The organism is Desulfothermus naphthae (assembly GCF_054657475.1).
The window spans coordinates 1,380,123-1,495,465 of sequence record NZ_BAAHYQ010000001.1; the positions used below are offsets into that span (position 1 = coordinate 1,380,123).

109 protein-coding genes, 1 tRNA gene and 2 pseudogenes (2 of these 112 cut by a window edge) are annotated in these 115,343 nt (G+C 33.5%); 40 read left to right on the top strand and 72 right to left on the bottom strand.

The features are described from left to right. The 8 genes in view from ACYQ1E_RS06720 to ACYQ1E_RS06755 are tightly spaced (at most 44 nt apart) and all read right to left on the bottom strand, a layout consistent with a single transcriptional unit that may run on beyond the window. On the bottom strand, positions 1 to 500 hold the 5' portion of the coding sequence (locus ACYQ1E_RS06720) for a hypothetical protein (protein WP_459876912.1). Its footprint begins 19 nt before the window's first position; only the first 500 of its 519 coding nucleotides appear in the window; its start codon is at positions 498 to 500; its stop codon lies off the left edge, out of view. Between the two features lie 22 nt (positions 501 to 522). After that, positions 523 to 2,259: a hypothetical protein gene (locus ACYQ1E_RS06725; RefSeq protein WP_459876914.1), complete on the bottom strand. Its 1,737-nt coding sequence runs from the start codon at positions 2,257 to 2,259 to the stop codon at positions 523 to 525. A gap of 44 nt (positions 2,260 to 2,303) precedes the next feature. Continuing rightward, positions 2,304 to 2,519, bottom strand: a complete 216-nt coding sequence (locus tag ACYQ1E_RS06730; protein WP_459876917.1) for a hypothetical protein — start codon at positions 2,517 to 2,519, stop codon at positions 2,304 to 2,306. A 13-nt stretch (positions 2,520 to 2,532) separates the two neighbouring features. Continuing rightward, positions 2,533 to 5,601, bottom strand: coding sequence for a beta propeller repeat protein (locus ACYQ1E_RS06735; protein ID WP_459876919.1), 3,069 nt, complete (start codon positions 5,599 to 5,601; stop codon positions 2,533 to 2,535). Between the two features lie 2 nt (positions 5,602 to 5,603). Continuing rightward, positions 5,604 to 6,122 (bottom strand): PulJ/GspJ family protein, encoded by a 519-nt coding sequence (locus tag ACYQ1E_RS06740; RefSeq protein WP_459876921.1) that lies wholly within the window; start codon positions 6,120 to 6,122, stop codon positions 5,604 to 5,606. After that, the gene (locus tag ACYQ1E_RS06745; RefSeq protein WP_459876923.1) at positions 6,119 to 6,541 is read right to left on the bottom strand and encodes a prepilin-type N-terminal cleavage/methylation domain-containing protein; all 423 of its coding nucleotides are present in this window, start codon (positions 6,539 to 6,541) and stop codon (positions 6,119 to 6,121) included. Before ACYQ1E_RS06745 ends, ACYQ1E_RS06740 begins: the two co-directional genes overlap by 4 nt. After that, positions 6,510 to 6,968: a prepilin-type N-terminal cleavage/methylation domain-containing protein gene (locus ACYQ1E_RS06750; protein ID WP_459876925.1), complete on the bottom strand. Its 459-nt coding sequence runs from the start codon at positions 6,966 to 6,968 to the stop codon at positions 6,510 to 6,512. Before ACYQ1E_RS06750 ends, ACYQ1E_RS06745 begins: the two co-directional genes overlap by 32 nt. Positions 6,969 to 7,005: 37 nt before the next feature. After that, complete coding sequence (locus tag ACYQ1E_RS06755; protein WP_459876928.1) at positions 7,006 to 7,401, bottom strand: type II secretion system protein; 396 nt, start codon at positions 7,399 to 7,401, stop codon at positions 7,006 to 7,008. Positions 7,402 to 7,531: 130 nt separating this feature from the next. On the opposite strand from ACYQ1E_RS06755, the gene ACYQ1E_RS06760 reads away from it, so the two are divergent. After that, a complete protein-coding gene (locus tag ACYQ1E_RS06760; RefSeq protein ID WP_459876930.1) occupies positions 7,532 to 8,296 on the top strand; it encodes an alpha/beta hydrolase in 765 nt (254 codons plus the stop codon). Between the two features lie 3 nt (positions 8,297 to 8,299). Here the strand turns inward: ACYQ1E_RS06760 and ACYQ1E_RS06765 are convergent, their stop codons facing one another. The 3 genes from ACYQ1E_RS06765 to ACYQ1E_RS06775 are packed head-to-tail and all read right to left on the bottom strand — an operon-like array spanning position 8,300 to position 10,698. Then, a complete protein-coding gene (locus ACYQ1E_RS06765; RefSeq protein WP_459878475.1) occupies positions 8,300 to 9,373 on the bottom strand; it encodes an LptF/LptG family permease in 1,074 nt (357 codons plus the stop codon). 8 nt (positions 9,374 to 9,381) lie between these two features. Next, the gene (locus ACYQ1E_RS06770) at positions 9,382 to 10,512 is read right to left on the bottom strand and encodes an LptF/LptG family permease (protein ID WP_459876934.1); all 1,131 of its coding nucleotides are present in this window, start codon (positions 10,510 to 10,512) and stop codon (positions 9,382 to 9,384) included. A gap of 3 nt (positions 10,513 to 10,515) precedes the next feature. Next, the gene (locus ACYQ1E_RS06775) at positions 10,516 to 10,698 is read right to left on the bottom strand and encodes a hypothetical protein (protein ID WP_459876937.1); all 183 of its coding nucleotides are present in this window, start codon (positions 10,696 to 10,698) and stop codon (positions 10,516 to 10,518) included. 333 nt (positions 10,699 to 11,031) lie between these two features. Between ACYQ1E_RS06775 and rodA the strand changes: the two genes are divergently transcribed. Further along, the gene (rodA, locus tag ACYQ1E_RS06780; protein ID WP_459876940.1) at positions 11,032 to 12,144 is read left to right on the top strand and encodes a rod shape-determining protein RodA; all 1,113 of its coding nucleotides are present in this window, start codon (positions 11,032 to 11,034) and stop codon (positions 12,142 to 12,144) included. Here rodA and lpxK read toward each other — a convergent pair. The 6 genes from lpxK to ACYQ1E_RS06810 form a co-directional block, all read right to left on the bottom strand. Continuing rightward, the gene (gene lpxK / locus ACYQ1E_RS06785) at positions 12,115 to 13,152 is read right to left on the bottom strand and encodes a tetraacyldisaccharide 4'-kinase (protein ID WP_459876942.1); all 1,038 of its coding nucleotides are present in this window, start codon (positions 13,150 to 13,152) and stop codon (positions 12,115 to 12,117) included. The genes rodA and lpxK overlap by 30 nt on opposite strands. Before the next feature lie 8 nt (positions 13,153 to 13,160). After that, a complete protein-coding gene (locus ACYQ1E_RS06790) occupies positions 13,161 to 13,865 on the bottom strand; it encodes a Bax inhibitor-1/YccA family protein (protein WP_459876945.1) in 705 nt (234 codons plus the stop codon). A 47-nt stretch (positions 13,866 to 13,912) separates the two neighbouring features. Next, the gene (gene mrdA, locus ACYQ1E_RS06795; RefSeq protein ID WP_459876948.1) at positions 13,913 to 15,724 is read right to left on the bottom strand and encodes a penicillin-binding protein 2; all 1,812 of its coding nucleotides are present in this window, start codon (positions 15,722 to 15,724) and stop codon (positions 13,913 to 13,915) included. 629 nt (positions 15,725 to 16,353) lie between these two features. Continuing rightward, positions 16,354 to 16,959 (bottom strand): CDP-alcohol phosphatidyltransferase family protein, encoded by a 606-nt coding sequence (locus tag ACYQ1E_RS06800; RefSeq protein WP_459876951.1) that lies wholly within the window; start codon positions 16,957 to 16,959, stop codon positions 16,354 to 16,356. A gap of 21 nt (positions 16,960 to 16,980) precedes the next feature. Then, a complete protein-coding gene (locus ACYQ1E_RS06805; RefSeq protein WP_459876954.1) occupies positions 16,981 to 17,715 on the bottom strand; it encodes a SagB/ThcOx family dehydrogenase in 735 nt (244 codons plus the stop codon). A gap of 37 nt (positions 17,716 to 17,752) precedes the next feature. Beyond that, complete coding sequence (locus ACYQ1E_RS06810; protein ID WP_459876957.1) at positions 17,753 to 18,304, bottom strand: TVP38/TMEM64 family protein; 552 nt, start codon at positions 18,302 to 18,304, stop codon at positions 17,753 to 17,755. A 55-nt stretch (positions 18,305 to 18,359) separates the two neighbouring features. Between ACYQ1E_RS06810 and ACYQ1E_RS06815 the strand changes: the two genes are divergently transcribed. Next, a complete protein-coding gene (locus ACYQ1E_RS06815; protein ID WP_459876960.1) occupies positions 18,360 to 18,533 on the top strand; it encodes a hypothetical protein in 174 nt (57 codons plus the stop codon). Positions 18,534 to 18,638: 105 nt separating this feature from the next. Here ACYQ1E_RS06815 and ACYQ1E_RS06820 read toward each other — a convergent pair whose 3' ends face one another. The 5 genes from ACYQ1E_RS06820 to ACYQ1E_RS06840 form a co-directional block, all read right to left on the bottom strand. After that, positions 18,639 to 19,280 carry a redox-sensing transcriptional repressor Rex gene (locus tag ACYQ1E_RS06820; protein ID WP_459876963.1) on the bottom strand — a complete coding sequence of 214 codons (642 nt, stop codon included), beginning with the start codon at positions 19,278 to 19,280 and terminating at the stop codon, positions 18,639 to 18,641. Positions 19,281 to 19,371: 91 nt separating this feature from the next. Further along, on the bottom strand, positions 19,372 to 19,698 hold the full coding sequence (gene atpE, locus ACYQ1E_RS06825) for an ATP synthase F0 subunit C (RefSeq protein WP_459876966.1): 327 nt from the start codon (positions 19,696 to 19,698) through the stop codon (positions 19,372 to 19,374). 70 nt (positions 19,699 to 19,768) lie between these two features. Further along, on the bottom strand, positions 19,769 to 20,473 hold the full coding sequence (gene atpB, locus ACYQ1E_RS06830) for a F0F1 ATP synthase subunit A (protein ID WP_459876969.1): 705 nt from the start codon (positions 20,471 to 20,473) through the stop codon (positions 19,769 to 19,771). After that, positions 20,439 to 20,921 carry an ATP synthase subunit I gene (locus ACYQ1E_RS06835; RefSeq protein ID WP_459876972.1) on the bottom strand — a complete coding sequence of 161 codons (483 nt, stop codon included), beginning with the start codon at positions 20,919 to 20,921 and terminating at the stop codon, positions 20,439 to 20,441. The genes atpB and ACYQ1E_RS06835 overlap by 35 nt, the downstream gene beginning before the upstream one ends. Continuing rightward, the gene (locus tag ACYQ1E_RS06840) at positions 20,878 to 21,135 is read right to left on the bottom strand and encodes an AtpZ/AtpI family protein (protein ID WP_459876975.1); all 258 of its coding nucleotides are present in this window, start codon (positions 21,133 to 21,135) and stop codon (positions 20,878 to 20,880) included. Before ACYQ1E_RS06840 ends, ACYQ1E_RS06835 begins: the two co-directional genes overlap by 44 nt. Before the next feature lie 298 nt (positions 21,136 to 21,433). On the opposite strand from ACYQ1E_RS06840, the gene ACYQ1E_RS06845 reads away from it, so the two are divergent. Continuing rightward, positions 21,434 to 21,952, top strand: coding sequence for a LysM peptidoglycan-binding domain-containing protein (locus ACYQ1E_RS06845; RefSeq protein ID WP_459876978.1), 519 nt, complete (start codon positions 21,434 to 21,436; stop codon positions 21,950 to 21,952). Positions 21,953 to 22,119: 167 nt separating this feature from the next. Beyond that, positions 22,120 to 23,949: a triose-phosphate isomerase gene (locus ACYQ1E_RS06850; RefSeq protein ID WP_459876981.1), complete on the top strand. Its 1,830-nt coding sequence runs from the start codon at positions 22,120 to 22,122 to the stop codon at positions 23,947 to 23,949. A gap of 481 nt (positions 23,950 to 24,430) precedes the next feature. On the opposite strand, the gene ACYQ1E_RS06855 is transcribed toward ACYQ1E_RS06850, so the two are convergent. From ACYQ1E_RS06855 to ACYQ1E_RS06865, 3 genes are all read right to left on the bottom strand, one after another. Continuing rightward, positions 24,431 to 24,730, bottom strand: a complete 300-nt coding sequence (locus tag ACYQ1E_RS06855) for a hypothetical protein (protein ID WP_459876984.1) — start codon at positions 24,728 to 24,730, stop codon at positions 24,431 to 24,433. Between the two features lie 79 nt (positions 24,731 to 24,809). Beyond that, on the bottom strand, positions 24,810 to 27,062 hold the full coding sequence (gene pabB / locus ACYQ1E_RS06860) for an aminodeoxychorismate synthase component I (RefSeq protein ID WP_459876987.1): 2,253 nt from the start codon (positions 27,060 to 27,062) through the stop codon (positions 24,810 to 24,812). Between the two features lie 13 nt (positions 27,063 to 27,075). Further along, positions 27,076 to 27,648 (bottom strand): anthranilate synthase component II, encoded by a 573-nt coding sequence (locus tag ACYQ1E_RS06865; protein ID WP_459876990.1) that lies wholly within the window; start codon positions 27,646 to 27,648, stop codon positions 27,076 to 27,078. Between the two features lie 507 nt (positions 27,649 to 28,155). Between ACYQ1E_RS06865 and ACYQ1E_RS06870 the strand changes: the two genes are divergently transcribed. The 5 genes from ACYQ1E_RS06870 (at position 28,156) to purN (ending at position 34,675) form a co-directional block, all read left to right on the top strand. After that, positions 28,156 to 28,548, top strand: coding sequence for a DUF2914 domain-containing protein (locus tag ACYQ1E_RS06870; protein ID WP_459878478.1), 393 nt, complete (start codon positions 28,156 to 28,158; stop codon positions 28,546 to 28,548). A gap of 1 nt (position 28,549) precedes the next feature. Continuing rightward, positions 28,550 to 29,977, top strand: coding sequence for a diadenylate cyclase (locus tag ACYQ1E_RS06875; protein ID WP_459876993.1), 1,428 nt, complete (start codon positions 28,550 to 28,552; stop codon positions 29,975 to 29,977). 89 nt (positions 29,978 to 30,066) lie between these two features. Further along, the gene (locus tag ACYQ1E_RS06880) at positions 30,067 to 31,242 is read left to right on the top strand and encodes an AAA family ATPase (RefSeq protein ID WP_459876996.1); all 1,176 of its coding nucleotides are present in this window, start codon (positions 30,067 to 30,069) and stop codon (positions 31,240 to 31,242) included. Continuing rightward, positions 31,239 to 33,611 (top strand): tetratricopeptide repeat protein, encoded by a 2,373-nt coding sequence (locus ACYQ1E_RS06885; RefSeq protein WP_459876999.1) that lies wholly within the window; start codon positions 31,239 to 31,241, stop codon positions 33,609 to 33,611. Before ACYQ1E_RS06880 ends, ACYQ1E_RS06885 begins: the two co-directional genes overlap by 4 nt. Before the next feature lie 380 nt (positions 33,612 to 33,991). After that, positions 33,992 to 34,675, top strand: a complete 684-nt coding sequence (gene purN, locus ACYQ1E_RS06890; RefSeq protein WP_459877002.1) for a phosphoribosylglycinamide formyltransferase — start codon at positions 33,992 to 33,994, stop codon at positions 34,673 to 34,675. 176 nt (positions 34,676 to 34,851) lie between these two features. On the opposite strand, the gene ACYQ1E_RS06895 is transcribed toward purN, so the two are convergent. From ACYQ1E_RS06895 to ACYQ1E_RS06905, 3 genes are all read right to left on the bottom strand, one after another. Beyond that, on the bottom strand, positions 34,852 to 35,241 hold the full coding sequence (locus tag ACYQ1E_RS06895) for a rhodanese-like domain-containing protein (protein ID WP_459877005.1): 390 nt from the start codon (positions 35,239 to 35,241) through the stop codon (positions 34,852 to 34,854). A 601-nt stretch (positions 35,242 to 35,842) separates the two neighbouring features. Next, positions 35,843 to 35,977 carry a hypothetical protein gene (locus ACYQ1E_RS06900; RefSeq protein ID WP_459877008.1) on the bottom strand — a complete coding sequence of 45 codons (135 nt, stop codon included), beginning with the start codon at positions 35,975 to 35,977 and terminating at the stop codon, positions 35,843 to 35,845. Further along, a complete protein-coding gene (locus ACYQ1E_RS06905; RefSeq protein ID WP_459878481.1) occupies positions 35,974 to 36,141 on the bottom strand; it encodes an AAA family ATPase in 168 nt (55 codons plus the stop codon). The genes ACYQ1E_RS06900 and ACYQ1E_RS06905 overlap by 4 nt, the downstream gene beginning before the upstream one ends. Positions 36,142 to 36,861: 720 nt before the next feature. Here ACYQ1E_RS06905 and ACYQ1E_RS06910 point away from each other — a divergent pair. Further along, positions 36,862 to 37,641, top strand: coding sequence for a nitrilase-related carbon-nitrogen hydrolase (locus tag ACYQ1E_RS06910; protein WP_459877011.1), 780 nt, complete (start codon positions 36,862 to 36,864; stop codon positions 37,639 to 37,641). Here ACYQ1E_RS06910 and ACYQ1E_RS06915 read toward each other — a convergent pair. From ACYQ1E_RS06915 to ACYQ1E_RS06940, 6 genes and pseudogenes are all read right to left on the bottom strand, one after another. Next, complete coding sequence (locus tag ACYQ1E_RS06915; RefSeq protein ID WP_459877014.1) at positions 37,638 to 38,627, bottom strand: glycosyltransferase family 9 protein; 990 nt, start codon at positions 38,625 to 38,627, stop codon at positions 37,638 to 37,640. The genes ACYQ1E_RS06910 and ACYQ1E_RS06915 overlap by 4 nt on opposite strands. Before the next feature lie 3 nt (positions 38,628 to 38,630). Next, positions 38,631 to 39,353 (bottom strand): polysaccharide deacetylase family protein, encoded by a 723-nt coding sequence (locus ACYQ1E_RS06920; RefSeq protein WP_459877016.1) that lies wholly within the window; start codon positions 39,351 to 39,353, stop codon positions 38,631 to 38,633. A gap of 17 nt (positions 39,354 to 39,370) precedes the next feature. Beyond that, positions 39,371 to 40,447 carry a glycosyltransferase gene (locus tag ACYQ1E_RS06925; protein ID WP_459877018.1) on the bottom strand — a complete coding sequence of 359 codons (1,077 nt, stop codon included), beginning with the start codon at positions 40,445 to 40,447 and terminating at the stop codon, positions 39,371 to 39,373. A gap of 41 nt (positions 40,448 to 40,488) precedes the next feature. Next, complete coding sequence (locus tag ACYQ1E_RS06930) at positions 40,489 to 40,611, bottom strand: hypothetical protein (RefSeq protein ID WP_459877021.1); 123 nt, start codon at positions 40,609 to 40,611, stop codon at positions 40,489 to 40,491. A gap of 33 nt (positions 40,612 to 40,644) precedes the next feature. Then, a pseudogene (locus tag ACYQ1E_RS06935) lies at positions 40,645 to 40,890 on the bottom strand (zinc ribbon domain-containing protein); the annotation flags it as partial. A 194-nt stretch (positions 40,891 to 41,084) separates the two neighbouring features. Continuing rightward, positions 41,085 to 41,762 carry an RNA-guided endonuclease InsQ/TnpB family protein gene (locus ACYQ1E_RS06940; RefSeq protein WP_459877023.1) on the bottom strand — a complete coding sequence of 226 codons (678 nt, stop codon included), beginning with the start codon at positions 41,760 to 41,762 and terminating at the stop codon, positions 41,085 to 41,087. Positions 41,763 to 41,784: 22 nt separating this feature from the next. Between ACYQ1E_RS06940 and tnpA the strand changes: the two genes are divergently transcribed. Both tnpA and ACYQ1E_RS06950 read left to right on the top strand, forming a co-directional pair. Continuing rightward, complete coding sequence (gene tnpA, locus ACYQ1E_RS06945) at positions 41,785 to 42,243, top strand: IS200/IS605 family transposase (protein ID WP_459877025.1); 459 nt, start codon at positions 41,785 to 41,787, stop codon at positions 42,241 to 42,243. A 5-nt stretch (positions 42,244 to 42,248) separates the two neighbouring features. Beyond that, positions 42,249 to 42,362, top strand: coding sequence for an AlbA family DNA-binding domain-containing protein (locus ACYQ1E_RS06950; RefSeq protein ID WP_459877028.1), 114 nt, complete (start codon positions 42,249 to 42,251; stop codon positions 42,360 to 42,362). Between the two features lie 85 nt (positions 42,363 to 42,447). On the opposite strand, the gene glyS is transcribed toward ACYQ1E_RS06950, so the two are convergent. From glyS to ACYQ1E_RS07050, 20 genes and pseudogenes are all read right to left on the bottom strand, one after another. After that, positions 42,448 to 44,538: a glycine--tRNA ligase subunit beta gene (glyS, locus tag ACYQ1E_RS06955; RefSeq protein ID WP_459877030.1), complete on the bottom strand. Its 2,091-nt coding sequence runs from the start codon at positions 44,536 to 44,538 to the stop codon at positions 42,448 to 42,450. A 182-nt stretch (positions 44,539 to 44,720) separates the two neighbouring features. After that, a complete protein-coding gene (locus ACYQ1E_RS06960) occupies positions 44,721 to 46,022 on the bottom strand; it encodes a TRAP transporter large permease (RefSeq protein ID WP_459877033.1) in 1,302 nt (433 codons plus the stop codon). Then, positions 46,022 to 46,510: a TRAP transporter small permease gene (locus tag ACYQ1E_RS06965; RefSeq protein ID WP_459877036.1), complete on the bottom strand. Its 489-nt coding sequence runs from the start codon at positions 46,508 to 46,510 to the stop codon at positions 46,022 to 46,024. Before ACYQ1E_RS06965 ends, ACYQ1E_RS06960 begins: the two co-directional genes overlap by 1 nt. A gap of 5 nt (positions 46,511 to 46,515) precedes the next feature. Then, positions 46,516 to 47,553, bottom strand: a complete 1,038-nt coding sequence (locus tag ACYQ1E_RS06970; RefSeq protein ID WP_459877039.1) for a TRAP transporter substrate-binding protein — start codon at positions 47,551 to 47,553, stop codon at positions 46,516 to 46,518. A gap of 44 nt (positions 47,554 to 47,597) precedes the next feature. Next, complete coding sequence (gene glyQ, locus ACYQ1E_RS06975; protein WP_459877042.1) at positions 47,598 to 48,470, bottom strand: glycine--tRNA ligase subunit alpha; 873 nt, start codon at positions 48,468 to 48,470, stop codon at positions 47,598 to 47,600. A 17-nt stretch (positions 48,471 to 48,487) separates the two neighbouring features. Next, positions 48,488 to 49,246: a DNA repair protein RecO gene (gene recO, locus ACYQ1E_RS06980; protein ID WP_459877045.1), complete on the bottom strand. Its 759-nt coding sequence runs from the start codon at positions 49,244 to 49,246 to the stop codon at positions 48,488 to 48,490. Continuing rightward, positions 49,239 to 50,153, bottom strand: a complete 915-nt coding sequence (locus ACYQ1E_RS06985; RefSeq protein WP_459877048.1) for a helix-turn-helix domain-containing protein — start codon at positions 50,151 to 50,153, stop codon at positions 49,239 to 49,241. The genes recO and ACYQ1E_RS06985 overlap by 8 nt, the downstream gene beginning before the upstream one ends. Positions 50,154 to 50,196: 43 nt before the next feature. After that, positions 50,197 to 51,072, bottom strand: coding sequence for a peptidylprolyl isomerase (locus ACYQ1E_RS06990; RefSeq protein WP_459877051.1), 876 nt, complete (start codon positions 51,070 to 51,072; stop codon positions 50,197 to 50,199). Continuing rightward, positions 51,062 to 54,544 (bottom strand): transcription-repair coupling factor, encoded by a 3,483-nt coding sequence (gene mfd, locus ACYQ1E_RS06995; protein ID WP_459877053.1) that lies wholly within the window; start codon positions 54,542 to 54,544, stop codon positions 51,062 to 51,064. The genes ACYQ1E_RS06990 and mfd overlap by 11 nt, the downstream gene beginning before the upstream one ends. A gap of 388 nt (positions 54,545 to 54,932) precedes the next feature. Beyond that, positions 54,933 to 56,936: an alpha amylase C-terminal domain-containing protein gene (locus ACYQ1E_RS07000; protein ID WP_459877055.1), complete on the bottom strand. Its 2,004-nt coding sequence runs from the start codon at positions 56,934 to 56,936 to the stop codon at positions 54,933 to 54,935. Between the two features lie 72 nt (positions 56,937 to 57,008). Then, a pseudogene (locus tag ACYQ1E_RS07005) lies at positions 57,009 to 57,215 on the bottom strand (DNA methyltransferase); the annotation flags it as partial. Continuing rightward, positions 57,208 to 57,456: a DNA methyltransferase gene (locus ACYQ1E_RS07010; RefSeq protein WP_459878484.1), complete on the bottom strand. Its 249-nt coding sequence runs from the start codon at positions 57,454 to 57,456 to the stop codon at positions 57,208 to 57,210. The gene ACYQ1E_RS07010 and the pseudogene ACYQ1E_RS07005, both read right to left, overlap by 8 nt. Before the next feature lie 201 nt (positions 57,457 to 57,657). Continuing rightward, positions 57,658 to 57,861 carry a hypothetical protein gene (locus ACYQ1E_RS07015; protein WP_459877058.1) on the bottom strand — a complete coding sequence of 68 codons (204 nt, stop codon included), beginning with the start codon at positions 57,859 to 57,861 and terminating at the stop codon, positions 57,658 to 57,660. A 1-nt stretch (position 57,862) separates the two neighbouring features. Beyond that, complete coding sequence (locus tag ACYQ1E_RS07020) at positions 57,863 to 58,159, bottom strand: BrnT family toxin (protein WP_459877061.1); 297 nt, start codon at positions 58,157 to 58,159, stop codon at positions 57,863 to 57,865. A gap of 1,143 nt (positions 58,160 to 59,302) precedes the next feature. Then, on the bottom strand, positions 59,303 to 59,734 hold the full coding sequence (locus ACYQ1E_RS07025; RefSeq protein WP_459877064.1) for a hypothetical protein: 432 nt from the start codon (positions 59,732 to 59,734) through the stop codon (positions 59,303 to 59,305). Positions 59,735 to 60,017: 283 nt separating this feature from the next. Beyond that, positions 60,018 to 60,377 (bottom strand): hypothetical protein, encoded by a 360-nt coding sequence (locus ACYQ1E_RS07030; RefSeq protein ID WP_459877067.1) that lies wholly within the window; start codon positions 60,375 to 60,377, stop codon positions 60,018 to 60,020. 154 nt (positions 60,378 to 60,531) lie between these two features. Continuing rightward, on the bottom strand, positions 60,532 to 60,906 hold the full coding sequence (locus ACYQ1E_RS07035) for a hypothetical protein (protein WP_459877070.1): 375 nt from the start codon (positions 60,904 to 60,906) through the stop codon (positions 60,532 to 60,534). Between the two features lie 34 nt (positions 60,907 to 60,940). Beyond that, entirely contained in the window at positions 60,941 to 62,449 is a 1,509-nt protein-coding gene (locus ACYQ1E_RS07040) for a glycogen synthase (RefSeq protein ID WP_459877073.1), read from the bottom strand. 132 nt (positions 62,450 to 62,581) lie between these two features. Beyond that, a complete protein-coding gene (gene glgP, locus ACYQ1E_RS07045; RefSeq protein ID WP_459877076.1) occupies positions 62,582 to 65,137 on the bottom strand; it encodes an alpha-glucan family phosphorylase in 2,556 nt (851 codons plus the stop codon). Then, a complete protein-coding gene (locus ACYQ1E_RS07050; protein ID WP_459877078.1) occupies positions 65,124 to 69,410 on the bottom strand; it encodes an amylo-alpha-1,6-glucosidase in 4,287 nt (1,428 codons plus the stop codon). The genes glgP and ACYQ1E_RS07050 overlap by 14 nt, the downstream gene beginning before the upstream one ends. A 532-nt stretch (positions 69,411 to 69,942) precedes the next feature. Between ACYQ1E_RS07050 and ACYQ1E_RS07055 the strand changes: the two genes are divergently transcribed. From ACYQ1E_RS07055 to ACYQ1E_RS07095, 9 genes are all read left to right on the top strand, one after another. Then, a tRNA-Arg gene (locus ACYQ1E_RS07055) sits at positions 69,943 to 70,016 on the top strand. A gap of 843 nt (positions 70,017 to 70,859) precedes the next feature. Continuing rightward, complete coding sequence (locus ACYQ1E_RS07060; protein ID WP_459877081.1) at positions 70,860 to 72,215, top strand: DUF499 family protein; 1,356 nt, start codon at positions 70,860 to 70,862, stop codon at positions 72,213 to 72,215. Positions 72,216 to 72,273: 58 nt separating this feature from the next. Next, positions 72,274 to 73,656 (top strand): AAA family ATPase, encoded by a 1,383-nt coding sequence (locus ACYQ1E_RS07065; RefSeq protein WP_459877084.1) that lies wholly within the window; start codon positions 72,274 to 72,276, stop codon positions 73,654 to 73,656. Between the two features lies 1 nt (position 73,657). Next, positions 73,658 to 73,918 (top strand): hypothetical protein, encoded by a 261-nt coding sequence (locus tag ACYQ1E_RS07070; protein ID WP_459877087.1) that lies wholly within the window; start codon positions 73,658 to 73,660, stop codon positions 73,916 to 73,918. Further along, a complete protein-coding gene (locus ACYQ1E_RS07075) occupies positions 73,876 to 74,208 on the top strand; it encodes a hypothetical protein (protein WP_459877089.1) in 333 nt (110 codons plus the stop codon). The genes ACYQ1E_RS07070 and ACYQ1E_RS07075 overlap by 43 nt, the downstream gene beginning before the upstream one ends. 284 nt (positions 74,209 to 74,492) lie before the next feature. After that, on the top strand, positions 74,493 to 75,446 hold the full coding sequence (locus tag ACYQ1E_RS07080) for a phospholipase D-like domain-containing protein (protein WP_459877092.1): 954 nt from the start codon (positions 74,493 to 74,495) through the stop codon (positions 75,444 to 75,446). A 442-nt stretch (positions 75,447 to 75,888) separates the two neighbouring features. Next, a complete protein-coding gene (gene asnS, locus ACYQ1E_RS07085; RefSeq protein ID WP_459878486.1) occupies positions 75,889 to 77,238 on the top strand; it encodes an asparagine--tRNA ligase in 1,350 nt (449 codons plus the stop codon). 22 nt (positions 77,239 to 77,260) lie between these two features. Continuing rightward, positions 77,261 to 80,161 carry an insulinase family protein gene (locus tag ACYQ1E_RS07090; protein ID WP_459877095.1) on the top strand — a complete coding sequence of 967 codons (2,901 nt, stop codon included), beginning with the start codon at positions 77,261 to 77,263 and terminating at the stop codon, positions 80,159 to 80,161. A gap of 94 nt (positions 80,162 to 80,255) precedes the next feature. Next, positions 80,256 to 80,702 (top strand): Hsp20/alpha crystallin family protein, encoded by a 447-nt coding sequence (locus ACYQ1E_RS07095; RefSeq protein WP_459877098.1) that lies wholly within the window; start codon positions 80,256 to 80,258, stop codon positions 80,700 to 80,702. A 44-nt stretch (positions 80,703 to 80,746) separates the two neighbouring features. Here the strand turns inward: ACYQ1E_RS07095 and hypB are convergent, their stop codons facing one another. The 4 genes from hypB to ACYQ1E_RS07115 all read right to left on the bottom strand — a co-directional run bounded on the left by hypB (position 80,747) and on the right by ACYQ1E_RS07115 (position 83,643). Next, positions 80,747 to 81,400, bottom strand: a complete 654-nt coding sequence (hypB, locus tag ACYQ1E_RS07100) for a hydrogenase nickel incorporation protein HypB (protein ID WP_459877101.1) — start codon at positions 81,398 to 81,400, stop codon at positions 80,747 to 80,749. 13 nt (positions 81,401 to 81,413) lie between these two features. Next, complete coding sequence (locus ACYQ1E_RS07105; protein ID WP_459877104.1) at positions 81,414 to 81,779, bottom strand: hydrogenase maturation nickel metallochaperone HypA/HybF; 366 nt, start codon at positions 81,777 to 81,779, stop codon at positions 81,414 to 81,416. 31 nt (positions 81,780 to 81,810) lie between these two features. Continuing rightward, complete coding sequence (locus ACYQ1E_RS07110) at positions 81,811 to 83,010, bottom strand: aminopeptidase (protein WP_459877107.1); 1,200 nt, start codon at positions 83,008 to 83,010, stop codon at positions 81,811 to 81,813. Positions 83,011 to 83,337: 327 nt separating this feature from the next. Continuing rightward, a complete protein-coding gene (locus tag ACYQ1E_RS07115; RefSeq protein ID WP_459877110.1) occupies positions 83,338 to 83,643 on the bottom strand; it encodes a PilZ domain-containing protein in 306 nt (101 codons plus the stop codon). Between the two features lie 72 nt (positions 83,644 to 83,715). Between ACYQ1E_RS07115 and ACYQ1E_RS07120 the strand changes: the two genes are divergently transcribed. The 5 genes from ACYQ1E_RS07120 to ACYQ1E_RS07140 all read left to right on the top strand — a co-directional run bounded on the left by ACYQ1E_RS07120 (position 83,716) and on the right by ACYQ1E_RS07140 (position 88,755). Next, on the top strand, positions 83,716 to 84,237 hold the full coding sequence (locus tag ACYQ1E_RS07120) for a response regulator transcription factor (RefSeq protein WP_459877113.1): 522 nt from the start codon (positions 83,716 to 83,718) through the stop codon (positions 84,235 to 84,237). A 136-nt stretch (positions 84,238 to 84,373) separates the two neighbouring features. Further along, on the top strand, positions 84,374 to 84,943 hold the full coding sequence (locus tag ACYQ1E_RS07125; protein WP_459877115.1) for a polysaccharide biosynthesis/export family protein: 570 nt from the start codon (positions 84,374 to 84,376) through the stop codon (positions 84,941 to 84,943). Continuing rightward, positions 84,933 to 86,147, top strand: coding sequence for a hypothetical protein (locus ACYQ1E_RS07130; protein WP_459877118.1), 1,215 nt, complete (start codon positions 84,933 to 84,935; stop codon positions 86,145 to 86,147). The genes ACYQ1E_RS07125 and ACYQ1E_RS07130 overlap by 11 nt, the downstream gene beginning before the upstream one ends. Before the next feature lie 22 nt (positions 86,148 to 86,169). Continuing rightward, positions 86,170 to 87,927, top strand: a complete 1,758-nt coding sequence (locus ACYQ1E_RS07135; protein WP_459877121.1) for a GumC family protein — start codon at positions 86,170 to 86,172, stop codon at positions 87,925 to 87,927. Between the two features lie 12 nt (positions 87,928 to 87,939). After that, on the top strand, positions 87,940 to 88,755 hold the full coding sequence (locus ACYQ1E_RS07140) for a polysaccharide biosynthesis tyrosine autokinase (RefSeq protein ID WP_459877128.1): 816 nt from the start codon (positions 87,940 to 87,942) through the stop codon (positions 88,753 to 88,755). Positions 88,756 to 88,810: 55 nt separating this feature from the next. On the opposite strand, the gene ACYQ1E_RS07145 is transcribed toward ACYQ1E_RS07140, so the two are convergent. Next, positions 88,811 to 90,208: a sigma-54 interaction domain-containing protein gene (locus ACYQ1E_RS07145; RefSeq protein WP_459877131.1), complete on the bottom strand. Its 1,398-nt coding sequence runs from the start codon at positions 90,206 to 90,208 to the stop codon at positions 88,811 to 88,813. A gap of 212 nt (positions 90,209 to 90,420) precedes the next feature. Between ACYQ1E_RS07145 and ACYQ1E_RS07150 the strand changes: the two genes are divergently transcribed. Genes ACYQ1E_RS07150 through ACYQ1E_RS07160 form a run of 3 tightly spaced genes read left to right on the top strand, consistent with a single transcriptional unit; the run spans position 90,421 to position 93,646 of the window. After that, positions 90,421 to 91,473 (top strand): AMP-binding protein, encoded by a 1,053-nt coding sequence (locus ACYQ1E_RS07150; protein WP_459877134.1) that lies wholly within the window; start codon positions 90,421 to 90,423, stop codon positions 91,471 to 91,473. Between the two features lie 26 nt (positions 91,474 to 91,499). Continuing rightward, complete coding sequence (locus ACYQ1E_RS07155; RefSeq protein WP_459877137.1) at positions 91,500 to 93,155, top strand: acyl-CoA mutase large subunit family protein; 1,656 nt, start codon at positions 91,500 to 91,502, stop codon at positions 93,153 to 93,155. Between the two features lie 20 nt (positions 93,156 to 93,175). Further along, on the top strand, positions 93,176 to 93,646 hold the full coding sequence (locus ACYQ1E_RS07160; RefSeq protein ID WP_459877140.1) for a cobalamin B12-binding domain-containing protein: 471 nt from the start codon (positions 93,176 to 93,178) through the stop codon (positions 93,644 to 93,646). 34 nt (positions 93,647 to 93,680) lie between these two features. On the opposite strand, the gene ACYQ1E_RS07165 is transcribed toward ACYQ1E_RS07160, so the two are convergent. The 5 genes from ACYQ1E_RS07165 to ACYQ1E_RS07185 are packed head-to-tail and all read right to left on the bottom strand — an operon-like array spanning position 93,681 to position 101,693. Further along, on the bottom strand, positions 93,681 to 94,994 hold the full coding sequence (locus ACYQ1E_RS07165) for a VanZ family protein (RefSeq protein ID WP_459877142.1): 1,314 nt from the start codon (positions 94,992 to 94,994) through the stop codon (positions 93,681 to 93,683). A 2-nt stretch (positions 94,995 to 94,996) separates the two neighbouring features. Beyond that, positions 94,997 to 96,115 carry a glycosyltransferase family 4 protein gene (locus ACYQ1E_RS07170; RefSeq protein ID WP_459877144.1) on the bottom strand — a complete coding sequence of 373 codons (1,119 nt, stop codon included), beginning with the start codon at positions 96,113 to 96,115 and terminating at the stop codon, positions 94,997 to 94,999. Continuing rightward, positions 96,112 to 97,998 (bottom strand): asparagine synthase (glutamine-hydrolyzing), encoded by a 1,887-nt coding sequence (gene asnB / locus ACYQ1E_RS07175; protein WP_459877147.1) that lies wholly within the window; start codon positions 97,996 to 97,998, stop codon positions 96,112 to 96,114. The genes ACYQ1E_RS07170 and asnB overlap by 4 nt, the downstream gene beginning before the upstream one ends. Positions 97,999 to 98,010: 12 nt before the next feature. Next, the gene (locus tag ACYQ1E_RS07180; RefSeq protein ID WP_459877150.1) at positions 98,011 to 99,135 is read right to left on the bottom strand and encodes a glycosyltransferase; all 1,125 of its coding nucleotides are present in this window, start codon (positions 99,133 to 99,135) and stop codon (positions 98,011 to 98,013) included. After that, complete coding sequence (locus ACYQ1E_RS07185; RefSeq protein WP_459877153.1) at positions 99,105 to 101,693, bottom strand: RIFT barrel domain-containing protein; 2,589 nt, start codon at positions 101,691 to 101,693, stop codon at positions 99,105 to 99,107. Before ACYQ1E_RS07185 ends, ACYQ1E_RS07180 begins: the two co-directional genes overlap by 31 nt. A gap of 114 nt (positions 101,694 to 101,807) precedes the next feature. Between ACYQ1E_RS07185 and ACYQ1E_RS07190 the strand changes: the two genes are divergently transcribed. From ACYQ1E_RS07190 to ACYQ1E_RS07235, 10 genes are all read left to right on the top strand, one after another. Then, complete coding sequence (locus ACYQ1E_RS07190) at positions 101,808 to 102,389, top strand: acyltransferase (protein WP_459877156.1); 582 nt, start codon at positions 101,808 to 101,810, stop codon at positions 102,387 to 102,389. An 81-nt stretch (positions 102,390 to 102,470) separates the two neighbouring features. After that, the gene (locus ACYQ1E_RS07195; RefSeq protein ID WP_459877158.1) at positions 102,471 to 102,836 is read left to right on the top strand and encodes a response regulator; all 366 of its coding nucleotides are present in this window, start codon (positions 102,471 to 102,473) and stop codon (positions 102,834 to 102,836) included. Positions 102,837 to 102,858: 22 nt separating this feature from the next. After that, positions 102,859 to 103,887 carry a sigma-54 interaction domain-containing protein gene (locus ACYQ1E_RS07200; RefSeq protein ID WP_459877160.1) on the top strand — a complete coding sequence of 343 codons (1,029 nt, stop codon included), beginning with the start codon at positions 102,859 to 102,861 and terminating at the stop codon, positions 103,885 to 103,887. Between the two features lie 220 nt (positions 103,888 to 104,107). After that, the gene (locus tag ACYQ1E_RS07205) at positions 104,108 to 104,686 is read left to right on the top strand and encodes a NifB/NifX family molybdenum-iron cluster-binding protein (RefSeq protein WP_459877163.1); all 579 of its coding nucleotides are present in this window, start codon (positions 104,108 to 104,110) and stop codon (positions 104,684 to 104,686) included. A gap of 24 nt (positions 104,687 to 104,710) precedes the next feature. Next, the gene (locus ACYQ1E_RS07210) at positions 104,711 to 105,028 is read left to right on the top strand and encodes a DUF5320 domain-containing protein (protein WP_459877166.1); all 318 of its coding nucleotides are present in this window, start codon (positions 104,711 to 104,713) and stop codon (positions 105,026 to 105,028) included. 101 nt (positions 105,029 to 105,129) lie between these two features. Next, on the top strand, positions 105,130 to 105,492 hold the full coding sequence (locus ACYQ1E_RS07215; protein WP_459877169.1) for a NifB/NifX family molybdenum-iron cluster-binding protein: 363 nt from the start codon (positions 105,130 to 105,132) through the stop codon (positions 105,490 to 105,492). Beyond that, positions 105,489 to 106,331: a nucleotide-binding protein gene (locus ACYQ1E_RS07220; protein WP_459877172.1), complete on the top strand. Its 843-nt coding sequence runs from the start codon at positions 105,489 to 105,491 to the stop codon at positions 106,329 to 106,331. The genes ACYQ1E_RS07215 and ACYQ1E_RS07220 overlap by 4 nt, the downstream gene beginning before the upstream one ends. Before the next feature lie 40 nt (positions 106,332 to 106,371). Continuing rightward, positions 106,372 to 106,695: a CGGC domain-containing protein gene (locus ACYQ1E_RS07225; protein ID WP_459877175.1), complete on the top strand. Its 324-nt coding sequence runs from the start codon at positions 106,372 to 106,374 to the stop codon at positions 106,693 to 106,695. A gap of 93 nt (positions 106,696 to 106,788) precedes the next feature. Beyond that, positions 106,789 to 107,667: an ATP-binding protein gene (locus ACYQ1E_RS07230; RefSeq protein ID WP_459877177.1), complete on the top strand. Its 879-nt coding sequence runs from the start codon at positions 106,789 to 106,791 to the stop codon at positions 107,665 to 107,667. Positions 107,668 to 107,683: 16 nt separating this feature from the next. After that, the gene (locus ACYQ1E_RS07235; protein ID WP_459877180.1) at positions 107,684 to 108,022 is read left to right on the top strand and encodes a NifB/NifX family molybdenum-iron cluster-binding protein; all 339 of its coding nucleotides are present in this window, start codon (positions 107,684 to 107,686) and stop codon (positions 108,020 to 108,022) included. A 541-nt stretch (positions 108,023 to 108,563) separates the two neighbouring features. On the opposite strand, the gene ACYQ1E_RS07240 is transcribed toward ACYQ1E_RS07235, so the two are convergent. The 8 genes from ACYQ1E_RS07240 to ACYQ1E_RS07275 form a co-directional block, all read right to left on the bottom strand. After that, positions 108,564 to 109,355 carry an enoyl-CoA hydratase/isomerase family protein gene (locus ACYQ1E_RS07240; protein WP_459877182.1) on the bottom strand — a complete coding sequence of 264 codons (792 nt, stop codon included), beginning with the start codon at positions 109,353 to 109,355 and terminating at the stop codon, positions 108,564 to 108,566. 409 nt (positions 109,356 to 109,764) lie between these two features. Beyond that, positions 109,765 to 111,219 carry a cobyrinic acid a,c-diamide synthase CobB gene (locus tag ACYQ1E_RS07245; protein WP_459877185.1) on the bottom strand — a complete coding sequence of 485 codons (1,455 nt, stop codon included), beginning with the start codon at positions 111,217 to 111,219 and terminating at the stop codon, positions 109,765 to 109,767. Further along, the gene (locus ACYQ1E_RS07250) at positions 111,209 to 111,448 is read right to left on the bottom strand and encodes a dissimilatory sulfite reductase D family protein (RefSeq protein ID WP_459877188.1); all 240 of its coding nucleotides are present in this window, start codon (positions 111,446 to 111,448) and stop codon (positions 111,209 to 111,211) included. The genes ACYQ1E_RS07245 and ACYQ1E_RS07250 overlap by 11 nt, the downstream gene beginning before the upstream one ends. 65 nt (positions 111,449 to 111,513) lie before the next feature. Continuing rightward, a complete protein-coding gene (dsrB, locus tag ACYQ1E_RS07255; protein WP_459877191.1) occupies positions 111,514 to 112,722 on the bottom strand; it encodes a dissimilatory-type sulfite reductase subunit beta in 1,209 nt (402 codons plus the stop codon). Between the two features lie 43 nt (positions 112,723 to 112,765). Next, the gene (gene dsrA, locus ACYQ1E_RS07260; RefSeq protein WP_459877194.1) at positions 112,766 to 114,079 is read right to left on the bottom strand and encodes a dissimilatory-type sulfite reductase subunit alpha; all 1,314 of its coding nucleotides are present in this window, start codon (positions 114,077 to 114,079) and stop codon (positions 112,766 to 112,768) included. A 116-nt stretch (positions 114,080 to 114,195) separates the two neighbouring features. After that, positions 114,196 to 114,825: a tetratricopeptide repeat protein gene (locus ACYQ1E_RS07265; RefSeq protein ID WP_459877197.1), complete on the bottom strand. Its 630-nt coding sequence runs from the start codon at positions 114,823 to 114,825 to the stop codon at positions 114,196 to 114,198. Between the two features lie 10 nt (positions 114,826 to 114,835). Next, a complete protein-coding gene (locus ACYQ1E_RS07270) occupies positions 114,836 to 115,201 on the bottom strand; it encodes a hypothetical protein (RefSeq protein WP_459877200.1) in 366 nt (121 codons plus the stop codon). Next, on the bottom strand, positions 115,201 to 115,343 hold the end of the coding sequence (locus tag ACYQ1E_RS07275; protein WP_459877203.1) for a YkgJ family cysteine cluster protein. The gene runs 562 nt beyond the window's last position; 143 of the gene's 705 nt are visible here — the last part of the coding sequence; the start codon falls outside the window, past its right edge; the stop codon is at positions 115,201 to 115,203. The genes ACYQ1E_RS07270 and ACYQ1E_RS07275 overlap by 1 nt, the downstream gene beginning before the upstream one ends.

Below are 115,343 nucleotides of genomic sequence, written 5' to 3' on the forward strand. Positions count from 1 at the left end.
TTTAAATTAATACTTACTCTCTTTATGTCACTTTCAATATTTATATACTTAATTTCAGCAATATAGCCTTCTTTAATTAAAAAATTTATCCATTTTATAAAATCTACATATTTCCCCTTTAAAAAAAAGTTAAGAGTTATATAATTATTTTCTACAGTCCTTTTTTTGAGTTCTGGATAAACAGAAAGTACATTTAAATTAAATTGTGGAGATATATTTAACACTTTATCCTTAAATGCAATTAAGGAAATCTTTCTGGACTTAAGTTCAATATTTTTGTTTAATTGTTCCAGCTTAGTTTTAAACTGAATATAAAACGGAACTAGATTATTATGAACCTCAAGTCTTTGTTTTAATTTATTTATTTCATGTCGAGTATATTGAATTTGTTTATTTGTGGGTATTATAAAAAAAATCACCAATATTAAAATCAAACTCATAAAAATTATAAGAGTCAATGCCAGGCTTTTTAAATCAATTAATTCAAAAATTTTTTTCATAAATTTTTATAATTCCCTTCTATCACTTAAAACTTACTTCCAAGGAAAAAGAATTATATCTATGTCCAGAGTAAAATGCATCTTTTTCCTTTGATATAGTGATATCTTTAACTAGGGGAGATTTTTTTAATGACAGAATATAATTTGCTATTTTCAATTTTGCCATATTGTTAGCTTTTATTGCTACATCAATTTTTAATGTTTCTTTTTTTACATCCATATCCAATCTTGTCCATTTTATATCATCAGGAGTAAATCTGGAGAGTTCCTTAATTATTGAGATGGGTTTATATGCTCTAGCTACTGTCTTGGCCTTTTTTTTGGCTTCATTTAATTTTTCAGCTAGTTGTCTTAGTTTATTTTCATCTATAAGTGGCTTTATATGGGCTATCTTGTGCTGATAAACTTTATATACATCTTTTTCTTTTTTTAGTTGTGCAGATAGATAAAAATAGTAACCTGCAAGACAAACAGTCAAAAAGACAAAAAATGTGGAGATTGAAGTGGATATAATTTTTTTTATCCTTTGTTTTTGTCTATCTAACCTTGTAAATAAAAAATTAAACTGGTCTTTATCCTGAATACAACAACCAAGCACTGGTGCATAGTCAGCTTCCTTTATTTTTGGAACACTTATATTTCCCCAAGTCTCAACCAGCCCTTCAGTCAATGGCCATAGTCTTTTTACTTCTATCCCAAGGATATCTTGTATTTCCTTTAATATCTCATCTGGAAGATCTACAATTCCAGATATATAAATCTTCTTTATGTCGGAATGTTGAATGGATGATATGTAAAAGTCCATTGTCCTTCTGATCTGCAAAATCAACCTTTGAAGGGTTGAAGAGACTGTTTTTTTAAATTCCAGATCTTCCAGTTCACTTTTGTAAAATTCTTTTTGAACCTCACCCCCAGCTAAATGCGAAAAATAATTTTTTACATCCTCGTGGGTAAGGGTATGCTGCTTGGTTTTTGTTTTTATGTCACCATTTTTTGCATCATCTAGAGCTAACTCTATATCTGGTTGTGACTCAATCTTTTCAATAATTTCGTTTGCAAATGATACAAAGCCAGTCTTTATATTTCTATTAAAGACAAGATATCCCCCTTTGTAAATATCTATCCTGGACCAATCAGTACCCAAGAATAAATGGGCTACAGTCCCATTATCTTTAAATAAATTAGACAAGGCAAGGTGATATGCACTGATTCCCAGTGGCTCCATGTTCACCTTTTTTACAAACTCAGCCATTTCCTCTAATTGAGCTTTTTCAACAACATAGGAAAATACTTCTAATTGTTCTACATCACCCTGTTTTTTTTCGCCTATTATTGAATAGTCATAGATGTTCTTAGTTACTTTGCCTTTTGATTCCTTTTTTAAAGCGAGAAAAATAAGGTTCTCTATTTTTGATTTGTTTACTTTGGGAATTGTAAAATAAAAGGTTTCTACGTATTTTGAGGATATTAGTAACCAAAAAAAGGGTCTTGAAAATTCTTTTTTAAGTCCCTTTAATATTTTATTTAACCACCTCTGAAACTTAACATTATTTTTATCTATTTTCTCTGGAAAGATTTTTTCTTCTAATTTTACTAAAGCAAATCCATTTTTTTTCTTCTCACTAACTGCTATAATAACACTATTTGATCTAATATCTATGGTAATATTTGCATTGTGTCTTCTGCGTTGTAGCAGATTATAACTAATATATTTACCCTTCATTTTGTCTAACATATTAATAAAAAAAGAGTTACCCATTTAATATCAATACTCCACTCTCTTCGAAATTGAGGCGATTATAATTATCTTCTTCTTATTCTGATATTAGTCCCATTAAAATTTTTTTCATTTTTAACATCTTGCTTAATTATTTTAATTTTTTCTTTTATTTTTTCTTTTTTATAAGTATTAACCTTTGTTTCTTGTGTATCCTTCGCCCCTTTTGGTGGCTCATATTTGAGCCCGTATAGCTGTGTATTCATTAAAAAAAATATTAATACCAAAATTATCCATCTCATTTATAAATACTCCTTAATATAATGCCCCAAATGCACTCTTTTTATCTTCACCTTGTAAATCACTACCAAGTGACAATGCAAATTCACTAAAACTAACAAAGGTCTGACTATCTAAAGATTTAATATCTCCATATGCATGGAGTGCAACCTCTGGCCTTGAATGGTTATCATTGTTTAAATAAAAACTGTCCCCATCTGGAGATGTAAAACCTGTAAGTCTAATTGTTGCTCCATCAGATAGGAGTTTTGCTTCATTAACATCTGGATTTAAAATCCAGTAATCAATACCTTCCTGGGGCTGAGGATTTTCAGAAACAGGGACATTACAAATTAAAGTAAAAAAGTCAACATCAGGATTCCAATTATTTAAATCCCATAATGGCCACTTTATCTCAGTTATAGATACATCACTGTAAGTAGGATTGTAGGCCGTTCTATTGGTATTGTTATATAAAGAATCAGGAATGTGTAGCTCATCATTCGCAGTTGAAGCATCCCCATAAAAGATTTTTACATCATTTATTTTTTTGCCGTTTATCTTCTTTTCTTCAATCCTAACCACTAAAGTAGATAGATCTTCCAACCTTCCACTATAATCCCAGCTATCTCCCTTTAATTTTTCATCATCGTCTAAATCCTTGTATGCTATCCACTCCCTTTTAACTGCGCCATTAACTACTTTTTGTCTCCACAAAACAAGAAGGAGTTTGTCATTTAATTCATTCTGCGTTCCAAATTCAGGTTTAATGCCATTTGGTATATAATCGTTTTCACAATTTTGTTTTTTCTCATATACCATAAAAGACACGCCATATCCCTCATATAGTCCAGGGTATTGTTCACTTTCATGCCACCTAAAATTGAGTCCAGTAGCTCCATATTTAAGTTCGTATCCCCAGCCAACCTTTACCTGGGCTGTATATGAGAGTAATTTGTGGTGATTTGCCCAATACTCCTCTATTTCATTAAATTTAAAACTTTTAAAAGGAAGGATTAATTCCTTATATGGATTTGATACAAAGCCCAAAAACAAAATTGTTCCCTCATCTCCCACTGCATAAATCCCAACATCTGGATCACCCCAAACTTCATTTAAATTTCTATTGGTAACACTGGACAAATCCACCTTATTCCAAGAGGGGCTATCCTTTGGAAGTTTATATAATAATGTCCCTCTGTCACCAACAACATAAACAATATCTCCACACGTCTGCCCCCATACACCATTTAATTTCTCGTTTGTTCCAGAAGTTTGTTTGGACCAATCCCAATAGCTCCCACCATTATCATTATGATAAATTTTACCATCATTTCCAACTACATATATGTCATTTAAAGAAGATCCCCAAATGCTATTAAAGGATTCTAGAGAATTAAATTTTTTATAATATGAGAATAAAGATGGTTTTTCTCTATAAATAAAACCCTCATTATCTTTGTTTTTTCCACATATAAATATAGAAATTTGACCGTTATTATCATATTCCCAACTCTTTCTAAAATGCCAATCTTTCCAAAGTACCAAATCATATGGTCTCCAGCGTACATCACCCTCAAAAAGATAATCTTTATAACAACCTGTAGCAGGGTTCCAACATCCCTCACATCCTTTACACCTCATTCTAGGCCACTTACCCGCCGATTTATTCCACTTAAATGGGCTAGATCCAAAATCACCGTATGTAGTTATATGATTCCAATCAGTGCCCCACACTGCATATAAATCATTTGGAGTATAAGTTATTTTTGATCCATCTTCTTTTGTCATTAAATTCCTTTTCCATATTTCATCTCCGTCCATTTCACCCAACAATATTTCACCATTATCACCTACCGCTACCATCTTTTCTGAACCCTTATCTCCAAACCCATATATATCCCTTAATGTGACATTAACAGGACTATCCATTCTCTGCCACTCATTTCCATCAAAATGCAAGATTGTACCTTTAGACCCAACTGCGTACACATTGTCCCAACTGTTTCCCCATATGGCGTGTAAATCCTCATTTGTATTAGAATCCATCAACGTAGGATTAAAATCTATTTTAAGGTTTAAATCATAAAAAGTTGCCCATCTTTTGCTCCATCCATGATTTGATCCTATATCTGCGTCTGTAGTTACCTGTCCACCATTACCAATTAGAGAAGTATCCCAATTTGATAAATCATCAAAGGTATCCTGGCCTCCATCCTCATCGCTTAAAGCCAGCACTTGAGTTCCTCCACCAGGAGAATAATATTCATCAGTTATGGGCACATAATAGGATATTTTTCTGGATGAAGACAAAAATGAAAAAGAACCAACTCTACCTATGGATTCTATATAGGCACTGGCCCTTAAGACCACTGGAGTATTTTCATCTATGTGGATGGTATGAAAGGGAAAATGTTCCTTTTTAAGTTCAGTAAGGATAATAGAACCCTGCTTTTTAAAATGATAAAAGTATGTCTCGCCATTTATTTCAATATATCCATTCCTTTTAGGTAAAACCGAGAATTGTTTATCATCTCCATCTAAAGTCAAGTCACATCCATCATAAATATCCTGGGAATATTTTGGATGAAATGCAAAATATACAGGTGTATCCTTCTGAGCACTTAAGGGATTATCCAGACGGACAGTTGCATTGCTCTGACTCACTTTCTGGCCATTTGTGTAATGATACACACTATCTCCAATTTTAAGATATCCCTCATCAGGAAAATCTACCTGATGGGGGATAGAACCAGGAGCATCTAAAGTTATTTCCATTGCATTATCATAGGATTGCGGTAATCTAAAGAAAAAAGGATAAATGTGTAAAGTAAATGAGCTTCCATCGTCAAATGAATATGTTGAATTATCTAATGATTCCAAAATATCAATTTTATCTGTACTATTTTGTCCATGCAAATATCTTGCTGCAGCATATCTATAACCTGCTTCAGCAATGTACTGAGCTCTCTCTCCTGTAATAATAGAGGGCTGAATAAAAAGGGCTGTAGAGGACATAATGTATAGCCCCCCTGCAAGAAGCAGGGAGATAACCATTACAACTACTATATATAAGAGTACAGAGCCATTTTGTTTTTTTAACATATTTATGACCCAGGCCCATTATGTGTATCATTAAACCATGGATTAACAGAAAAAGATATACCTATCGGCGGATTGGTATCTAAAGTTATCCCCACATCAATTCTAGCTAAATCTGAAATTGCATCTGAAAGAATCCAATTGGAATCATCGGCCTTTTTGGGTGACAAATTAAAACTACTTACTTTATCCAAAAGTACATATCCAAAATTTTCATTTGGATATGTAGAATTAAGACTCATTTTTATTTCATTATCCACCAGAGCAATGGCGTAATGAGTATTGTCCCTTAAATAAGAGATCTTGTCTGAGGAACCCCCGTCTATTCTATGGAGTTCTTTTAGCTCTCTATAAATCCTGGAAACAGCAATATTCAACTTTAATGCAGATTCTATATATTGCCTGTTTTGAATATAACTCTTCATAACATCTATAAGTCCAACGGTAGAAAACAGGGTAATTATTCCTACAATAATTAAGACCAGTACAATCTCAAGTAAAGTAAAACCAGAACTATTTTTCATTGTGTATAAAGATTTACAAGGGTAATATTATCTTTTTTTAACACAACCTTTAAAAATTTGTGCTCCCCACTGGAATCTGTTGTCTCTTTATTTGTTGCATCAAAGACTATATATTTTGTATCAACAGATATGGAAGGATCAACACTATGCACAACATCTGCAATATCATTTTTAAAATCATCCAGATTCAAATTAGATTGTTCAATTAGAGAACGATAATGTGCATTCACCCTTTCCATGGCATCAATTATAATCCCATTTTGTTTTAGCATTAGCACTGGTTGAACGCTTGATTTAGAATGTGCAAAGATAAGGGTGTACACTACAGTCCCTAAAATTCCTGCAACAACTATGGTTATAATAAGCTCAATTAATGTAAATCCTGAATTATTTAATAAACCCTGTTTCTTGAGTGACATTGATAATCTTTCCTGAGTTAAACTGAATCTCTCCACCAAATGGAGATTGGAGAGATAAGTCGCTATATGGCCTACCCAAACTATCAAATACAAGCAAAAAATTATTTACAACAAGCTGGCATGAAACATATTCTTGATCCATACCAGGAAGGAGTATTTTTTCATTTTCATCTATCTGATGATTTGCATTTAAATCACAAAAACCCATATACCCTCCCTGCTCAAAAGATATTCCACAAATATAATCTGAATTCATTGCACTTAGTTGTGCATATCTTATGTGATTTTTTATCTCGTCCAGGGTGATTTGCTTCTTATCCCCAAAATCCACCCTCGACGAGACAACAGCAGCTATCACCCCAATTATTATAAGAACACCAATTATTTCCAGAAGGGTGAAGCCAGATTTTAAACAACTTATTTTCATATTAAATGAAACTTAACAAATCATATAGCAAATAGCATTAAGAATTAGGCTTGGTAAAATTTCCAGTTACGCTCTCTCCATCAGGAGTTGTTACTGTAATAGTTATCTGATTGTTACCGCTACCACCACCGCTACAAGTTAGAGTGTAACCATCATAACCGTCCATTTTAACGGAACTATTACAGTTGGCTACATCTAACTCGTTCCAAGTAGCATTGGCATCCCCATTATTTTTTAAAAGTTTTTGCGCATATTCCATAGACAATGCAGACTGAGCACTAGCCACAAGATTTTGAGCTGCTTTTTTCTTTGCCTCTTCTTGCAAACCGATAAATTTTGGTACCGCAACTGCTGCCAAAATCCCCAAGATAATAAGCACTGCAATAATTTCAATTAGTGTAAAACCCTTTTGCCTGTTTTTTCTCCTGTCCATAAAAACCTCCTTGATCTTATTTTATTTTTTATATTAATATTATTTACCTCATTTATTGACACTATATATATATTGATTAATGATGTCAAATAAAAAAGACAGTTTTAAAAATAGCAAAAAACCCCTTATAATGAATATAATTTTAACTAAAGTCTCATTTAAAAGCAACAAAAAAAATTTATTAACAGGTATTTTAATAGGAAATAACCAGTCCTCTAAAGACTCAGCGGCCTTAATTGTATGTCATGGATTTTCAGGCACAAAAGAAGGTGGTGGCAAGGCCATATCCATGGCAAAATACTTTTCCTCCCACAATATAACCACCCTGTTATTTGATTTTTCTGGAAATGGTGAGAGCGATGGTAAATTTGAAGATATAACTCTAAGTGGGCAGATACAAGACCTAAATGTCGCTATTAATTTCATAAAGGACCTTGGCTTCAATAAAATTTTTGTCATGGGAAGGAGTTTTGGGGGCACCACTGCAATATGTTATACTGGATATCACAAACCTCACTATGTGAAAGGAGTAATATGCGTAAATTCTGTAGCCAGACCTTATGAATTATTTTCTAAGGTTAGGACCAAAAGGGATGGTGACAAAGTTGTTTTAAAGGCAGATGAAAAGCAAGTTATTATTAAAAATGATTTTTTTGAGGACTTAAAAAAATGGGATATATTATCCCTGGCAAAAAAAATATCACCAATACCTCTATTGATTATACAGGGTGATAGAGATGAGGTAGTTGATCCAAAGGAGGCACAAATGTTGTATAATAGTGCAAGAGACCCAAAAGAATTAAAAATAATAAAGGGTGGTGACCATACATTTACTGATAATTATAAGCCCATGTGGGAAGCTACCCTTAAATTTATTTTAAAATTATCAAATTAAATATTACATAAACATAGCTTCTCTATTACTAACATAAATAAAAACCAAAAAAAGCACAAATATAATATGCACACCAAAGGCTCCTACAAGAGGTGGAACTATACCATGTTTTCCTAAAATTGTTCCAACTACAAATAGCCCATAAAATAAAAAGGTAATAACTAACGAGATTGCAAGATTTACAGGAAGGTTTTCACATTTTCTACCGATGTACACAGATAATATCCCCAAAACAATCAAAGACAAACTATATGATATTTTAGAGTACCACACTGTAGTTATTGACTCAACATTAGTACCTGTTACTTTTAATTCTTTAATAAGGCCCCTTAATTTCCATAATGGAATTGATTCAATGTCCTTAGATGTTATATTTAATATAACGTCCATGTCTTTGTCATATATCACAAAAGAATTTCTATTCTCCACAAAAAATTCATTAGGACGAGATAATAATACCTTTGATAGAACTAATTTGTCTTTTAATATTTTCACTTTTTTTGCTAAAAAAGCAGTCTTTATATTTGAAAAATTTGGATCTATTTCATAGATTTCTATGTGGGTACCTTCTCTTTTCTTGGTATCTAAAGTCCAAATATGGCCTATAAACTTATCTTTTCTAAACCAAAAATCCTTTATAATCTTATTTTTCCTGATTTTCTTTTTACCCAGGTTATCCCATATTTCATTTGTTTTATTAGTTGCAATTACTCCGACATATTGAGAAAAAAATAGATAAATAAGAGAAAAGAAAAAAGAATAAAATATTAAAAATAATATTACATTTCCAATAAATATACCCCCTCCTTCTAAGGCTTCCCATTCCCTATGTTTTTTCATTAAAGTAAATTGAATAATCAATGTTATAAAAAATACCAGTGGAAATATCTGGGATATTATTAATGGTATTTTCCACAAAAAATACTTTATAATAATTTCAAAAGGAACAGATTTATTTAAAAAATTATCCAGTCTATCAAATATATCTACTAAAAGATAAATTGATAAGCAGGATAAAATACATATACCAAGATAAAAAATGTTATTTTTTATAAGGTATTTGTGTATTAGTCTCATCAAAAAAATTAATTCCTTGTTGAAAATTTAATTTTCTCTTTTTCTGCAAGATAAAAAATCAAAAAAGTAGATACAAAAAATAAGATATTTGGTGTCCAGATTCCAACTGAGGGTATTAGAACTCCTCCTTCCACCAGACTCTTGCCCAGGGCAAAAAGTGCATAATAACCAAAAAATACAATTACAACAATAATAGTCCCATAGAACTTCTTCATTCCCTCTAAAATCCAACCAAGGGGTATTGCCAAAAAACCAAGTATTAAACATGATATTGGAATTGCTATTCGTTTATGTTTCTCTTCTATCAGTTCAGTGTAATAACTGGATTTATTTTGGGAATATTTTGATATCTTTTTCTGCAACATGTGATAAGACATGTATTTAGGCTTATCTGTATTGATTTTAAGAGATTTTAGAATTCTGTTTAAATCAAGTTTGATTTCATATTTTTTAAAGGAAATATATGATCCCTGCCCATCAAATGGTTTTTCATATATTTTACCATTTAAGATAGAAAAATATAAAACCTTTTTTTTGGGAAGCCACTTTAAAAACCCCTTTGGAGCAATAATTATTACCTTTTTCTCATTATCCAGCCCCTGTTTAATAAATATATTAGTCAAGACCTCGCTGTCTTGCGAGACATTTTGGGCATATATAACAAAACCTGGTAGTTTTAAATTAAACATACCTGGTTTTATAGAGAGCTTTGTCTTTTTCTGGGCAAGGTCTATTAAATAAGCGTTAAATCTATCCATACCCCATGAGATACCGTAAAAAGAAATATAGAAGTTGATCCCTGTAATGAGCAGCAGCATGAAAACGGGACATGGCAAGATATTGTAAAGGGACACCCCGCCACTTCTAAGTGCAACTAATTCATTATCTGTACTCATGCGCTGAAAGGTCAAAAATAGGGCAAGCATGCCAGCAACTGGCATGAGTACAAACAAAAAGAATGGGGATAAATACATTATCAAAAAAAATATATCTTTAAGTGAAATGTCTAAAGAGATAAGTATCTTACCTAGTTGAATAAGCCTTCCAATTAAAATAATTGAAATAAATACCGCAAGACACACAAAAAAGACCTGCAATATCTCAAAACACATCTTGCGGTATAGAAGTTTTAACTTCATAACTTATTTATCTTGTTTATCCTGTTTTAAAAAGACCCTTATTAAGTATTCCTCTTCTTTTGGATTTAGATTAAACCTAAAGGAAGCCTCTTTGATTAATTCTTCATCCTTTTTATTACCTTTGTTTTCAGAAATCCAGGTAATTGCATCCCTTAATTTTTTTTCTTCAGGTATAATAGTGGACATATTTTGCACCTCCTAAAAACTATAACTATTTTTTAACTCCACTTTTTGTTAAAATTTCAAATTACTAAGCCCCTTCCTTATTAATCATGTTGAAATAAAGAGTTAATCCATCTAACCAAAATTGGCAACCCCAACTTATCTCTAATGAAAATTTTGATAAATTTTTACTTTATTTTTTAGACTTTACCACTTAAACTTCACTTTAAATATTTTTTGACTACCTTTGAAGAATCACTTCACTTTAAATCCAGATAGATAACTGATATGGTTCTAACAACTTCGTCTGGAATAAATTTGTTTTTATAAATTCCTTAAGAAGGAGGAGAAGGATTAATGCTTTCTATAGACAGAAGGTTTTTTTCCAGCTTTAATTGGTCTCTTTTAGGGATTATTATTTTACTTTTTATAATAGGAGTAATAAATTTGTATTCTGCTAGTACTCTCAAGGTAAAATCTGGTATCAAATTAATTCCTTATTTTAAGAAACAGCTAATGTGGGGATCTATTGCTTTTATTGGTTATATCATTTTTTTGGCCTTAAATTATAGAAAATTCAGGCAAATGGTCCTTCCATTTTATATTTCAATTGTTATTCTTTTAATTTTAGTTCTACTTATTGGAAAGACAAATTATGGTGCAACAAGATGGTTGGATCTTGGTTTTTTTAATTTTCAGCCCACAGAATTAGTTAAATTAAGTATTATATTGTGGACAGCAAATTATTTATCAGAACAGGTGGGTCCTTTAGGTATAAAAGATTGTATTAAGATTGGCATTGTTATGGGAGTACCAGTTTTACTTATTGTAAAACAACCAGATCTTGGCTCGGGTATTAACGTGTTACTTTTAGTTGGAGGCATGATGTTGTTTTATGGAATTGAGAAAAGGATTTTAATATCAATTTTAATACTGGTAACTCTATTGTGTCCTATTGTCTGGAATCATATGCATGAATATCAAAAAGACAGAATTAGAGTGCTCTTTAACTCGGAAAAATATAAAAATAGTAAAGGATACAATATTATTCAATCTAAGATTGCTGTTGGATCAGGGGGTTTTTGGGGAAAGGGTTTTCTTAAAGGGACCCAAAGTAAACTAAGATTTTTGCCAGAAAAACATACAGATTTTGTGTTTGCTGTATTTGCAGAAGAATGGGGATTTGTGGGTTCTGTTTGTTTGGTTTCCCTATGTTGCCTGTTCTTATATCAGATAGCCAGAGTAATAGAACATGCAAAGGACAGTTTTGGAAGATATATTACTGTAGGTGTATTCTTTTATTTTTTCTGGCAATTCTTTATAAATATGGGAATGGTTCTCGGCATATTGCCAGTTGTGGGGATTCCCCTTCCATTTTTGAGTTATGGAGGATCCTCTTTAATAGTCAATTTTTGTCTCCTTGGATTGGTTTCTAATGTGTCAATGAGACGATTTGTATTTAAGGAATGATTCATTTATTATTTTTTCAAAAGTCTTTTTAGTATACAATTCTGGATATATATGAATTTTTAAGTTTAATGCATAAATTTTGAAATCTGTGAGTTCCATTAATTTAACAGCGTCTTTTTGGGTAGTTATTATGTCTGCCTTATATTTTAAGGCCAGTTTTTCCAAAAAGCAAATGTCCTTTTTAGTATATTTGTAGTGATCAGGATATTTGATAAATTTAATGGGTAATTTATTCATAAACTCTTTTGTAGTTCTATATACCTTATCTGAATTTCCTATTCCTACAATTAATATATACCTTTTGAGTATTTTTTTGTAAATAAAATTGAGATTTTTAGCGTCAGTAAGAGATGAAATTTTGGTTTTAAATAAAAAGATAGGTTTTTTATAAGTACCAAGTCTTTTCTTTACTATCTCTTCTACCTCTTCTCTTTTCTGTCCTGTTATGTTCACCATTAACACATTGGCCCTATTAATTGATTTTTCCCCCTCCCGCCATGAACCGTATGGAATCACCTTATTCCAATACCTGGTTAAATCATCTATAGTAAATAAGATGATATCTAAATGTCTTTTTAATTTTATATATTGAAAACCATCATCTAAAATAGCTATATCAGGCTTTAATTTTTTCCACGCAGCAAATATACCTCTTTCTCTTTTGGGATCTACCACTATATTTGCGAAGGGACATAGCCTTTTTAACATCAGTGGTTCATCCCCTGTAAAACAAACTGGATCTGTTTTTTTTACAAAGAAAGGATATTTCGGTGGTCTGCCTTTATATCCTCTGGTAATAAGAGTAGGTACTAAGTTTAGTTGATGAAAAAACTTTAAGAGATATTCACATAGAGGTGTTTTGCCAGTCCCACCCCAATTGATATTCCCTATGGAAATAGTAAACATGGGCGGCGAAACCTGTGAAATTAAATTTGATGTGTAATACTTATATCTCACAGACATACCTAATTGGTATATCCGTGAGAGGGATTTTAAAATGTTTTTCATAAATTTAATTAATCTCTGGAAGTACCAAGAAACCTGAGCAAAAGCAGAAATAGGTTTATAAAGTCCAGGTAAAGGGTGAGTGCACCTAAAATTGTGCCTTTTTGTAAAGTGGATTTTCTGTCTAAAGGAGCATTTTCTCCCATTTGTTTTAATTTTTGAGTATCATAAGCAGTGAGTCCTACAAATACAAGAATACCAATTACACTTATCAAAAATTCCATCTGGGTAGAATGGAAAAATATATTAATTAGAGAGGCAATAATCACCCCAATAAGTCCCATAAATAAAAAGCTACCCCAAGAGCTTAGATCTTTAGAAGTAGTAAATCCATAAAGAGACATTGTTCCAAACATTCCACTGCAAATAAAAAAAGTCTTCATTATAGATGTCTTAGTGTAAATGAGGAAAATTGTAGACAGGGTTATACCGTTTAAACCACTATAGAGTATAAAAAGTAGTGTCGCCACATTTGCAGATAATTTTGAGATGGCACCACTAATTGTCACAACTAAAATGAGTTCACCTATTAAAATGCCCATGAAAAGTAGTTGATTTTGCAAAAAAATTGATATTAGAACGGAGCTCGAGGAGATTACGTAGGAAAGGTAACCTGTGATCAATAGTCCAATACTCATCCAAAGGTACACTCCCCTTAAAAAGGTGTTAGTTGCTACCTGAGTTGTTGTGTAAATTTTTGGCTGAACCATATACATCCTCCTATTTTTTTATGTGTTAAGATGTACAATGGATTGTCATAAAACTAATAATCCCTAGAATTATACTTTGGAGAAAATAAATACCTAATCACATCTCTAACTATTGGCCCGGCTCCTGAAGCACCGTGTCCACCATGTTCAACTAAACAAACAATAACATAGCACCTGTTGCCTTTAATTGCAAATGATGCCATCCATGCGTGATCTCTCTTTTCATAAGAGATTTCTTCTACATCTTTTCCTCTGTCTTCATCTGATTTTATTGAAATGACCTGAGCAGTTCCTGTTTTGGCGCCTATAACAATACCCTTGGTTTTTAAAATAGTGGCAGTACCGTATCTTTCTTCTACCGTTGCAACCATAATTTTTTTTAGTTCATTTAAATAAGTTTGTCTCACTGGAAGTTTCCCCTGTAAATAAGTCCTTTCTCCATAAATAATCTTTGGTTTTAATATCTTTCCGCCATTTACAATTGAACAAATTAGCCTGGCAATTTGAATTGGAGTAACTAATACATACCCTTGACCAATTGAAACATTTAAAGTTTCTCCTTTTTGCCATGGCACATGAAATCTCTTTAATTTCCATTCTCTTGTTGGAATCAAGCCAGAATTCTCTCCAAGTAACTTTATTCCTGTCCTCTTTCCAAGTCCACACTGCTTGGCAAAATTAGCAATCCCATCTATGCCTAATTTTTCTCCGAGCTTGTAAAAATAAACATCACATGATTGCTTTATTGCTTCTTTAAAATTGACCCATCCATGACCCCATTTTTTCCAGCATCTAAATACACGATTTCCCAGTTTATAAAAACCAGGACAATATTCTCTATGTTTTTTTATATCTTTAATTTCATTCATTGCTAACATCGCTACAACTAATTTAAAAACAGAGCCTGGAGGATAAGCAGAAGAAATTGCCCTATTTTGCAATGGATGAAATTTATTTGACACTAATTTAATCCATTCCTTTTTAGAGAGACCTTTAGATAATTTGGTGGGATCAAAACTAGGAACACTAACCAAAGCCAGAATATCCCCTGAAAAGGGCTCCATTACCACACATGCACCAGCCTTATTTTCCATTTGTTTGTATATATAAGTTTCTAGATCAAAATCCAAGGTGAGCCTTAATGGCTTTCCCTGTTTCCCTCTTTCAACAACTTTTTCTGACAATATACGTCCCCAGGCATCCACTTCTAACTTCTTCTTACCCTTGATTCCTCTAAGATCTTTCTCGAATACCCTTTCAAGCCCTGCCTTTCCCACAATATCTCCTAGCTTTAAATAAGGAAATTTTATCAGATCCTTTTCTGATGGTTCTCCTACATATCCGAGCACATGGGCACCTATTTTTCCAAAAGGATAAACCCGCATTGGATGGGGAATAATTACCACTCCTGGCAGTTCACTTAACCTAACATCAATTTTACATATGTCTTCAAAAGAAAGATCTCTTAAAATAATAATTGGATTAAAGGGTTTTACACCCTTTTTTTTTCCAAGATTGAACATATTCATTAATTCATCTGTGTCTCTATTTATGAGATATGCCACCTTTTTAATTGAATTTTCACATTGATTTTCTTTATAACAATCTTCTCTAATTATACCTATTGCATATCCAGGTAAGTTCTGGGCAACAATTCTAAGATATCTATCGTATATAATACCACGAGGTGTATATATATCTTCAAATCTAATTCTATTTTTTTTTGATAATAGATTATAATAACTTCCTTTTAATATTTGCAAATGCCAAAGACGAATGATAACTAATAAAAATAAAATAAAAATACATATGTATATAATTTTCATCCTATCAGAGATAATATCTTCTCCATTTTTATTATACATGAACGATAATTCCCTAACCTTTAAACTAAATCTATTTCTGTTCTTTTAAAAAAATATTTATTATAAAAATATGAATAAATCCACCACAATAAGGGAAATGATATAAAATTTTTAAAACTTATAGAATAAATAAAATAAGGATCTATATAAAGATCTGAAAGATTAGCTATTGTGGTTATAGACAAATAATAAATTGGAAAGAATATAAAAGATAAAAGAATTATAAAAAAAATACTTTCAGGTTTAAAGAATTCTTTAAGAAAAAAATAAAAAGAAATTAGGCTCATATAGTATAAAAGTATACTTCCAAAAGGCAAATCTGTATATCCTTCTAAAATTAATATACACAATAAGCCATATAATAACCCACTTAAATATTTATTCTTTTGTAAAAACAAAATTATTGCTGGAAGATATGGGTCTGTATGGAAATAAGACTTAAATAAAATACCAAAAATTAATAGTATGAACCACCAAACAAAATCCAATAACATTATTTGTGTAAAACCTTGTTATTAAAGCTTAAATTAATAACCTTTTTAATTTTTTTTCAAATTAGTTTAGTTTCATAGTGGCACCTGGATTATATTTAATTAAATATTTACGCAGTTCTGTTTTTTTGCTTCAGCTTAGTCGAGTACTTTTTTGGCACATAAAATTCTCTGATACACAGAAATAGTTAAAAGCAGGTTGTATAATATCGTACCGTACAAAAGCAAAGTATTGTGGTTAAATAAAGGTAACAAAAGGGTTAATATCAAAATAAATATAACTCTTTTGGCTCGTTCCATTAATCCCACATTACATGTGCCCCCAAGCCCTTCTATCCTAGCCTTGGTGTAACTAAATAAAAGGGTTAAACACAGGGCTATAAACAATAAGAGTGTCAAGAGGATTCTATGTTGTGTGTGTAATGCAATTATCCAAAGGCCCAAAAGGTAGAAAAAATCAGATAACCTATCCACCGTGGAATCTAAAAATGCTCCGAACTTTTCTATGCGGCCTTTATTACGAGCAAATTGACCATCCAGGCTATCACAGATTGCAGATAGTAAAATCAACATAGCTCCTAGGTATTCTGAAAGATAAAAACCTAAAGGTACAAATAAGGCTACAATTCCCCCTAGTATAGTTATTCTATTGGGATTTATATCTTTTTTTTTAATTTTGGATAAAATAAACCTTTCCAAAACAGTGTAATAGATGTTTCCTAAAAAACTGTTTCTAAGAGACATCATTCCTCCTTTTATGCTATTTTAAACCTTTTTTCCAAATACTACCATATAAATTACACTTTCTTCCTCCCCATCCAGTCCAACTAATTGATTGACTTCATCATCAAAAAATGCCCCTACAGGACAACTTCCTAGAGTCATTGCTTCTCCTGCTATTATCATGTTCTGGGCTATGTGACCTGCGTCAAGTAGAATATATCTGAGACCTCGGTGTCCATATTTTGCCATATTGCGTCTAAAAATTGCTGACATAATGACTGTAAAACTCCCTTTAGCAACAAAATCCTGTCTGGCGCATGCGTAAATTAGTTTATTACTAAAATCTCCCTTTTTTATTAATTCCAACACATGATCTTTTGGAAAGTAATGATATATGCCCTTGTCAAGTCCCTGAACATTAAAAGAAACAATGTATATTTCAATGGGATAAAGGGCTCCTGCAGAAGGGACATTTCTATAATAAAACTTGCCTCTTTTCTCTCTAACTCCGTATCCTGCCCATAGAATCGTTGATAGTTCTTTTAATGGTATTACCTGATCTTTAAATTCTCTCCAGGATCTTCTTTTGTTAATTATGGATAATAAATCAACATTTAACCGACGGTGAGTGGGAAGAATATAAATTTTAGAATTTGGATAACTTTTAAAAACACCAGCGGGGGATATCCTGGATTTTTTTAAAGAGTGAATTTTGTCTCTTCTAAATTTTGTCTTTTGAATATATTGCCAACCCAGACTATTTTTTAATTCTGGCATGATTATTCCTTATGTTAAAAACTATTGGTACCCTTGTTTATAAGTCAATTTTTTTCAATTTCTTGATAAAATTTTTAAGAAGAATTGACCAGAGAATGATATATGAAATACCGGCAAACACTATCCAGATAATGTAATGATTTTTTCCAGATACAATAATGTTGTGTAGGGATCCGGCTAAAAATATACACAAGATCAAATCTGGAAATACACCTATAAGGGTACCCAATAAATATTTGAAAAATTTTATATCTGATAGTGCGGCAGTTACACTTATTACTGTATACCCAATGGGTAACATCCTTAAAATAGCGATTGAAGTGAGACCATCTTCACTAATAATTTTATTCAATTTTTTTATTTTTTTCTTGGAGAGCAAATACTGTTTGGCGCTGGTTCCAAGAGATCTCACAATAAAAAAAGTAACAACGGCACTTAAAAAACATCCAACTAGAGAAATTATAAGACCTTTTACAATACCAATAAAAAGGGCTGTGGCAGTGGATAAGACTGTGACTGGAAACATGGTCATACCAGCCACGATAAATGCAAACAGAAGTGATGGATATAAAAAAGGCGACCTTTGCATTTTCAATAATAGGTTCCTCAAGTTCTGGGGTTCAATAAAATGGGAAAAAGGAGGAATGTGCCATAAAAAGGCAAAAATAATGATAAATAGGGCAATAAGCAACACTGAGTATTCGCCCTTTTTCATTGGATATTACCTCATAATTATCTATAATGAACATAAAGAAGGAAGTAAGTGTAACTCTCTTACCCTTTCTACTGTCTTGTCTACATGCCATCCACTTATTTAAAGTTAAAATGATTTTCTCACTCACATTTCCAATGTCCTTACATCCGTCCAACTTTGAGAAAGACATTGTTTTGAGAAAGCTAGCAATAGGGGAAAAAAAGGTCAATTAAATATTTTGATCTCTTATTTTTGCAAGATTAAAGGAAAGGTAAATCAGATTAGTAGAAAAATCTACATAATCAACTATTACATCTTTTGGAACTAAAATCCTGGCAGGGGCAAAATTTACAATAGCCTTGATTCCAGCCTCAACAATATGATTTGCAGCCCTCTGTGCCCTATCCGGCGGTGTAGTCAAAATGGCAATCTCTATGTTGAGTTCTTTTGCCTTTTCTCTTATGCGCCTAGTACAAATAATTTCTAATTCACCAACCTTTTCTCCTATTTTAAATGGATCACAGTCAAAAGCACCTACGATCCTAAATCCCCTGTAGAAAAGCGCTTTGTGTCTCATTATTGCGCGACCTAAATTACCCATGCCCACAATGGCACAATTCCAAACATGATCAAGGCCTAAAAAGTGTTTTATTGAACTGATTAAATCCTTTATAATATATCCAACTCCTCTAACTCCAAACTCTCCGAAATAAGCCAAATCTTTTCTTATTTGAGAAGGATTCACTCCACACAGAGACGCCAGTTTACTCGATGAAACAACATCTTCACCCTCCTTGGCTAAATCTTCTAACACCTGGAGATAAATAGCCATTCTATATATGGTAACTTTAGGAATTTTCTCTTTTTTCATCATTGTAATATTGGTGTTTGAGAAAAAAATCACAAATTAATAACAAAAAAAGAGGGGGACTTTGTCCCCCTCTTATGTTTTTTTAAATCCATTATAGATATGGGTTAGCAAAGAGTATAATTAAATCAATAACAAGAGTATAAATAGCCAGAGACTCAATCATTGCAAGACCAATGAGCATTGTTACTGTGATTTTTCCACTAACGTCTGGATTTCTGGCAGTACCTTCACATGCGCCTCTTAGACCAAAACCCATTCCAATTCCACATCCAAGGGCGGCAAGACCCATACCAATTGCAGTACCAATGGCAATCATTGAAACTACTTGAGGTGCAACAGTTCCCTCAGCTGCAAAGGCCGCAGAAGCAGCACAAAGAACAGCTACTACATTTAAGAGAGTGAACAAAACCTTACGCATAACCAAACTCCTCCTTCTAAAAATTATATTTTGTTAAAAAGGCCTACTAAGACCATTTCCCCCTAAAAAATTAATGTGCCTCTTCAAAGGTCATCTTGAAGTAAATCATTGACAACATAAAGAATATAAAGGCCTGAATTGTATCAGCTAGTCCATATAAAAAGTATATTGGCAAAGTAGCTACAACTGGAAGCAACATAAAGAAAAGCATTAGAACCAATTCTTCACCAAATATATTTCCAAAAAGACGAACAGTGAGAGAAAGTGGCCGTGCCAGGTGGCTCAAAATTTCTATAGGCAACATTAAAGGAATCAACCAGGCAATTGGACCTGTAAAATGTTTGATATACTTCGCACCATGTTCTTTTATTCCCAAAATATTGTACCAAATAAACACGGTGAGTGCCATTGCAGCATTGGTGTTTAAATTCGCTGTGGGGGCATTACACCCTGGAAAAAGGCCAATAAAATTACAAAATAAAATAAAAATAAAAAGTGTCATAAGGAGCGGGAATACTCTCCCACCTTCAGGGCCCATATTTTCATACACAAAATCTTCCATGCCGCCTACTATAATTTCCCAAAAATTCTGGAGCCCCCTTGGCACCATAGATAACCTCCTGGTCCCCAACCAGGCAAGGCAAATCAAAATTAACATTACCAGCCAAGTATAAAGGATGTGCTGAGGGACTAAACTATGACCGTGCTTATCTACAAGTCCCAAAAGATCCATTAGTTTTTCAAGAAGTAATACGTGAGGAGCTACTTCTGACATAACCATCTGCCTCCTTGTGGTTAGTGGTAATAATATATTTTACTATCCAAAAAATTGTACCCATTACTATTGTTGAAAGCCCTATTACAAGGGGATAAATTGGCATTTTCAGAAAAACTATAGTTATCAACAAAATTATTCCTGTAAAAATCAATTTGGAATAAAAACTAACTAACAAAGAAAAAATAGATGATTTAGCGTCTTTATTCACAACCAAATGGGGCAAAATTCTAGCCAAAACTATAAAATTCAAAGATACTAGTAATCCTCCAATTAAAAAGGAACAGGCCCACTTAAGGCCCTGAAAAAGAGTAAAGTATAAAATACCACTTATAAGAAGAATAAATTCTACCATTATTATCCACTTTATCACAGGTTCTGTAGCTTCACGAGGAATTTGAAAATTATCTGTTTTTTTTATTTTTCCTTTTTGTGTTTGCGATGCCATGAATTCCTTTAATCTCCATATACATATTTTTATAACCAGCCGCTATTCCAAAGAGTAAAAAAATTATTGTCATAATCGGCTTGGTGCCAAGCCATTTATCCAAAAAATAACCTATAGCTAGCCCCACAAAAGTTGCTGTAACCAGATGAATTCCAACAATACTTGCTTTCATTAAACTACTTATATATTCGTTATCCCACTTTTTTAAAAACATCCCTTGTTCCTTCGTTCACAAACTTCTTAAAACCTCTTAGCACAGCAAAAAAACAAAGTCAACTCAATGTAAAGTAAATAGCAAAATTCTTATATGTTAACAAGTGTAAGGACTTAGAAGAATTAGATAAAGACGCTTACAAAATCTCTATTGTTGTTATATTTGGAAATGATAATGAAAAAATTATTTGATAAAAGAAAAAAAATGGTATAAACATTATACTTAGGTGTCTAGGTAAAGGCGTATTAAATGAACTAAATGAAGAAATCTCTGATTAAAAAATAGTAGGAGGTAAAAAATGGGAAAGGTTAGAGAAATTACTTTAGTCTCAATTATCTGTGTGCTGGTTATAATTTCAGGTTGTTCTCTTTTTAAAAAGAAAAAAGTAGTTACTACTGCTCCTGAACAAAAAGTTGTTACACCTAAAGAGGTTGTAAAGACCAAACCAAAACCACAACCAATTGTTCAGAAAAAATCTCCTCCACCACCAACCCCAGAGGAAATATACAGAATGAATTATCACAAGCTGCCAACATCTCACACTGTGGTAAAAGGAGAGTGCTTATGGTGGATTGCAGAGTATAAACAGATCTATAATGACCCCTTTATGTGGCCTTTAATTTATAAGGCAAATAGAGACAAAATTAAAGATCCTGATTTGATTTACCCTGGTCAGGTATTCAGAATTCCAAGGGAATTTTCTTTAGAAGAATTAAAAATAAGCAGAAAGTCTGCTGGGGCACCTCGGCCATATCTTCCACCAAAAAATGCAAATATCCCAGCTAATTTGAGGGTAAAGCTTAACTGGGAATTTTAAAAAAGTTCCAGTTATTACCCGCCTTACAATTAAAAGGGGTCGTGCATGACCCCTAGTGTTACAAACATGCTTTTGTAATTTTTTAATTAGGATTCAAAAAGATCTCGTGCATTTATGGGATCTTCGAAATTCTTTCTACAGAAACATCAATGAGGTAGGAGCAAAGTATGAGTTATTCATTTTTACATCTAAAATCTTTAGGTACGCGTCTTGAATTAGTAAATCCTGAAAAACCTAATCTTTTCAGAGAATTATATCCTTATAAAAAAGTCTGTAGAATCAGTTTTGATGATACCTTTGTATTGCCAAGACCTGCCGAGCCAATGGTTATAACAGACACTACTTTTAGAGATGGGCAACAGGCACGTCCTCCTTATACGGTAGAACAAATCAGCAAAATATTTGACTTTCTCCACGAACTGGGGGGCAGAAGTGGACTTATCAGACAATCAGAATTTTTTCTCTATTCAAAAAAGGACAAAAAAGCGGTAGAAGAATGTCTGGCTAAAGAATATAGGTATCCCCAAATTACAGGCTGGATAAGATGTAATAAGGATGATTTAAAGTTGGTGAAACAAATGGGGTTAAAAGAGACAGGGATGCTTACTTCTGTCTCTGATTATCATATATATCTAAAGCTCGGCAAAGACAGAAAAAAGGCCATGGAGGATTATTTAGAAGTAATAGAAATGGCCTTAGAACTTGGAATTATTCCCCGTTGTCATTTTGAAGACATAACAAGGGCTGATATTTACGGTTTTTGTATCCCTTTTGCTCAAAAATTAATGGATCTTTCAAAGCAAAGTGGTTTGCCAGTGAAAATAAGGCTTTGTGATACAATGGGATATGGAGTACCTTATCCTGGTGCTGCTTTACCAAGAAGTGTTGGTAAAATCATCAGGGCATTTACAGATGAGGCAGAAGTCCCTGGGAAATGGCTAGAGTGGCATGGACACAATGATTTCCATAAGGCACTAATTAATGCCTCAACTGCCTGGCTTTATGGGTGCTCTGCAGCCAATGGGACATTATTGGGTTTTGGAGAAAGAACTGGGAATCCACCAGTTGAAGGGCTGGTAATTGAATATATATCGATTACAGGGGACGACGATGCCGCAAATACTCACGTAATAAGTGAAATTGCAGAATATTTTCAAAAAGAACTAAAATACAATATACCGCCCAATTATCCATTTGTTGGGAGAGATTTCAATGCAACTAGTGCGGGAATACATGTTGATGGACTTGTCAAAAACGAAGAGATTTACAATATTTTTGATACAAAACACATTTTGGGAAGGGAAGTTCCTATTATCATTACAGATAAATCAGGCCGTGCTGGAATTGCCTACTGGCTAAATCACCACCTTAAATTAACTGATGAGAAAAAAATCACCAAAAATCATCCAGCAGTGGGCAAAATCTATAAAAAAATTATGGAACAATACAATAGAGGTAGAACCACATCCATGTCCCATGAAGAGATGATGGCTCTGGCAAAGAGATATCTCCCGGAATTGTTTCCTTCAGAATTTGATTATCTCAAGGAAACTGCTCACAGAATTGCAGCCAAAATTATTAACAAGTTATGTGATGGTATAACAAAGTTAGATAAGGGAAGCATACAGGATAAATTTAGTGAGCTCTTGGTAAATTACCCATTTATTCAATTTGCTTATCTCACTGATCAAAATGGCAAGTTGTTCACCTGGGTAATAAGTCATCCTGAAGACAGGTCTAAGTTTAAACAATTGGTGGAAGGTGAAGATTTATCTGATAGAGAGTGGTTTAAGGTGCCTATGCAAACAGGGAAAATGTATATTACGGATTTCTACAGATCCGTTTATACTGGAAAATTGTGCCTTACTGTAGCCTCTCCCATTATTAATGAAGAAGGAGACATAATAGGGGTTTTTGGTGCTGATATTAGATTTGAAGAGCTTTTAAAAATACACAAGGAATTGGAAGAGGAGGAGCAATTAGAAGAGAGTCTATAATAAATTGGCTGGGTCAGAAAAAAAATTCTTTTAAACCAAAATCTGCAATTACACTTCAAGCGTAAGCAACTGATTGTTCTGCACAGAGGTAACTAGATATGGAGCTGTTATGTTAAACAAAAATAATCATACTTACTCTTTGTAACGCTGAAAAAAAGCAATCACATTTGCTCTCTATTACTTTACGTACAGCCACAAAGCGGCAGGGGTGTTTCCACTTCGCACATTTGTATGTGAATTCGGTCTTCTCATAGCCAGGTCTATTTTTAACCTTGGGCCCTTTCTGAGCTTCTAAAAGGTGAGTGAGTCGTTGCGTCTTAACCTTGATGAACTACAGTGCATGAGACCCTTTTAGGTAGTCTAAGAGTTCTCCATTAAAAAACGCAGAATCTGCATGTACAATAACTTTCCAGGTTCTCTTTGGAAGCTTGGCAAAGCACTCTTGCAAAAACTCAACACAAACATTGGCAGAATAAGCATCTCAGGCTCGAAACCAGTAGTGAAGACATTCCCGAGTCTCGGCAATAAAGCAAAGTAGCGAATGATATCCTCTTTGTCCTGGCTTCTTGGGGTTGTAGCCCTTCTCGGCACCTTCTAACAGTGCCATCATCAAAATCATGATAATGTCAGAAACTTTATATTGTGCAGTAGCCCCCCTTAATAGTAATGTGTTACTCAAGCATCTGGGAAGCTTCAGTTTGTCAGCGGACAGGCCCAGCAATACCATTTCAGCGTTGCCCGTAAGATTTTTTTCAGTGAACTTAACACGAAATCCACGCATAGAATCAGTGCCTTCTAATACTTCGTAATAGCAAGAATTTATACCATTAATTCACCATATTATCAAGTAAAATATCACTTTAAGTTGCAAATTTTAAGTATTTATTTATCTGAAAAGATAAAAGATGAGGAGGTTTTTTTAATTTTTTATTGTCAAGGGAAGCAATAGATAATGCTCCAATTAAAGAATTTGTCAAAATCACCTCATCCATACAAAACATCTCATCAGGGAAAATTTGTTTTTCAATTATTTTATATCCAAGGGTTTTCAAAAAATTTACAACTTTCTCAAGCATGATCCCCTTTAAAAAATATTTAGAATATGGCAGATAAGCAACGTCATTTTTAATTAAAATTATATTTGTTGAGTTTCCCTCTGAAATTGATCCATCAGGATTTAAGATAATTGCCTCTTCATAATTTTTGTCATGCGCCCATTTTCTTGCATTTTCATAATAGAAATAGTTTAAAGTTTTAAAATTTGCAATAGGCGTAAACCTTTGTTCAGGATAAATTCCAACATTTAGCCCCCATCTCACATTAAAATCTATTCTAGGTGTATATTCTCTAGCACTTACAATGAAAACATAGTCATAGGGTGGTGTATTTGTGGTTCCTTTTCCAGCAATTATTTTTACTGCTGATACCTTTTCTTTGAGTGCATTTTTTGAAATAAGTTCTTTAATTATTAAATGAAAATCAATTTTAGGAAATGGAAGGCCTATTAGTTTTTTCCATCCATTTTCTAGTCTCTTTAGATGTTCATCTAAAAATAAAATATTTTCTTTCTCCACTCGAATTGTCTCAAAAAGCCCCATACCGTATTGAAATGCAAGTAAATTGGCCTTGATTTGAGCTAAATTTTCTTGAACAAATTTACCATTTACCCATGCCCAGTTATTAAAAGGACTCTTTTTAGAAATTGATCTCTTTTTTAAAACAGAGAAAAAACTCTCACCTTTATGTAGGGTCTCTTCGTATTCCAATATAGGGTCTGAATCATAGACAATCCCCCCACCAACAGAAAATATGAGTTTATTCCCAATCACAGTAGCTGTTCTGATAGCAATGGATAGATCCATTGTATTGTGAAAGCTTATATAACCTATACTGCCTGTATAAATATGTCTTTTGTTTGGCTCTAATTCCTCAATTATCTCCATTGCCCTTATTTTTGGGCATCCTGTTATTGAACCTCCAGGAAAAGTTGCCTTGATCAAATCTATTGAATCTACGTCTTTAATTAATCTCCCTGTTATAATGGAAATTAGATGGAATACATTTTGGTATTTTTCTACCCTCTTATGCTCAACTACTTTTACACTACCAGGTTCGCACACCTTTCCTATGTCGTTTCTCAAAAGGTCTACTATCATAGAGAGTTCAGCATCATCTTTTATACTGTTTTTTAAATCATTTAACAATTGTTCATCCTGTGTTTTAGTTTTACCTCTAGGTCTTGTACCTTTTATGGGTCTTGTTTCTACATATCTTTGATTTTGAAATAAAAATCTTTCCGGAGATGTGGAGATAATTTGATGATCAGATGCATTTATGTATGCAAAAAATGGTGCTGGATTTAAATTAAATAATTCTATAAAAAATTCAAAAGCATCTCCATAAAAGGAACAAGTAAATCTCTGGGACAGATTAACCTGATATATGTGACCCCTGACAATATAATCTTTTATCTTATTTATTGCATCTATATATTCGTCTTTAAGAAAATTTGAATATAGTTTACTATCTGAATAAAATCCCTTTGTCTCTATTTTTTTTGAACTTATTATGTTTAATATTTCATTTTGATTAAATATATATTTATTATCATTGATATTAAATTTAGGCGTAATCAAATAAATATGTTTTGTTTTAATATCTTCAATAATAACATATTTTGGACAATATAAAACTATATCTGGAAAATGTAAATCATCAATACACAGTGATGGTAAATCTTCAATTTGATCTTTAAGATCATAAGATAAATATCCAAGTAGTCCATATTTAAAAGGTGAATTAAAGGTGTTTATGGTATCATCAAATTCAAAATGTTTAATAATCTGCTTTAATACAATAAAAGGAGAACTTTTAAATGTAAACCTGTTATTATTTATAGTTAGCTGTATTTGATCTGTTTTAGTCTTGATTTTGATCCATGGTCTTATTCCCATAATATTAAAATTTGCGCAGTCGTGATCTCCTCCGCTAAGGAGTAATACAAAGCCAGCTTCATTAGAAAATTTTTTTGCTATGTCCAAAAAATTTAAGTTATTATCAATTGTGGTTATTTGTAAGTTGGTTATTTTAGGAATGTTTTTAAGATATTCCATAGACACTCCTTGGTTATTTATAACTTATATACTTAAGAAAATTTTTAGCGAGTTTTTGTCCATATTCAGTTAAAAAGCTCTCAGGATGAAATTGTACTCCAAACAATGGATAATCTGGATGGCTAATGGCCATAATTACTCCATCTTCAGATCTAGCATCAACTTTAAGGGGAGTTGTTTTTGGCATTTCAATACATAGAGAGTGGTATCTGGCTACTTTAAAGGGAGATGGGATATTTTTAAAAAGTCCCTTTTGGTTGTGATATGTTTTAGAAGTCTTTCCATGAACTGGAATGGGAGATTTAATTGTCTTTCCCATAAAACATTCGTTTATACACTGCATTCCAAGACAAACGCCCAAAATTGGTATTTTTTTATAGAAGTTTTTTATAACTTCTTTAGATATACCAGCATCTTTGGGTTCCTTTGGGCCTGGGGAAATAATAATTGCCTCGGGAGACATTTTTTTAATATCTGAAACTGTTATTTTATCGTTTCTATATACGGTTATATTTGAATACATTGTGGAGAAAAGCTGGACAAGATTGTAGGTAAAAGAATCGTAGTTGTCTATAAATAGAAGCATGGTAAAAGCCTCCGTATTTTTTATTGGTAATAAAAGAGGGGACCACCCATGAGCCTGGGTGGCCCCCTAGAGGCCTGACATAACTCATGTCCAAAACATTATTAGTTTTTTTTTTGAAAAAAAAACTTAATTTTTTTTTCAAAAAAGTCAATTTTTTCTCCATGCTCAAGTGAAAAGGATATTCCCACCACAATGAGAAAAGCTAGATAATTGCAAAAAAAATAAGAAATACTTTCCTTTCTGAAGAGTGAACACTATTAGAGTGTTGTTTTATTGTTATATATTTTTTATAAACAACTCAGACAAAAATTTTCCTGGTTATAGCTTACTTCATATGTTTTTAAGACCTGTTCTCCACATTTAGCACCCCCTATAAGAAAACAACAACATTTGTAAAGAATATCAAATAAAAAAAGAAGCTTTGTTAGGGCTAGCATAAAAACACAAAATAAGATATAAACCTTTTCGTTGAACCCAAAATGTATAAAAATATTTGGAGAAATTATGATGAAAAAAAATTACAAAAAAATATTACTCACGGTGTTTATTTTATTTATTTTTTTTACAAAGGGGTATTGTTATAAACTTTCTTATGCCAAAATTTGTGAGGACATAGTAAATGGTCAGCCTAACTTTTGCGGCGTCGTATTATCATCATCGATTAAAAAAATTTATTGTTATACTTTATTTGAACAAATTAAAAAGGAGAATTTTATCTATCATGTATGGTATTTTAGGGATAAATTGATGTCTAAAGTAAAATTAAAACTCAAACCACCAGTGTGGGCTACTTTTAGCAGGATATACATTAGGGAGTCTGATATTGGACCATGGCGAGTTGAAATAATTGATGAAAATGGAAAGTTAATTCATATATTGCGATTTAGCGTGGTGGAATAAAATGAATAAGTTATTAAATGTTATATTATCAACAATTACTTTAAAAGACATTCTAGATATTTTAATAAACAGCTATATTTTGTTCAGGATCTACGTGTTATTTTACGGAACCGCTATTTTTAGGGTGTTAATAGGGGTTGTGTTGCTCTTTATATGTCAAAGATTATCTTCATATGCTGGTTTAATTATGACCAGTTATATATTACAGGGAATTATTACTGTGGCCTTATTTGTTATAATTATTGGCTTTAGACACGAGTTAAGGGGTATCTTACAGACAAAGAAGATAGGAGATATTTTTTGGAGAGTTAAAATAAGACGTGTCAAAAAATCTCATTTATATGATGTTATTGGAAGTGTATTTTCCTTATCTGAAAAAAAAGTTGGTGCATTAATTGTAATACCTGGGAAAAATAGTGTAAATCCATTTATATCTGGAGGTGTGAAGATAGATTCATTGATAAGTAAGGAATTAATAGAAAGTATATTCATGTCCAAAGGTCCTTTGCATGACGGTGCTATTGTTCTTGAAGATGGAAAGATTCAAAAGGCGGGAGTTATTTTACCTTTATCTGAAAGGGAAGATTTGCCGCCATACTACGGCACAAGGCACAGAGCCGCTCTTGGATTGAGTGAGGTTTGTGACGCACTTGTTATTTTAGTCTCAGAAGAAAGAGGGAGTGTATCAATTGCTATTAGTGGAGAAATTTTTCAAATATACGATAACAAAGACCTGGATTTAATCTTGAATAGTCATTTAGGCGATAGAGTTAAAAATAAATCAAAAAAGGGTTATATATCTTATTCTTTTGCTGCCATTATGTGTTTTTTTATAGTTACTGGTGTGTGGTTTACTTTTACTAGAGGAGAAACTTCAATTGCATCATTAAATATACCTGTAGAGATTATGAAGGGATCGTCAAATATTGATATAGTAACTACTACTCCAAACACTATAAAACTAACATTAACTGGTCCTAGGGTCATTCTTCGTTCCATTAATAAAAATGATATTGATTTGTTTCTTAAAGTAAAAGATCAGGAACCAGGCACATATTTGTATGATATTACAGAAAAAAATATATCATTACCACCTGGTATAAAAATAGTAAAAATAGAACCTTCTAGGATAAAAATAAAATTAGATAAAATAGTTTCTAAGCTATTACCTATTCAAGTAGATTGGGCGGGTAAGTTGCCTAAAGATATTTTAATTCCTGATGTAAAAGTTGTTCCTGATAAAGTTCATATAATAGGTCCTAAGACTTTGTTAGATTCAATCTCCACTATTTACACAGAAAAAGTCAAAGTTGATAATATAAATAAATCAGGGAAAATAAATGTGGAACTTAAAATAAATCCAGCACTGAAGATAAAGGAACAATCGCATAAAATAAAAATTAAATACATTGTAAAAAAAAGGAATTAATCTGCTTTTTGGTGTTTATTTTTGATAATGGACTTGACTAAACACTTTGGCTGAGCTAGGACGGTCAAGAAGTGTAGGGGAGAATATATATGTATAAAAAGTTTTTTGGACTAAAATCTAGACCTTTTGTGCTTACTCCTAATCCAGACTTTTTATATTTAAGTAAGATTCATGATCTGGCTCTTATCCATTTAGAATATGGGATACTCCACGATGTGGGTTTTATTGTCCTTACAGGAGAAATAGGTGCAGGTAAAACCACTTTGCTTAAATATCTTTTAGAAAAAAAGAATATTAAAAATCCTCTAGATATTGCCTATGTTTTAAATACCAATTTGGGTCCTGAAGAATTCTTAGGTATGCTTGTAAAAGAATTTGACATTAAATGTAACTGCAAGGACAAAAGTGATTTATTAGATGCATTGGCCAGTCATTTCATATCTCAATATTCCAGAGGAGTTCGCAGTGTAATTGTTGTAGATGAAGCTCAAAATTTGCCTTTGAATACCTTTGAAGAACTTAGAATGTTATCTAATATAGATGTTGGAGATACATCTGTAGCACAGATTATTTTAGTTGGTCAACCAGAATTAAAAGAAAGATTATCTCATCATTCTCTTACTCAACTTGCCCAGAGAATATCTATATATTACCACCTTACATATTTGCCAAAAGATGAAGTGAAAAATTATATTGAACATAGATTAAAAGTTGCTGGATACGATTTTAAAAGTCCTTTATTTGATGAAAAGGCAATAGATCGTATCTCTGAGGCAAGCAAAGGAATTCCGAGATTAATTAATAAAATATGTGATTCAGCACTTACATATGCTTATGCAGATGGTTCTAAGACAGTTTCTGTAAATATAGTTGAACAAGTATTAAAGGACAATGTATTGCTTTTAGATTCTCGTGTATCTGATGAAAAAAGAGAAAAGGATGCTTTTGAGAAAAACAATAAAATAATAGAAAAATTGAGTAATAGCAACGATTTTTACCAATTATTGGAGCAACTAAATAATGAAATTAAGGCCCTTAAGATTAGAATTCAGGCTCTGGAGTCTTTAAAACATTCTGATAATGGGGTTGAAGTACTTGAGAAAATGTTGAGGGAAGAAAGGGAAAAAAATAGAACTCTTGAACGAAAATTGATGTCTTTAACTATTAAATACAACACTCTTGAAAAAGAACTAAAGAAACAAACAGAAAGTGTTACATATAAAGATAAACCAAAAAAAAGAAAATTTTTGGGGATATTAAAATGAAAAAGTATATTAATTTAAGGGTAATTTTTGTATTATTTTTATTGGGGTCTCTAGTTGCTTGTTCTAGTAAGCAAGAGAAGATAGAAGAGTTTATTTCCAAAGGGAATGCCCTTCTTAAAAAAGGCGATGTTACAGGAGCAATATTGGAGTTCAAAAATGCAGTCCAGCTTGATCCAAAAAGTCCCAGGCCGATTTTTTATTTAGCAAAGGCCTATCTTGCTAAAAAGGATTTTAGAAAGGCCTATGGACTATTTCATTCTGTGTTGCAACTGGATCCAAAATATGATGAGGCTCGTTTAGAAATATCTTCCTTGCTCCTTCTAGCAAGACAGCCCGATAAGGCCCTTGAAAATCTAAAGCAGCTCAACTCTCCTGAAAAATTTGAGCCTAGATTCTCTATTCTCAAAGCAAGGGCCTATGTTTTATTAAAAAAATACCACCAAGCAATTGACGTGCTTTATCATGTAAAACAAAAGGATAATAAGAATGTGCAAATGTTGTTTGCTATTTGTTACCATGAGCTTGGCAAAGAAAAAGAAATGCTTGAGGCACTTTATAAGTGGCGGAAAATAGCTCCCTTAGATCCAGGCTCATATATTTTTCTTGCAAGGTATAAGGCTGCAAAAGGAGATAAAAAAGGCGTTGAAATGGAAATAGAAAAAATGGTCAAGGTAAATCCCTCTGACAAAAACAGGGCCATATTGGGAGCCAGGGTATTGGAGTCCCTGGGATTAAAAAAAGAAGCAGAGAAAATTTATGAATCTTTTAAAGGAGATAAAGATCTTCTTAAGGCAAAGGCACTTTTTTATATGCGTCACAAATTATATGATAAGGCTGAAAAAGTTTATAAGGAATTGCTAAAAATAAAAGACTTAAATGATATAGAGCCTCCTCTAATGTTGGCTGAACTATACGTTAATACTAGAAGGGCAGATGAAGCCCTTGATGTTATAAATGATTTTATTAAGAGGGATCTTAAAAAAGAAGATAAAGAAAAATTACTTCTTGCAAAGGCTCGTGTAATATATGCCTCTGGGGATATAAATAAGGCAAAGGAAATATGTTTAAAAATTTTAAAACAAAATCAAGCAATGATAGAGGCACACTATTTAGTTGGAGAAATACTTTTAAAACAAGGAGATTTTGAAAAAGCTCAAATACATTTAAATCAGGTAGTAGCATCAGAACCCACAAATACAAAGGCTCGTATATTGCTTGCAAGAAGCTTAATATTTGATAAAAAGGAATTAATGGCAGAAGATGTTTTAAAAAGAGGTCTAAAGATAAATTCAGAAAATATTTCTCTGTGCCTTGAACTGGCTAGATTTTATATACAGAAAAAAAGATATACGGATGCTCTAGATATTGTAAATAAAGGACTGGCCAAAAAAGAAAACATTGCTTTGTTAAGGTTGAGAGGTGAGTTGTATGTAATGTTAAAAAAATATAAAGAGGCAGAGAGTGATTTTAAAAAAATCATAAAATTACAATCGAATATTCCCTTAGGATATATGGAGATGGGTAGGCTTAAGATGATACTTCATAATGAAAATGATGCTTTAAAATGGTTTAAAAAAGCCTATAACACAAAAAAGGGAATGGCATTAGCCCTTCCAGCAGTTTTAGAACTCTATATGAGAAAAGACAAAACACATAAGAAGGCTATTGAGTTTTTAAAAGATGAATTGAAAAAAAATAATTCTCCTTTATTATATTATTATTTGGGAAGGATTTTTTTGATAAAAAAGGAGTTTGAGAAAGCAAAACAGGCATTTACTCAGGCAACCATCCTGGCTCCTAAATGGTTTCTCCCCTATAGAGGATTGGCTGAAGTTTATTTAAAACAAGGAAAAACTGCTGATGCTATATCGAATTTGAAAGGATTTTTTAAAAAATCCAAATCTATTTCAGCAGGATTTACCCTGGCGGTTTTGTATGAGTACAATGGACAATATAAAGAAGCAGAACAGATTTATAATGAACTTTTTAAAAAATATGGAGAACAACCTTCTTTTTTAAATAATTTAGCTTATTTATATTCAGAATATTCAAAGGATGTAAGTGAATTAAAAAAAGCAGACGAACTAATAAACAAAGCCTTAGCTAAAGATACAAAAAATCCGTATTACATAGATACCAAGGCATGGATACAATTTAAACTAGGAAATTTAGATTCTGCATGGGAATATATTCAAGAGGCATTAAATATGTCTAAAGAAATAGGTATACTGAATTACCATGCAGCCATTATAGCACATAAACTTGGCTATCAGGATAAAGCTAAAGAATATCTTAAAATAGCTATGACTCAGAAGTTAAATCCAAAGACAAGAGAAGAGGCTATGAAATTATATAAAAAATGGAAATAACCAATATTACAAGCCATGATGTTACATAAAAATACATACCAAAAATCACTCAACAATCACCCTGAAGGCGGCCTCCTGCAAATTAAAGAAATAAATCAAAGAAGGGTGAGGAATTATATTATTTTTTCTCCTAGGAGAAATCCTATTACACCTTTCCCCTCAAACTCACCAAAAATCGCTGATCTCAGTTAAATAGGTTTGACAAGGTACTAATTTATTGGCAAACTTCAAAAAATTTTATTTGATTTCCTTTAAATATAGATTATTAACATCATTGAATTAAAAAATGGTTAAATTTGATTTATCAGCTAATCACTTTGATGCATCTGCGTCAATAACGAGGCTACCTTAGATTTCATTATTTATTCAAGGAGCTTTAAGTGACAGCAAAACTTGGAATACTTATATCAGGTAGCGGCACAAATTTGCAGGCAATCATTGATTCAATAAAAAAAGGAAGTTTAAAAGCTGAAATTGAAGTTGTGATTTCTAATGTTCAGGATGCTTATGGTTTGAGCAGGGCAAAAAAAGAGGGTATTCCAGCTTATTTTGTTGATCACAGAAAATATAAATCAAGAAAAGACCATGAAGTAAAATTAATTGAGATATTACAGAATCATGGGGTGGATATTGTAATTTTAGCTGGATACATGAGAGTTATAACGGATTATTTCATATCTCATTATCCAAATAAAATTTTAAATATCCATCCAGCAATCTTGCCCTGTTTTAAAGGTGTGGATGCTCAAAAACAGGCAATTGACTATGGAGTAAAATTATCAGGAGCCACAGTACATTTTGTAGACGAACAAATAGACCATGGTCCAATTATCATTCAGGGAGTGACAATAGTAAAAGAAAACGATAAAAGAGATGAGCTTGCAAATAGAATACTAAAAATAGAACACAGGATATTCCCACAGGCAATTTCCTGGCTAGTTGAAGACAGAATTCAGATTCTAGGGAATAAAACTTTTATAAAAAAAACAAAAAATAAAAAGTTTGCAGATATCTCAGATTTACATCCCTGTATTATAAATCCCCCCCTTGAAGAGGGATTTTGATAGTTTATGTGAAAATGCATAATATTTCAGCAATTTTCTGTGAGTTTGTGGAATTAGTTTATATCGAGTAATACAAAAAAATGATGTTTATTTTTCGCAAAGTATGAGAAAAGGGGCGATATTGAGGTTTAGAGAAAAATTATAATAATGAAGTAAATAATTCCTTTTAAAAAAAACTACTGAGTTCTTGCCACCTTTAACACTTTTCCAGGTTTCAGCGCTTCAGTTAATGCATCATATCCCCCTTCAAGGATACGCACCTGTGAGAATCCCTTTGACAGCAAATATGCATAAACAATGGCTGCTCGAACACCTGCGGGACAGAAAACTGCAACTAATTTTTCTTTTGGAATTTCATTAATCCTATCAGGGATTTCATTTATTGGTATGTTTTTAGACTCAATGTTAGGATGAACTCCCATTTTTATGGATATTGAAGCCGACTCTTCTTTTGATCTAACATCTAATAAAAATCCCTTTTCAATTTCAAAAAATTTTTCAGGTGATATTTTATGTTTTCCTTGTCCAAAAAAATCTAATGTTAGGTTTTTAAGTACCTGTTCCATTTTATTCCTCCTTATGAGTCTTTAACTTATTTTTGTAAATTCTAATTATGAGTAATCGGTTGTCAACTCACACTTATTACTCATTTCCCCTAATTTAACCCCTTCAACAGGTGGGGATATACACATTTTTTGTTATATACCCTTGCTTTTTTTAATTTTAGCAAAAAATGGAATCAGGTCAAAACTTTTTTACAATTGAATAATCTACAAAGGTGTTTCTGGAGGCTGATAACTTAAAGGAATAGGGACATTTCAATTGTTGAAGAACTTCTATCCAAAATTTTTTTTTTGAAAACCTCTCTTTTGATGGATTGATTTTTTAAACAGATGTTGCCTTCCTTAAAGAAAGTTTAAATTTTCCTGGCAGACTTCTATTTTCCCAAGTCCCATACTTGTGTCTTTTTCTAAGGGAAATAAATCTTCCAGAGGAAAGGAACCTGCCACCTCTCCTGAAATATATCCTTTTTGAATAATCTTTAGAAGAATAGAAAAATTTCCATTAAATTTCTTATCAATTACAATTAGGATTTTATTTTTTTTATTAACTCCTCTGGCAGGAGTTTTTGATATCTGGTTAAAAAAAAGAAATACTTTGCTTACATCAAATGTTAAATGACTCCTGCACCCTGGTTGGATTGGGGTCAACCATGAAAAAATTAAAAGGCAAAATAAAATACTTCCCAGCTTCAGGAGTCAAATTTTCACTTATCCAGGTATCTTTAAAAATTGATATCATAATATCTCCAGTGTTGCAAGCCACGGAGATTTCCCAAAACGTCTAGGGCGAAGAAAAAAGAGGTAATCTCCTGCCTGTTCTATTAAAGGGATAAATCTTGTCTTATCCACATAATAGTAATTTTCAGTTAAAAGCTGAACTATATCTGACTTGCCATAGGGAATCTTCTTTTAAAACTTTCCATCTTAAAAATCTATTTAATCTCACATTATCTTAAGCAAGATGATATAAATCACTACCATAAATTTAGCAAGCTACATTGAGTCAATGTTTGTCATAACACTCTCCTCGTCTCAAGATAGAAGTTGTGTTTATACTGAAACGAAAATTTTTATTTTCATAGATCAAAATAGCAACAAAATTGTTCTAAATTTCAAAAAACCATCCATGTTTTTAAAAATGGGCCATTTTTGATAACATATTAAAATTATAAGACAAAAAAGGATGGACGGATTTTACCTTTTCAGTCCTTGACACACAAAGACTCAATAGGGTAAAAAATTTTTCAAAACATTCTCTGCTTTAAAACCCCATACGCTTAACCCCATTAAGCCATTTATTACGCCTCCTTTTAGTGGGGGTGAGACATGAGTTTTACTTATCTTCCAAAAAATTTTTTAAAAATCCCTCTTTTAAAGAGCGATTAAGTCAACTGATTGATTAAAGAGGCTTTTTAAAACAATTTATTTTAGGTTGTTACTATGTTAACTACTTTAATTTTTTGATTTTTTTCATGAAGCTGCTCAAAAAATATTTTAAGTCTATACTTCATGGGACATTACCTTCTTTACTTTTTATGAACTATATACTACTCATAACCCCTATATTGTAATTAAAAATCTATTCATTATCATAAAAATTGTCTTCATTTTCAGGAGGTGAAGATGTTAAAAATTGGTGTTTGCCAAGTTGCTGGTTATAAATCGCCTTTTGAAAGTTTAGAAAAGATTGAATATTTTTGTAATAAGGCAAAAAAATACCATATAGACCTTGTTGTATTCCCTGAAATGGCCATGGGAGTTATTGATAAAGCAAACACCCCAAAATTACTCTCATTTAACTTTAGCACCTATGTAACAAAATTAATAGAGATTTCTAAAAAAAACAAAATAGATATCATAACCACTGCATGGGAACCAGAAAGTGAAAAAGCTTATAATTCCGCTATCTTTGTAAAAAATGATGGATCAACCTCAATATTATACAGGAAACTTCATCTCTTTGATTCGCTGGGTTATAATGAATCCAACCTGGTTTTACCAGGGGACAAACCACCAGAAATTATAAATTATATGGGATTTAAGATAAGTGTATCCATATGTTATGATTTGAGATTTCCAGAACTATATAGGTATCAAGCAAAAAATGGAACAGAAATAAGCATTGTATGTGCTGCATGGTATATGGGAAAATACAAAGAAGACCATTTTATTACCCTGCTAAAGGCAAGGGCAATTGAAAATACCATGTATGTTTTGTGTCCTAATCTATGTGGGAACAACTTTTGTGGCAGGAGCTCTATTTTTGATCCATTTGGGATTCAATTGTGCGATGCTGGAGAAGATGAAAATCTAATATATACTTGCTTTCAAAAAGAGCGTCTTAAAAAGATAAAGAAAAATCTCCCCTGTCTAAAGCACACAAAAAAAAACATATTTACCTAGAGCCACTTATCTAAAATAGAAATAACCTTGGTGGGCTTTATCTTCTTCATACAATCCATCTCACCATTACAGGTAGGACTTCTCTTACATGGAGAACACCACATCTTTTCATACAAGACCACTCCATTATTAAATCCTGTATCCAGGTAAGGACAGGTGGAACCAAATATAGCAATTGTTGGCCTCTTTAAAAGCATACTTCCATGGGTTAGACCAGTATCTACTCCAATTACAGCACTTGCCCTTTTTATCACACCAAGGCACTGGTTTATTGTTAATTTTCCCACTAAATTAACTATATCTGAAAAATCTGAAAATATCTTTTTCACCAATGTTTTATCAGATGGACCACCTAATACAACTAGTTTATATCCTCTGGATCTAATATACTTTACAATTTCTTTCCAATAATCATCAATCCAAAATTTCTGAGCCCTAGTTGTAAAAGGACACAACACAACGAACCTATCATTTAATTGAATAGAAAAATCTTGCGTCCTTAAGCCAAGCATATATTTATCAGAAGAAATAGAAAGTGCATTTAAAACTAGTTTATACTCTGCACCAATTTGCTTATCAAAGGGATTAGATAATATCTTATTTTTATAAAAAATACCTACTCCTTCCTTTGGATCTACAACTAGCCTATTTTTTCCGATGGCAAAAAGACTCCATATCCCACTTTTCCATATCCCCTGTAGATCCAAAACCAGATTGTATCTTTTTTTACGAATACTAGATATTGTAGTGAAACACTCTTTTATAAAATTAAAAATCTTACCACTTCTTAATAAGATAGATAATTCTTTTCTCTTTATTGGAATTACAGAATTAATATATGGAGAATGTTCAATAAGTGTCTTATATTCCTGTTGAACCACCCATGTAATATTAGCTGAAGGATAATGATTTTTTATACATGGCAAAATTCCTGATGCCATTATAATGTCACCAATTGCAGAAAGTCTAAAAATCAAGATATTCAACGATTATTCCTTTTTTAACCTGTTTTTAAATTCCAGTTTCCAGAAAAATCCAATTAAATTGTCCCCAAAAGATATGGCCTTTCTCGGGATCTCAAATGGATCTATGCGAGGATACACTGCACCCCTATAGCAACTAACACCACTTTTGTAACCAGCCTGTTTCACTATCTCTTTTACATCTTTATTTAAACTCCCATAAGGGTAACAAAAATGGTCTACTTTAAATCCCAACATCTCTTCTAGTTCTATTTTGCTCTTTTTAATTTCTTCACTTGCAATTTCTAATGGAACCTGGGCGAGTTTTACATGATTTCTTCCATGGGATCCAAAGTCCACTCCTTTGTTTTTTAAAACCAATATTTGCTCCTTTGTAAGTAGTGGTGGATCCTCTCGTCCCTCTTTCTTGAACCAGATTGCCCTTGAGCCAATTAAATTTGACAAAACATAAACAATGCACGGGAAATTGTATTTTTTTAAGATTGAATATGCATATTTATAAAAGTTTGCATATCCATCATCAAATGTCAAAACTACTGTCCTTTTTTTTAAAAAGGAGTTTTTTTTAATTATGTTCAATAAACTATCTATTGAAATAACATTGTAACCAAAAAATTTTAAAAACCACATCTGGGATCTAAATCTCTTCCATCTACAATATGTGGATCTATGGGATTTTATTTTTGAAAAATTGCCAATTTGATGATACATCAAAACTGATATAGACATTTTTATATATCCAATAATTAAGTTTTTCTTAAAAGATACTTATACACTTCAATATACTGATTAACAATAATTTCTTTTGTAAAATGCTTGATAACTTTTTTATATCCATTTTTAGCAATATAATCTCTGAGATCTTTTTCCATAATTGCCCTTTTAATAGCAAGATATAGTGCCTTTGAATCAAGACAATCTGCCTGTAAAACATCTTCTAAGTCTTTTGTAATCTCCATTGCTCCCCTAAATCTGGTACATACAACAGGCTTTCTATGTGCCCATGCCTCTAATATTACATTTCCCAGAGTCTCCTGCTCCATAGAAGGAAAGACTACTAGATTAGATAATTGATAATACATAGAGACATTATTTTGCCATCCCGCCCATATTAAATATTTATCTATATCTAGTTTGTTTGCCTGCTGCAAAAGATGGGACTTAAGTGGGCCATCTCCAAGCAATATAACCTTAAAGCGCCTTTTTAACTCTCTATCATTGGCAAGAAGATGTACTGCTTTAAACAGGGTTTGATGTCCTTTAACAGGCACGAATCTGGCTGGATGAACCATAATAAAGTCCTCGTCTAAAATACCCATTTTATCTTTGAGTTTTCTAAGTTTTTCTCTGGGAGCAAGCTTAGGCAGGTCAACAAAATTGGTTATATAAAAAACTTTTTCCTTGGGAAAACCATTTTGGATTAAATAGTCACAAATCCCTTTTGTATTCCCAATCCATGCGTGGGCATGTTTAAAGGCTTTGAGGCCATAATATCCACCAAGCCTTGCTACATGGACTGCTTTTTTGGGAGAAACTCTGGTAAGCCTAGTGGCTCTGCTCATATAAGTCTGTACTATCTCAGGCCTTAATCTCTTCACTAATTTGGAAATACTAAACCTGGATATAGGGTCCCATACGGTATAAAAGGGCAGGCAAAAATTAAATTGGTTCTCTTTTGCTAAATCTTCCAGTTCACTCCCAGCCCTAATGCCTGTATACACATGAATTCCATATTCCCTTAGGACCTTGGTACACTTAAAAAACCATTTTTCTGCTCCTCCAAGGGTCTTGCTTCCTATTAAATGAAGAGTCTTTATCATCATATCATGGGACCTTTATATAAATTAAACTTCCCCAATCCCCTTTAACATCCACAAACAATAGTCTGAATAATCGTTTTTTTATAATAGGCCAACAACTCTTTTTTAAATTTTACTCTACAAGAATATCTCTTTATTTTTAATTTCAGTTTGATGCCCTTTGACATCCTTCCCTTCCTGAAAGAAGGGGATTTCCTGTTCTATACAGGGAGCGCTACTTCCTTACAGGTTGCCGCTGGTTCCTGCTTCATCGTATGCACCCTGGCATACTCCACTGGCTTAACTTCCCGCATCCCCTGCGGTAGGTGGCCTCGTAAAAAAATGTTTATTGCAGCTACATGATCAGCGTTATCTTTATAGCCACAATTCTCATATACAAACAAAGATTGGCTTTTTCTGTTATTTTTATCTACGTGACCACATATTGGACATTCTAGACTTTTGTATTTGGGATCTACTCACCTCAATTCTCCAACTGAAAATTACAATTTGTATTCCAAGAGCCTTTTTAAAATTCCCCATGATTGCCTTAAAATACTTCTATTCAATCCTGCTTTTTGTCTAACATTATGCCCGGGATTCTCTATTGTCCCTTTGGCTGATTTTGTCATATTTTTTATCCTCAAATCCTCCATCACCACTATCCCGTGGTTCTTGGCAATAGTGTGGTGAGTTTATGGAGGTAATCATATCTTTTATTTTTAATCTTATAACAGAGGGAACCTATTTTTGATTTTTGTTTATGCCAGTTTTTAGAAAATTTTTTCTTTCTGGATAGTCTTCGTTGTTCTCTTACTAGTTTTTTCTCTAATTTGCTTAAATCTAAAGGTTCTATATACTCACCAGAGGAAAGGGTACAAATATTTTTAACTCCAAGGTCTACGCCTACTGGATTATCTGTTCTTTTAGCAGAAAATATCTCTTTTTCTACAACTATGCTTACAAACCAAAATTTAAATTCTCTTTTAACTGTTACTTGTTTTATTTTTCCTGCTATTTCTCTTGATTTGTAAAAACGTATCCAGCCTATTTTAGGAAAAGCACTTTCTATTGCTTTTTCTAAATCTTTAAGTGTTTGTTGAAGAATTTGAGAATGGGCTTTGCTTAGAAAGCCATATTCTTTACTTTTTTTCCATAATTTAAGAAGGTGAGCGAGATCGTTATACCACAAGATAGGTCTATAGTAGGCAAGTCTATATTTTATTAACTCTAATGCTTTATTCCATACGAACCTACACCATCCTGCAAACTGAACTAGCTTTTGTTCTATATTTGAATTAGTCCTTAATCTGAATTTATAAGCTTGACATATAATCATGTTTGAATTATACAATTAGTCTATGCAAAGATCAAGTGAAATTAGAACAGGCAGGCATTGTGTTTTTCTTTTGCATGTGCATCTTGTATTTGCAACCAAATATAGAAAAAATATTTTTAATGAAGAACATTTAAAAACTCTTAGAACGATTTTTGAAAAAATATGCAAAGATTTTGATGCAGAGCTTAAAGAATTTAATGGAGCATCAGATCATGTCCATCTGTTAGTTGAGTATCCACCTAAAGTAACAATTTCAAAGTTAGTTAATTCATTAAAAGGAGTATCATCACGAAAATTGAAAGAGTTACATCCAGAACTTAAAGAATATTACTGGAAGAACGCATTATGGTCACCGAGTTATTTTGCTGGTTCATGTGGTGGTGCCCCTTTGAAGATTATTAAACAGTATATAGAAAAACAAAAACCTGCTACATCAGAAAAAGAAGAAATAAAACGACAGAACAGGATGTCATCAAACTAATTCAGATGGGCGAATGTATAAACATTGAGTTCAAAGAGAGTAAAAAAGCTGTTAATAAAGAGGTTTATCAGACCATTTGTGCATTTCTAAACCGTATTGGCGGACATATTCTACGGTAAAATTAAAAGCTGAGTAAACAATAGGTTCTTGTTAACAAAAGGCTTTTGCCTAACTGACCTGGTCTAGGCCTGGACCTGGTCAGTCTCATATTTGAAGGGCACTAAAGTCTGCCAAAGTAGACAATTTTTGTGTTAGGGCATAGAGGAGATTTAATCTATTTCTCCTAAGTGCTGGGTCTTCACACATCACCATTACGTTATCAAAAAATTCATCCACCACAGGTTTTAGGTCGTATAAAAGCATAAAAAGTTCTATAAAATTTTCTTTTCCATAAAGATCATTCCATCTCTTATCAAGTTCTAAAATAGCCTGAGCCAGCTTCTTTTCTTGTTCCTCTACCAGTTTGTCCAAGTCAAATTTATCACTCAAGTTTCCTTCTGCACAGATACCCTGTTTTCTGATTATATTGTCTGCCCTCTTAAATGTGAGTATAGCACTTTCAAAATCTTTCTGTTCACAAAATTGTTTTAAGGCTTCAAGCCTTTTTTGGGCAAGATAGATATTGTCAATATCAGCCCCCAGTGCTGCATCCACAATTCTGGTCTCATATCCAAGGGATGTAAAATACCCCTTTAACCTGGCTGCTACAAATTCTCTTAATTTTGTTAAAGTAGTCTCTTTTGAATTTTTCCATTTAATCTCCCCATATGTATCAAACACCTTAGAAAAGGCATCAAAAAGGGAGAAATTAAACCCTTTATCTAGAATAATTCTTATAATTGCAAGGGTTTGTCGTCTCATGCCATGTGGGTCCTGGGCACCTGTAGGGATCATGTCCAATCCAAAGCAGCCAATAATGTTATCCATTTTATCTGCAAGAGATAAGATAGCCCCACCTGTAGTCTTGGGTAATGGGCTATCAACTCCTGTTGGCAGGTAATGCTCATAGATGGCATTGCTTACAACTTCATCCTCACCCTTTATTTTTGTATAAATGCCACCCATGATTCCCTGTAGGTCATCAAATTCACCCACCATTTCAGAAACAAGGTCTACTTTTGCAAGTTGAGCGGCCCTTTTTATTGGATCTTTTATTTCTGGAGCTAATCTATCTGAGAGAAATTCACAGATTTTTTCCAATCTATTTGCCTTGTCTCCCATAGAACCAAGTGGTCCTAAAAATACCACTCTATTTAATTCCTTCCTCCATTCTTCTAATGATGCTTTGTTGTCCACATTCCAAAAAAATCTGGCATCTTCTAATCTTGCACGCAAAACCCTTTCCCATCCCTTTTTTACAAGGGACATATCAGAGGGTTCTATATTTAATGTGCACAGAAAATATGGAAGGAGATTCCCATCTTCGTCTTCAATACCAAAGGATTTTTGGTGTGTTTTAATACTGGTTAGCAAGACCTCTTTAGGCAATTCTAAAAATTTAGAATGAAAATCTCCAATTAATGGAAGGGGATATTCAACAAGTCCAATTACCTCTTCTAAAAGTTCATCATCCCAAATTACTCTGCCTCCCAGTTTTTGGGCTTCTTTATTTCCTATTTCTTTGATAATATTGAGCCTTTTTTTAGGATCTAAAATAACTTTTCCCTTATTTTCAATTATTTCAAAGTATTCATCGCAGGATGAAATAGAAAATGGGCCTTTTCCCATGACCCTATGGCCATAGGTCTTATTAGATGAGCGAATTGAGGCAATTTCAAAATCAATAATTTCACGATTAAAAAGGGCCAGTATCCATCTAATTGGCCGTCCAAACAAAAATCCAGACTCTTCCCATTTCATCCTTTTTGGAAAGTGGATCTTTGAGATTATGTCCTTTATTATATTTGGTAGAATTTCTCTTGTATCTGCCCCACCAATTTCTTTTTTTGTGGCAATATATATCCCTTTTGGGGTCTTTTCTTCAAATAGATCTTCTAAATCCACTCCCTGGGATTTCGCAAATCCAATTCCTGCCTTTGTGTAATTTCCCTCTTTGTCCCTGGCAATATTAACTGGAGGACCTACTATCTTTTTTATCTCTTTGTTTTGCTTCTCAGAAATATCTTCTATAAATGTAACTATCCTTCTAGGTGTAGCATAGGTCTTAACTTCTTTAAATTGAATCTGTGCGTTTTTTAGTTCATTTTCAAAAAGTTCCTTTAATTGATAGATTATACCTGGTAAAAATCTGGATGGCATTTCTTCAATTCCAATTTCTAGCAAAAATTTTCCCATTTTTTTCCCTCTCTTTATTTTCTTTCTAAACACAGAGGCCAGCGACGACTAAGTAACAAATCCGCTGGACCGTTTTGTTAGCCCTTTAACTCTTCTACTTCAGTTCATCAATGCCTTTACAATCTTAGAATATAATGTTTTTCCTTTGTAAATATGCCATTTTATATTTTCTCATTATTTTTTTATTTCACCATTTCAGGTAAAAGTAAACTTATTTTTGGACAGGCAATTATAATACCTGTGCCAATGATAAGGGCTATTAAAAAAGGCACAATTCCTGCGAATACCTCTTCTAGTTTTATATGTGGTGATAGCCCTTTAACAATATATGCATTAACTCCAACAGGAGGAGTAATTATACCCATCTGGGTAATAAGCACAATAATTACCCCAAACCATACAGGGTCATAGCCAAGACTTACAATTATTGGGTAAAAAATTGGAATTGTTAAAGTAACTAGAGCTAGGGCATCAATAAAACATCCTGTAATCAGATATATTAGACATATTATACTTACAATTCCCCATCCAGGGAGGTTTAAAGAAGATACTAAATTGGCCATCTCCATAGAAACCCTGGACAAGGCCAAAAAATGGCCAAATATAGTTGCTCCAGCAACCAGCATAATGACCATACAGGAGACATTCAAAGTGTCATATACGGCCTTTACAAAATTTTTCCAGGAGAGTTTTTTCTGTATAACTACAATAACAAGCAGCAAAAATGAACCAACTGCCCCTGCCCTTGTTGGAGTAAAGATTCCAAAAAACATGCCCCCCATAACAAGTGAAAATACAAGCAGCGTTTCCCACACATCTATTATTGATTTAATTTTTTCTTTGATGGGAAATTTTTCTCCTGGAGGAGATTGAGAGGGAGAGATAATGGAATAAAAATATACTGCAATACAAAATAAGATAGTTATCAAAATTGCTGGTGTTATACCTGCTAAAAATAGTTTTCCTATGGATATTTGGGTTAAGATTCCGTAAATAATGAACACAACAGATGGCGGCATTAAAATTCCAAGTCCAGAACCTGCAGCAACTGAGCCTGCTGAAATCTTGTTTCCATATCCATATCGCTTCATCTCAGGTATGGCTATGGAGCCAATGGTGGCAGCAGTTGCGGTTGTTGATCCGCAAACAGCTCCAAAGGCGGTACACGCAACTACTGTGCCCATGGCAAGCCCACCCCTTATTCCACCAGTTAGCTTGTACGCCATCTCATATAATTTTCTACTTACACCTGCATAAAAGGCAATAAAGCCCATAAAGATGAACAGAGGCACAAGCGCAAGTCCATATGAAGAAAATACCCCGTAAAGGTCTCGGGATAAGAGATTTAATGCTGCAGAAGGCGAAGCAAGTATGCTGTATCCTATAACTCCCACAATAGCCAATGCATATGCAACTGGGACCTGAAGGAAAAAAAGTATAAGTAAAACAATTATTCCCAATATACCCCAACTAACAAAGTCCATTATTTTTTCCCCACACACCTATCTATAAACTCTCCAATTTCACACAAGATTAGCAAAAACAACACACCGCATCCAATAGATACCCCATAAAGCAATATATATTTAGGAATTTGAAGAGTAGATGTGACCTCTCCCACCTTTTTTAAGTCTTTTGCGTATTTAAAGCATTGAACAGTTGCAGCCAAGAACAATACACTGTTAATTAAAGATACAAAAAAATCATCTAATGTTTTGAAGGTCTGTCCCATCCTTCTGTATAATATGTCTATACCAATATGCGCCTTTCTTTTATGGGCAATGGGAAGTACAAAGGCCATAGTGATAGATGCCAGGATACTTACCAGTTCTTCAACCCCTAAAATAGGATGACCAAAGAAGTTTCCAATAACATCTAAACAGGTTATGGACATTATAAATACAAGTAATATCCCGGCAATTATGCGAAGAAATTGGGATATCCTTCCTACTAAACCAGCAATTTTTTTCATTATATTTAATCCACATATTTTGATTTAAATCTTCCTTCCCTGTAATCTTTTAATCTTTTTTCTAAATAATTAAGGACCTTATCACCAGGAAGTCCCTTTTTCTTTGTCATTTTAACATATGAATCAAACACCACCCTAACTTTTTTTGCCCATCTATCTGCCTCTTTTTCATCTATTCCAATAATGGTGTTACCATTAGATAAGGTGTATCTAATTCCTTCAAAATCACTTTTATCCCAGGCTCTTCCGTGTTTTTTTGCCCATTCAATATCTATTTGATTAATTATATGCTGATATTTTTTAGGAATAGAATCCCATTTTTTCTTATTCATAACAACAAAAAAACCTACAGAATATGCGATTTTATAATTAGCTACGGAATATCTTATAACTTCTGCCATTTTCCACCCTTTATTGGTCTCCATGGGGTAGACTGCGCCTTCTACAACGCCCTTTTGTAAGGCTTGATAAACTTCAGGCATTGGCATGGCAACCGGAGTTGCACCAAGAGACTTTAATGTATCTGCAACCGAACCTGGACACCTTATTTTTAACCACTTTAGATCCTCTAATTTGTGTACAACCTTTTTCTTTAGATGGATAAATCCCGGACCATGGGCATGTAGATACAATACCTTTACCTGTGAGAGTTCTTTTGGTTTAAATTTTTCATAAACTTCATTGATGATAGCTGTAGCAAATTCTCCTGAAGGATTACCAAAAGGAAGGTTTATAAAATCCATTAAGGGAAATCTTCCTCTTGTATATAGTAAACATGACATCCCAATATCAGACATTCCAGATATAACTCCATCGTAACATTGAGCTGCTTTAGTTAATGTCTGGCCTGGATAAAAATATATTTTTATCTTTCCTCTAGTTCTCTTTTCCACTTCCTTGCACCATGCCTCAGCTAGTTTACTCTGGATGTGGGTTGGTGGAAAAAAGCTGCTATAGGTAAAACGATATTCTTTTGCAAATAAACTCACTGAACAGAGACAAAAAATCACCACACAAAAGAATATAAAACTCCTTTTTAGCATTTTAATTCACTCCTTTTTGTGGTTAAAAGTTAAAGGTTAATATTTTATTTATTTAGTAGAGGATATCCCATTTCTTCCCTCTGCTTAGCATATAGCCTTGCCACATTTGATGCCAGATGTCTAACCCTGGCAATATACGCAGTTCTCTCAGTAATTGAAATAGCGCCCCTTGCATCTAACAGATTAAATACATGGGAGCACTTAAGACAAAAGTCATAGGCGGGCCATGGGAGATTTTCTTCACATAACCTTTTACCTTCCGCCTCAAACATATCAAAGCATTGAAACAACATTTGAGTAGAAGAGTGTTCAAAATTGTATTTAGAATGTTCATACTCACCCTGGTGGTGGACATGGCCATATGTCACACTTTTATTCCATTCAAGGTCAAATACTGACTCCTTTTCCTGCAAATACATGGATATCCTCTCAAGGCCATATGTAATCTCCAGACTTACTGGATTTAAGTCAATTCCTCCAATTTGCTGAAAATAAGTAAACTGGGTTATTTCCATGCCGTCTAACCACACTTCCCATCCAAGTCCCCAAGCTCCAAGTGTGGGCGATTCCCAGTCATCTTCAACAAAACGGATATCGTGTTCCTTAGGGTCAATCCCCAGTCCATAGAGACTCTCCAGGTATATATCCTGGGAATTTTCAGGGGCTGGTTTTAATATTACCTGGTATTGGTAATAGTGTTGGAGTCTATTTGGATTTTCACCATATCTTCCATCTGTTGGCCTTCTAGATGGTTGCACATATGCGGTTTTCCATGGCTCAGGACCAATAACCCTTAGCGCAGTTGCTGGATGAAATGTCCCAGCTCCCACCTCAGCGTCATAGGGTTGGTGAATCACGCACCCATACTCAGACCAAAACTTGTGTAGCCTCATTATAACTTCCTGAAAACAAAGCATACTAAACTCCCTTTATTTTATATGTGCACAAATTTACCTTTTTGCCAAATTATGTTCAAATGTGTTTCAACAAACTTTTGAATTCCAAGAACTACAATATTTTCATTTATTGTCATATTCTTTTTATTAATTAAATCAATAGAGCCAGAAGAAAAAGCCTCTTTTAAAAATTGATATGCCCTATTATTTAGGGCCAAATATCCATTCTTTTTATCAATACATTTATTACAAAGGCATTGTCCTTTAATTGAAGAAAAAAATATCTTTTGCTCACTATTTAACAGTCTTCTACATCTGTTGCAACTCTCCAATTGCGGCCTATAACCCAGTTCAGATGCAATTTTTGCCCTGAAAAAAATAGGAATATTTTTAGAAAAAATAAAATTTCCTTTATTCAGTGTTTTTAGGAGTTCCAAAAAAATTTTGTAAACCCCTTCAGTATAAGAGTTTCCTATAACAACTGCTTCTATAAATTTTTGACAATTAATAGCAATTCCATATCGGACCTTGTCTTTATGAATATCTGAAAATCTATCTATTAATATCCCCTCTTCAAGATAAAAATAGTCGCTATGTAGAGGAGATCTCCATTTAAACACCACATGTGAGAGCTCTTCAAAACACCCTGAAAATCTCCTTCTACTTATAAGGCCACCAAAGGCAAAGGCAGTAATAACTCCATAAGATGGAGTTAAAAATTTTACAATTAAATCATTATCCCTGTAAATTTTACATTTAAGCACTATGGCGTGTTCAAAAAATTCCTTCTTACTCATGAAAAGAGAAATTTAAAGTCTTAACTTGTCCAGGCTTCCCTTTAATATGTACTTTTTTTCCGTCCAAATAGATGTCTATTACTCCTGCATTTCCAAGCTTTAATTTAAGTTTCTCTTTAAACTTAAACAAAGTCATATCTCCCTTTAAAAGCAACCTTTCTTTAGTGGAGTTCTCATCCATCCATCCCTTAACCCAGCACTTATCCCTTGCACGTATCTCTAGTGTATGATACTCATTTTTTGCAGCTTTTTTGTTTTCTTTCTTATTAATCTCTTTTATTTTTGTGGTATTATTTTGTTCTATATTAGTAACTTTAGTGGAATTATCAGTTTGATTTTCTGGGACAGTAGAGATTTCTATATTTTTTGTATTGTTTGATTGTTTATTTAAATTTTTGGTATTATTTTGTGATTTGTCTATTTCTTCTATAAATGATGCATTATCTTTTAAATAATTATTCTCTAATATTGTGTTATGTGTATTATTTGCATCATTATTTTGTATTTTTTTCTCTTTTTCTAGATATACATTTGTATTTTTTTTAAAATAAATTACACATACAGCAATAAATAAAATCAAGACTAAAATAGATATACCGAGCCATTTTTTTGATTTTATTCCATCAACTTCTTTTAATGAATCAAATCTTTTATGTCTTGGTTGCTGAACTCTATAATGTGAATCAAAGACTTCTAGGAATTCTTTAGGATCTAATCCCAAAAATTCTGCATAGCTTTTTATAAATGCCCTGGTATAAACATAATGGGGCAAATTTTCAAAATCCCCTTTTTCCAAAGCTTCAATATTCATAATGCTTATTTTAGTCTCTTTAAAGATATCTTCTTTTGAATAACCCCTTTTTTCCCTTTCATTTTTTAAAATTAGACCAATATCTTTGAGGTCCATATTTGACTCCTATGCTTTGCTTAAATTAAAAAATAAGTAAAAATTAAATTCGAATCTCTATTACAGCTTTTGACCTTAGTTTGGATATGTACTCTATGTATCTTTTTTTTAATTTTTCAGCATATATCTTATTTTTGATTTGATTGATTTTATCATCAGTTAAAGGATTCACCAATTTTTTCTCTTTTACATAAACCCTGAAATATTTTGAATTCACTTCAAAAATAGGAGTTAATTGACCTTTTTTTACACCTTTTAATGCATTTTTCCAATTTTGTTGGAGTGCATCAACAGCTACTTCACCAAGGTCCATGGTTTTAACACCAGCAGGTGCTTGAAATTTTTCTCCTGACTTTACAACAATCTTTTTTAACACCTCTTTATTATTGCTTTGAAAAAGTATTAAATTTGCAATTTCCTTTTGTTTTAACTTCATATTATGGTCTTCAAAGTATTTTTTTATGTCCTCGTCAGTAACAACTACTTTACTCCTTATCATATATGATATTAATTTATTTATCTTAATATTATCTTCAATACTTTTCTTTATTTCTTCAATACTTAATCCTTCCTTTTTTAATTCATCTTCAAATTCTTGTTCTGTGAGTTCACTTGATTTAATTATTTGTTTTAATTGATTTTCAACCTCATATTTTGAGACTTTTATGCCAAGTTTATCTGCTTCTTCTTTAAAAAGGATTTTATTTATCATATCAGATAAAAATTGTTTTACTACCTCTTTGTTATTCAAACTTACATTTAAGTCCTGAGCTAGGCTTGTCTTTTTTATTTCTTTTTTTAAATCATAAAGGGTAATTACTTCTCCATTAACAATGGCTACTATTTTGTCCAAAATTTTTGCATGTGCATAAATTGCAAATAAGAAAAAGACAATAAATATTAGAATATCACGCAGCATATGCTAGCTCCTTTTTAAAAATTGTAGATACTTCATTATACCAATAAGTGACTTCTTTTGAAAAATCTTCACCTGAAAGTTTAAGCTCTAGTTTGTGGGGATTTATTAATCTAAGCTCTGTTTTATGTTCTTCTATCCACTTAAGCATGTTTTCTAGTTCTATATCTATTGAATTTTTTCCCCATGAAATTATTATTTTATTTCTGTATACGTCAGCACGATCAGCCCTTAGTTTAATAAGAATTGATTTAAATTTAAGTATTGATACTAAATTTTCTACCTCTACTGGAATCATTCCAAATCTATCCCTTAGTTCCTGTTTTACAAATTCAAAATCTTCCTCTTCTCTGCAAGAGGATAAGATCTTGTAAAATTGAAGTCTTTCATCGCTCTCTTGAATATAATTTGATGGAATATTTGCCTCTACAAAGATATTTAATTGTGGATCAATATCTTGTTCCTCAACTTTTTCGCCTTTAAGTTTTTTGATTTCTTTTTCCAACATCTCAAGATAAAGATCCAGGCCAACTTTTGCAATGTTTCCGGTTTGTGCCTCGCCAAGGAGATTTCCAGCTCCCCGTAATTTTAGATCTGCCATGGCAACCTTAAAACCAGCACCAAGATAATCCAACTCCAAAATGGTTTTGAGACGTTTTATAACTGGCTTTGATAGATTTTTTATTGAATCTACCACAAAATAGGCATAGGCCTGAACATTGGATCTACCAACTCTGCCTCGTAATTGATAAAGCTGTCCAAGACCAAATAATTGAGGTGTATCTACAATTAAGGTATTTGCATTTGGAAAATCTAAACCAGCTTCAATTATTGCTGTACACACTAAAATTTGTATGTCTCCAAGCAAAAAATTATGCAATGTTTCTTCCAGTTTTTTTTCAGACATCTGACCATGGGCCATTTCTACCACCGCACCAGGCACCAGAGATTTTACAAATTCCTTGATTCTGGGTAGCCCCTTTACCCTATTGTGAACCCAAAATACCTGTCCACCCCTATTCAACTCCCTCTCCAGGATTTGTTTTAACTCTGTTTTATTCCGCTCAATTATTGAAGTTTTAACTGGCCTTCTATCTGCTGGCGGTGTTTCTATTATACTTAAATCCCTGATCCCTGTTAAAGAAAGTTGCAATGTTCTAGGGATTGGTGTTGCCGTCATGGTCAGGACATCTACTCTTTTTTTCAGTTGTTTTAATTTTTCTTTTTGTCTTACCCCAAATCTCTGTTCTTCATCTAATATTAAGAGGCCTAATCTGGGAATTTCAACATCTGAAGATAACAACCTGTGTGTGCCAATTATAATATCTATTTCTCCTTTTTTTAGGGATTCAATTATGAGTTTTTGTTTGCTTTTGGGCACAAATCTACTCAACATTGCCACATTGACCCCAAATTCCTCCATCCTTGTCTTGAAATTCCGATAGTGCTGTTCTGCAAGAACTGTAGTTGGGCACAATAAGCATACCTGTCTTCCAGCACTTACAGCCCTATACGCTGCCCGCATGGCAATTTCTGTCTTTCCAAACCCCACATCTCCGCATATTAATCTGTCCATAGGCTCATCTTTTTCCATGTCCTTTAGTACATCTAAAATAGCCTTTTCTTGATCAGGTGTCTCTTCAAATGGAAAAGTGGCTTCAAATTCTCTGTAATCTTCATCTACTGGCGGATATTTAAATCCCTTAATCACTTTCCTATATGCATACATTTTTACAATATCTTGGGCAATAGTCTCAATTGCCTTTTTTACCTTTTGCCTGGTCCTACTCCAACTAGTAGAGCCCAGCCTGTCAAGAGTTGGAACTACACCATCTGGGCCTTTGTATTTCTGGATAAGGTTTAGTTTATCTACTGGGACATAAAGTTTGTTAGAATCTGCATACATAATTTCTAGATAATCATTTCCAATATCATTCACCTGAAGGCGGGTGAGTCCCAGAAATTGACCTATTCCATAGTCCCTGTGGACAAGAAAATCTCCTGGTTTGATCTCATCTACTTCTGATATTCCCTTAAATTTTTTTGGGACTTTTGCCGATGGAGCCTTTGATTTTGCAGGGAGAAAAACAGATTCAGATAAAAACATCACATGATTCCATTCAAGGGAAAGGCCTGTTGATAGGGGGGATACTCCTACAAATATACCCTTTTTATCTGGATGGAATTTTTCGTATATGTCAAATAAAGCAGTCTCATCTGTTGATTTCCTTTCGTTGATTATATTTAAAAACTTATTTTTTGATTTTTCACTCCTAAAGGCAAGAACCACCTGATTTTTTGTTTTAGACCATTCTTTTAAGGCAGAAATTAATGTGGAAATGGGACGTTTTTTTTCTTCAGGACGCCAAAAAAGGTCAGAAAAAGAAAAATATTTTTGTTCTGGTAGTTGCAGGGTTGCTGTTCCTCTACTTGCAAGGGAATCAAATATCACCTTTTTCCCTTTAACCCAAAGGGATTTGGCTTGAGAAGCCGTATTAAAAGCCTTGTCATAGGGAATCCTAATCCCTTTATTTTGGTGTAGTTGCTCAAAAAAATTTTTCCACATAGCTTCGTTATCATCTAATGTCCGCCTGAGCATCTCTGGCTCCACTAAAAAAAATATTGTATTTTCTGGTAGATAGTTAGTGAGTGATGTAGCTTCTTTATAAAACAATCCTGGAAGGATATTATTCTCTTCAACGTTAATTGAATCTTCAAAAAGAGAAATGGCCTTTTTGCTAAGAAGGCCTGTTTTCCAAAGATAATTCCATAGATCTTTGGCCTTATCTATTAATTTATCATCACCAATAGCTGGAGTGAGAGGTAAAAGAACTGCATGGTCTAGTGCGTTTTTTGATCGTTGTGACAGGGGATCAAATGTGCGTATCCCTTCAACCAGATCCCCAAAAAATTCTATCCTTACAGGCTGTGAATATCCTGGCGCATATACGTCTATTACATCTCCTCTTACAGAAAATTCACCTAGGTTTGTGGTTAGTTTTGTTCTATTATAGCCAAATTGAGCGAGTATTTCTATAATTTCATCATAAAGTAAAGAATCACCAACAGAGATAAAGAAATAATTGTTTTTGATAATTTCTGGTGGAGGCCAAAAAGGGAGGAGATTATCCGCAGTACAAGCTATTATCTTAGGTGTTGGGCCTTCAATGAGTTTAAATAAGGCTACCCATCTCTTTGCCCATTTTTTTTTATCTTGGGTATCTGGATCAAACCTACCAAGTTCTATAAAACTTTCTTCCCAGAAGCTATTTCTTGTTTTTAGACTAAAGATTTTTATAAAAGCAGAGAAGGTCTTTAGATATGATTCCTCTGGAAATATAACAAGGACATCCTTTCCCTTTTTATAAAAAAAGTATGCCAGATAACACTGAGTCCCTATCCCTGACTTTGTAATAGTCAGGTCTTTGTCTAATTTTGAAGAAAAGATTCTTTTTATATCTGGTGGAAAAAACAAGGTAATTGTCCTTAAGTTCAAAAAATAAATTCTGAAATTCGGAAAAGAGATGTTACTCTTTTCCAAGTATATTATCAACAATTAAAAAGTGGCATCAGCAATTCTCGGTGAGGGACAAATTAGACGATTTTAACTGTTTTAGTTTCTTATTTCAGATTCAAAAAATTACTTCTATTACAATAAATTTGATATAAACACCCCCTCTTTTTAAGGAAAATATCACTTTAAATCTCTGTTTGGACGCACTATTCCCTCAAAATTATTTTCATAAATTTAAAAATATTCTTTATAAAAGATTTTTTACTTAGGTAAGTGAATACAAAACTTCATATATCATTCCCAACTCTCAAATAACAAAATTCGAAATACCACATTAGAGATCAAGATCTCAATCCATCTTTTTTAACACAAAGCCACATCTATTTGGTATATAAAGAGATAGGTAATGTGTTAAATGATTACCTGTTTTTTCAGCTAGGGTAAAGTGGATCTCGCCTATTTTTAATCTTTCAAACCCTCCATATTTTTTTTCATCTGTACAAAACACCAACTTATATTTTCCTGGACGTGCATATATTCTGTAATGGGTAAAGGATGTGGTTGGATGGAAGCTAAACACAAATACATAGTCTCCTCTCTCAAAGGCAATAACCTTATTTTCATTGTGATCATGGAGATGTTTTGGTGGAATTTCAGGTCTTAATATATTTATCTGTTTGATAAATCTTATCATGTCTATATCAAACTTAAGCAGATATTCATATCTAAGCAGGGGATTTTCTGCAAGAGACCACTGTCTTCTGGCATATTTGTAAGACCAATTGTTTCCTTGTCTTGGAAAATCTATCCATTCAGGATGTCCAAATTCATTTCCCATGAAATTTAAATAGCCAGCACATGCAGTTGATATAGTGATGAATCTGATTAGCTTATGAAGAGCAATCCCTCTATCTACTTTTAGATTCTCATCTCCCTTTCTCATAAAATAATACATATCAGCACCAATTAATCTGAAAATTATGGTCTGGTCTCCAACCAGTGCCTGGTCGTGGGATTCAGCATAGCTGATGGTCTTTTCTTCTGGCCTGTGGTTTGTTAGTTCATACCAAAGACGCCCCATGGGCCACTCTTCATCCCTAAAATCCTTTAACAACTTTATCCAGAAGTCAGCAATCCCCATTGCAAAACGATAGTCAAATCCAATTCCTCCTCTTTCTACTGGATAGCATAGCCCAGGTATGCCAGATACCTCTTCAGCAATGGTTATTGCATCATCTTTTATTTGATGTACCAGTTTATTTGCTAGGGCCAGATAGGCAATAGCATCTGTATCCACAGATTCATTAAAATAGTCCTCATATGATACAAAATCCTTTCCTATGCCATGGTGGGTGTATAGCATGCTGGTTATGCCATCAAATCTAAAACCATCTACATGAAATTCCTCTAAATAGTATCTTAAATTTGATAGTAAAAAACAAAGCACGTGTTTTTTTGAATAATCAAAGAGTCTGGATCCCCATAGGGGATGATAACCCCTTTTCCCTTCGTGAAAATAAAGGTCATAGGTTCCATCAAATCGAGATAGCCCTTCGACCTCATTTGGTGCTGAATGGGAGTGAACTATATCTATTAATACATAGAGTCCTAGACTATGAGCAGTATCTATTAATTCCTTTAAATCATCTGGGTTGCCAAATCTGGATGATGGGGCAAAATAGTTTGATACCTGATAGCCAAAAGAACCATAATAGGGGTGTTCTAAAATGGCCATGAGTTGTATGGTATTATAACCAAGTTTTTTTATCCATGGTAAAATATTCTCAGTAAATTCTCTGTATGTTCCAACCTTTTCTTCCTCTTGCGCCATGCCAACATGGGCTTCATATATTAGTAGCGGCTTTGGATATTGGACATTTTTATCGTATTTCCACTGGTATTTTTCTTCAGGGCACCATACCTTTGCAGAAAAGATCTTGGTGTTTTCATCCTGTACAACATAAGTTGCATGGGACGGTATCCTCTCTCCTTCTCCTCCCTCCCATTTTATATATAATTTATATAAATCACCGTGGGAGATTTTGTCCTGTGGAATAAAAATCTCCCATACACCATTTTTCTTCTTTTCAAGCCTGAATTTGGTATTTATCTGCCAATTAGTCATATCTCCAATAAGATATATTTCCTTTGCATTAGGGGCAAATTCTCTGAAAATCCAGTGATCATCAAGTTTGTGGAGTCCAAAATATTTGTAAGAAGAGGCGAATTCTTTAAGAGACTGATTTTTTGTTATGGATTTTTCAACCTCTTTTATCTTTTTTATTCTCTCTTCTATGTATCTTTCATAGGGTTTAAGATATGGATCTATTTCAATGAGATCTATTTTTTCCATCTATTTCTCCAGCGTCTAAGCTCACCTGCCACTTTGGACTACAGCGGAAAAGTGGTCAGGTAGAGCGATTTGTCAGATAGTTAAGAATAATCCTAATTCTTTTTGTAATCTCCTTTTAGCTAGCTCACAATACTTAGAATCAATTTCTAAACCAACCGCTTTCCTCTTAAGTAATTTAGCTTCTATTAGAGTCGTTCCACTTCCACAAAAAGGATCACATATTATATCACCTATAAATGAGAATAATTTTATACATCTTCTCGGCAGTTCTCTAGGAAATGCGGCAGGATGTCCTACTCCCCAAAGCCGTTCTTCTACTTATGTTTCCTTCATTCCAAATTATTGTAGAATGATATTTCCAACCTACTTTTTGAGCCAGAACGATTAAATCAGCACCTACTGAGCGCTGTCCACCTTTATTTTTATCTAAAGGTATATTTAAACATAAACGACCAGTAGACTTAGTCCATTTTAAACAATTAGATAACCACTTCTCGCTAAATAATAAATAATCTTCAATTGTTTTCGTTCAAAACATCTCCTTTATAAAGGATTATATCTTTTGCCTTAAAATATTCTTTAATCATATTAACTTCCTTAAATCTTCTATTAATTCACTAATTGATTTGACTTTCTTACTTTATCATATTATTTTCCTTCTATCTAACGCAAAGTTCAGTGGCGTCGTGTAACGCCGTCCAATGAAGGAGTTTGTTAGAAATTATTCTTTTAAATATTTAAGAATTTCTATTTCTTTCCTTAAAAATTGATTTACTACACTACTTATTTCTAAATCTTTTCTTAATGCAACCTTTTCTAATACTTCCAAAATTTCACGGTCTAAATAGATCGGAATATAAAACTCTACATTAGGATTATAAAATTTCCCTCTCTCTCCTTTTGAAAAATCATATTCTTTTTTCATATTAAATCTCCTCATTATATTGCTTTGTTTCTTTTTTAGTAGCTTTTCTTGCTGAAATTATTCTAATTTTACAAGTGTTTTCGTCTAATTGTTCAAACGTGTGCACCACTACTAATAAAGTTCCATTTATATCCATGCCTAAAGTAATCCAACGATCTTCCTTTTCGCTGTGTTCTTCATCGTATATAGATAAAGCATTGGGATCTTTAAAAACTGTACAAGCTCTTTCAAAAGAGACTTTATGTTTTTTTAAATTAGTTTTAGCTTTCTGAGGGTTCCATTCAAAATAATAACGCATTTATTTTAGCATACTTTTTAAAAAATTTTCAATCTAACGCAAAGCTCAGTGACGAGCAACCGCCAAGCTGAAGGCCCAAGCGGGTTGCGAGTCCACTGCACACTTTATGCTAAAAACCACTTTACTAATTTAAGCCTCCCAAGATGTAAGGGAGGAATCAACAAACTTAAACCTTATACCCCACGAGATCAATTATGAAATGACAAAAAAATAATAAAAAAATTTCTTTTAAAGGTAAAGATTTTTTCGGAATTGATGTCAATAAAAAACTTGGTATATCTGACATAACGGGCTGCTTATTAAATCTTTTGCCATAGACCCTATCCCTGAAATTCTCGTTAATTCCCTTAATAAAAATTATCCTTGTGCTAATTTCTTTGTGGCATATGAAACTGCAAGATTTAGAAAGTTATAACAAATTAATAACTAGAATGAAAAAACAACAAGCTATCATTAGTATAGCTAAAAAACTTCTCTCCAGAATAAGGCATGTATGGTGTTAAATAAACAACCTTATAGTAAATTGTTAGATGGTATCTTAGACTTTTTTAAATTTCTGCTCTGTGGTAAACAGTTGAATAACTGATTGTCTTGTAAAAAAGACCAATAGGCATATATAAAAGATAAAATCATCAATAGCCATAAACTTTATTGTAAATTTACCTCTTAAAAGCATTATTGCAAAATTGTTGAGAATCGTCGCAAAAATCAGAAAAATTAATGTTTTTCTTGCCCACGACTTCATCAGAAACAAAAATACTCCAGAAATTATAAAAAAGAACGAAATGAGAAATGAGAAAGTAAAGAGATATAAGATTTCTCCTTTGCTTTTTATACCTAAAACTTTCTGTGTCTCATCTAAATACAAATTGAATGACTTTGTCAGTTCCGCAAGAATATTTGAGTCTTCAGTATGAAGAATAACTCTAATCATAGTGGCTGGTGCAATGATAGCAAATATTTTCATCAATCCCACTAAGCATATTAAAATTGAAAACAGTCTTATCCAAAACAATGGTTGTTTAAATCTTTGCAACATATTGGACCTTCCCTTTTATACCACCTAACGCTTGAGCTCAGTGGTTGGGACACGCGCCGATTTCGGCACAGATCACAATCCCACTGGAGCGAAGAGAGATTCTTTTAAATATCCGATCCTTTTTTAATTTCAATTCTAACAGGCCCATATTTTTCAATAAATTGTTCAATATTGCCCTCAACTTTAATTTTAACTTGCAACGCTGTGTTTATAGGTAAATTATTTGGGACGTTGTATCTTATAAAAGATATTACGCTTTTATTTTCTGTAGCGGCATAGCTATAATATGATATTGATCTTTCTGAAACAGCAGAATAAATTATTCGGGAATCATATTTAAATTCTACAGTTAGGAATAGTTCTTTCTTAGTTTTTTCAAGCTCATCATAAGAGTTCAATTTTTTAAAATAGAGTAGTATTTCATGATTACCCAAATACTTATGCGTAATTTTGAGATTGTACTCTTTCTTATTCGGAGTTAAATAAACTACTCCTAGTGGTTTTTTAATGTCGTCAGGTGGTGATAGAAGAATCAAAATGGGACCTAATTGAGGAAGAATCTTTCCTTGTTGAATTTGACTCTTGAATATACCTAAAAATGCTACAAAGCACAGAGGTAAAATGATTAGAAAAATGGTTATGCCTATTGCAAACCGCCGCAAGCGCGCTTTGGAAAAAAATAGAAACAAGATTAAACCAATACCAATTAGAAAAAAAGTGTAAATTAGTGTCGATAATATCATTTTATGAATATAAATCTAACGTAGAAATTACCTGCCTTTTAAAGTGCAACGGAAAAAGGTCAATTGTATTACCTTGTTATGATTTTTTTATTATTGGAAAACTTCTAAATTTCTTACTACAGATTTCCCCAATAAAACCACCTAATGCACCAGTAATAAAAAGAAAGAAGATCTCTAATAAATTAATAGATAATACTGGTTTTTCCTGTAATGGTAATGCAATAAGTTTTAGCACAGTAATTATAGCGATTATATTTAAACCAGCTATTAAAATTCCAAGGAACCATCCCTTTTTCTTTATTATGCACCCTACAAAAAAACTTCCTAGTAATGTGGATATGAATTTTGATACGAGTGGAAGTGTTATGTTAGTTAATATTATCCCAGAAATAAATGTAATTAAGAAGCCTAGTAGTATTGTAGTAATTTTTTTCATCTTTTAGCCTTTTTTGTGTTGTTTATCATTATAACGCCAAAACTCAGCGACAGGCAATCTTTACATTCTACCACAAGATTATCTAGTAATGCAAAGAATAATCAAAGATTTTATTTTTTACAATATTATCTCTTTAAGTCAAAATATCAACTCTTTATCTAATCTTATAATCTCTTTTCTCTCTCTTTTTTTTAACGTTCAAGCTCACCTGCCGGGGAATCGCACAAGTGTTTCCCCTTTGTTTTGCATCCACAATGAATCTTCCAAATATCAGATATAATCCGACGATCACAAAAGGAATACCAAAAATAGGAAATATTAATACTGTTGGCCCGCCTTTCTCAGCACCTTTTAGGATAGATGTTAATGCCATAACTTCCCAGAATATAGCAAACCCTCCCCAAAGAATACTGAAGGGAATAAGAAAAATATCATTAGGGCGCAACATTATTCCTTGCTTAGGCCTTCCCACCCATATCAATCTTTCATGCGAGCCAAAATTCTTTTTGAATAACTTGTTCACATTCATGTTGCATATTGTTTCCCCGTTCTAACAATAAACTTTACAGAGGTCGATCTAACATCTTTTCATACAACTGGATATATTTTCTTGCACATTCTTTGTAATTAAATTTCTCATTTGCCTCTTTCATAATTCTCATTATATTTTTGGTTTTTATTTGTTTGGAAAGACTGTAAAAGTTCATGGCCTGATCTATTGCCCAAAATAGTCCATTTGAGTCAAAATGTTTAAACAAAAAACCATTTCCAGTATTGTTATAGGGGTCTAAATGTGTAATTGTATCATGGATTCCGCCTGTATCATGACAAACCGGAATAGAACCATACTTTGGTGCGATCATCTGTGGAAGTCCACATGGTTCAAAAGAAGAAGGCATTAGTATAAAATCTGAGGCAGCAAAACCCTGTCTGGAAAGAGCTTCATCAAAATGACACACGCATACCCTCTCAAAAAGACCATGAAATTTCACTATTTCTTCAAACACTCCAAAGTATTCACCATCAGCAACAAATACAATTTGCAGATGTTTTTCCCAGTATTTAGACACCACCTCATATAAAATATCTGCTAGAAGTTGACATCCTTTTTGGAGGGGATCAAGTCTTGATGGCCAAAAAAACAAAGGAGCTTTTTCATCAACAATTAATCCTAATTTTTTTTGCAAATAAAGCTTATTTTCCCTTTTACCAGATACCATATTTCTGGGGGTATAATTTTTAAAAATTGCTTTATCTGTTTTTGGGTCAAAGGATGCATCAGGCGCATTTAATATCCCAACCGCACATCCAGCATTATATTTATTGATTAGCTCCTGTCTTATATGAGGTGGAATAACATCGTGGTAGCCATTGACTATTTCTTTTAAAAATGTTGGACTCACTGTGTTTACAAAATGGGATGCAAAGATGCCTGATACAAGAAAGTCAACCTCCACTTTTTCCCTAATCTCTTCATAGGATGTTGGATATTCTTTATAAAAGAGATGGTCCCAGAACTCAGCTGCATCGATTCCATTATCTTCAATTACAGCCAATGTTGCTGTTGCAGTGTGGATGTTGTGAATGGTAAATAAAGATGGGATATTTCTTTTTCTTAGATAGGCAGGTACGAGTCCTGTCATCCAGTCATTTAAATGGACTAAATCAGGTCTTACCATGGGTATTATATTGTTTATTGCTTCCCGTTGAAATGCTAAAGAGACCTTTAAGTTTTCGTATCTATAATTGGAATAGACTTTATTTATGTGATAAAAGGACCTATCCTGGGCAAGGTGTATCCTTTGATCGCATAAGTTTTCCATGTAAATCATTAATTGTTCGTTGTAGAGAGTGGTTAAATGTCCTGCCTGGTTTTGATAGATTTTTCTATAATCTGGTAAAAGTACATGGCAATCAACTCCCATATCAAAAAGCTCTTTTATGAGCATTGCCGATACATCAGCAAGACCACCAGCCTTGGCTGAGAGATAAGTGGAAAGAACTCCAGAATCTTCTGGCAGATATGTTACCTCTGGAGTAATTATTAATATCTTTGGTATATGTTCTTTCATTTAATTTAACTCCCAATGGTTTGTTAAAAGTTTAGGTTCAACGTTCTAGGTTCGACGTTCAAAGTTCAACGTTTAAGAAACTTAAGTCATAGATCTTTGAACCTAGAACATTGAACATTGAACGTAGAACCCTTATGGCGCCCAGGTTATAAAATGTGGTGTATATTTAAGATAATCATCTCCCATTGGAACTACTCTCACATTAAACCCATATCTCCCAGAGGCTTTGCATTTTACTTTGCATCTGTAAATGTAATTTCCTCCATCATTTTCCTGGAAAACTTCCATTTTCTCTACTCCTACAATCTCCATCTCTTCCGTGCCTTTAATTTTACCAAAACACAGTTCTACTTCCACCTCTGATGGTTGTATTTCTCCAAGATACACCTCAGCAATCACCTCAAATTCATCTCCTACCCTAAAGTGAGAAGGCCCAAGCTTCATTGGTTTATTTACTTTGATTTCACGCCATAGATTTCTTAATCTCTCTCTTTGTTTTGAAAATTCTTTTGCCTTTTCACAACTGTTTCTTGTTAGATCAAAAAAATTGTGCGCTGCTTTTGAATAGAAATTATCTACGTATTCTTTGACCATCCTCTGGGCTGAAAAGTTTATTATTCCCATTTTCATGGATTCTTTCATCATGTGCACCCATTCAAAAGGTATGCTTCCCCTCCTGTTCTCATAAAATACTGGTAAGATTTCTTCTTCCAGAATGTTGTATATGGCATATGATTCCACTTCATCCTGATAATTAGGGTCTGCATATTCCTTTCCTTCTCCAATTTCCCATCCTCTATCCTCCCTATATCCTTCGCACCACCATCCATCTAATACACTGAAATTTAAGACGCCATTAATAGCTGCCTTCATGCCTGAAGTCCCACACGCCTCATAGGGCCTGCGTGGGTTGTTTAGCCAGATATCCACTCCTTGAACCAGGTGTCTGGCTATATTGATGTCGTAATTTTCTAAAAAAATAAATCTGTGCCTTACTTCTGGATCCCTTGCAAAAGAAATAATTTGTTGTATTATTCCTTTTCCTTCTTCATCTTTTGGATGGGCCTTGCCTGCAAATATAAATTGTACAGGGTATTTTTTAGAGGTTATTATTTTTTTTAGCCTCGCTGGGTCCCGTAAGATCAAATTTGCCCTTTTATACGCAGTAAACCTTCTTGCAAAACCTATTGTTAAAACATTTGGGTCCAAAACTCCTTCAACTTCATCCAGAATCGACTTAGGTGCATTTCTCCTTTCATATTGTTGTCTCATCCTGTAACGACAAAATCTAATAAGCCTGGCACGGCTTAGTTCTCTGGCCCTCCAGAGTTCCTCTTCGTAAATACCATTTATGCCATTAATTATATCTTCTGAGAGCTCATTATACCATTTTTCACCAATGTATCTTTCAAATAATAAATGATTTTCAATGGAAATCCAGGAGGTTACATGCACACCATTGGTTACATATCCAATAGGTACCTCCTCCACCGGTCTATCTGGCCATATATGGTGCCACATTTTTCTAGCCACATGGCCATGTAGTTCACTAACCCCATTACAAAATTGAGAAAATCTTAATCCAAATGTAAACATACAAAACTTGTTTGATGAGTCATAAGTCCATCCCCTTTGTCCCCAGGAAATTATTTCTTCTACTGGCACATTGAATATCTGTGTGTATGGTTCAAGATAGGGTCTCACCATATCAATAAAAAATGTATCATACCCCGCTGCAACTGGGGTATGGGTGGTAAATACATTGGTCCTGGGCAAAAGTTCCATTGCATCTTTAAGCTCAATATTGAATCTTCTCATTATTTGTGCCAGTCGTTCAATGCACACAAAGGAGCAATGGCCTTCGTTTAAATGACACACGCTTGGAAATTTACCCAGTTGTTCCAGAAGTTTCATGCCCCCAATGCCCAATAATATTTCCTGTGCCAGTCGCACATGGGGTTCTCCAGGATATAGTCTGGATGTTATATCTCTTATTTCAGGAGGATTGTCCTTTAAATTGGTGTCCAGTAAATAAAGTTCAACCCTTCCTACATCCATCTTCCACGCCCTTGCCCTTATATTTCCCATTGGTGATGAAATATCAATATATACCTTATTTCCTTTTGCATCCCTCACTCTTTGGATTGGTAGATAGAAAATATCAGTTTCTGGGTATTCCTCAAGTTGCCATCCATCGCTATTTAAAAATTGTGTAAAATAGCCATATCTATAAAAAAGTCCTACTCCAACTAATGGGATACAATAATCAGATGCCGCCTTTAAGTGGTCTCCAGCAAGTATCCCAAGGCCCCCTGAAAATATGGGAATACTTTCATGAATTCCATATTCCATTGAAAAGTAGGCAACAGTAGAATCTTTTGGCATTCCAATATCTTCTGGGGTTTTTTCTAAAAGAACTTCTTCTTCAAATTGCTTTTTTACCTGTCTTAAATGCAAAAGAAAATTTTCATTATGGGCAAATCTATTTAAGGCGTCCTGGGAAATATAGTCACTAAACATTTTCAAAGGATTTTGATTGGAAAGTTTCCACTTTTCAGGGTCCATTCTCTTTAATAGTTCAATGGCCTCAAGCCTCCAGGACCACCACAGATTTTGGATTAATGGTTCTAAAAATTTTAGATTTTTAGGAACTGAAGGATACACATGATAGGATTTAAAGCTTTTCATGGTCTAACTCCATATTTTGTTTTATTTTTATTAATTTTTTTATAACTCTATAAAGTTCGCTAACTCCCCATGCCTGGGCAAGACATCCCCTTTGCATGTGTGGTATGTCTCCATCTAATATTTCTGGTATATATCCAACGCACCCAGAATTTACGTAAATAGATGAAGATCCCAGTATTGATAAACACCTGTCAACATGTTCCTTGCCAAAGGTGATTAAAAGTGCTTCAGCAAAAGAAGGAAAAAGCCATGTCCAGGCTGTGCCATTGTGATATGCAGGTTTTCTGCTGTTATCTTCATCTCCAACATATCTTCCTTGATATGGATGATATGGATCCTTTATAGCATGTTTTGGAATTGAAAACAAAGGAAATTTAAATTTTTTATCTGCTAGAGATCTTATGCCTCCAGGAACAATAAGACACGAAGTTGCTTGGATTATAAGCTCTTGTACCTCTGGGTCCTTGATTAGTCCAAGAGTAATACAAAGGAGTTGATTTGGTCTTAGGTGATCATCAGGTTGTGCATACAGGGCTTCCATATATCCTGATGTATGAAGGGAATCTGAGAGATATCCCAGAGATCTATTTGCATAAAGACCTATAACATAATTTTCCACCTTTTGTCTAAGGCCCTTCCATCCATCTTTTATTGGGCAAAGATCCCCTTTGGGATCTATTTTTTCAAAAAGGGTCAAACACCTATACCAGAGCGCCTGGATCTCTATGGGATACCCCTGTCTTGGAGTACATGCTGGGTAATTTGTGTCCATCCATGTAAAATGAGGCGGGCTATAGACAAGTCCTGTAGAGGGATCTACTTTTATGCCATTTGGCGTGGAATTTATATAATTTTTCCCAATAGAGATGAATATTTCTTCAAAAGTGCGATTTTTTGTCTCTGTTTTTAATACATCTAACCCTAATTTTTCAACCAGATCACTGAGAACCACACCAAACCAGAGTGGTGCATCTGATGTATCCCTATTTAAGGGTGTGCCTTTCTTGATTAAATTTGGCAATGTGCCCTTTTCTTCATATTGTCCAAAGTATTTTAATATAGATATTGCCAGATCCGCTCTATTATCTTCAATATATGCCCTGGAAAATATCAAAGAATCCCTTCCCCAGTCTAAAAACCATGGAAAACCAGCCACTACAGTTTGAACATAATTGTCTTTATCTATTTTATTATAAACAGCAAATTTCTCCATGCTGTATCTTAACCCTTCAATATATGTATATTGCTTTTTTATGTCTTTGATTTGTGCATCTTGAGATATAATTTCACTGTTTATTGAACCTGTTACACATACACTCTCACCTGGGATTAAAGGGATTTTAAAATAACCAGGACTAAATAGATCAGTATGGGGATCAAGCCCTCTTTCCTGTTCTAGGGGTAGATAGACCATATATTGCCACTCAGGCTCAAGCACAAATTCACCTTTACTTGCCTTAAGATGTAATTTTGCCTTCTCTGATGGTTGAAAAATAATCCCATTTTTTTGCACAGTGACACTTTTAGGAAATATTTCTTCTGGCCCTAAATATGCCTTGGTAACATGGTGATGGGATCTTGACTCTAAATCTGGCCTGAGTATCAGGGTAACTTCATCTGATTCTTCATTATCTTCCTTTGAGATATGTCTTTTAAAAGTAATATTTATCTTGTTTTCGTAATCACTTAGACTTAAGAAAATGCTGATATGGGTATGCTTTCCAAGACCTGTAGGCACATAAAAATCCCATGTTCCATGATTTTCATAGTCAAAAGTAAATTTTTGAATCAAATCTTTGTTTATTTCCTCTGAATAACCTTGATGGACTAACCACGCCCTTAGCCTTGTAAACATAACATGTCTATCATCTAAGGAGTCTGGATTTAAATTTCCAGAAAGTAATGCGTTGTATTTTGTTTCAAGGTGTCCCCACCAAACAGGTATGTAAGATAAGGCTCCTTTTTTATTGGAAGCAAGATAAGTAAAGCACCTTTTTAATATTTCGGTCCGGGTAAAATTGGTCTTTATCTTGAGATTTGAAAAATCACATAAAAACAAGATAGAACTCTTTTTTTCAATTACTTCAATGTCATATACTGAAATATAGATATCAACTATCCTGTGTTCTCTTAATCTTTCATCAGGGAAGTATAAAACAAAATATTCACCTTTATTATCTTTAATAGATGCATCGCTAAATATTATTTTCTCTCCTTGTTTTAGTTTTAATCTAAAAGGATGTTTACAATTAAATAAAACAATATGTTTTGGAGGAACTATAATATTTCTTTTTATATCATCTGGAAAAGTCCATTTAATTACACTATTTTTAGGACTTGAATTATCTTTTAAATAAAAGTATGGATTATCTAAAAATAAATTTAATTCCTTTTTTTCGTCTATTTTTATATGCTTTAATCCATTAAAATAACAAATAAACTTATACAATTTCTCTTTTGCCTTTTGTTTTAAACAAACATCAGGCATTACTATATTATTGAAATAGATTTTATCTACATCTATTAAGTCTTGTTTGTTTGGAGTTAAGCACAATACTTCTCCTGGATTTACATATAATTCATAAAATCCGTTAGTATTAGAGATATTTATCTCATTATCTGTTATTAAGTCGTAGTGGATTCCATCGAATATAGAGCTATCTTTAAAAGAAATCTTATTCTTTTTATCACAATCAAGATTTACAATTACTATTAAATAGCATGAATTATCCTGTGGTTTTCTTATTGCAACGATAGAATTATCACCTATTTGTTCTGGGAAATTGATGGTGGCATAAGGGAAAAAGGTCTTATTTGCCTTTATAATTGCACAGAGTTTTTTTATAAATTTTATTTGATTTTCTGGATTTCCCCAGCTTAATGAAGTTATTTCGTGGACATTTATCTTTTCATCAGCAAACCACTCTACGCCATTTGCAAAACCAAATGCACCAAAGTGGGACAAAAGGGCGCAGAGTCCTGTTCGCATTTTTGCATATGTCTTTGACACAGATGCAAGTCTGTTGTTGTCATGGGTTTCGCAAAAATGGACCATCACGCCATCTTCTGATGAAACCTTTGAAGAAAATTTAACATATGGAATTATTTGTTCTTTGGTATAATTTTGAAAAAGTTCAGAATATGCCCAATCATAAGTGCTATTTAAGAGATTTATGGTAATATTTATATCTCCTCCAAGGCCTTCTAAAAAGAAGATAGTATCAGGGAATGACTCCCTTACCTTTGAGATGATGTACTCCCATACCTCAAAGGGTATCATATAACCAGCATCACCCCTAAATCCGTCAACGCCTCTATCACACCACTTTAAAAAAACATCAGCCATATATTTCCATACATCTTTGTTTGAATAGTCCAATTTTGTGAGGTCTGCCCATTTAACACCCCACACTTCAGGAACTTCAATTTCTCCTTGGTCAGTCCTCTTAAGCCACTCAGGGTGCACATCGTGGATAATAGAGCCCCATCCTGTATGGTTTATGGGTATATCTAGGATAACAAGACCATCTCTTTTGTGGATTTCTGAAGCAAGTTCCATAAATTGTTCAATAGGTGTTTTTTTGGGATCAAACACAGCCAATTCAGGATCTACGCTGTAGAAGTCCTGCACGGCATAGGGGCTGCCAAAACGCCCCATCCTTCCAAAGGTAGTTGGCACAGGAAATATGGGCAAAAGTTGAATGTATCTACATCCAAGCTCATAGATAATAAAGTCCAGCTCCTCTATAAGATCTCTAAAAGTACCAGAAGGGGGAATTACGTGGAATCCAGCCCTATCCAAGGGAGTTAAATCAAATTTTTTGATCCAATCAGTCCCATGTTTAGATGGGCCAAATAGTCTTACAAAGGCGTTGTAGATTGTGTTTGCAGCACATGATATTGCTGGTTTTACATTAATATGGACATTTCCTCCACTAGGCCAGATAGGGTCGTTTTTTTGGTCTGGCAAAAGGTAACATTTGGCCTCAAAGTGGCCTACCTGTGTTAAGGGAAGTTCTACCTCAAATCGTTTTTTATCTATTTTTTCCATCTTAATATCGTGCCAATCGAGGTGAAATTTCACCTCACCCTTTTCAACCTTTTTTATTACTTCTCTGCGCATTATCTTGCTGTGTCCTAAATTTGTACGAACAAATCCCTCTCCAGATATATCTTCCCTAACCTCAAGACTAAATCTAATAGTATCACCAGAAAATTGGCATAATCTCTGGTCAGGAGATGGAGTTTGAATTAATTTTTCTGAAATAATCATGACAAATTCCTTTTTAAAGTTTTTTAGCTCAAAATGGAAAAGACCAAAAGGTCTTTTGATAGTAAAAAAAATAAAAGCACAAAATCTATCTAACCATATAATTTTTTATACTTTATTTCAATATGGTTTTATGTTCCATATTCAAAATCCAAATAAAATCAAATTAAAACTTAAACCGTATACCAAAAAACACAGTAACTTTTTCTGAATTTGAGAACCTATTAAGGTTAAAAATATAAGAGAGCTAGAGGAAAAATTAAAGAGTGAGAAAAAAGACAATTTTTTGGTAAAACTTATTTTTCTTAATCTTAATAAGAGTAGCACTAATAGACAATTTTTTATCCCATAAGAACAAGGTAATAAGAGAAAAGACATCTAAGTTAGATATTTATCTAGTTTATCTTCCACCTTTTTATTTAATTTTACTTATCATCTTTATAAATTTTACACTTACAAAATTGTAAGGGATTACAGCTAAAAAATTCCTGCTGGGTTGACAAGATATTATTTGCTCAGTTAAATAATCAATAACGGGCAATTAGCTCAGGTGGATAGAGCACCAGCCTCCGGAGCTGGAGGTCGCAGGTTCAAATCCTGCATTGCCCGTTAATGATTTTAGAGAGTTACAATATTCCCAACTATCCGGCCAGGCCCTGGTTGGCAGTTTTGGTTACCACTTTTGAAGGCTTCTATCCATGAGTGGTCTATCCCTTTCTTCTTTTTTAAATTTCAAAACCTTCCCAGCTTTTTTCTTACTGAAAATCTTTTCCAAATCTACCTGAACGCCTCTTAGTTCGTGCAGATATTGCGCAATAGTAGTGGAACTTCTGTGTCTTAATATCCGCTGAATCGTGGGAAGAGGTATGGGGATAGGTCCGTATTTTAATTTTTAGAGGGTGGTGGAAGATTTCTTTTATGATTAAACAGTCTCCTGAGTATGTTAAACGAACTGTTTGTGAGCAAATCCTTGATGGCTCTTACTCTATTGCCAATGTTGCTAAAATTAAACAATACCCCTTATTTTTCTATGTATTAGAGGGCGCATTCGCTAGCTACTCCTCCTACTTATTTGTGCTTGTGGATTTTAATAAATTTTTCGAGCCTATAGCTCATTTTTGTCCTCTTTTCTATTTCAGTAACGATTTCTTTTTGCACTTCAAGAAAATGGTTGTACCGCTTTCAAAGACCTGATAAAATACTATCTGGCATTCTATTTGATCAAACTCGCTTTGAAAATGATATTGAACATCATCTTATAAAACCATATAATTCGCAACAAATAACATGGTTGAACTTTTTTATGAGTTTATTTACTAACTCATTCACTCAACTTAATTTATATCATCCCAGAAATTAAAGATAATTATTATGACTTACCCTTGTTTTTTATAATTACCATTTAGTCTGTATGATATTGGGGAATAAATTTAAATTTGGAGAAAATTAAAAATGAAGACTGTAAAAGATGCATGTGAACTCCAGCCTAATGCCCTTGATGTTCGTTTAAGTGATCAGGTTGAACAGTTGGATGAACTTATAAATGCAGAGGGCACAGGTGAGGCTTTCTTTGAAAGAACTTTTATCACTGAAGGAATGAAATCTCTTGTAGAAGAGGGAATTGCGAGGCTAGCGGGAAAATCAAGTTCAGCGATTTTTCATCTAAAGCAGGCTATGGGTGGAGGTAAAACTCATTTGCTGGTTAGCTTTGGACTATTGGCTAAATATACAAATTTACGCGAAAAATATTTTCCAACAGTTTCTTATATAAACGATTTTAAGAGTGCAAAGGTCGCAGCTTTCAATGGACGCAATAATCCAAAGGAATTTTTCTGGGGAGAAATTGCCAGACAACTCGGAAGAGGCGAGTTGTTTACCCAATTTTGGGTAAGCGGTCCTCAGGCTCCAGATGAAAAAGCGTGGCTAAAGCTTTTTGAGGGTGATGAGCCTATTTTGATTTTGCTTGATGAGATGCCTCCATACTTTCATTACTATACTACCCAAAAAATAGGTGAAGGCACAATTGCAGATATAATTACTCGTGCCTTTGCTAATCTACTTACTGCTGCTGGTAAAAAGAAAAATGTTGCTGTGGTTGTCTCTGATCTTTCTGCAGCTTATGATACAGGAGGAAAACTAATAAATAGAGCTTTGGAAGATGCAAGGGCTGAACTTGGTCGCCAGGAACGCTCAATAACTCCGGTAGATCTAGCCTCAAATGAAGCTTTAAGGCCCCGTGTACGGGGAGAAAAGACGCTTGTTGATGAACTCATAGACTTTGCTGTAGATGTAGCAAATCGCTGTCTTGTTCCTCAAGGAATAGAAGAAAAGCGTTGGAAGAACCTTTTAAATATAGAACGATTTTATCTCAAGATGTTGGAGTTGGAGGCAAAAGGTGTTCAAAAGTTAGATACCTATCAGAATTTTGCAAAAGCTTTTAAGATAAGAAATTTTAGATCTATTATGGCATCAGCCAGAGCAAACAGGGCTAGACTTAAAAGTTCTATTGAACTTGGCAAAAGCGAGATGAGTGAGGGATCTGAATTTTATATTCACTCACATAAGACAGTATCTCCACTTAGGGCAGTTCTTTATGCTCTTATGGAACTTCAAAAGGATATAGAAAGTGAAGATGTGCTTGCTCATCTTACCGAAAATGTTCCTAATTATTATGGAGAGGCAACAGTGAGAGAACTTATTATTGCTCTTTGTGAATTTATTGCAGATAAAGTTCAAACAATCCGTCCTAAAGAAGCAGATGCAGCAAAGGTCCTGGCAGAATTTATTAAAAATCAGAGAATAGGATAAAAAAATGTTTTTCATCCCAAATTCAAAATTGAGTTAACTTATCCAGGAGTCTATTTTAATGAAAGTAAAAGTCAAAAATCTTGGTCCTATTAAACAGGCTGAATATAATGTTGGAGATTTTACAATAATTTGTGGTAGGAATAATACGGGCAAAACGTACATTACTTATGCTTTATATGGATTTTTTAAATATTGGAAAACAGGTTTTAAATTTCCATTTAAAGGAATAAACAAACTCTTAGAAGAAGGTAAACTTTCTATTAACTTAATTAAATATAGAGAAAGAACTAAGGAAATATTAAAACAGGCATCAAAAGAATATCAAAGATTTCTGGATAGGGTATTTGCTGCAAAAGAAGGGACCTTTGATAATACAACCTTTGAACTTTCTGTTGAACAAAGTCAAATAGATTTGTCAGATATTTCATATCAGCGCACTATTAGCCTTGCTAAAACAGAACTTATATCAATCTTTAAGGATAAAAAAGAGAATTTTTTAAAGATAAATTTATTGACAGATACAAAAAGCCTGGATGTGCCAAAAGAGCTTTTACATAATTTGATTGGAGATGCATTAAAGGAAATTTTGTTTAAAAAGATCATTCCTCGAGTGTTTATAGCCAGTGCTGAGAGAACAGGAGCTGCTATTTTTCGCAAAGACCTTGATTTTGCGAGAAATAGATTGATTGAGCAAATAGGAGAAAAAAAGACAAAAATTGATATTTTTAGCTTAATAGAAAAGGTCTCAGATAGCTATGCTCTACCTGTTAGAGATAATGTAGATTTTACAAGACGACTAGAAGATATAGCTAAAACCCAAAGTGTACTTGCTAAAAAATACCCAGAATTACTTGCTGAATTTGCGGATATAATCGGTGGAGAGTACCGTATTATTAGAGATGAAGTTGTTTTTGTGCCTGGAAATAACAAGCGTATCCGTTTACCAATGGTACAAAGTTCAAGCGCTGTGCGTTCTCTTTTGGATATAGGCTTTTACTTGCATCATATTGCCTGTCCTGGCGACATGTTGATGATTGATGAACCTGAACTTAATCTCCATCCTGAAAATCAGCGTCTCATTGCCAGACTTCTTGCCAGATTGGTAAATGTAGGGATAAAGGTATTTGTTACCACCCATAGCGATTATATTATTAAAGAATTAAATACATTAATCATGTTAAATCAACCTAATAAAGAAATTCAGAATATTAGAAAAAGCAAAGGGTATAGAGAAGATGAACTTATTGATGCAAAGAATATAAAAGTTTATATGGCGAAGAAAAATAAAATTTTACTTAATGGATATAAACGGAAAACCTCTGTCCTTACATTGGTAGAGGCAGATATAGATCCATCTCTTGGTATTGAAGCCGAGACATTTGATAAAACAATTGATGATATGAATCGTATCCAGGATGCAATTATTTTTAGTGGAGATTAAGATGAATGAAGATTTATTAAAAAAATTATTTATTAATGATTTATTTACAGTATCTCAAGAAAAAGGCAAACATTTTGTTAGGTTAAAAGAGCGAGGAGAAAAAGCAAAATTAAGACAAGTGGATATTTATGGTGTGGAAAACAATTCTGTAGTTTTGGATATTGATAAATATCAAAATCAGAACCTTATTTTTAAGGGACAATTAGGAGAAAATAAACGGTGCGATTATCTTTTATTTACAGAATGGATAAACAAAAAATAATATTGTTTATTGAGCTAAAATCTAGAAAGATTAAAAAAAAAAATGAAGTAATTAAAAAATTTAAAGCAACAGAATGTTTTATTAATTACTGCAATGATATTTTAAATAAATTTTTAAATGAATATCTCAGACTATTTATTGTTTTTTATAAGCATAACATTCCAAAGAGAAGAACAAGATCAATACCTCCAAGGCTTACAGCTTCATATAAGAATCCAGAAAAATTTCTAAAATATCCATCGCCATCTTCATCTATTAAACTAAACTTAAAAAAATTGCTTCAATTATAGGGAAGGTGCAAAGATTTTGATAGAACTTATTAAAAATAAAGGGATAGAATAAAAATCATGGTGGCTATTAACTTTAACGCTATTAATTAGGCCTGGAGGCAGCTTTTCTAAAACAACGTAGAAAGCAGAAGAATCCTGGAAATAGTGTTAAGATGGGAGGTATAAAATTTTGGATGTGTTAGAAAAGGAATTTTCATGACTCTGGGTAGTTTAAAAAAATGGAGTGTTGTTATTTCCAACAGAGTTGAAAAGAAGATAAAATAAATATTTTATAGTAAAGGGTCATGATAAACCGTTTCTCTTCCCGCAGGGTGTGTTTTAAAAGGAATTTTTTAGCAGAAAAGCTTAAAAACGCAAAAGTATATAAACGAATTGCAGGCTATTTTAGAAGCTCAATTTTTGAATTAATAGGTGAAGAAATTTCAAGAATTCCTAAAGTCCAGGTAGTGTGCAATAGCGATCTGGATGTTGCTGATATTGCTGTATCAAAATATGCCAGAGAAGTGGCGCTAAAAGAACGCTTTAATGAGGATATTTCTCCAGAGATAGAGTCTCTTTTAAATAAAGATCGTTACAAACAATTATATGAATTTTTAAAAAGTGGTAAAGTAGAGATTAGAGTTGTTCCTAGACAAAAGGTTTTTGTCCACGGAAAAGCAGGTATTATTGAATATTATACAGGAAAAAAGGTAGCTTTTTTAGGTTCAGCTAATGAAACAAGAGAGGCTTTTTCTGAAAATTATGAACTTATCTGGGAAGATGATTCAGAAGAAGGCGTTAGATGGCTTGAAGAGGAATTTGAAGCTCTGTGGCAAGAAAGTTATCCTTTGCCAGATGCCATTATAGAGGAAATAGGTAGAATTTCTAAGAGGATAGAAGTTCGTTTTGAGGATTTAACTCCAGAAGAAGTTGCTCCTGCCTCTTTAGTTGAAAGTCCCATATATCGCAAAGGTGAACAACTTCAGCCCTGGCAACGTTCGTTTGTAACTATTTTTTTAAAACATAGAGAAATATACGGTAAGGCCAGATTACTTTTAGCAGATGAGGTTGGAGTTGGTAAAACTCTGTCTTTAGCAGCCAGTGCTATGGTTTCATGTCTTCTGGATGATGGTGCGGTTCTAATTTTAACTCCAGCAACTCTTACCTGGCAATGGCAGGTAGAATTAAAGGATCGTCTTGGAATTCCAAGTGCAGTATGGAAACATGAAGTGATAAAGAAGCTTGAAAGGCCATGGTAAAAAAGGATTTACACAGTCCCGCTTTTTGTTACCTCCCCACTTCTCCTCATCAAAACTCCGCAGTCATAAAAAGATATTTTCTATACATAGGCGGCTTTGTCCAACAAACAGTTCACATTGTGGTTCGCTCTCTTACACTCACTCAATCTAACCTTACGGTGACAGATAGAACGAAAGTTGTATCTAAAAAGGAAAAAATGGTTCGTGCATCAATGAAATTATGGCATGCAATAACTGAATCCTGAAATTTGTGCCCAATATCAGTAAAGATTTTTGTCTATCTTTAAGTGAACACTCTCGCTTAGCTAAAAGCTGACAAAAAATAATTAGCCCTTGACTATTTTCGTACAACTTGTAAACATTCAATGTAATGGACGTATAAAAGTTCTTATAAAAGTCAGTTCCTAAGTAAAATTTAAGAAATAAAAATATGGATACACAGATGTTGATTAAAGAGATACTTAACCTGGATAAAGAAAAAAAAGATGTTATTGTCCAGGGATGGGTGAGGACAAGGAGAGATTCTAAGGGTTTTTCATTTATTGAGTTAAATGATGGATCCTGCCTTAAAAATCTGCAGATTGTTATTGACCACTCAACAATATCTACAAATGATCTAAAAAAAATAACCACAGGAAGTTCAATAAAAGTAAAAGGAGATATAGTTGAGTCCCCAGGTAAGGGACAAAAATGGGAACTTAGGGGAAGAGAAGTCTATATCCTAGGTGAAGCTGATCCCAATAAGTATCCTTTGCAGAAAAAAAGACATTCAGATGAATTTTTGCGTCAAATCGCCCACTTGAGGGTGAGGACTAATAAATATGGAGCAATTAATAGGATTAGATCAACAGCTTCATATCTTATCCATAAATTTTTACAAGAACGAGATTTCTTTTACATCCACACACCCATAATCACCTCCTCAGACTGTGAAGGGGCAGGGGATCTGTTTCAAGTAATAAAAAAGGGCGAAAAAAAGCACACTTTTTTTAAAAAAGATGCCTATTTGACTGTTTCTGGACAACTTACAGCAGAGGCCCTATGCCTTGGACTTGGGCGGGTCTATACCTTTGGGCCTACTTTTAGGGCAGAAGACTCAAATACCCCAAGACATGCAGCTGAATTCTGGATGGTTGAACCTGAAATGGCATTTTTTGATTTAAAGGATGACATGGATTTAGCAGAAGAATTGATAAAATATGTGGTTAAGGCCACTTGGAAGCAAAGAGCTGACGATATTGAACTCTTTTCTAAATTTTTAGACAAAACACTTATATCAAGAATAGAGAAATTAATAAATGAACCATTTGTGAGAATACAATACACAGAGGCCATAAATATTTTAGAGAAGGCTAAAAAGAAAGTGGAATTTCAATTTGAGCCCAAATGGGGAGAAGACCTGCAAACAGAACACGAGAGATACCTTACGGAAAAATATTTTAATGGCCCTGTTGTTGTGTATAATTATCCAAAAGATATAAAGCCATTTTATATGAGATTAAATGATGACGAGAAAACAGTTGCTGCAATGGATATCTTACTTCCCAAGGTTGGAGAAGTTGTTGGGGGAAGTCAGAGGGAAGAGAGACTTAATGTACTTATTAAAAACATGGAAAGAGTGGAAATGAAAATACAAGACTATGAGTGGTATTTAGATTTAAGACGTTACGGAACAGTTAAACACTCTGGATTTGGACTTGGATTTGACAGACTCATTATGTTTTTAACTGGAGTGTCAAACATCCGTGATGTAATTCCATTTCCCAGGACACCAGGTACATTAAATTTTTAACTTAAATTATTGGAGAGAACATATGGTAAAAGAGAAATTCCAATTAATTTGGAAAAGAGAAATAAAAGAGTTAAATTCTATTGCAAGTTTTTATAGATATAAAAAAAATGGAGCTGAAATATTATCTATCCAAAATGATGATGAAAATAAAGTATTTGGAATTACTTTTAGGACTCCGCCTAAAGATTCTACAGGTGTTGCACATATTTTAGAACATTCTGTACTTTGTGGATCCAAAAAATATCCTGTGAAAGAACCATTTGTTGAGTTATTAAAAGGCTCCATGCAGACCTTTTTAAATGCCCTGACCTTTCCAGATAAGACTTCTTATCCTGTTGCTTCTCAAAATGAGAAGGACTTTTATAACTTAATAGATGTGTATTTAGATGCTGTATTTAATCCCCTTCTTACAAAAGAGATATTTATGCAAGAAGGATGGCACATAGAAATAGATGACGACGATTTAAATAAAGCCAAAATAGTGGGAGTTGTTTACAATGAGATGAAAGGTGCATATTCATCTCCTGATTCTATGTTAATGGAATACTCTCAGCAAACACTTTTCCCTTTAACCTGCTATGGTTTTGACTCAGGGGGACATCCTGATGAAATTGTACAACTAACTTATGAAGATTTTGTAGAATTTCACAGGACATATTATCACCCATCAAATTCCCGAATATTTTTTTGGGGAAAGGACTCTGAACAAAAAAGACTTGAAATATTGGATGAGTATTTAAGAAATTTTGATGAAATAGAGGTATCTTCAACTATTCCTATGCAAAATAAATTCACCAGACCCAAAGAATTTGAATTCTATTATCCAGCATCAGAAAACTCAAAGCCATTTATTACTTTTAACTGGTTATTAGAGGAAACATCACTTTTATACATTAATTTAGGTTTGCAAATACTTGAATATTTACTCATCAACATGGATTCATCAGTGCTCAAGAAAAATTTAATAGAGTCTGGACTGGGCGAAGGACTTTGTGGAGTTGGGTTAGAACAGGATATTAAACAGATGTTTTTTTCAACTGGACTTAAAGGTGTGAAAGAAGAAAATTTTCAAAAGGTCTGGAAAATAATAAATAATTCCTTGGAAGATATTTATAAAAATAATTTTGACAAAAAATTAGTAGATGCTGCTATAAATAGTTTTGAATTTGATTTAAGGGAGCTAAATACCGGAAATTATCCAAGGGGACTTATTGTAATGTTCAGGGCACTTAGTACCTGGCTCTATGATGAAGACCCCTTGCTTACCCTTTGTTTTGAAAAACCTTTAAATTTAATTAAGCAAAATATTGCTGAAGGTGAGAGGATATTTGAAGAACTTGTTGCAAAATATTTTCTAAACAACCAACACAGGACAACTGTAAAATTAATTCCAAAAAAAGAACTGGCTAAAGAACTTGTAATACAAGAACAAAAAAGGATTGAAAAGGTCTTATCTAAGGTAAAGGATAAAAAAATTATATATCAGGATTTAAAGAAGTTTAAGGAATATCAAAAAAAGCAGGATAAAGAAGAAGACATAAAAAAGATTCCCCATTTAAAATTAAAAGATATAGATAGAGAAGAAAAAGAAGTGCCTACTACTATATCAAATACAGAGTATGGGGATGTATTATACCACGATATTGAGACTAATAACATATTATATTTTGATATAGCCTTTGATTTAAAATCAGTACCCCAAAAATATCTAGGTTATGCAAACTTAATTGGCCGTGCTCTAACTGAGATGGGTACTATAAAACACGATTATGTATCTTTAGATAAGATTATTCAGGCTAAAACTGGGGGCATATACCATGAAACTTTTATATCAAGAAATGTAACAGGGAATAATATTGCCTATTTAATTATTAGATCTAAAACACTTAAAGATAATATCCCGGATCTTTTTGAGATATTAACAGAGATATTTCAATATCCATCTTTGAACAATAAGGAGAGATTTTTACAGATATTAATGCAAGAAAAGGCAAAATTGGAAAGTATGCTTATTCCTGCAGGTCACATGGTTGTGTCTACAAGGCTTGGAGCTAAACTTGATTTAAGTGGTTGGATAAATGAACAAATTGGCGGCATCTGCTATTTACTCTTCTTAAGATATTTAATTGAAAGGACGCAAAATAACTTTGAGGATGTATTAAAGGACCTAGAGGAAACTTTTGATTATTTGTATAAATCATCTACTATTATTTTTAATTTAACAGGTAATAGTGAAATTTTAACAAAGGCAGATTCCCATGTAAGTGCCTTTGGGAGAGAAATCAACAGCCCAAAAAAATACATTCACAAGATGATTTATCAAAATGTTAAAGGAAACGAGGCCATAGTTGTCCCAGCTCAAGTAAATTATGTTGGCAAAGGCGTTAATCTTAAAGAGACTGGCTATGAATTTAAAGGATCTCATCTAGTTGTTACACGATATTTAAGAAATACCTATATATGGGATAAAATCAGAGTCCAGGGCGGTGCTTATGGAGGATTTATAAATCTAGATAGATTTTCAAAAATACTCAGTTTTGTGTCTTACAGGGATCCAAATTGTGTAAATACATTACGAGTTTATGATGACACAGCCAATTATTTAAACAAATTAGATATCACAGACACAGAGATTGAAAAGGCAATAATTGGTACAATCTCTGTCATTGATGCCTACAAATTGCCAGATGCAAAGGGACTTCAAGCATTGATGAGATATATTGTTGGCGAGGACCAAAAGATAAGACAAAAAATTAGAGACGAGGTGTTGTCCTGTACAAAGGAAGATTTTAGATCCTTTGCCGAATTTGTCGGCACTATTAAGGATAAGGGAGTAATTGTGATATTAGGTGATGAGAATAAAATCAAAGAAGCGGTGAAAAGTGGTATAACCATCCAAAATATTTGGAATATTATGGAATAAATTTTTTAATAAACCTCTTGACTTCTATTTATTGGTTTTTATTTTTTTAAGTAGAAAAAGAAAGAAAAAATCCTAAAAAAGGAGGTGATGGGATATGTTAGGACTAAGGTTTCTACCAGCATTAAGAGAGAGTGATGTAACAAAAAGCGAATCAATCTTTGATCTAATGGAAAATTTTTGGAGAGATCCCTTTAATTTCTCTCTCTTTAGAGAAGCGACATATCCCGCTATAAATATAAGCGAGAATGAAAAAGAGATTAAGGTAAAGGCAGAACTGCCAGGGCTTGAACCAAAAGATGTAGAACTTACAATTCAAAACAACACATTGATTTTAAAGGGAGAAAAGAAATTAGAAGAAGAGGAGAAAAAAGATAATTTCCACAGGATTGAATGCAGTTATGGTTCCTTCTATAGGTCAATACCTTTGCCAACAGAGATTGATGAATCTAAAGTATCTGCGAAGTTCAAAAACGGTGTATTAGAAGTAAGGTTACCTAAAAAAGAAGAGGCAAGGGGTAAAAAGATACCAATTGAGTCCTAAAAAAGGTAAAAAGAGGGGGTTTTAAACCCCCTTTTTTATTTTTTCTATTTTTTGCTATTAACTTTATTTGTTAGCCAATTTAACCACTCATCAAAGCCTTGTCCAGTTTTGGCAGAGACCATAAATATGTCAATATCTGGATTTAGAGTTCGTACAACCTTTTTGACCTTTTCCAGGTCAAAATCAAGATAAGGTAGAAGGTCAATTTTATTTATAACTAACACCTTTGCTTCTGAGAAAAGTAAGGGATATTTTTCTGGCTTATCATCTCCTTCAGGGATACTTAAGAGAGCGATTTTAAAATCTTCACCAACTTTAAACTCTGCAGGACAAACTAAATTGCCTACATTTTCAATAAAGAGTATGTCTAGACCATCTAAATTCATCCTTTGTATCGCAGCATAGATCATATTGCTATCCAGATGACAGGCACCATCTGTATTTATCTGCACTGTCTGTACTCCTGTTTGTGCAATCCTTTGGGCATCTGCTGTGGTCTGGATATCACCTTCAATAACTCCTAGATTAAATTGATTTTTTAAGGCAGATAAAGTCCTTACCAGGAGGGTAGTTTTGCCTGCGCCAGGTGAACTAATTAAATTGAGTACAAGGATATTGTTTTTGTCAAATTTTTCTCTAAGCTCAGTTGCTCTTTCTTCATTTTTTTCTAAAATTTTTCTGATTACTGGAATTTTCATCTAAAATACTCCCTTATTCTGCTTCAATGTATTCAATTAAAAGCTCTTTTCCAGAGACTATTTTATGTCCAATCTCTGTACCACAATTGGGACATGGCGCCTGGATAATTGAGCCAATATATTTCTGATCTTCTGGTAAAAATTCCTTAGAACATTTTGAACATCTAAGTTTTATTGGAGTGATTTCTATCTCCAACATAGCACCAGGCCAAGGAGTATCCTGGAGCAGCATATCAAAGCAAACCTGAAGTGCTTCTGGTACTATTGCATTTAGTTTACCTGCCCTGATCTTCACCTTCAACAAGACCTTCATCTTGTTTTTGGTCATCTCTTGTTTAACAACATCCATAATTCCCTGTGCAATGGACATCTCATGCATTTAATTTTAATTCCTTATAGTTAGGGCTTTCCTATAAAATAAATACTCCATCTTGATAAATAACCCTTTTACCTCCGCCTTTTAAGTGGGCTGTTACCCTTTTTTGTTCAGTATTTACCAGGTCCCAGTGAAGGGCGGAGTCATTAAATCCAAGCTGATCTTTCAATTCTTTTGTTAATTTATCCCCACCTAGAACATAGGTTTCAGCATATGATGCTCCAAGGGCTATGTGACAATTTCCATACTCTCCTCCAAAATTTTCATCATATAAGGTATGTGCCATAAATTTGTCTATTCTTGAAAATCTCTTGTCAGTTAAGGAAAACTCACCAATTTTACAGGCATTCTCATCTACCTGGATCTGTTTTTCTACAAAAATTTCCCCTTGTTCAGCTGATAGCTTTACCACCCTTCCTTCCTTAAATTCTAGTTCAAGTCCTTTTACTATGTTTCCAGACCTAAAGGAAGGTTGGTCCATATAAAAGATACCTTTTGTTCCCCGCCAGTCAGGTGATGTAAAAATCTCAAAACTTGGGATATTGTGGCCAGATACTCCTATCCACTGTCTATGTGATCCAATAGTTACATATAAATCACACCTTTCAGACTCTAAATGTAAGGTTTCTATTTGAAGGGAATTTAAAAATTCCTTTATTTGTTTTGCATTTTCAAAAATTTCCTGCCACTTTTTCTCTGGCTCCTCATAATCTAAATAACAGGCCTTGATGATTTGATCTGTATAATCATCTATGCTAAGTCCTGCATTTTTAGCCAGTTCTTCTGTTGGCATAAGACAGAGGGTCCATGAAAACAATCCCTTATTTTCCCTTTCATCTAAAATATCTCTCAAGATTTTTCTTGAAATTAAGGACTTGCCAATTTTTGCAGGATCAACATCTTTTAAATGAGTTAATGACTCAGGTGCCAAGATTGATATAAGACCATTTAAATTATTAAAAAGTTCTTTCTCCCCTGGAGGTATGAAGGAGATTTGATCTTCATCACCAATTAAATAAAATGAATGTTCCATTGAGGGGGAAAAGGTTATCCTCTGAACAGGATACATCTTTTTTTTCAAAATTTCAGTAAATACTACAGTGGCAAGATCCCTACCTGGAAGGTCATATCTCACCAGGATTATATCTTCTTTTGAAAAATTTTCTAACCGTGCAGTCTCAAGTCCCCAAAAAAGGACCCTGGCGTACTTTTCTAACAACTTTTTGTCCAACATCTAAAATACCCCTTTTTTATTATATTTTAGCTCAAATACTGGTAAGATGTTATAAAGACATTAGAGGATTTGCAAGGGAAAAGAGGGATTTTTAAATTTATGAGTTTATTTATCTTCCCATAGCTCCAGGTCTCGTAAAAGAAGTTTTCTTTGGAAGACTCAGAAGAGAGATGGATTTCTTTCTTGAAAGAGTTATTCTATTAAATTTTTATTGGATTTAATTGTCTCGAAGATGGCCCCTTTACAGGCAAAAAATGCTAATAAAAAACTCGCTTTGGTAAGGATAAGATTTTAGGATGAGATGGAAACATTATCACTGCTAATTTTTTAACTTAAGAAATTTAAACCCACCCTGTAACTTCCATGTATTTTTTTACTCCATACTGTTTTTGCAAAGGTGAAAAATTCTTCCTCTTTTTTTGTGGGGAAAAATATCACTCTCACTATTGACCCTTCTTTTAAATAATGCTTGCTTATAAGACCTATGCCATTTTGACTTATATCAATCCCTTGACACACATATTTAATAACTTTAGGATTCTGATTCTCTAAAATACTTTGTTCCACATAAACAGGTTTTTTAAATTTTCTTCTTTTACTTGACCTTTTTTCATTTTTTATGCAATTAACCATGTAGTATGTTTAATTAACCTTTTACCTTTTTGTCAATCCCTCTTTTGAGGGATTAATTTTAGAAAATAGAGAATGAACCTTTTAAAAATAATTCAAAAAAGAAAACCTCCTGGAATTCTTCTATTTAATAAAGAAGGAGAGATTGTATTTTTTAATGAACAAACTTTAGAGATCTTTCCTGACCTTAATAACCTCCCACCCATAGTATTAAAATTGCGTAAGGAGGCAAGAGAATATCCAAATTCGAAAGATAGGGCTGCCCTTTTAAATATAACCCCAAAAAAAACTTTTGCCCTTAGAGCTATGCCATTAAAAAGCGAAAATTTTCAAGATAGTTATATTATGATCCTTATAGAAAAAATAGCAGACAAATCAATAGATCTTGCTAAAATTCAGGATAAATATAAGCTGACCCATAGACAAATGGAGGTGATTAAATTAATATGTGATGGCTTATCAAATAAAGAAATAGCAGAAAAACTCTTTCTCTCTGAATTTACAGTAAAAGATCATCTTAAAAAGATCATGAAAAAATTGAATGTTAATTCAAGAAATGAAATTATTTCCATGTTAATGAAAAGCTCACAACGGTAAGGAATATAGTAAAAATTTATTAATATACCAATAAAATGGTGGCAAAAGATATCAAGATGGTGTATAGGACACGCTTAGTTATAGAAATTTTGAAGATTTAGAAAGGAAGTAAATTTATCTGCAATAGGAGGATATAATGAGAAAAAGCCAGGTGTGTTTGAAAATCTTTTTTCTTATTTTTATTGGTTGTAGTTTATTTTTAATCGAATCAAAATCTTACGCCCAGGACTACTTAATCGCCCCAGCAGATGTTATTGAAATCTCCATTTGGGGAGAAAAGGATTTAATAAGACAAATAGTTGTGAGACCAGATGGAAAGATATCCTTCCCTTTGATTGGAGACTTAGTTGTAGCTGGAAAAACAACTACTCAGGTAAAAAAAGAAGTTGAAACCAAGATTCATGAGTATATTCCTGATGCTATTGCATCGGTAATAGTAGTGCAGCTTGGTAGTCTTCAATATTATGTGGTTGGAAAGGTAAACAAGCCTGGAGTATTTAATGTCTCCAAGCCAATTACTGTGCTTCAGGCCCTTGCCCTTGCTGGAGGACTCACCACCTTTGCAGATGAAAAACATATTTTTATTATTAGGTATTATGGAGAGAAAACCCAAAAATTTTCCTTTAATTACAAAGAGATAAAAAAGGGAAAAAATTTAAAACAAAATATTTTACTAAAAAGGGGGGATGTGGTCCTTGTTCCTTAAAAAGCTTTTAATATTGTCTTTGATATGTTTATTTTTTTTTGGAAAAAAAGTTTTTTGCTATGACATTTCATTTAATCCTGGAATTGATTTTGAAGAAGAGTATAATGATAATATTTTGTTTTCATACAACTATTGTCTGGAAGATTTTGTTACCAGGATTAATCCTAAATTCCGACTTAATTTAACATCAGAACAAACTGATATATCTTTAAATTCAAAGTTGAGTTTTGAAAATTTTTTACACAATTCTGAATTAAATACAGTAAAAACTAACAATGTGTTTTTAATCAAAGAAAATTGGAACCTAAAAAATCTTTCAAATATTAATATAAATTTTATTAAGGATTCTACTTTAGAAACTGAATTGCAACAGGCAGGAATAGTTGCGAAAAGGACAGATAGATACAACTATGGCTTAAGTTGGTCACATAATTATATTTTAAATGAAACTATTTCATTTTCTGGAGGCGGGACATTAAGAAGGACTCATTATCCAGATAATTATTATCCTGACATGGAACTTTGGGGGGTAAATTTAAATCCTATTATTAGTATTAGTTCTAAGGATATAATGGGATTGTTTATTAATTACTATAATGCAGATTATGAAAATGATACCACAATAAAGACCTTTTCTAGTGATTTATATTGGTCTAAAGACTTAAATAATACTTTAAAGTTGACATTTGGTACGGGTTATAGAATTACTTGGAGTAAATATTATGAAATTCGTTACCTTTATTTTTTAGAACCAATTCTCCATCAACTAATTGTTATTCCAATAAAGCAAAGAAAAAAAGAAAAAAATACAGGATTAATATTTAGATTTAATTTACAAAAGGCATGGACAAAAAGGTTTTCTACAACTATTACAGCAAATAGAGTACAATATAATACTACGACTGCAACTAGCTCTGTTGTCAACAATATATCAACATCATTTAATTACAAATTAAAAGAAACAATAGGAACCAAATTGCTTATTAAATATAGTAAGACAAAGGAGGAAACATCTAATGGTAAAAAATCTAATTATTTCCTTATATCACCTGTTTTGAATTGGAGATTAGATGATAATCTTTCCTTAAGTTTTGGTACCAATTATGAATATGTTAAACACAAGAGGCCAAATTATAATAAACACAGATATAAATGTTGGATAAGAATAACATATTCATACCCAAGATTATTTGCAACACATTAAAAATGTTTTAAAGGAGTCATTAATGATGGAAGATGTACAAGCTCAAGAGATTGTTAAAATTAAGGAAATTATTTATAGAAGGAAATGGTGGTTAATTGTTCCATTTGTTGCAGTGGTGCTTTTAATGGGTATAATATGTATAATTTTGCCGAATATCTACCAATCTACAGCCACAATTCTTATAGAAAGCAGACAAATTCCATCAGATTTAGTGCCATCTTCTGTAATCAGTTATGCAGAACAAAGGATCCAATCCATAACGCAAGAAGTAATGTCCAGAAATAGAATTTTAAATCTCGTAAAAAAGTATGATCTACTTCCAGATAAAAGAGAAAAACTCACTACCGATGAATTGGTAGAAAAAATAAGAGACCGCATTAAGGTTGAACCTATTAATGCTGAAATAAATGAAAATAAATTTGGCCGTCCCATATATCTTGCAATTGCATTTACTGTATCTTATGAAGATGAAGATCCCAAAAAGGCTCAAATGGTAACAGCTGAGCTTAGTTCATTTTTTCTTGAAAAAAATTTAGAGGTTAGAGAAAAACTTGCCAGGCAAACCACAAAATTTTTAAAACAGCAATTAAAGGAAATTAAGGATCAAATGGCGGAATTAGAATCAAAAATAGCAAAATTTAGAAAGGAACACATTGATGAATTGCCTGAATTTACCAATCTTAATATGCAAAAATTGGAGAAATTAAATAGCGATATATCCAATATAAATATGCAGATACGTTCTTTGAAAGAGCAAGAAGCTTCTTTAAGAAACAGATTGGCTTCCTTAGATCCTTATATAGGTTCAAGCAGCAGAGTGTTAAGTCCAGAAGAGCGGCTCCAACAGGCAAGATTAGAATATGCTGAACTAGTATCTAAATATTCTCCAAAACATCCTCTAGTAGTGGCCAAAAAAAAGGAATTGGAACTCCTTGAAAAAGAAGCAGGAGTTGGAGAAAATCTTAAGAAAATGGAAGAAGAGTTACAAAATCTTGAGACAGAATATGCGAATTTAAAATCCAGATATTCAGATAAACATCCAAAAGTGAAAAGCACAAAAAGACAAATTAATGAGCTTAAGAAAAAAATAAGAGAATTACAAAAAAAACTTGAAGAAAACGATAAATTGCTATCAAAAGAGCCTACAAACCCTGCATACATCAGCATAAAAAGTGACTTAGATAAAATTAAGGTGTCTATTGCGTCTTTAAATCAAGAAAAAGCCAGACTGGAAAAACAAAGAGAAGAGATATACAAAAAATTACATGCAATGCCAGAAGTAGCAAAGACCTATAATGAACTTAACAATGAGTATGAAAATTTAAAATTACATTACAGAGAAGTTCAACAAAAACTCCTCACTGCCCGTCTATCTGAAGGTGCAGAAGAAGAACAACTGGGTGAAAAATTTAAGCTCATTGAACCTGCTTTTTTGCCCGAAGAACCAATCAAACCCAACAGATTGGCGTTAATGTTAATAGGTATTGTACTTGGACTAGGAGTTTCAGTAGGTTCTGCAGCAATCCGAGAATATACTGATAGAACAGTTAAAGATCCTAACACATTACAAAAACTTACACAAGCGCCAGTACTCTGCATTGTACCTAAAATAATTTCTCCAGAGGAACAAAAGGCAATAAAAAAGAAGAGAATTATTATAATAGCAATACTATGTCTTTTGGTTATAGGGGGAATAGCTGTATTTCATTTTTTTATAATGGACCTTTATGTGTTTTTTGCAAAACTAAATCGTTTTATATGGAAAAAAACAACTTTTTAATTGGAGATAGCTATGAGTAAATTAAAAAAAGCACTTGAAAAAGCTAAGGCAGAACATGATAAACAGGAAGAAAAGAAAGATGTATTTCAAAAAGAATATATTGAGAAAGTCACAGATGTTAAAGATATACAATATGTCTACACAAAAGTTGTAGAAGTTTCCCATGATTTATTAAAGGAAAATAAATTAGTTGCAGTGGATGAAACCCACTCTGTAACAGATCAGTTTAAGCTTTTACGCACAAGGATATTTCAGTTAACCAGAAATAAAGGCTTAAATACGATTATGGTCAGTGGATTTGATTCAGATGAAGGTAAAAGTTTGGTTGCTGCAAATCTTGCTATTGCCATTGCAAAAGACACTAGACAAACTACGTTATTAGTAGATGTGGATTTTAGAAGACCTACTATACATAAATTATTTGGGATAGATTCTAGTAAAAAGGGATTGAAACAATATTTTGAAGACAATATTCCTTTGCAAGATCTCTTTATTAGTCCTGGTATAAATAAATTATCTATTTTAATTGCAGGAGGAAATATTCCAAATGCCCCTGATCTTATAGGTTCTCCAAAGATGGAAGAACTTGTGAGGGAAGTGAAAAATAGATATCCTGATAGATATATTATTTTTGACACCCCTGGATTAAATACTTGTCCTGATCCTTTAGTCTTTTCTCAATATATTGATGCGATTATTCTTGTTGCCAGGTCAAATTATACATCTATTGATAGTGTAAAAAGCGTTATGGAGGTCTTACCAAAAGAAAAATTACTTGGAACAGTTTTTAATGATGTAAAATTTGTCAAAAGCAATATTTATTCATAATAACTCCTTTAAATTTTTTGTTAAAAGTGATTATTATCCAGAAATATCTCTTACATTAAAGGTTTTTGTTTATTTTGTACTTTTTTATTAATGAATATAACAATGGCCTGGAAATCCCTAATTGCCTCGCTGTCTTAGACTTATTCCAGTTGTTTTTTTTAAGAGTCGCCTCCAATAAAGATCGTTCTACACTTTGCTTTGACTGTTTTAACAGATTGGTTTTATAAGGATTTTTTTTACGTCTTTCTGCCACAGAGCCTGCAATCAAATAGGCTGGTAAGTCTTTGAGTTCGATACGCTTTGTTTCAGAGGATATTGCAGCTTGTTCAACCACATTTTTTAACTCCCTTACATTGCCTGGCCACGTCCAAGTATCAAAACAGCGGAGGACCTCCTTGCTTATTTCATCTACAGCAATTTTTGTTTCTTCTTTAAAGGAACTCAGAAAATAATCAACCAACTCAGGTATATCCTCTTTTCTTTCTCTTAAAGGCGGGATATTGAGGGTGAGAACACTGAGTCTATAAAAGAGATCCTCCCGAAAAAGTCCTTGTTTTACCAATTCGCTGAGATCTCTATTGGTAGCTGAAATTACTCTAAAATCTAATTCTATGGGCTTATTTCCTCCAACCCTTTCAATTCTATGGTCTTGTAGTACCCGCAGCAGCTTAGGTTGAAGATTTAAATCCAGAGAGGATATTTCGTCTAAAAATATTGTCCCACCATTTGCCATCTCAAACTTGCCACACTTTCCATCTTTTTTTGCTCCGCTAAATGCTCCAGGTTCATATCCAAAAAGCTCACTTTCCAGAAGTTCCTTAGGGATGGATGGGCAATTTACTACGATGAATGGACCCGTTTTTCTTGGACTTGCCATATGGATTGCATGGGCAAATAGCTCCTTTCCGGTCCCACTTTCCCCTGTAATCAAAATAGGTGAATTGGTAATAGCATATTTTTTGGCCAGTTTAATTACTGAGTTTATTGACTCACTCTTTCCTACAATATTTTTAAAAGAATATTTTGCTCCACGGAGTCTTTGTATCTCTTTTTCATAATAATTTACTTTATTTTCTAAGGCCTTATATTTAAGTAACAGCTTTCGTACCTCAGAAATATCATTAAAGACCGTAATAGACATAGCACCAATTATTTTGTTGTTGTTATCGCGAAGGGGAAACCTATGAACAATAGCCTTGGTTCCCCAACTTGTCTCATAGGGGAGTCCTAGTTGAGGAACACCAGTCTTTAATACATCCAACAACTCCGCATTGCCATTAATCGTGGAAAAATGTTTTCCTAACACATCCAAATTGCTTATACCTGAAATCTCTTCATGCCCCCTATTTCTAAAAACTACGACTCCTCTATCATCTATGATAGTTATTCCCAGGGAATTGTTATTTCCTATAGCCTCAAGGAGGGCTAAAGCCTTTTGGTTAGATATCAACATATTAAACAAGCTCCTAAATAAGGTTTACTGTAGTTTTTAATTTATCTAGTGCATGAAACAATTGTCAATAAAAATTACATGTCACTAATATTTACATAATAAATCCCATAATACCAACTGATTAACTAGAAGGGTTACTATTTTTTACAAGATGTTCTTATTAAATTGGTTCAGGTAACATGGTTTTATCTCAAAAATTAATTTGATTTATTATGTACACATCTGGAACAACTGGTATACCCAAGGGGGCCCTTCTACCACATAGAAAGACATTTTATAACACCTTTAATGCTGTGCTTTATTTTGATTTAACATCTAAAGATGTGATGTTGGTGGTAATGCCTTTGTTCCATTCTGGTGGATTAAATATTGCGGCAGTCCCCACACTCTACACTGGAGGCACCATTGTTATTCAAAAATCTTTTGATCCCAAACAAACCCTGTCTTTAATTGAAAAGCATAAAATTACCCTCGCTATGTTGGTCCCCACTATGCTCAATTTTATGCTCAAACGGGCAAATTTAGATGATTATGACTTGAGTTCTATTAGGACTTTGATGGTTGGAGGCGAACCAATTCCTTTGACCTTAATAAAGGCATATATGGACAGGGGTATTCCTATAAGACAGGTATTTGGTCAGACTGAGACATCTATTCTCTTGTGGTTGTCTGAAGAAGATACTATTAGAAAAATAGGTTCTGTAGGAAAACCAGTGTTTCATAGTGAGGTGCGGGTTGTCAATAAGAATGGGGAGGACGTTGCGCCTAAGGAAGTAGGGGAAATCATAGTAAAAGGACCTGTACAGATGTTAGGTTATTGGAACGATCCAAAACAAACAGCCGAAACCATCAGGAATGGATGGCTTCATACTGGTGACCTCGCAACCGTGGATGAGGAAGGTTTTGTTTATATTGTAGATCGTGAAAAAGATATGTATATTAGTGGAGGTGAAAATGTATATCCAGCGGAAATAGAAAGGGTTTTAGGAGAACACCCAAAAATATTAGAAGTGGCTGTGATTGGTGTTCCAGATGAAAAGTGGGGAGAGGTAGGAAAGGCGCTGATTGTTCCAAAAACCGGGGAAAAGCTGACCAAGGAGGAGGTTCTTGATTTTCTAAAGGATAAATTAGCAAAATATAAAATTCCAAAACACGTGGAATTTACTACTGAATTTCCTAAAACAGCCAGTGGCAAAATCAAAAAGGTGGAACTCAGAAAAAAATTCGGAGGTAAAAAGGTAATTGAAAGGGTAAAAAACAGTTAAAAAAGTATATTATAAGGGGGGGTAAGGTGAAAGACAAATTAGAAGAAATAGAACATAAGAAAAAACAATGGGAACAAGAACTATTATTTAAAAAGAAATTTTCAAGTGCTACCACTTCCTGGGGTCATGAGCTAGAGGTGGTTTACACGCCTGATAATCTGAAGGATACTGATTATCTTAAAGATATTGGTTTTCCTGGAGATTTTCCTTTTGTAAGGGGTGTTTACCCATCTATGTACAGGGGCAAACTCTGGACTATGAGACAATATGCAGGATTCGGAACCCCTGAAGAAACAAACGCCCATTTTAAATATCTTTTAGAACAGGGAAATACTGGACTTAGTGTTGCCTTTGATCTTCCCACTCAAATTGGGCTGGACTCAGACAATCCCATAGTGGAAGAAGAAGTTGGTCGAGTAGGGGTGGCTGTTGATACCTTAAAAGATATGGAAATAATTTTTGATGGAATACCACTTGATAAAATAACCACTTCTTTTACTGTTAATCCAACTGCATCAATAATCCTTGCCATGTACATTGCAGTGGCGGAAAAACAGGGCGTTTCCCCCAAAAAAATTGGGGGCACCCTACAAAATGATATATTAAAAGAATATCTGGCCAGAGGAACACAAGTTTTCCCTCCAGGTCCTTCAATAAGATTAATAGGTGATATTATTGAATACTGTAAAGATCATGTGCCTAGAATGAATACTATCAGCATTTGTGGATATCATATGCGTGAAGCTGGATGCAGTCTTGTTCATGAAGTGGCCTATTGTCTCTTGGATGCAATTGTTTATGTGGAAGAGGCATTAAAGAGGGGAATTGATATAGATGACTTCGCCCCTAGACTTAGCTTTCTTTTAGGATGTGGCATGAATCTCTTTGAAGAAGTTGCTAAAATTCGTGCTGCAAGGAGACTATGGGCAAAGATAATGAAAAATAGATTTAAGGCAAAAAATCTCAATTCCATGAAAATGCGTATTTTTAGCGGGTGTTTGGCAACTTCTTTTACAGCAAAAGAGCCCCTTAACAATATTATAAGGGGAACTATCATGACCCTAGTTGCAGCGCTAGCAGGGTGCAACGCTATACACACCACTTCCTATGATGAAGCTTATGCTATCCCATCAAAAAAGGCCATCCGTACAGCACTACGAACTCAACAGATCATAGCTTATGAAACAGATGTGGCTTCAGTTGCTGATCCTATGGGAGGTTCATATTTTCTTGAATATTTAACAAATAGAATTGAGGAAGAAGTTGAAAAGGAGATGCAGCGTATTGAAGAAAAAGGTGGAATATTAAAGGGAATAGAAGAGGGAATTATTCAGGAAGATATTGTTAAACAGGCCTTTGAGCTAGAACAAAAGATCCAGAAGGGAGAAAAGATAATTGTGGGTGTTAACAAGTTTGTATCAGATGAAAAAGAAGAAGAAATTGAGTTACATCAGCCGAGTAAAGATGTGTTAGATAAACAAGTTTCTAGACTAAAAAAGATTAAAGAGGAAAGGGATAATCAAAAGGTTCAAAAGGCACTCGCCGAAATACGTAAAGTAGCGGCTGGAGATGGCAATTTAATGGAACCAATCTTGGAAGCTGTTCGTAATTATGCAACCCTTGGAGAGATAACTAATGCCTTAAAAGATGTTTTCGGCGAGTATAGCGAAGCAGCACTATAAATCATAACAGGAGGTGACAGGTGACTAACTTGAATAAAGAAAAATCCAGAATAAGAATATTGATAGCCAAACCAGGCCTTGATGGTCACAGTAGAGGGGCAAGAGTAGTGGCCATGCTGCTTCGTAATGCTGGCATGGAGGTCATTTATACTGGATTGAGACAAACCATCGACCAAATTGTATCAGCTGCTATTCAAGAAGATGTAGATGTTATTGGTTTAAGTATATTGTCTGGTGTTCACGTGGAAATAACAAAAAAATTGATGGATAAACTAAAAGAAAAAGGTGTAGATATTCCGGTAGTAGTAGGTGGTGTGATTCCTCCACGGGATATACCAAAATTAGAAGAGCTTGGAGTGGCAAAAGTTTTTCCTGTACATTCATCTTTTGATGAGATATTAAGTTTTTTCAAGGAAAGGTTTGAGAAAAAAGATGTATCTAAGGGTGATAGAGGATTTAAGGAAAGAGAACAACCATGTGAGGTTGGGTAACGTGATATTAAACAAAAAATAGGAGCGCCAAATTTTAATGGGATGGTAAACCTTTTTTAGCATTTGAGTGAATGTCCTCTTGTAATGTTTTTATATTATTTAAGTTTTTTAAATGGAATTTCTTGAGTCTATTTTTTCTTCTTTTAAGTCCATAATAGACGACCTTTGCTGATATTTGGGTTGTTGGTTTAGTCTTTTTTATCCATATAGCCATCAAAAGCATTATGAGTGGATCTGTTATTTCTGGAGTATGATCAGAAAGCCATATCTGGGCAACTTCCACTGAGGTTGCCCAACTTATGCATATAAAAGTGGCCATTGCCCATTTTATTTTGCTTCGTTCCATTGTCCAAATAACACAGCCATAAAAAAACATCTTTTTTATAGCTGTATATGCGGTAACAAACAATTGTCCTTCTAAAAATCCATAAAAAGGTAAAAAATGAAAGTGATGGATAGGTGTTCTTGAAAATTTAAAGGGCCATAATCCATAGATAGTTAAATATGATATTAAGGAGATAAATAATAATCTCGGATTATATATCTTTTTATAGGCATATTTTGTTAGAAAAAGGGCGAAAGTGCTTCCTATAACCTGTGGCAATCCCAATACCCTTGTCTCAATAAAAATTCTAGCTAACAGAGTTATTATTATAATTAAGGAAAAAGATTTAATGTTCAGTGTTTTACCTGTATGTTCTTTATACATATAAAAAAATAGCAGCCAGCCCATTGTATATTTTAAAGTAGTTATCATATCTAATTTTGGATGCAATAAAAGGGGTTTTAAACTATTTTTTATATCTCCAAAATCAAGTGTAGGTACAAATGGGATTGTGTTATATGCTATCCAACAAATAAGAAGTACAAATGGTTTAGATTTCCATAATTCCTCTCCTCTTTTGCCACCAATAAATCTAAATCTAGATACTGCACCAAATGCACCTGCTAAAAAACTACCAAAAACGTTAAAGAAAGTGTCTATTAAGCTTGGGACTCTTCCTTCAACAAAAAATTGTAATACCTGGAGACTGTGTGCAATTAGAATACATATCAGAGTTATAACAAGAGTATAATAAGGTGGATTAAAGGGACTTCGCATGGATCTTACGCCTAAAAAACCAAATGGTATAAACAATAAAAAATTAGTGACAATATCTCCAATGGAAGTGTGAAAATTAAAGTTACAAAAGAGAAAGCTTATAATATTTCCACTTTTCAGTAGATATTCTTGAAAATGAAACTTAAATGGATATAGAGATCCATACATAACAAATAATGTGTAAAAAATGAAAAGTTTAAATTCTGTTTTTGATGGTTGAAAAGGAAAAATATCTTTTAAATTCATATCTATTTGCTTAATAAATTAAAGTATAATTCTTCATATTCTTTTGCCATTTTTTTTGCACTGTATTTTTTTTCAATAAATAGAGACGCATTTTGACCAAGTTGCTTTCTAAAATCATCATCATATCCTAATTTTAAAATGGCATTTTTTAGAGATAGAGGATCCTCAGGCGTAAATAAAAGTCCTGTTTTGTTATTTATAACTATATCCATACACCCTGGAATCCGAGAGGCTATAATTGGTATTCCCATTCCCCCTGCTTCCATAAGACATCTTGGAATGCCTTCTAATCTAGATGGAAGTACAAATATATCAAAACCTTTTAAAAATGAGAGTCTGTCTTCTCTAAAGCCTGTGAAATGAATTTTAGAATCTATCCCAAATTCCTTTGACATGGAAATAAGTCTATTTTTTTCCTTGCCCTCGCCTATTATAAAAAGGTGCCAATCTATTTCTCTTAGGTCTTTTAGTGCGGAAAGTAATATATCCAGCCCTTTTCTTGGGATGAGTTGTCCTATATATCCAATTATAAGAACTTTATTTTCCTTTAGTTTTAATATTTCTTGGGCAATATCTTTTGTATTTTTTACCTCTTCAATATCCACCCCATTTTTTATTAAATGTAATTTTTCTCTTAAAAATGGAATTTTTAAGCAGGATTTGTATAATTCCTCAGATAATGGCACTACTGCATCAAAGAAAGGAAAGATTAATTTATTTATGGTTTCATAAACCATGAGTTTAAAATCTGCTTTCTTGCTCCATCCATGAGGTGTGGTAATAGTCTTGCATCTTGTACTTATGCTTGCAAGAATGCCTATTATATCCTGCTTATATGCATGGGTGTGTATAATGTGTATATTATTTTCTAATATAAATTTTTTTACTTGTTTTACTGCTGAAAAATTAAATCTACCATAAGCTTCAAATATTTTTGTAGAGAATCCAAGGGACTTAGCTTCTCTGCATAAAGGCACTTCCAAACAAGGATGGTCTTTTATTGCAGCAACATGTATGTTAAATTTACTTTTGTCTAAATATTTTATAAGAGCAAGTATCCATCTTTCAGCTCCAAAAAGGCCAGTTGGACTTCCAAGTTGTAGTATATTTAGTCTATTCATAGAAAAAATTTATCCTCCCATAGAGAAAATATTAAAAGCCCCCAAAAAAATACACTGTGATTTTCATATCCTTTTAGCTGTTTTATCCACATTGAGTTTAATTTATCTACATTAAATATTTCCGAAATAAAACTATTTTTTTTATTTATAGCATTTTCAACTAATGGTTTTAGGGCACTACTCAGCCAATTAGCCTCTGGAATGGAAAATCCCTGTTTAGGACGTTCAATAATTTCTGGTGGTAAATATCTTTTAAGGGCACGCCTTAAAAGTATTTTCCCCTTTTTTGATTTTATTTTCAAATCAGTAGGTAAATTAAAGCCAAACTCTATTATTCTATAATCTAAAAGAGGGGCCCTGACTTCTAAAGACACCGCCATACTCATTCTATCCACCTTTACTAACACATCTTCTGGTAGGTAGAAATTTAGATCACAATACTGGGCTCGAGTGATTGGATCTAAGGGTTTTACTCTTTTATAAATTGGGCCAATGAGTTCAAATGGATGAAATCCCCAAAGAGAATCTTTAAATTTTTGGGAATAAATTTTTGCCCTTATATCCATTGGCAACCATATAAGATCCTGAAAAAAGGCCATTTCATCAGATACGCCTAAATTTTGAAAAATAGTTTTTAGTCGCAAAAATTTAGGGAGTTTTGAAGATCTGGGGTAGATATTTCCAATAAATGAAAACAAGAGTTTTTTTAAAGTCAATGGGATGTATCTTTTTACGAAACATTCATAAAAATGGGGAATGTATCTAAATGTGTATCCTCCAAAGGATTCATCTCCCCCATCTCCTGACAAGGATACAGTGCAATTTTCTCTCGCCATTTTGCACACATAATATGTAGGAATAGCACTTGAATCAGCAAGGGGCTCATCAAAGTGATATATGATTTTTTGTAAAATATTGGTTATATCTGGTTTTACAATGTACTCCCTGTGGTTTGTTTTAAAAATAGACGCTATTTGTTTTGCAATTGGAAGTTCATTAAATTTTTCATGATCAAAGCCAATGGAATTTGTTAGTATTTTAGAGGAAGAGATTTGACTCATCATTGCAACAACTAAAGATGAATCTATTCCACCTGATAAAAAAGCACCCAATGGTACATCGCTTATCATTCTTAGCCTTACTGCATCTTCAAATATTTCAAAAAAATTTTCTAAAGCATCCTCTAAAGTGAGTTTATTATTTGGTTTAAATTCTATGTGCCAGTATTTGTTTTTATTAATGCCTTTTTCATCAAAAATTATATAATGCCCAGGTTCTAACTTTTTTACATCCTTAAAGATTGTCCTTGGTGAAGGGATGTATCCATAACAAAAATAACAATCTAACGCTTCATAATCTATATTTTTTGATATATGATTGGTTTTTAAGAGGGCCTTTATTTCTGACGCAAATATAATTTTTTCTTTATTGTAAGAGTAATAAAGAGGCTTTTTTCCTATTCTATCCCTTGCTAGAAAAAGTTTTTTTTTCTTAATATCCCATATGGCAAAAGCAAACATGCCATTAAATTTGTTTAAACATTCAATACCCCATTTTAGATAAGATTTTAAAATAACCTCTGTATCACTGCGAGTGTTAAAAACATATCCATATGATTTAAGTTCTGCTTTTATTTCTTTAAAATTATAAATTTCACCATTAAAAATGATTGCAGCCTTACCTTGCTCAACTATAGGCTGTGTACCAGTTTCCAGGTCAATAATACTGAGTCTTCTATGCCCAAGACATGCGTATTTATCCACATAATACCCTTCATCATCTGGTCCCCTATGAACAAGGGTATTAGTCATGGACTTTATAAGAAATTTGGATTCTTGTTTATTAATTCCTTTAAAATCTATAAAACCTGCAATTCCACACATAATTTTTAATTATTAGTTTGTGTTACTAAGTTGTCTGTAAATCTTTTTATAGTTTTCTATCATATCTTTAAAAAGAAATTTTTCTTTTACTTGTTTTTGACCATTTTTACCTATTTTTTCTAACAATTCCCTATTGTTATATGCATAAATTAAAACTCTAGCAAGAGATTTCCAGTCATTTGATTCTACTAACCATCCAGATAAATTATTCTCTATTAGCTCTACATTGCCGCCAACTTTGGTTGCAATACAAGGCACTGAAAAACTCATTGCTTCTAGTATTGCCATGGAAATACCTTCACTAAAACTGGTTAAAACAAACACATCAAAGGCTGCAACTAATCTTGACGCATCTTTTTTATATCCTGTTAGGAGTATAATATCTTCTAGTTGTTTGTCCTCTATAATCTTGTTTAATTTAGAAAATTCAGGTCCATCTCCTATGATAACACATTTTAAATTTGGAATTTGATTTTTGGCAATTTTTATACCTTTAATTAACATGGGAAAATTCTTTATAGGGTCAAGTCTTCCAACACTTCCAACTATAAAATCATCCTCATCTAAATTTAACTTTTTTCTACACTCTTTTTTTAAATGGTCTGTATCTATATCTTCTATTTTTATACCATTATAAATTACTTGGATTTTTTTTTCAGATACACCTTCATATTCTATTAATCTATTTTTTATATCATTAGATACTGCCACTACTTTATGTGTTAGTTTGTTTATCAACAATTTGTTAAATAATATTTTCTTTTTATTCTTTATTTCAGGGTAAAACCTACCATGTTCTTCAAATAAAAGATATGGCTTTGGATTAAATAATCTAGAGAGAGCAGAATAGAACCACGGAGTTGTTTGATGGGCATGAATTATATTGGTTTGAAATTCTTTTGTATATTTTGAAAGTAAGTAGGGGATATATATGTCAACTCCTTCTTCTCTGTATAAAGATATTACAGGGACTTGCTTATTTCTTAAGATTTTTCCCCAGATTCCAACTTCATCTAAACAAATTACAGATATTTGAAATTCTTTTTTTAGCTCCAAAGCCATGTCCAGAGCAAGTTTCTCAGCTCCCCCTGGATTTAGACTATGGACTACAAAGGTAATTTTTGTTTTATTTGCCATATTTTCTCTATAAAAATTCTCTTAATTTCTCTTGAAAAGGTTTTTATGTTTTCTCTAAAGGTAGTTTTCCACTTATATTTTTGAGGCACAAAAGTCTCTGGCTCTCCAAAATCGTAATTGTGTTTTAGAGGCCTGTTTGCGGAGTGGTTTTTTAAATTATCGAAATATGCTTGTTGAAAACCAAATACACATAAGATAACCATTGGCCTTGTTAGATAAGCTGTATTAAACTTAAGTAAATCGTCCAAGCATCTATTAAAAAAGAATTTAGCCTTTTCTAGGAATAACTTTCTTTCTTTTTCAGATATATATTTTGTTACACAATTTAATACATAAGCCTTTCTTATATCCTGTGCTGGCCATGTTTCTGTTGGAATTTCTACTTTGTGGAGAACATCTTTATAAGGTACTTCGTTTTTTAATATCCACCTGCCATAGTGTATTAGACTATCACGTCCGTAAAAATACATCCAATCTATTTCATTTAATTCTAATTTTAGACACAAATATTTATCAAGGATTTGCAAATAAACTAGATATGACCATCTAAATTCAGGATCATCTAAATTTAATTTTTCTATATCATCCTTAGGATGAATAGTTCTTCTAATAAGTTCTTCTGCTTTGAAAAGATATTTTCTGTTATTTGTTAAAATATATGCGTCTATTAGTGCATTTATTGAATTTCCCGCTCCTCTACCCGGGCGGTGAAACTTAGGATCAACTGTTTGTGAAGCTAGTCCTGTTGGGTCATGGTCTAAAATACAAAAAAGAGAGTTATCTCCTTTGTCCATTTCTATTACCCAATTAGCCAATTCTAAGACTGCTTCTTTGGCCTGAATATTCCCAGTTAGGAGGTAGAAATACAAAAGTCCTGTTGTGTAGTTGTGTTCATTTGATGGCCCCCCACCAGGTGAAGGGTTTAGCCGAGAATAAGTCCTATGTGTGGCAGTTTTTGCTTCCACATAGTGGTCTGTGTGCCAAAACATCCCATGATTATAGGCTGCTTTGTCTTTGTCTGTATGATATATGTCTATATCAAATGTGTGTTTGGCAAGAGGCTCTAATAGTTCAAACCACTTAAAATCTCCAGATCTAAGGAAATGGACAATTGCACCATATAAAAAATCATATTGGTTATTATAATGGGATACAAAAGGGGTGTCCCCTTTATGATTTACTGCCTCGTGGTCGCTAAATATGTCTCCGAAATTTCTCCAGCCATACTCGTCTATTACCTCATTTTTTTTAAAAAAGGAATTAGGACCAATAATTATGTTTTTTATGTATTTGAGGTAATTTTCGTTAGAATCTTGTTCTTCTGGCACAAAGTAGGGAATTGTCTCTGATGTGTGGATCCAGTAGGGATTGATTTCAAAATTGGGAGGAAACATAAAATTAAATAATCTCTCTCCCTTTTCGTCAGAGTCTATATCAATATAAATAGTATGAGTCTTTTTTTCTCCTCCCTGTAATTCATAAAGTATTTGTGTTTGTTTTGGAAACAGAGAAAGTTTTATCAAATCTTTTTGAACTTTAATAGATTTGGGAAAATTTTGCCAAAAATTTTTTATACTAAATGAAATGTTTTTTTCTGATTTTGCAATTATTAAAGGATTGATTCTATCTCCACTTATTTTTTTTGTTAAACATCCATCATTATATTCGTGTATGAAAAAGCCTTTAAATTTTACAGTTAAATTTCCATCCTTATCTATGTGGTTAGGAGAATTCCAATTTGTTCCACCGCTGGAGTTTTGATGGATAATAAATTTATCAAAATTTTTAGATACAATAATCTCCTTATTCTTTGTCTTATCTATATAGCATGTTAATTCCTTTATTGGTTTGTCTAACTTATATAAAATTGAAAAATCTTTAAAAAATATAGATCCTGGATCTCCAAGATCCCATTTACCTGAAGGATGAATAGAAGGATTTGGATTATGTATTTCTGCGTCTATTTTAATAATGGATGATTGGCAAAAAAAGGAAATTATAAATCTTAAATTTATATATTTTTTGCCTGAAATTAATAATTTGCCTTTAATTTCAATATCTATCCTTAACCTTCCAATATGTAAGAAATTGATATTTTTTTCTTTTAAATCTTGAAAAGAAAACTTTTTATTATTTTTTGTTGTCAAAGAAAAATCAATATCTATATTCTTGAATATAGAGTTTAAATTTTTATCTAAAACAAAATAAAAGGATCCTGTAGAAAGGTTTATTTTTTGTTCTGATTTCTCTATATTAAACTTAATCTTTTCTTGCAATTTTTCCTTTTGGTTAGAGGTCCCTAAAAATAAAAAAGTGGTATTCTTAATAGGTTTGGCAATAAAAATATCCAATATGCACCACTTTATACTTTTATCTGGCCAATAAAGAAGAGGTGTAAGTTCACTCACATATGAATTCTTATTTTGGTCTAAAACTAATAGCTTGTCTTTATTATAAAGAAAGCCCTTCTTTAATGGAAGGCCTATTGTAAAAATATACGGATAACCTTGGGTAAACTGTGGGGTGAGGAATTTTATAGTAAATTGAGTATTGCCCATTTATTTTAATTTTGTTAAATGTTCATTGTTGATTTTTTAGTAATAATTAATCTAATTGGTTATATCAAGTTTTTTATTTATTAATCCCTTTTTAGAAGGAAAAAAGCTGGGGCTATGAAGCGCAAAATTAAGAAATGTGTTCACCTATTTTTTAAAACCATTTCCTTTCCCTTGTATATTTATTTTTTGTTTGTAGCCATATTTTTAGAAAAAAAGAGAGTCTTTTCTAATTTGATGCAGTTTTGTTCCCTATTTCCTGGACTTTTTGGAGAGTGGCTGAGAAAGTGTGTATTGGAGTGGATAACTAAGACAAATTTAATTGACTCTTTTGTAGGATTTGGTACTACTTTTTCTGATTCAAGGGTGAAAATAGGTAGGGGAGTTTATATTGGTCCTAGGTGTGATATTGGGTATGCTGAAATAGGTGATAATACTTTATTAGGCACAGGGGTTCATATAATTAGTGGTACTAGACAACATTTTTTTCACCGATTGGATATACCAATAAAAGAACAGGGGGGTGAATTAAAAAAAGTCGTTATTGGAGAGGATGTCTGGATAGGAAATGGTGCAATAGTGGGAGCTGATATTGGAAAAGGGGCTGTTATTGGGGCAGGTAGTGTGGTTGTGTCTCCTGTTCCTGACTATGCTGTGGTTCAAGGCAACCCTGCAAAAATTTTAAAATACAGAAAATAATAAAGGATATAAAATGGTAATTAACATTGAAATTAAAGGAAGAATAGTTTATTATAATTAAAAAAAAAGCAGGATCAATTTATGTCAAAAAACAAACATACGATATTGATAATTGAGGACGATGCAGTTCAGCGAGAACTTTTAAAAGAGTTTCTTTCAGAACAGGGATTTTCTTTGTTATTTGCTAAAGATGGATTAGATGGTCTAGAAAAAATAAAAAAATACAAATATGATTTGGTGATAGCTGATATTAGATTGCCTTATGTCAGCGGTATTGGGTTGATTAAGTGTTTAAGACAGGAACATCCAAATATTCCTGTAATTTGTGTTACAGGATATGGCCATTATCCAAAAGAAATAGCAAGAGAAGAGTCTCCAGATGTTCTATTGGAAAAACCCTATGATCTGAATGTGTTGATAGAAAACATCAATAACCTCCTAAAATAGTAAGAATCACTGGTGTAGAACTATGAGTTTGTCTAAGCCTAAAATAGTGGGAAAAAGCAAGATAATTAAAGAGATTATTAGACTCACCAAACAGGTTGGAGATTATGATTTGAATGTCCTTATTACAGGTGAAAGTGGGGTTGGCAAGGAATTGGTTGCACGTGCGCTTCACTATTATTCTTTTAGGGCTAAGGAACCTTTTATAAAAATCAATTGTGCTGCTATTCCAGCTGAACTGTTGGAATCAGAACTTTTTGGATATGAAAAAGGGGCATTTACAGGAGCTACTTCTTCAAGAATTGGCAAGTTCGAATTGGCTAGGTCAGGAACAATATTTTTAGATGAAATTGGTGAAATTTCGATTAGTTTGCAAGCAAAATTATTGCAGGTTCTTCAGGATAGGTGTTTTTTCAGAGTAGGAGGACATAGAGAAATAAAGACAACCGCCAGGGTGGTAGCTGCAACTAACAGAAATTTAGAGGCAGAAATTACTGCTGGTAGTTTTAGGGAAGATCTTTTTTATAGACTAAGTACTATATGCATTCATATCCCCCCACTTAGAGAGAGAAAAGAAGATATACTTCCACTTGTGGAATATTTTATTAAGGAAATGAAGAAACAATATCCTCATAAAAATTTATCAATACCTCCTGATCTTGCCGAAGTTTTTTTAAAATACCACTGGCCAGGTAATGTGAGAGAGCTTTATAATTATATTCAAAGACTTTTTGTTCTTGGAGATATAAACGCAGTAAGAGATGAATTACTAGATAAAATAAAGGAAACTGATTTCGGTGGTCCAAGTGTTAATGATTCTATAGATGAGATTGACGCCTCATTAACTAATCGAATAAAAAATAAAGACATTCCCTCTCTTAAAGAAATAAAGGATTCTATTACTAAGAAAGTAGAACGAATGGTTATCTTAAAAATATTAAATGAAACTAATTGGAATAGAAAGGAAACAGCAAAACTCCTCAAAATTAGCTACCGGGCCTTACTCTATAAAATGAAAGATATGAACATAACTCCTCCCCCAGGAATAAGATAATAATCCAAATTTCTTTTTAAGTCTGCATAAGTTTTTTCCAAGATTAAATTTCTTGTAAACATTTTTAGGAATTTGTCTTTAGTAGCGAATTCGCAACCACTTTAAGGAATTAAGTAGCAACTCTGCAACTATTTGATACAAAATCAAGACCATGATCTGTTAATCTTCTGGGAGTTAATAGTTAGCGTTAGTTTGGCATCTAACTTGCAGGTAATTCATCATGAAAAAAAAAGTGGCTTTTACAATCTGGAATGAGAGAATAGCTCCTTTATTTGATGTTGCCAAGAGTTTTTTGGTGGTAGAATTTGATGGGAAAAATATTGTTGAAGAATATATGGAATATGTTGAATCAACTGATTTTTTTGAAAGAATAAAAGAGGTTCTATCACTTAATTTAGATGGATTGGTTTGCGGTGGGATATCAAGACAGTACTTTGAAGTACTTACATCAAATGGAATTGCGGTTATTCCTTTTATTTCAGGTTGCGTGCAAAAGGTAAAAGAGGCTTATTTTACAGGCAAATTAAATGAAAAACCTTTTATTATGCCAGGATGTGTTAAGTCTAGGCATAGAATTTTAAGGAGGTGGAATATGCCAGGTCAAGGTAGTGGAAGAGGTCAAGGAGGAGGTAGAGGTATGGGTGGCGGCGGAAGAGGTATGGGTGGCGGTCGAATGCGAGGCACGGTAGATGGGATGTGTATTTGCCCAAAGTGCGGGCATAAAGAAGAGCATTATAGAGGACAACCTTGTTTTGAGAGGTTGTGCCCAAATTGCAAAATACCCCTTAGAAGGGCATAAAAAATTAAAAAGGAGGTGATGGTTATGCCAGGAGGTGATAGGACTGGACCATTGGGCGCAGGCCCACGTACAGGAAGAGGACTTGGATATTGTTCTGGAAATCCCCATCCAGGTTGGGTATATGGCCCAGGAAGAGGTTGGGGATTTGGTAGAGGTAGAGGATGGGGCAGAGGATTTTGGGGTAGAGGAAGAAGATGGTGGTACGGACCCTATTATCCCGCTCCTTATTCTGTTCCCTATGATGAGGAGACTGAAAAAAAGACTTTGGAAGCAGAGGCGAATTTTCTCAAAAATAGGCTTAAAGAATTAGAACAGAGACTGGCTGAACTTACACAAAAATAGCTAACTTTCCTGTAATGGTGGGAGTTTGTGGAAGTGATGTATCAATCTAATGGGAGGCGGAAGCTCGATAATAATTGCTTCCGCCTCGAAGAGGAGGAATTATGAAAATAGCAATAACAACTACAGGTGATGATTTAAATAGTGAAATAGATCCAAGATTTGGTAGAGCAAGAAAATTTTTAATTTATGATACAGAGACAAAAGAGTACAAAGTAATAGACAATTCCCAGAATTTGAATTTGCCCCAAGGTGCTGGACTTCAATCAGCGCAAAATGTAGCTTCAGAAGGAGCAAAAGCAGTAATAACAGGTCATGTAGGTCCAAAGGCCTTTAATTTGCTCACAGCAGCAAAAATTCCTGTATATTTGACTGACCTTAAAACAGTAAAAGAGGCAATTGATGCTTATTTAGCAGGAAAGCTTGAGCCTGCCAAATCATTTGATAAAGAGGGGCATTGGATATGAAAATATGTGTTGCCTCAGGTAAGGGCGGAACAGGGAAGACCACTGTTGCAGTTAATCTTGCTACTGCCATTGATGAAGAAGTGGTTTTGCTAGATTGTGACGTTGAAGAACCTAATGCAAATCTTTTTTTAAAGGGTGATTTTATTGACAAGGAAATCTCCTATGTGAAAGTTCCAAAGGTAGATGAATCCTTATGTGATGGATGTCGGAAATGTACAGAAATATGTGAATTTAAAGCCATCATTGTTATAGAAAAGGTTCCTATGCTTTTTTATGATTTGTGTCATAGTTGTGGTGCATGCTATCATATTTGTCCCCAAAAGGCGATCAGTGAAGTGGATAGAAGAATCGGGGAAATTAACCACTATGAAAAAAATAATGTTCAGTTGTATGAAGGTAGATTAGATATTGGAGTTGCAATGGCACCTCCAATTATCAAGGGATTAAAAAGACATATTGAAAACGATAAAATTTGTATTTTGGATGCACCTCCAGGAACTACCTGTCCAACTATTGAAACATTAAAAGATTGCGATGTGGCAATTTTAGTTACAGAACCCACCCCCTTTGGGTTAAATGACCTTATCTTGGCCATTGAGGTTACAAGACAATTAAATATTCCCTTTGGGGTTGTAATAAATCGTTCAGATATGGGAGATGATAGGGTACACAACTATTTAAAAGAGGAAAATATTCCTCTTTTAATGGAGATAAAACACGATATTGAAATAGCCAGGTTATATTCTAAAGGTAAAGTGATTGTGGAAGAAATCCCTAAATATAAGGAAATGTTTTTAGAATTAAAAGATAAGGCTTTTGATCTTTCAAAAAAGGAATGATAGCATAATTTAAAAAGAGAAACAAAAAGGAGCATATGTTATGAAAAAAGTGGGAATAATTCGTTGCCAACAAGTGGAAGATATATGTCCTGGTACTAAATGTTTTAATGTGACCAAAGAAGGTAAAGGAGCTTTTGAAGATATAGGTTCTGTTGAAATAGTGGGATTTGTTACTTGTGGGGGATGTCCTGGCAAACGAGCGGTCTCAAGAGCAAAGCTTATGGTGGATAGAGGGGCTGATGCGATTGTTTTTGGCTCTTGTATTTCTAAGGGTAGTTTTCCTTGCCCTCATTTTGAACAAATTAAAGAAGCCACAAGAAAGAAAATTGGAACAGAAATACCAATAATCGAATACACCCATTAAACTAAAACATGTGCTACCTGCTTATAACATAGGAATGCGTGGTTAAATAGTGGTAAATTACTTATAAGTGAGATGAACAAAAGGTGAAGAGTTATGGAACCAAAAGAAGTTGTCATCATCAGTGGAAAGGGAGGAACTGGGAAGACGTCAATTACAGGTGCTTTTGCTTCTCTTTTTAAAAAACTTGTATTAGCAGATTGTGATGTTGATGCTGCAGATTTACATCTAATTTTAAAACCTGAACTTATCCAAAAAGAAGATTTTTATAGTGGTCATGAACCAAAATGGATTGAAGAAAAATGTGTTTTTTGTGGAACCTGTGAAGAAATGTGCCGTTTTAATGCCATTTCTATTGATGGACAAAATTTCAATTTAGATCTAAACTCCTGTGAAGGGTGTGGAGTTTGTGTCCATTTTTGTCCGGAGGAAGCATTTTTGTTTGAAGATAGGTGGTGTGGACATTGGATGGTATCTAATACTAAATATGGTCCAATGGTGCATGCAAGACTCGGAATTGGTGCTGAAAATTCTGGAAAGCTTGTTTCATTTGTCAGGCAAAAGGCTCGGGAAATAGCTATTTCTCAAAATATTGACAAAATTTTAATAGATGGGCCACCTGGGATTGGATGTCCTGTAATAGCTTCAGTAACAGGTACCCATTTTGTAGTAATTATAACTGAACCTACAGTATCAGGAATCCATGATATGGAAAGGGTTATTTCTCTCACAAAACATTTTAATATCCCTGCTGGGGTTATTGTAAATAAATGGGATTTAAATGAAGATATTACACAAAAAATAGAAAAAAAATGTCTTGATGAAGGACTTACCTGTTTGGGAAGACTACCATATGACCCTGTTTTTACCAAGGCTCAGATTAATGGAACCAATATAATAGATTACAGCGAAAGTAAGGTTAAAAATGAACTGGTAAATATATATAATAACTTAGTGAAAACAATAGGAAATTAATGAAGGAGGATTCTATATGAGAATAGCTCTACCAGTGGCAGGCGGAAGACTTTGTATGCATTTTGGACATTGTGAACAGTTTGCTTTAATTGATGTTGATACAGAAACAAAGGCCATTACGGGAAAACAAATGGTCACACCACCGGCACATCAACCTGGAATCCTTCCCCCCTGGATAAAGGACCAAGGTGTCAGTTTAGTCATAGCAGGGGGTATGGGAAGAAGGGCCATTGATTTATTTAATCAAATGGGTGTTCAGGTATTAGTAGGTGCACCCTCTGATGAACCTGAAAAAATAGTTGAGGCATATCTTAATGGAACACTTGTAACAGGACAAAATGTGTGTGATCATTAAAAAATTTGCCTTGGATTGGATATAAATTACATCCTTCACGAATATTAGTAATCCTTATCTAACTTTCTAAGGAGAACCCTCACTTTATCCGTGCGGGTAGAGTGAGGTTTTTTTATAAGTTAATATCGTTATTATTAAAGGCATAAAATTTCTCTATTATTGTTAATGTGGTAAATCAGATTAAATTACCCTATTGCATATAGATTTATTAAGCCTTATACAGGACTTTCAGAGATTAGTGATAGTAGGGTCTTTTTAATTCATTAATTATAGCATGTTATTGTTTCATAGGTTGTAGAACCCAATTGTCGTCTATGTAGTATCCAAAGGCTTTGAGCACGTCTTTTTGAAATTGTGTAGGTTCTGCAAGTTGCCAAGGGGGCTTCTTGGTCCCGGGCTTCCATACAATTAAAGAATTTAGGATTCGCATCTATTCTATTATCTTTTCTGGTGTCACCTGTCCTAAAATTGGATCTATCTTGAATTCTAAAAGATGTTTCATAGATAGTCTAGGGGACTGAAAAAAGTCCCCTGTGATGATTTAATTTGTAAAGGATCCCTTAAAATTGGGTTTTCTTTTCTCTAAAAAGGCAGTTGCTCCTTCTTTTGCATCTGCACTAGCAAATGATGTGGCAAAAGCCTCAACCTCCAATGCGCAACCAGTAACGAGATCTACCTCAGAACCCCTATTAATAACTTCCTTAATTGCCCTCAATGCAACTGCTGATTTGTTTGCCATGGCCTTAGCAACTTCCATTGTTTTATCCAAAAGTTCCTCTGGTTTGAAAACCTTTGCCACTAAACCGAGTTCCTTCGCTTCTTGGGCACTTATTTGTTCCCCAGTCATGCAAAGCTCCTTGGCCCTTGCCTTTCCAACCAATCTGGCAAGTCTCTGAGTGCCCCCAAAACCTGGAATTATCCCAAGATTTATTTCAGGTTGCCCAAATTTTGCCTTTTCAGATGCATAGATAAAGTCACAACTCATGGCCATTTCACATCCACCACCCAGGGCATATCCATTTACGCAAGCAATGGTTGGGATAGGAAGGTTTTCTATTTTAAAAAAAACGTCCTGTCCTTTTTTTGCAAAAAGTCTGGCTTGAAGGGAATTCATCTTTGGAAATTCAGAAATATCAGCACCAGCCACAAAGGCCTTATCCCCCGCACCAGTAATTACAAGAACCCTGGCTAGATTTTCTTTATAAATCCTGTCTATCACATCCTCTATTTCACTTAATGTCTCAGGATTTAATGCGTTTAAAACCTTAGGCCTATTAATAGTTAATAGGGCAACCTTTTCTTTCACTTCAAAAAGAATATTTTTATAATCCATAGCACCCTCCTTAAAGTTATGAGTTTATGGGTTTCATTGAAAAATTAACTTGTAGTTGATCTATATGATTTTTTTACTTTTGTCCATTCAACAGAGACATAAACAACAATTCTCGGTGAGTTTGTAAACGTAGGATTTACAAGGAAATAGTTGAAAAATTATAATGATCTTTCTAAAAAAAATATAAAAACATAAAAAAATGTTATATTCGCACATTTAACAAAATAAAGCCGAAAAATCAAATTATTTCTCACTGAGAATTGCGAAGTAAATTATATATTTTATAGACTGTCTTAATCTCTTAAAAATTTATCTTGACTTTTAAGGAGATTAGACAAAGTGAGGTAAATGAAAAAAATGTAATAAAAAAGACATTTCTTGGGATTTGATGGTCGGAGTAGTTAGTAAATCAATACATAGCCCTAATTGGAGGAAGGAAATTTTTTCTTGTTACCAATGAGTTTTTAAATTCACCACAGGCTCTCACAAAATTCATTCCCCATGAAGGGATGTGGGGTCCGTAAATATGGTTATAACACGCAAAGGTATTTTTATATAAAAGTCCATCCTTTCCACTACAAATACCTTCCCCTCTTTTTAAATCCAATACAAATGCAAATTCTCCCTCTTTAATTTCACAACTTGAGTAATGAAATTCATGACCTAAAAATTCTGAATCTTTCTTGAAAAAGGGGTTGTCCCTGGTTGTTAGGGCCCTTGTGTAGCCATGTCCTTGTGGTTTTTTATGGATCCTGATTTTACAAGGAAACACACCAGCCATAGGATATAAGCCATGTTTTGTAAAAATTTCCCTGCACAAATACATAAGGCCACCGCATTCAGCATATATAGGCATACCTATCTGGGCACAATTAAATACCCACTCCCTCATCTGTTTATTTTTTGACAAAAGATCAGCCTGGGTCTCAGGAAATCCTCCACCAAGATAGATACCATGAATTTCCTGGGGAGGTCTTAAATCTGATATTAAACTAAATTCAACTATATTTGCCCCACATGCCTTAAGGAGTTCTAAATTTTCTTCATAGTAAAACCACAATGAACTATCACGTACTACCCCAACATTTACAGGCTCACTCACCACCCTTTTGGGCCATATTGGTTTTATTTCAAATTCATGGCTAACATCTTTCGCTATTTTTAAAATTCCATCTAAGTCCACATTGTCACCAACAACCTGGGCCAGATAATTTAAATTGTCTTCACTTTCGTATTCCCTATGGGAAATAAGCCCCATATGTCTTTCTGGAATTGGATCCTTTTTCAGTTTAGGAATAGCACCCAGAACCTTTATATCTGTATATCTTTCAACTGACTTGGTTAAAATCTTTTTGTGTCTGCTACCAGCAACTCTATTAAAAATCACACCTTCTAATTTAAAATCTGGTTCCAGATTGTTACACCCAAGTAACATAGCAGCTACTGTTCTTGTAACCTTTGTACAATCAACAACTACTATTACAGGAGAGCCGAGCACCTTAGCTAAGTAAGCTGTTGAACAAGAACCTTCTACATCTAATCCATCAAAAATTCCCCTATTTCCCTCTATTATTGAAATATCAAAATCCTGGGCCTTTAGAGAAAAGATATTACGAATAGATTCTTCATCCATAAAAAAAGGATCCAGATTACTAGCACTTTCGCCTGCTGCCAGCGCCAGCCAGGCTGCGTCTATATAATCTGGACCCTTTTTAAAGGGCTTTATCCGAAACCCTTTATTTCTTAAAGATTTAATCAATCCAAGGGTTACTATGGTCTTTCCTGAACCTCCTCCAAGTCCACCTATCAGGATCCTGGGATATGAAATTTTAGGATAACCATGATTCAATTTATTATGCTTCACCCTCTGCTTCTGCCTGTTTTCCAACACCAGGAAGAGAATACATGGTTGTTGAACCACTTGACCAGAATACTAATTTTCCTTCATCAACTAATTCATTTACAATCTTTTTGGCCATTCTTGGTTTCTCACCCAGAATCTTTGCAAGGTCGTTAAAATAAAATTTAGTTTTGTTTTTTGATTTTTTTTCTAATTCTTTGAGTAGTTTTTCCTTTTGTTCTTCATAGGCCATTTTATTGCCTCCTTAAATAATTTAGGTAGGGAGATTAATTATCCCCCTACCATTGTATTAATATACTATTCTTCTACCTTCATCTTGCTATATTCTTGTGGGAAGTTTTCTGTGAACTTGAAGTTAGTGGTCTGACGCCAGGTATAGTATGCAGGATCACGGAAATCATCAATTAGGTGATGACTAAAATCTAATTCACATACTTCAAAGAATTTTTCCCAACCAATCCTTTCTGCCCACATTCCAAGCCTTTCATACTTCCTAGCACCCTTGGCATATGCCTCGACTATCTTTCTAATGGTCTTTGCCAAGGTTGGCCAACGAGGTGGTTCATTTTCAATAAATGCAACTACCACTTTTGAAAACTTTGGTGCTGTTATCCTGTTAGAAACCTTACCACCAGCCATAAGGACTATACCATCACCTTCATGGTCAGCCAAGGGCATAGATGGACACATTGTGTAGCAGTTTCCACAAAACATACAACGCTCTTGATTCACTTCAACAGATTTTACCTCTATTTCTTCACCTGTCCTCTCTGAAATGATCTTTTTCTTTTTTGGTTTAACAGCACCCACTGGACAAGCAGCAATAGCCAGAGGTATTTCACAGAGCTTGTCAATATATTCGTCGTCAATCATTGGCGGTTTTCTATGGTATCCCAAAATAGCAATATCAGAGCAGTGAACAGCACCACACATGTTCAAACAGCATGCAAGAGATATCCTTAGCTGTGCGGGGAGTCTCATCTTCTGAAAGTCTTCAAAAAGCTCATCTAAAACTACTTTTACTGGACCAGACGCATCAGTTGCAGGTGTATGACAATGGATCCAACCCTGAGTATGTACAATATTTGTTATACCTGCACCAGTTCCACCTATAGGAAATTTATATGATCCACCAGGAAATTTCCTTTCCTTGAGATCCTTTATTAAAGCCTCTAATTTTTCTTTTGAATCAACCATGAATTCAATATTGTTTCTGGTAGTAAATCTCAAATATCCGTCACAATATTTATCTGCAATATCCAATGCTTCTCTTAAATATTGTACAGTCATAAGCCTTGGTTCACCTACACGTACAGTATAAACCACATCACCACTCTCTGCCTTGTGCATAAGTACACCAGGCTCTAATATCTCGTGCCACAACCACTTTCCAAAATTCTTTTTAATCACAGGAGGTAGGAACTCGCCATAATGCCTATTACCTATATCTGTAATCCTGTTTTCCATTGGTTTATCTGGATTATATCCTGATGAAATAAATGCCATAATTTATCCTCCTTAAATTCTATTTAACAAATGTTTATCACAATTATCTTAAGTGGCGTTTTCTAAATTCTTTAATATCTCTCTGCCATCCACCAGGTACTTCATCCTCATACCAGTAAATGTATGGATTATGTCTTGGTTCTTCAACCTGTTGTGGAATTGCCTTCAGTCCTGTAATCTTTAACAATTCTCTAAATCCCTTACGTTTAATTAATTCACCTAAGCGTTCACGGTTCTTTCCTTCTTCCATCCACCAATCCCAGATATTTTCAATTAGCTCTTTCAATTCATCAAAAGGTTCTTCCATTTTCATAAATGGCACCAATAATGAACTCATTTGGGCACCGTCTAAAATAGGAGCCTTTGCACCAACCAAAATAGTTGCCCCTCTGTCATTTCCTGGTCTCAATGCACGTGGCATGACATTAATACAGTGCATGCACCTGACACAATTTTTATTATCAATTACAAGTTTGTTGTCTTCCATTCTCATACACTGGGTAGGACATAGATCAATGACCTCTTTTTGAATATCAAATGGTCCCCAGTCACCATCTGCATGGGCATTTCCATTTGGAGGGATCTCGCCATTAATATAAGCCTGTACAGCTTCTTGGTCTATCTGGATCTCATCTCTCCATGTTCCAATTACAGAGAGATCAGCCCTTGCTATTGAGGCCACACAGCAATTTGGACATCCATCAAATTTAAATTTAAATTTATAGGGAAATGCTGGACGATGTAGCTCATCCTGATATTCATGGGTAAGTTGATATGCGGCTTCCTGGGTATTGTAGCAAGCCCATTCACAACGAGACATACCCAAACAACAAGATGGAGTTCTCAAGTTAGAACCAGACCCACCAAGGTCTTGATTAAACTTATGGGTGAGTTCAAAAAATATCTCTTCCAATTGCTCAGTTCTGGTCCCCAAAAATATCATATCGCCAGTGGATCCATGCATATTCAAAATTCCACTACCTCTAAATTCCCAAAGGTCACAAATACCCCTTAAAAATTCAGTGCTATAATATTTTCCATTTGGCTGGTTTACACGCATGGTATGGAAGTGGGCTACCCCAGGAAATTTTTCTGGCTGGTCACAATATCTTCCAATAACACCGCCGCCGTATCCAAATACACCAACAATACCGCCATGCTTCCAATGTGTTTCCTTGTCTACGTAGGAAAGTTCTAATACACCCAATAAATCATCCACAACGTCTTCTGGAATCTGATACTCTACATTGTTTGGGTTCTTATGTCTGTACTCAGAATAACTCTTCAAATCATCCACAAAACTTGGCCATGGGCCACTGATTAGTTGGTCCAATAATGGGGTTTCATGTTTTGGCATTCTCTAGCCTCCTTGTAACTTGGTTGATGTTAAATTCCACAACTTAATAATATGCTTAATTCTTTTTGAAACGCTTGTGATTTTAAGAACAAGATTTTTAAGTTGTCAAGGAAAAACTAATATAAAAACCTCTCAAGTTCCTCAATAATTTCCCGAGGAGTTTCATAATTATTCTTTTGTGCAAGCTCAAAATATTCTTTTGCTTTCTTATATTCTCCTTTTTCCATTAAGGCTATACCCATATTGTTATACGCCGGACCAAAGGCTGGCTCTTGATTGATAACTATTTCACATTCTTCAATACATCTATCATATTCTTTTTTTAATAAATATGCACTGGCCAAAGTGGTCCTTGCCTGAACAAGCTTTGGATTTAATTCCAATGCCCTTTTTAAGGCCCCAATTGCTTCATTGACCTTGCCTTGCTGAAGATATATAAATCCTATATTACTGTGAGGCACAGCAAAAGAAGGCGTTATTTCCGCAGCCTTTTTATTTAGTTTAAGACAGGTCTCATAATCCCCTTCTCTTAAAGCTAGGCCACCTAGCTGCACATAGGCCTCACACAAATGGGGTGCATGATCAATTGCCTTTAACAACTCTTTTTTTGCCTCCTCATACTCTCCTATGCCTATCAAGGCACAGGCAAGATTATAATGGGCAATTCCATTAAATGGCGCCTGCCTTATCCTTTCCCTTAGATCTTGAATGTATGCATCCACTCTTTCTCTTTTTTCCTTATCCATAAATTATCTCCTATCTTTTTTCCCAGGCCAAATCTGGATCTAAACCTTCATTCTTTAATTTATTGTAATACCATATAGAAAAATCAAACATGGCCTTATATTTTTCATCCGCCTGATACAATCCCATACATATTTCATATACACCGGCTTCATAAGCCATGCTAATTTTATTGCCTTGTTTTGTCTCTAAAAATTCATTTATAAGTTGTTTGGTTGTCCTTTTTGTGACATCCTTCCTAATATCAATTGGATGTTTTGGCTCCTGAAAAGGATCCCAATTATCAAATCCTATTTTATCAATAAACTTCTTGCGCCTTGGAGGTAATTTGTCATAAATGGCTCTTTTCAGTTCATTAACCTTGTCCTTATCAACCATTAGTCCCCTCCACCTAAGGTCCAGACTGGTCCCTTTGGCCCTGGCACTTTATCACAGGTAATTATTCCTAAATATTCTTCATTATAATCCGTAAGCAGGGCCATGGATAAAGGTACCAGTACTTCATTTAAGGCAGTATATC

Bases quoted from the DNA above. Each gene is read 5' to 3' on its own strand.
- ACYQ1E_RS06725 (WP_459876914.1), bottom strand. From the start codon at position 2,259: ATGGGTAACTCTTTTTTTATTAATATGTTAGACAAAATGAAGGGTAAA.
- ACYQ1E_RS06730 (WP_459876917.1), bottom strand. From the start codon at position 2,519: ATGAGATGGATAATTTTGGTATTAATATTTTTTTTAATGAATACACAG.
- ACYQ1E_RS06735 (WP_459876919.1), bottom strand. From the start codon at position 5,601: ATGTTAAAAAAACAAAATGGCTCTGTACTCTTATATATAGTAGTTGTA.
- ACYQ1E_RS06740 (WP_459876921.1), bottom strand. From the start codon at position 6,122: ATGAAAAATAGTTCTGGTTTTACTTTACTTGAGATTGTACTGGTCTTA.
- ACYQ1E_RS06745 (WP_459876923.1), bottom strand. From the start codon at position 6,541: ATGTCACTCAAGAAACAGGGTTTATTAAATAATTCAGGATTTACATTA.
- ACYQ1E_RS06750 (WP_459876925.1), bottom strand. From the start codon at position 6,968: ATGAAAATAAGTTGTTTAAAATCTGGCTTCACCCTTCTGGAAATAATT.
- ACYQ1E_RS06755 (WP_459876928.1), bottom strand. From the start codon at position 7,401: ATGGACAGGAGAAAAAACAGGCAAAAGGGTTTTACACTAATTGAAATT.
- ACYQ1E_RS06760 (WP_459876930.1), top strand. From the start codon at position 7,532: ATGAATATAATTTTAACTAAAGTCTCATTTAAAAGCAACAAAAAAAAT.
- ACYQ1E_RS06765 (WP_459878475.1), bottom strand. From the start codon at position 9,373: ATGAGACTAATACACAAATACCTTATAAAAAATAACATTTTTTATCTT.
- ACYQ1E_RS06770 (WP_459876934.1), bottom strand. From the start codon at position 10,512: ATGAAGTTAAAACTTCTATACCGCAAGATGTGTTTTGAGATATTGCAG.
- ACYQ1E_RS06775 (WP_459876937.1), bottom strand. From the start codon at position 10,698: ATGTCCACTATTATACCTGAAGAAAAAAAATTAAGGGATGCAATTACC.
- rodA (WP_459876940.1), top strand. From the start codon at position 11,032: ATGCTTTCTATAGACAGAAGGTTTTTTTCCAGCTTTAATTGGTCTCTT.
- lpxK (WP_459876942.1), bottom strand. From the start codon at position 13,152: ATGAAAAACATTTTAAAATCCCTCTCACGGATATACCAATTAGGTATG.
- ACYQ1E_RS06790 (WP_459876945.1), bottom strand. From the start codon at position 13,865: ATGTATATGGTTCAGCCAAAAATTTACACAACAACTCAGGTAGCAACT.
- mrdA (WP_459876948.1), bottom strand. From the start codon at position 15,724: ATGTATAATAAAAATGGAGAAGATATTATCTCTGATAGGATGAAAATT.
- ACYQ1E_RS06800 (WP_459876951.1), bottom strand. From the start codon at position 16,959: ATGTCTCTTAGAAACAGTTTTTTAGGAAACATCTATTACACTGTTTTG.
- ACYQ1E_RS06805 (WP_459876954.1), bottom strand. From the start codon at position 17,715: ATGCCAGAATTAAAAAATAGTCTGGGTTGGCAATATATTCAAAAGACA.
- ACYQ1E_RS06810 (WP_459876957.1), bottom strand. From the start codon at position 18,304: ATGCAAAGGTCGCCTTTTTTATATCCATCACTTCTGTTTGCATTTATC.
- ACYQ1E_RS06815 (WP_459876960.1), top strand. From the start codon at position 18,360: ATGTGCCATAAAAAGGCAAAAATAATGATAAATAGGGCAATAAGCAAC.
- ACYQ1E_RS06820 (WP_459876963.1), bottom strand. From the start codon at position 19,280: ATGAAAAAAGAGAAAATTCCTAAAGTTACCATATATAGAATGGCTATT.
- atpE (WP_459876966.1), bottom strand. From the start codon at position 19,698: ATGCGTAAGGTTTTGTTCACTCTCTTAAATGTAGTAGCTGTTCTTTGT.
- atpB (WP_459876969.1), bottom strand. From the start codon at position 20,473: ATGTCAGAAGTAGCTCCTCACGTATTACTTCTTGAAAAACTAATGGAT.
- ACYQ1E_RS06835 (WP_459876972.1), bottom strand. From the start codon at position 20,921: ATGGCATCGCAAACACAAAAAGGAAAAATAAAAAAAACAGATAATTTT.
- ACYQ1E_RS06840 (WP_459876975.1), bottom strand. From the start codon at position 21,135: ATGTTTTTAAAAAAGTGGGATAACGAATATATAAGTAGTTTAATGAAA.
- ACYQ1E_RS06845 (WP_459876978.1), top strand. From the start codon at position 21,434: ATGGGAAAGGTTAGAGAAATTACTTTAGTCTCAATTATCTGTGTGCTG.
- ACYQ1E_RS06850 (WP_459876981.1), top strand. From the start codon at position 22,120: ATGAGTTATTCATTTTTACATCTAAAATCTTTAGGTACGCGTCTTGAA.
- ACYQ1E_RS06855 (WP_459876984.1), bottom strand. From the start codon at position 24,730: ATGCGTGGATTTCGTGTTAAGTTCACTGAAAAAAATCTTACGGGCAAC.
- pabB (WP_459876987.1), bottom strand. From the start codon at position 27,062: ATGGAATATCTTAAAAACATTCCTAAAATAACCAACTTACAAATAACC.
- ACYQ1E_RS06865 (WP_459876990.1), bottom strand. From the start codon at position 27,648: ATGCTTCTATTTATAGACAACTACGATTCTTTTACCTACAATCTTGTC.
- ACYQ1E_RS06870 (WP_459878478.1), top strand. From the start codon at position 28,156: ATGAAAAAAAATTACAAAAAAATATTACTCACGGTGTTTATTTTATTT.
- ACYQ1E_RS06875 (WP_459876993.1), top strand. From the start codon at position 28,550: ATGAATAAGTTATTAAATGTTATATTATCAACAATTACTTTAAAAGAC.
- ACYQ1E_RS06880 (WP_459876996.1), top strand. From the start codon at position 30,067: ATGTATAAAAAGTTTTTTGGACTAAAATCTAGACCTTTTGTGCTTACT.
- ACYQ1E_RS06885 (WP_459876999.1), top strand. From the start codon at position 31,239: ATGAAAAAGTATATTAATTTAAGGGTAATTTTTGTATTATTTTTATTG.
- ACYQ1E_RS06895 (WP_459877005.1), bottom strand. From the start codon at position 35,241: ATGGAACAGGTACTTAAAAACCTAACATTAGATTTTTTTGGACAAGGA.
- ACYQ1E_RS06900 (WP_459877008.1), bottom strand. From the start codon at position 35,977: ATGATATCAATTTTTAAAGATACCTGGATAAGTGAAAATTTGACTCCT.
- ACYQ1E_RS06910 (WP_459877011.1), top strand. From the start codon at position 36,862: ATGTTAAAAATTGGTGTTTGCCAAGTTGCTGGTTATAAATCGCCTTTT.
- ACYQ1E_RS06920 (WP_459877016.1), bottom strand. From the start codon at position 39,353: ATGTCTATATCAGTTTTGATGTATCATCAAATTGGCAATTTTTCAAAA.
- ACYQ1E_RS06925 (WP_459877018.1), bottom strand. From the start codon at position 40,447: ATGATGATAAAGACTCTTCATTTAATAGGAAGCAAGACCCTTGGAGGA.
- ACYQ1E_RS06930 (WP_459877021.1), bottom strand. From the start codon at position 40,611: ATGTCAAAGGGCATCAAACTGAAATTAAAAATAAAGAGATATTCTTGT.
- ACYQ1E_RS06940 (WP_459877023.1), bottom strand. From the start codon at position 41,762: ATGATTATATGTCAAGCTTATAAATTCAGATTAAGGACTAATTCAAAT.
- tnpA (WP_459877025.1), top strand. From the start codon at position 41,785: ATGCAAAGATCAAGTGAAATTAGAACAGGCAGGCATTGTGTTTTTCTT.
- ACYQ1E_RS06950 (WP_459877028.1), top strand. From the start codon at position 42,249: ATGGGCGAATGTATAAACATTGAGTTCAAAGAGAGTAAAAAAGCTGTT.
- glyS (WP_459877030.1), bottom strand. From the start codon at position 44,538: ATGGGAAAATTTTTGCTAGAAATTGGAATTGAAGAAATGCCATCCAGA.
- ACYQ1E_RS06960 (WP_459877033.1), bottom strand. From the start codon at position 46,022: ATGGACTTTGTTAGTTGGGGTATATTGGGAATAATTGTTTTACTTATA.
- ACYQ1E_RS06965 (WP_459877036.1), bottom strand. From the start codon at position 46,510: ATGAAAAAAATTGCTGGTTTAGTAGGAAGGATATCCCAATTTCTTCGC.
- ACYQ1E_RS06970 (WP_459877039.1), bottom strand. From the start codon at position 47,553: ATGCTAAAAAGGAGTTTTATATTCTTTTGTGTGGTGATTTTTTGTCTC.
- glyQ (WP_459877042.1), bottom strand. From the start codon at position 48,470: ATGCTTTGTTTTCAGGAAGTTATAATGAGGCTACACAAGTTTTGGTCT.
- recO (WP_459877045.1), bottom strand. From the start codon at position 49,246: ATGAGTAAGAAGGAATTTTTTGAACACGCCATAGTGCTTAAATGTAAA.
- ACYQ1E_RS06985 (WP_459877048.1), bottom strand. From the start codon at position 50,153: ATGGACCTCAAAGATATTGGTCTAATTTTAAAAAATGAAAGGGAAAAA.
- ACYQ1E_RS06990 (WP_459877051.1), bottom strand. From the start codon at position 51,072: ATGCTGCGTGATATTCTAATATTTATTGTCTTTTTCTTATTTGCAATT.
- ACYQ1E_RS07000 (WP_459877055.1), bottom strand. From the start codon at position 56,936: ATGGAAAAAATAGATCTCATTGAAATAGATCCATATCTTAAACCCTAT.
- ACYQ1E_RS07015 (WP_459877058.1), bottom strand. From the start codon at position 57,861: ATGAAAAAAGAATATGATTTTTCAAAAGGAGAGAGAGGGAAATTTTAT.
- ACYQ1E_RS07020 (WP_459877061.1), bottom strand. From the start codon at position 58,159: ATGCGTTATTATTTTGAATGGAACCCTCAGAAAGCTAAAACTAATTTA.
- ACYQ1E_RS07030 (WP_459877067.1), bottom strand. From the start codon at position 60,377: ATGAAAAAAATTACTACAATACTACTAGGCTTCTTAATTACATTTATT.
- ACYQ1E_RS07035 (WP_459877070.1), bottom strand. From the start codon at position 60,906: ATGAATGTGAACAAGTTATTCAAAAAGAATTTTGGCTCGCATGAAAGA.
- ACYQ1E_RS07040 (WP_459877073.1), bottom strand. From the start codon at position 62,449: ATGAAAGAACATATACCAAAGATATTAATAATTACTCCAGAGGTAACA.
- glgP (WP_459877076.1), bottom strand. From the start codon at position 65,137: ATGAAAAGCTTTAAATCCTATCATGTGTATCCTTCAGTTCCTAAAAAT.
- ACYQ1E_RS07050 (WP_459877078.1), bottom strand. From the start codon at position 69,410: ATGATTATTTCAGAAAAATTAATTCAAACTCCATCTCCTGACCAGAGA.
- ACYQ1E_RS07060 (WP_459877081.1), top strand. From the start codon at position 70,860: ATGAAGACTGTAAAAGATGCATGTGAACTCCAGCCTAATGCCCTTGAT.
- ACYQ1E_RS07065 (WP_459877084.1), top strand. From the start codon at position 72,274: ATGAAAGTAAAAGTCAAAAATCTTGGTCCTATTAAACAGGCTGAATAT.
- ACYQ1E_RS07070 (WP_459877087.1), top strand. From the start codon at position 73,658: ATGAATGAAGATTTATTAAAAAAATTATTTATTAATGATTTATTTACA.
- ACYQ1E_RS07080 (WP_459877092.1), top strand. From the start codon at position 74,493: ATGATAAACCGTTTCTCTTCCCGCAGGGTGTGTTTTAAAAGGAATTTT.
- asnS (WP_459878486.1), top strand. From the start codon at position 75,889: ATGTTGATTAAAGAGATACTTAACCTGGATAAAGAAAAAAAAGATGTT.
- ACYQ1E_RS07090 (WP_459877095.1), top strand. From the start codon at position 77,261: ATGGTAAAAGAGAAATTCCAATTAATTTGGAAAAGAGAAATAAAAGAG.
- ACYQ1E_RS07095 (WP_459877098.1), top strand. From the start codon at position 80,256: ATGTTAGGACTAAGGTTTCTACCAGCATTAAGAGAGAGTGATGTAACA.
- hypB (WP_459877101.1), bottom strand. From the start codon at position 81,400: ATGAAAATTCCAGTAATCAGAAAAATTTTAGAAAAAAATGAAGAAAGA.
- ACYQ1E_RS07105 (WP_459877104.1), bottom strand. From the start codon at position 81,779: ATGCATGAGATGTCCATTGCACAGGGAATTATGGATGTTGTTAAACAA.
- ACYQ1E_RS07110 (WP_459877107.1), bottom strand. From the start codon at position 83,010: ATGTTGGACAAAAAGTTGTTAGAAAAGTACGCCAGGGTCCTTTTTTGG.
- ACYQ1E_RS07115 (WP_459877110.1), bottom strand. From the start codon at position 83,643: ATGGTTAATTGCATAAAAAATGAAAAAAGGTCAAGTAAAAGAAGAAAA.
- ACYQ1E_RS07120 (WP_459877113.1), top strand. From the start codon at position 83,716: ATGAACCTTTTAAAAATAATTCAAAAAAGAAAACCTCCTGGAATTCTT.
- ACYQ1E_RS07125 (WP_459877115.1), top strand. From the start codon at position 84,374: ATGAGAAAAAGCCAGGTGTGTTTGAAAATCTTTTTTCTTATTTTTATT.
- ACYQ1E_RS07135 (WP_459877121.1), top strand. From the start codon at position 86,170: ATGATGGAAGATGTACAAGCTCAAGAGATTGTTAAAATTAAGGAAATT.
- ACYQ1E_RS07140 (WP_459877128.1), top strand. From the start codon at position 87,940: ATGAGTAAATTAAAAAAAGCACTTGAAAAAGCTAAGGCAGAACATGAT.
- ACYQ1E_RS07145 (WP_459877131.1), bottom strand. From the start codon at position 90,208: ATGTTGATATCTAACCAAAAGGCTTTAGCCCTCCTTGAGGCTATAGGA.
- ACYQ1E_RS07150 (WP_459877134.1), top strand. From the start codon at position 90,421: ATGTACACATCTGGAACAACTGGTATACCCAAGGGGGCCCTTCTACCA.
- ACYQ1E_RS07165 (WP_459877142.1), bottom strand. From the start codon at position 94,994: ATGAATTTAAAAGATATTTTTCCTTTTCAACCATCAAAAACAGAATTT.
- ACYQ1E_RS07170 (WP_459877144.1), bottom strand. From the start codon at position 96,115: ATGAATAGACTAAATATACTACAACTTGGAAGTCCAACTGGCCTTTTT.
- asnB (WP_459877147.1), bottom strand. From the start codon at position 97,998: ATGTGTGGAATTGCAGGTTTTATAGATTTTAAAGGAATTAATAAACAA.
- ACYQ1E_RS07180 (WP_459877150.1), bottom strand. From the start codon at position 99,135: ATGGCAAATAAAACAAAAATTACCTTTGTAGTCCATAGTCTAAATCCA.
- ACYQ1E_RS07185 (WP_459877153.1), bottom strand. From the start codon at position 101,693: ATGGGCAATACTCAATTTACTATAAAATTCCTCACCCCACAGTTTACC.
- ACYQ1E_RS07190 (WP_459877156.1), top strand. From the start codon at position 101,808: ATGAAGCGCAAAATTAAGAAATGTGTTCACCTATTTTTTAAAACCATT.
- ACYQ1E_RS07195 (WP_459877158.1), top strand. From the start codon at position 102,471: ATGTCAAAAAACAAACATACGATATTGATAATTGAGGACGATGCAGTT.
- ACYQ1E_RS07200 (WP_459877160.1), top strand. From the start codon at position 102,859: ATGAGTTTGTCTAAGCCTAAAATAGTGGGAAAAAGCAAGATAATTAAA.
- ACYQ1E_RS07205 (WP_459877163.1), top strand. From the start codon at position 104,108: ATGAAAAAAAAAGTGGCTTTTACAATCTGGAATGAGAGAATAGCTCCT.
- ACYQ1E_RS07210 (WP_459877166.1), top strand. From the start codon at position 104,711: ATGCCAGGAGGTGATAGGACTGGACCATTGGGCGCAGGCCCACGTACA.
- ACYQ1E_RS07215 (WP_459877169.1), top strand. From the start codon at position 105,130: ATGAAAATAGCAATAACAACTACAGGTGATGATTTAAATAGTGAAATA.
- ACYQ1E_RS07220 (WP_459877172.1), top strand. From the start codon at position 105,489: ATGAAAATATGTGTTGCCTCAGGTAAGGGCGGAACAGGGAAGACCACT.
- ACYQ1E_RS07225 (WP_459877175.1), top strand. From the start codon at position 106,372: ATGAAAAAAGTGGGAATAATTCGTTGCCAACAAGTGGAAGATATATGT.
- ACYQ1E_RS07230 (WP_459877177.1), top strand. From the start codon at position 106,789: ATGGAACCAAAAGAAGTTGTCATCATCAGTGGAAAGGGAGGAACTGGG.
- ACYQ1E_RS07235 (WP_459877180.1), top strand. From the start codon at position 107,684: ATGAGAATAGCTCTACCAGTGGCAGGCGGAAGACTTTGTATGCATTTT.
- ACYQ1E_RS07240 (WP_459877182.1), bottom strand. From the start codon at position 109,355: ATGGATTATAAAAATATTCTTTTTGAAGTGAAAGAAAAGGTTGCCCTA.
- ACYQ1E_RS07250 (WP_459877188.1), bottom strand. From the start codon at position 111,448: ATGGCCTATGAAGAACAAAAGGAAAAACTACTCAAAGAATTAGAAAAA.
- dsrB (WP_459877191.1), bottom strand. From the start codon at position 112,722: ATGGCATTTATTTCATCAGGATATAATCCAGATAAACCAATGGAAAAC.
- dsrA (WP_459877194.1), bottom strand. From the start codon at position 114,079: ATGCCAAAACATGAAACCCCATTATTGGACCAACTAATCAGTGGCCCA.
- ACYQ1E_RS07265 (WP_459877197.1), bottom strand. From the start codon at position 114,825: ATGGATAAGGAAAAAAGAGAAAGAGTGGATGCATACATTCAAGATCTA.
- ACYQ1E_RS07270 (WP_459877200.1), bottom strand. From the start codon at position 115,201: ATGGTTGATAAGGACAAGGTTAATGAACTGAAAAGAGCCATTTATGAC.